Below are 82,859 nucleotides of genomic sequence, written 5' to 3' on the forward strand. Positions count from 1 at the left end.
GCCAGTCGCTGACGCCCAGCTCTTGGTTCAGGTTGGCGCTGAGGTCTTCTGCTCCGGTGAGTACAAGCATGAATTTTCCTTCGATCGGTAGGTGCTGACAGTCGGTCAGTGACTTTCGATGCCGAATCCCACACCGTGTGTCTGTGCGATCTCGGCGGTGGCAACGAGATCGAATTCGATCCCGAAGTCTGCTTCTACCCGCGCTGCAACCGATTCCGCGGCGGAACCTGCTTCGGCCAGTAGTTTCGGCATCAGTTCGAACAGGTCTTCCATCCCTCCGGGCGTGATGATTTCGAGAATCCGTGCTGGAGCGTCGTCGGGATTCCACACGGCGTGCCACTGGCCACGCGGTTTGAAGATCATGGCGCCGGTCTCCGCGTAGACGACCTCGTCTCCGACCATCGCTGCGACGCGGCCACTTTGAACCACCGTGTACTCGTCTTCCCGGCTGTGGCGATGGACCGGTGAGGTCATCGAATGCGGAGCGATGCGGTGTTGTACAAGAGAGAAACCTCCCTCGGTTTGTTTGTTACGAACCATCATCCGGACGCCGGTGGCCGCGAGGGTCCCGGCGAGGTCTTCGTCCGGTCCGAGGACGGTCGTGGTGGTGTTGTTCGGGGAATTCGGTGACATCGATTTGGTCCTTTGCCGTCGTGAACGTCGTTGGCCGTGCTCCGGTTTGTTGATTCCCGAATCATGTACCAATCGGTCTAGTGATGCAAGGTTTTGGCAATTTATGCACTTCAAGTGTTGTCGATATGTGTACTGATCGGTATATTGAACGTATGTCTACGAGAGATTTGTTGGTCGATGCCGCTGCCGATTTGTTGCAGCGGAAGGGCTACGCCGGAACGGGGGTGTCGGAAGTTCTCTCGGCTAGTGCGACTACCAAAGGTTCCTTGTACTTTCACTTTCCCGGCGGCAAGGAAGAACTCGCAGGCGAGGCTCTGAGGCGACGTGGCGAGGCAATGGCCGATTTCATCCGGCACCTGCTGGAGAGCTCACCCGATGCAGCCACCGCGATCTCGGCATTCGCCGCCGCATTGGCTGCGCGTTTGTCGGATTCGGACTACGAACGTGGATGCGCCCTGGCTACGGCAACACTGGATGCCGCAACCGAATCCGAGGTCATCCGCGGTGCTTGTGCGGACGGGTACAACTCGTGGCTCGCACTGCTGGCTCAGCGCCTCGAGGCAGACGGTTGGTCCCGCGAAGACGCCGAGTCCGAGGCAATTCTGGCTCTGTCCGCACTCGAGGGCGCGCTGGTCCTTGCTCGGGCGCGTCAGGATCCCGCTCCGCTTCACACTTCGGGTCGGCTTCTGTCCGAACGATTGCGGAACGCGGCACCTCGGCGTTAGTGCCCTGTCAGTCGAGGGTGCTGTCAGTCGAGGGTGCTGTCAGTCGAAGTTGTCCTCAGTTGAGTACGAGAAGTCCCCAGGCTGATCGAGTAGTACTACTCATCTGATCGGTTCGGCCACGCAGCAAGCTCGAAGCCATGACCACACCGAGCTTTTCCGCCGTCGATCCGCGACTGGTGACCGCCCTCTCGGCCGAGTGCGACAGCATCGGCCGGCAGTTGCGTCACATGGGCCAGAACCTGTCGATCCTGCAGACTCAGCTGTCCTCGGCTACTGCGACCCCGCCCATGCCGGTAGTTCCGGCACCCGCATCTCCGGCGCCACAGGTGCCTCCAATGCGTCCTCAGCAGAGCGTGCCCGCGTGGCAGCCGCCGACGTATCCGGTTGCGGCACCTCGCCAGCCCTGGTGGCAACGCGACGGTGTCATCAGTCGACTCCTGGCCGCGGCCGGTGTTGCCGTCACACTGATCGGAGTCGTGATGCTGCTGGTACTTGCAGCGCAGGCCGGATTCTTCGGACCTCCGCTGCGGGTGCTCGGCGGTGCGCTCCTTTCCGGCGCCTTGGTGTTTGCCGGGGTGCGGGTCCACGGACGGCCAGGAGGCAAAGTGGGGGCAATTGCCCTGGCTGCCACAGGTTTTGCAGGGATGTATCTCGATGTCGTCGCAGCCTCCGTTCTCTACGGTTGGGTGACGACGCCGCTCGCGGTGGTGATTGCCTTCGGAATCGCCGCAGCCGGCGTTGCCCTCGCCGTGAAGTGGGATTCCGAATCGCTGGCGCTCATGATCGTTCTGGGAGCAGCGCTGCTGGCTCCCGTGTTGACGTCGGGAATATCGTTGACCCTCATCGGTTTCCTCTTCGCGATCCAGTCGGCGACATTCTCCGCCCAGCTCGGTCGTGACTGGAAGTACCTGGGCATGGCGCGCACCGTACCGGTGGTTCTCGCACTGCTCGCAGCGATAGCGTCGGAGTCCATCTTCGGCGAATCCGGTAACAGTGCAGTGCAATTGGTGATCAGTGCCGGCGTGGTTGCAATCGTGGGGGCGGGCTGCGCGATGGTTATGCAGTGGACGGGTTCGCCCTCGCGTGACGGCATTGCAGGGGCGTGGTCCGCCGCTACCTTTGTCGTCTCGTCCCTTCCGCTGATGTGCGTCGGAGCCGTGCTCGGGCGCACCGAATCCGCAGTGCTGTACGGAATTGCTGCGGCACTACTTCTTTCGGCTGCAGCGGCGGCCAAGCCTTTGCCGACGCAACTGCGATTCGGACTGGGCGCAACCGGCGCCCTCGCATTGTTGCTCTGCTGCTTCTCCGGGGCGACTGAATCTCTGGTCGTACCGCTGATCCTCACGGTCGGAATGATCTTCCTCGGAGTCTCGCTGTATGCGGGTTCGCGCTTCGTCTTCGCGCTCGGAACCGCCTTTGCGGCAATCGGATCGATCGGATACCTCACGACGGTTCCGCCGGAAGCGTTGACGACCGCTCGCGCCGCATCCATGCAACTCGGTGCGATCACGGCGCTCTCGAGCCTGACGGCGATAGGCGCGGTGGGGATGCTGGTCTGGGCGATTCACCGACTGAAGTTGATTGCCGATTCCAACGCGGCGGTTCTATGGGCGGCCGCAGGGTTCGGTGTCCTCTACGCGGTGACGTGCGCGCTCGTCTCATCCGGCGTCGAAATTTTCGACAGTGCAACCGGATTCGTTGCCGGGCACAGTGTTGCAACCATCGTGTGGATGCTTGCCGCCACGTCAGCGCTGGTGCTCGGATTGAACAACCGCCAGCACGCTCGCGTCTTGCTCGGAGCCGGGCTTGCTCTCACCAGTGCGGCCGTGGCAAAGCTGTTCCTCTTCGACCTGGCCACACTCAGTGGGCTGGTGCGTAGCGTTGCCTTCCTGGTGGTCGGCTTGCTGCTCCTGCTGGTCGGGACACGTTATGCACGAGCCTTCGCCAAGCAGGAGCAGGAGCAGGTCAGCTTCGCTTCTGGCGAGCGATGAGCTCGCTCACGCTGATGGCGCCTGCGTCGTCAGGCCGGTGCCTGCCGGTGGCGTTGTCGTCGCCGTCAGGGGTGGCGTCCGAGACTCGGGGCTCGTTGGTAGGCGAAGGCGAATCCGTGAAAACCCCGTTACGACGCTCCGGAGCGGTCGGTGGAGGCGGCGACTGGGGGGTCGCCTCCACCGAGGTCGGGGCTGAACCGTTTGTTGCAGAGCCGTTGGTAGCACCGTTTGCGGAGCCGTTCCGGCTCGCGCCGTTGGAGCCTGAACTGCTGCTGGCAGCACCGTTGGTCGCCGAACCGTTTGTCCGCGAAGGCGTCCGGACCACCGGCAGTGGACGTGAGGCCGGGGGAGTCTGTTCCCGGGCCCGCAGGTCCGACAACCAACTCTCGATGGGACGCTCGGCCGGCGCAGCGGGCGTGGGGTTTCTGCGCTTGTCGCTGGCATTCGGTTGCGGCCGGTACGAGGGATTGGGTACAGGTGCCTCGATCAGGTTCTGGGGGGCGCTGGCTGCACTCCCGATATCGAGACGACGTCGCGGTGCCGGCTTCTCCGCGGCGGGAGCCTCCGTGTTGGGTGCCTTGATCGCCATTTCGCTGAGCGGAATGGGCTCGGTGAGAGGATCGGGAACGCGAGGTCCGCTTTCCGGCTGTGCAGCCGGGGCAGGCGGCGGCATGACCCGCGAGGCCGCTTCGATCTTGCGCGGCTGCCCCGGTCCGGCGATCGCACCGACAGGCGCGATCTGCGGGACGTTCGCGAGTACCAGCTCGTTGTCGAGGATCGGCTCGCCCAGCCCGATCTTCTGCTGGATCCGCTTCATCCAGGCCGGAGCCCACCAGCAGTCGTCGCCGAGCAGTTTCATGGTCGCGGGGACCAGGAACATTCGGATGAGAGTCGCGTCGATGATCAGCGCGGAGATCATGCCGTAGGAGATGTATTTCATCATCACCAGATCGGACAAGCCGAATGCGCCGGTGACCACGATCAGAATCAGTGCGGCAGCGGTGATGATTCGTCCGGTATGTGCCGTGCCGATACGGATGGATTCGGTAGTACTCGCGCCCTGCGCTCGCGCTTCGACCATGCGGGAGAGCAGGAACACTTCGTAGTCGGTCGACAGGCCGTAGACGATCGCGATGATCAACACCAGGACGGGAGACATGATCGGCCCCGGTGTGAAGTTCAACAGACCGGAACCGTGCCCGTCGATGAAGATCCAGGTCAGGATTCCGAGCGTCGAACCCAGTCCGAGCGCGCTCATCAATGCGGCCTTGATGGGCAGGACGAGCGAGCCGAACGTCAAGAACATCAGCAAGGTCGTCAGCAGGATGACGGATACGACCATCAGCGGCAGACGATCGAGCAATGCGTCGACGCTGTCCTGCTCGATGGCCGGAGTGCCGCCGACCAGCACAGTTGTGCCCTCGGGCCAGTCCGCGGACCGCAGATAGTCGATGGTGGGACGTGCTTCGTTCCGCTCCGTCAGACCGGCCTTGAGGACGTTGACACCGTCCTTCGTCGCAACCTCCGGGGTGAACTTCTCGACCAGACCCGGCGCAGCATTTGCGGTCTTGGAAATCTGACCGAGAGTGGTGTTGTCGGCTCCCTCGATGACGAGTCGAACGGGCTCGGTGCGATTGCCGGGGAAGAGTTCGTCGAACTGCGCCTGCGCGACACGCGTGGGGCTGTCCGGGGGCAGGTACGTCTCGTTGATACCGCCGAACTTGATGCCCGTCAGCGGAATGATCATCAGCAGTAGAGCCGCGACGATCGGGACCGCGACCTTGAGCGGATGCTGCATGACCCAGCGGGTGAGCTTGCCCCAGAAACCGTTCTCGATTTCCTCGTTGGTCTTGGTCTGGCGCAGCTTCTTGAAGGTCAGCGCGTCGATCCGCTTGCCGAGAATGCCGAGAATCGCGGGAAGAATCGTGATGGACGAGATCGCGGCAAGCATGACGGCAGCAATGGCGCCGTAAGCCACCGATTTGAGGAAGCCCTGCGGGAACAACAGCAGACCGCCGAGGCTGACGGCAACCATGGTCGCCGAGAACATGACCGTTCTACCCGCCGTCATGACCGTTCGGCGTACAGCGGTCGGGGTGTCGTACCCCTCGGCTATCTCTTCTCGGAAACGGCTGACGATGAACAGTCCGTAGTCGATCGCGAGACCCAGGCCGACCAGAGAGACCACGGGCGCAACAAACGCGTTGACCTCGGTGAAGTTGGTGATCAGTCGAATGATGCCGTTGGCGCCGATGACGGTCAGACCGCCGACGATCAACGGGAGGGCAGCAGCGACGACGCCACCGAAGACGAAGAACAGTAGGACACCGACAGCAGGAATCGCGAGCATTTCCATGCGCTTGATGTCGTTGGCCATCGTGTCGTTGAGCGAATTCGCGACAGGTTGCAGGCCGGCGAGTTGCACGTCGACGCCGTCGATGTAGAACTGCGACTCGACGTCGCGGAAGTTGTTGGACACCGCGGTGTCGTTGTCTCCGGCGATCGCGATGCTGGTGACCGCGTGTTGCTTGGTCTTGTCCGCCAGGGCCGCCACCGAGAGACCGTTGTCGACCTTGAAGTACGAGCCGTTGATCTTCATGATCTGGTCGGGGTTGTCGGCGACGAGTCGCTGCAGATTGTCGATGACCTTCGCTTGGAACTCGGGGTCGTCGACGGTCTTGCCCTCCGGCGCCGTGTACAGCGCCAGAACGTCACCCGTCGTGCTGCGTCCGAACGTGCCGTCAGCGAGTTTGGCAGCCTCTACCGATTCCGACCCCGGATCGTCCCAGCCGCTCTGGCTGAGATGATCCTGCAGGCTCAGGCCGTACGCAGCGAGCCCGAGGAGCCCCGCCACCATGACAGCGATGACGGTGAAGCGGGCTCGATAGACGATGCTTCCCCAGCTGGCGAACACTGATCAACTCCTACTCGGCAACACTTTTTCGCCCGATGAGCAGGGCAGAAAGCGGTCGGAACGGCTGCAACCAGGCGCCCTCGTCGGGCAGGGTGTCCAGGCTTACCCGTGGCAGAGGCTCACGGAAGACACCTGGGATGTCCTCGAGATCGACGAAGTCCAAGATATCGGACGACACAGCCCAGCTGGCGTGTTCACGGAACCCGAGAACCTGGACCGGGATGCCGGTTGCTGCGATGTCCTCGAGAGGTTCGCGGAACGCTTGGCCGTCGGCGGACGCGACCATGATTCCGGCGAGGCCCTCGCCGTACCGGAGCGCGATGTGCTCGAGCATGTCCGAATCGACATCGCTGTCTTCATCGACCTTCGGCTTGGCGAACACCGCGAAACCCACGTTACGCAAGGCTTCGACCCAAGGACGAACGACGTCGGCGCTGCCGGACGCGATGTTGGTGAAGACGGTCGCTTCAGGCTCGAGCGTGCCGCTGTTCTGGGCGGACAGTTCGGCGGTGCGAGAGAGCAGCCAACGACCCAAAGCGTCGAATCGTGGCCGGTAGGCGGCGGTAGGCCGGCCACCGAGGATAGCGCCGAGGCCCATGTCGAGGTTAGGGGCGTCCCAGACCAGAAGCACCCGCTTGGGGTGGCGGGAGTCACGACCGAAGTCGAGAGGAGATTCCGACGACGTCACGTCGTCGGATAGCTGTTCGCTGACGCTCATGCTCTGATCTTCCCCCATATAAGCTCGGTGATTGCACTTCCGACCTTATGGGCTTTGTCCTCGAACTTGGTGACCGGACGCTCGTGGGTCATCGGAGACTCCCAGTCGAGTGCGGTCAGCAGCGGCTCGGCATTGCCGGCTTCTTCGATCCATTCGGCGTACTCGGCGTGATCGGTTGCCACGTGCAGGACTCCGCCGGGCTTGAGGCGGTTGGCGATCAGCGAGAACGTCGGCCCCTGCAGGAGGCGACGCTTGTGATGGCGGGCCTTGGGCCACGGATCCGGGAAGAACACCCGGACGCCCGTCAGGGACTCGGGGGCGACCATGTTCTCGAGTACGTCCATCGCGTCACCGCGCAGTACGCGGACGTTGGGAATTTCTTCGCGTTCGACCTGCTGGAGAAGCTGCGCCAGCCCGGGGCGGTACACCTCGATCGCGATCAGGTTCACGTGCGGTTCCGCCTTGGCCATTGCGGCCGTCGCGGTGCCGGTACCCGAACCGATCTCGATGATCAGGGGTGCTTCACGTCCGAACCAGGCGTTCGCGTCGAGCGGTGTGTCCGAGACGTCGGCGCCGATGAGCGGCCACTGACGGTCCCAAGCCTGCTGCTGTGCGTCGGTCAGCGCACCCCGGCGAGAGCGAAAGCTGGTCACTCTCGGATGGAGACGGGACCCCTTGGTGTGGTCCGTCTGCCCCGTGTCAGGGGTCTGCGGTGCATGCTGATCGGCTTCGTTCACGAACCCATTGTCACGCATGACCCCCGTTTAGCGCAGACGGGTCTGAAGTTTGAGTTGAGACTTTCCACGGAAAGTCCTGAAACCGTCGACTTCGGACTGTCGGCGAAAGGGTGGTGTCACCTGCCGTCCTTGCCGAGAACCTGACAGAATCTCACCGACACGATGGGGACGTGGGGTGGGGATGAACACAGGATTTGCATGCAGTAATTGGTCACGAATGTTGCCCGCAGAATCGATCGACGACGCCTGCGTGGAGCCGATCGATCAGTTGCGCGCTCTGGCATATCGGCTGACGTCGATCGATTCGGGAGCCGCCGAGGCGGTTCACTCGGTGCTCGGATCGCTGACAGCGCCGCTCGAATTGGTGGTCGCCGGGCGAGCCGGGGTGGGGCGGTCGTCGTTGGCGCGGATCCTGGGGCGCGACGACCGGTTCTCGCGCAGAGTTGTCGGCGCACCGGTTGTGGTGACCGAGTCGAGGGCATTCGATGTCCCTGGAACTTCGAACCCCGATCTGGGTCGTCGTTGCGTTGTCTACGTGGTGGTCGACGCGGTCCGCGACGTCGACGGCCGAGCCATTGCTCGAGTTTCCGATCGTGTGGTCGTCGCTGCGAACAAGGCTGACTTGTTCGGTCCGCGCTGGGACGAGGCGCTGGGACGGGCGGCGGAAATCTCGGAGAACGTCGGCGTGCCCACGGTTCCGGTGGAGACACTGACCGGGCGCGGCGTCGAAGAGTTGTTCGCGGCTCTCGGACCTGTTCTGGAGGCGCAGTGGTGGGGCCGGGTCGAGCAGATCGGCCCGGCGCTGAGGCGATCTGCCTCGCGCAGCGCTGCGGGCAGGGACGAGATCGAGTTGTATCTGAGTTCGGACTCCGCGGTGTTGTTCGGCGCCGCGGCGGCGATGATGAGCCCCGAAATTCGAGCCCTGCGTCAAGGCGAACCTCCCGATCCTCGGACTGCTGACGACGCGGGCACGTGCAGCCGGTGGTGGAGCGAGCTCATGAACGAGTCGGAACAGTGTCCGCAACAACGGGTCTCACTGATTCGACGCGGGTATGTGCGTCGGTGGGCGCAGCTCGGAGGCGATCGCTCTGCCCCGGCGGTGACCGATGAATAGCGTTTCGGTACTTCCGGATTCGGTGCTGCGCGTGGTGCAGCGATGGAATCCGGCATCCGATCCGGGTCGTCGGGTCGCCGCCGAAACATCCAGTGGCACTCGCATTTACGTTGTCGGTCCACCAAGGTGTGGACGGGAAGACGTCGCGCAGATGTTCGATGCTTCGGATGATTGTTCGTCAGTGACACGCGAGGTGGACGCCGACGTCGTACTTCTGGTCGTCGACGCCGCCAGTGTGATCGGACGCGAGGATCTCCTTCTCCTCGGCGACGCTGCGGCGAGCGGAACCCCGGTGGTGGTGGCGCTGACCCGCGTCGACGTCTATCGAGACTGGCAGGCGGTGCGCCGGCGTGATGCCCAGATTCTCGCTTCGCACTGCACCGCTTTTGCTCAGGCCCCGGTGGTCCCGATTGCGCCCGGTCAAGAGCAGTCACTCGTTGCGGTCGTGAGCCGGGCGGCACGGGAGAGGGAAGCAGGTGGTTCGGATTCCGGAGTCATCGCACAGACGCGCCGGATGATCGAGATGGAGATCCGGAATCTACGTGACAGTGTTCCTGGTGCCGAATTGCGGGCCGAGCGATCGCAGCTGCTCGCAGACCGTGACGGCCGGCGAGGCGAACGCCTGGTGCAGGTGCGAAGCCGACTGCAACGAGCGCGCGGGGATCTGTCACAACAAATCGCCGAGGCAACCCGGGCGACGGTCGCCGGGGCACGTGCCTGGGTCGGCACGGCCTCGCGAGCCGAATTGGGCAGCGTGCCGACGCGACTGCAGCACGAGGTCGACCATCACACCCGGGTGTTCGACGCCGCGATGGCGGCAGCGGTGGAATCTGCGGGGACGAACGGATACATGCCTTCCCCGCAGATTCCGGAGGGCCTGCCGGGCCGTCAGCGCGGAAACGAGGACCGGGTGACAATTCTTGTCGGCGCGTCCGCGGGTCTCGGCCTCGGCCGTATCGCAGTGACTCCGCTGGAAATGATTCCGGCCTTGGAGTTCGCAAGTATCCCCGTGACGTTGATTCTGGGTGGCGCCGCGGCGTGGTGGTTGGCGCGAACTCGCGGGCTGACGGCCGATCGTGCCCACTCCAGGTCGTGGATCGTCGAATCGATGTCGGCGGTTCGCGCTCAGTGGGAGCAGCGAGTGCAGAGCGTGCTGCTCGAGGCCGAGGCGGATCTGGGAGCGGCGATCATGGCGGAGAGTCGCGAGCAGTTGGCGTCGGCGCAGGCTCGAATCGTGGAGATCGACGGTGAACTTCGTGAGCTCGCCGCGGCCAGATCGGGTCAGCTCGCGTCGTGCGAGCGCGACCTCGCCGTTTTGGACGCCGCCTACTGATCATTCCGCGAGTGCAGAGTTCTGCACAGTGCCGCAATTTCGGCCACGACTGATCGTCGGGGTCTGGTAATACTGAGCGGACGGTTTCGGTAGGGGTTGCCGAAGCAGTAGGTCACCATCCAGTAGGGGGAGTAATGGACGCATTTCTGATCACGGCCGGACACATCGACGGGCACGAAGCCGAAGCGCTCGATCCTGGGCGTATCGAGCCCGAGACCTTCGGGCCCGCGTCGGGACCGGTCGATGCCGGCGACCTGAACTTCGACGCCTTCGACTTAGACGGTGACGGAACGGTCGACAGCCGTGTCGTCCACTCCGACGACGCTGTCGTGATCGTGTCCGATTTCGATCGCGACGGTAGCGCCGATCGCCTCACGATGATCGAGTCGGACGGCGACTACTCGGCCTGGGAATGCAGTCGAGACGACGAAGGCGCCCTCGTGTGGCAGAAAATCGATGCCGGAGCGCTCTGAAAAGCTTCCGTTTATGTGCTCTGAGCGCCGGGTAGGCACCTGAACACACCAACTGAATCGTTTCTGTGACATTTCTGACCGCACCCGATTACCTGCAGGTGAACAGCCAGCGTTAACCTCAATACATAGGACACCCGGCGTCCGTGAAATCCACGTGAGTGGATGACGCGGCTGGACCCCGTCGAGAGGGGGACACCGGGATCGACTGGTATCGGGGCGCTGCAGTTCGCATCCGGTGTCACGAGAACCCGGTTCCGGCTCACCCCAGGAGAGTTTGATGACCTCAGCGACCATTCCCGGTCTCAATGGAACTGACGGCACGCCCCCCACGCAGCACAAGGAACTGCTTGCATGGGTGCAAGAGGTTGCCGAACTCACCCAGCCTGATCGCGTCGTCTTCGCAGACGGCTCGGACGAAGAATGGGACCGACTGACAACGAAGTTGGTCGAGGCAGGAACCTTCACCCGCCTCAACGACGAGAAGAAGCCGAACTCTTTCCTCGGCAACTCCGATCCGTCCGATGTCGCGCGAGTCGAATCGCGTACGTACATCTGCTCGAAGGAAGAAATCGACGCAGGTCCCACCAACAACTGGATGGACCCGGCGGAGATGCGCACCCTCATGGGTGACCTGTACCGCGGTTGCATGCGTGGACGCACCATGTACGTCGTGCCGTTCTGCATGGGCCCCCTCGACGCCGAGGACCCGAAGCTGGGCGTCGAGCTCACCGATTCCGAGTACGTCGTCGTCTCCATGCGCGTCATGACCCGCATGGGCAGCAAGGTTCTCGACAAGCTCGGCACCGACGGGTTCTTCGTCAAGGCGCTGCACTCGCTGGGCGCTCCGCTGGCCGAAGGCCAGGAAGACGTCGCGTGGCCGTGCAACGACACCAAGTACATCACCCACTTCCCCGAGGATCGTGAGATCTGGAGCTTCGGTTCCGGCTACGGCGGAAACGCTCTCCTGGGCAAGAAGTGCTACTCGCTGCGTATCGCCTCGGCAATGGCGCACGACGAGGGCTGGCTGGCCGAGCACATGCTCATCCTCAAGCTCATCTCGCCCGAGGACAAGGCCTACTACATCGCGGCGGCATTCCCCTCCGCTTGTGGCAAGACCAACCTCGCGATGATCCAGCCGACCATCCCCGGGTGGCGCGCCGAGACCCTCGGTGACGACATCGCCTGGATGCGTTTCGGTGAGGACGGACAGCTGTACGCCGTCAACCCGGAATTCGGTTTCTTCGGCGTGGCTCCCGGCACCAACTGGTCCTCGAACCCCAACGCCATGCGCACCATCGACCAGGGCAACACGGTCTTCACCAACGTCGCTCTGACGGACGACGGTGACGTCTGGTGGGAAGGCCTCGAAGGCGACCCGCAGCACCTGATCGACTGGAAGGGCAACGAGTGGACGCCCGAGTCGGGCACCCATGCGGCTCATCCCAACTCGCGTTACTGCACCCCGATGTCGCAGTGCCCGATCATGGCTCCCGAGTGGGACGACCCGAAGGGCGTGCCGATCTCGGCAATCCTGTTCGGCGGACGCCGCAAGACGACGGTTCCGCTGGTCACCGAGGCTCGCGACTGGCAGCACGGCGTCTTCATGGGTGCAACGGTCGGCTCCGAGCAGACCGCAGCAGCCGAAGGCCAGGTCGGTACGGTTCGCCGCGATCCGATGGCAATGCTGCCGTTCCTCGGCTACAACGTCGGTGACTACTTCCAGCACTGGATCGACCTCGGCAAGTCCGCGGACGCGTCCAAGCTCCCCAAGGTCTTCTACGTCAACTGGTTCCGCCGCGGCGACGACGGACGCTTCCTGTGGCCAGGCTTCGGCGAGAACTCCCGCGTCCTGAAGTGGATCGTCGAGCGTATCGAGCACAAGGCTGCCGGTATCGACACCCCGATCGGCGTCGTTCCCACCGGATCGGCACTCGACATCGAAGGCCTGGACGTGTCGGACGCCGACATCACCGAGGCCCTCGCGGTCAACATCGACGAGTGGAAGGCCGAGATCCCGCTCATCGAAGAGTGGTTCGACTTCGTCGGCGAGAAGCTGCCGACCGGCATTCGCGACGAGTTCGAAGCTCTGAAGCAGCGGTTGGCCTGATAAACCGCCCCCGTATGTAGTGGCCTGATGCCGCATTGGTTCAATTTGATGAACCGATGCGGCATCGGTCGTCTGTATGCCCTTGCCTGTAGCCGTTAAGCAGTTCAGCCGTTATGCAGTTCAGCCGTAAAGCAGTGATCAGCGAGCGGGTCGACACACTCGATCCTCAGGAGGACCAGATATGAGCGGGATCTACAACAACGTGACCGAATTGGTCGGGCGCACCCCGATCGTGCGGCTCAACCGTCTGACCGAGGGCCTGGACGCACAGGTCGCCGTCAAGCTCGAGTTCTACAACCCGGCCAACAGCGTCAAGGACCGGATCGGCGTGGCGATCATCGACGCCGCCGAGAAGTCCGGAGCACTCAAGCCCGGTGGCACGATCGTCGAGGGAACCAGCGGTAACACGGGTATCGCACTCGCCATGGTCGGTGCTGCTCGCGGCTACAAGGTCATCCTGACCATGCCGGAGACCATGTCCACCGAGCGTCGCGTGATGCTGCGTGCTTACGGCGCCGAGATCGTGCTGACCCCGGGATCCGAGGGCATGGCCGGTGCGGTCGCCAAGGCCAAGGAAATCGTCGAGCAGACCGAGAACGCTGTCTCGGCCAGCCAGTTCGCGAACCCGGCCAACCCGGCCATCCACGAGGCAACGACGGGCGAAGAGGTCTGGGCCGACACCGACGGCGCCGTCGACATCTTCGTGTCCGGCATCGGCACCGGCGGCACCATCACCGGCGTCGGACGCACCCTTCGCAAGTACAAGCCCGAGGTCAAGATCGTGGGCGTCGAGCCCATCGACTCGCCGATCCTCAACGGTGGCCAGCCCGGCCCCCACAAGATCCAGGGAATCGGCGCGAACTTCGTGCCCGACGTCCTCGATCGCGAGATCTACGACGAGATCATCGACGTCTCGTTCCCCGATTCCATCGAGGTCGCTCGCGCACTCGGCACCAAAGAAGGCATCCTGGGCGGCATCTCGTCCGGCGCCATCGTCTGGGCAGCACTCGAGTTGGCGAAGCGTCCGGAAAACGCCGGCAAGCTGATCGTGGCTGTCGTGTGTGACTTCGGCGAGCGTTACATCTCCACCCCGCTGTTCGAACACATCCGGGACTGAGACTTGTGAGTATCCTCGGGACAATTCGCGAGGACCTGCAGGCTGCGCGCGGTCAGGATCCTGCCGCGCGCAGCAATGTGGAGAACGCGCTCGTTTATTCAGGGCTGCATGCTATTTGGGCGCATCGGGTTGCACATCGCATGTGGGCCGTCCCTGCGCTACGCGGCCCGGCGCGAGTGCTCTCGCAGCTGACACGCTTCGTCACCGGCATCGAGATTCATCCCGGTGCCACCATCGGTCGACGGTTCTTCATCGACCACGGCATGGGCGTCGTGATCGGGGAGACGGCCGAGGTCGGTAACGACGTGATGCTCTATCACGGCGTCACTCTCGGTGGTCGCTCGCTCGAACAGGTCAAACGTCACCCGACGCTGGGAGACCGGGTCACCGTCGGCGCTGGTGCCAAGATCCTCGGACCTGTCGTCATCGGTGAAGGTAGCGCTATCGGCGCCAATGCCGTTGTCACCAGAGATGTTCCGGCCGAATCCATCGCGACGGGTATCCCGGCGGTGGCGCGGCCACGGACCACCAAGGAAAAACTGGTGGACCCGAACAGCTACATCGATCCGGCGATGTACATCTGAAGCACTCCTTCTTCGATGGCCACCCTCGTGTAGACGGCGGGTGGCCGTCGGCGTTTGTTCAGGCTCGCGTCAGGTGCCACCCGCGACGTCCCAGTACGACGGCCGTCGCAGCGCCCAATGCTGCTCCGATCAAGGGATAGCAGGCCAGGACGAGCCAGCGCGGTCCGTCTAAGGGTTCGTAGGCGGTGGCTATTGTCGACTCGTAGTCCCGAGCCATCTGCACGTCCCGGAACGGTACGTAGGAACCCTGATAGACGATGGTCTCGTCAGGGCTGGTCATCACGTCGATCAGACTGCCCACCAGGGGAATTCCCCCGACGACAAATCCCAGAACCGCCAGAATCACGATCAGTGCGCGCATCGAACGAGCCTATCGCCCGGCCGGAAGTTCAGACTGCGATCGACGGTTCTTCGGGCGTCGAGAGGGTCAGGATCGCCCGCACGACGCGTGGACTCTGCTCGAGTGCGCGTTCGAGTTCGCGCAACGTGTGGGCCACTCGGGATTCCGCGTAGTCACCGACCAGATCGACGCTGGCCACCAGGTAGACCTGCCGCGGCCCGAGGTATTCCATGCGTAGGAACGTGATTCGGTTGATCTCGGGCAGTTGGGTGAGAGCTTCGACGGCTGCTGCCCGCAGCGTCGGTGAGGCCTCTTCGCCGACCAGGAAGCGGCGGTTCCGATCTATCAGAATGATTGCGATGACTCCGAGGAGAATGCCGACGAAGATGGAGCCGAGGGCGTCGGGGATCGGCGAACCGGTGACCTGGTGCAACAGAACACCGACGAACGCGATGACCAAACCGATAAGTGCCGCAGCATCTTCGGCGAACACGGCCCGAGTCGTCGGGTCGGATGTGTTGAGTGCCTGGGTCATGACGTCGCGGTTCACGGCGGACGCTTCGTTTCGGAGTTGTTTGTACGCCTGCCGGAACGAGATGCCTTCGAGGATGAACGAGACGCCGAGGACGGCGTAGGCGACACCGAAGTCGGAGGCCGGTTCGGAATGGAACAGTTCCTGGATGCCATGAGTGATCGAGACACCCGCGCCGAGTGCAAACAGTCCGAGAGCGGCGAACATCGACCAGATGTATGCCTCCCGGCCGTAGCCGAGTGGCTGGTCTCGGTCGGGAACCCGTTTCGAGCGGCGGTTCGCGATCAGCAGCAGCACTTCGTTGCCGGTATCGGCCCAGGAGTGGGTGGCCTCTGCGACCATCGATGCAGATCCGGTGACGATGGCGGCCGCCGTCTTGGCACCGGCGATCAGCGCGTTCGCCGCAAACGCCAGTACGACCGTCGTGGTGCTCTCGTCGGCCGATGCTTCCGTTTCGGTGCTCACGATTCTCAGGCTAGGCGGGTGACGACGGTTTCGTGCGGTGACGCTCGGCGACGGAGTGCAGCAGTGTGGCGACGGCGTCGTGGAACTGCGTCAGGCCCGGCTCTTCGACGGGAAAGTGCCCGCACCCGTCCAGCATCACGAATTCGGTGGGTGCGTTGATGCGGCGGAGGAACTGCAGGCTCAGTTCGGGTGGCGTCCATCGGTCGTCGGCCGGGTGGGTGAGCAGAACGGGCGTCGTCCGAAATGCTTCGGGTGCGGTGTGCTCGAACGAGAAGTAGCTGCTGAGGAATCCGAGTGGCACCCGAACACCGCCACCGCGCGGATCGGTTGCGCACAGCGTTGCGAGCTCCCGATTGCTGCTCATGTTCGCCACGTCGGCGACCCAACGGATGGGCACGCGGATACGGCCCACCAGTCGTTCGGTGCGCCGCATCAGGGGAGCGCCGTAGACACCCATCGGGCCGAACCGCGCCGCGGCAGCTCTGGCCGATGGATCCGAGGGATCGAGCAGGCAGGTAGCGACGACGGCGTCGGCCAGACCGGTCCGCGCGGCTACCTCGTAGGCCAGCAGACCGCCGATGCTGGCTCCCAACAACACCAGCGGCCGATCGTCGGCTGCCTTCTCGGCCCGGACGAGATCGCAGAGGAGATCGACCCACTGCTCGTACCGGACGCCGGCGGGATCGGCTACGACGGTGTCGCCGTACAGCGGAAGGTCAGGGAAGAGGACTTCGGCTCCGAGTTTCACGCCGATCCCGGCGAACGGCCACAACGCGCCCGAGTAGCCGCCGGCGCCGTGGATGCCGAGAACACGAACCGGCGCGTCTGGAACCACGGCCCGTGCGACGTGGACGGTGTTGCCGTTCCACTCCCACCACGTCGGGGTCGGCGCCGGCATGTGGTCGGTGTACCGGTCGGGCATAAACTTCGAGTAATCGGCGCTGGTCACCTACACAATTCTCGGTATCGGCGTCGCGGCTGACAACTCGCATCGGAGGACCGTGTCGACTCGGCGGAAAAGGCCCTCCCAGCAGCGCTCGAGGGCTACCTACGACGCGATCCTGGAGGCAGCTACTCGCGTTTTCGCTTCGGAAGCCATGGCAGCGACCACCAACCGGATCGCTGACGAAGCAGGGGTGTCGGTGGGCTCGCTCTACCAGTATTTCGGCGACAAGTACGAGATCCTCTCGGAGTTGGCGAACCGTCACGTGAGTGCTGCGCGGGAGAGTTTTGCGCTCTGCCTTGCCGACATCGTCGAGCGTGAGCTCTCCCCGGACGAGGCCGTCCGGATGTTGGTGGAGTGTGCGGTCGAAGTGAACAGTAAGCCGCGAGAGTTCTTTCACCTGCTCTACGATCAGGTTCCGCGTACGCGTGAGCTCATCGAGCAGGTCGAAGAATTGAATCGTCAACTGGTACTAGGCTTTTCGGAGTGCCTCCAGAGCCACGGTTTCAGTGCGGAGGATGCGTTGTTGACGTCGCGGCTGACCGTGACTGCCGTGGACAGTCAGGTGCATCGGGTTGTGCTGGAATCGGATTCACCCGAAGAACTTCGAGTGCGAACGGAAGCCGTCGTGCGGCAGGCGAGATCGATGATCGCGTCGGAATCCTGATCCGGTGTGCGGAATGGTGACCACAGTCCGTTATGGTTCTGACGTCATCATCGAGGTAATGGGAAGTCGGTGCAATTCCGGCGCGGTCCCGCCACTGTGAGGTCGTCCCTGCGTCGACCGTAGCCAGATACCACCCTCGTTGACGTTGTGTCATGCCACGAGGATGGATCGGTCACACCATGAATGCTGTTGGCGGAGCTCTGTCTCCACCTACCCACCTGCTTTCGCCGAAGGCTGGTGCGCCGCGAGGACGGCTCAGTCCGGGTATCGTGCTGCCCGCTCTGCTGGTCGTCGCCGTGCTCTCTGCTGTGTGCGCGTTGGCATTCGGATCCGAGATGCTCCCCGTGTCCACTGTGGTGGACGTGGTGCACTCGCGCTTTGGAGGCCCACCCGTCACGCGTTCCGAACTTGCGATCGTGTGGGGGATCAGAGCACCTCGGGTACTGCTCGGTCTGGCCGTCGGCGCTGGTCTTGCCGTCGCCGGCGCGGTGGTGCAAACCCTCGTCCGTAACGCTCTTGCCGATCCCCACCTGCTGGGAGTGTCGTCCGGCGCGAGTGTCGGTGCCACCGCCGTCATCACCACCGGACTGTTCGCCGGCGCGGGAGTGTGGGCGCTCAGTTTCGGCGCGATGATCGGGGCGTTGGGAGCTGCGATTCTCGTCTTCACCATCGCGACGCTGCAAGGCGGTATCACTCCACTGCGATTGGTTCTGACCGGCACCGTTACCGCATCCGCCCTGTCGGCGATCGCGAGTTTTCTGGTGCTGCGTACCAATGATTCCCAGGCCGCGCAGTCCGTATTGTTCTGGCTCCTGGGAAGTTTGGCCGGGGCATCCTGGGACAAGTTGTGGGCGCCGGTCATCGTTGTGTTCCTGCTGACGGCAGCGGTGTTCGCCCTGCACGGTTGGCTGGACGCGCTGGCGGCCGGGCCGGACGTCGCGGCTTCGCTCGGTATTCCCATCCGAACCCTGCGAAACGTGCTGTTCGGCGTGCTGGCAGCGTTGGTCGGCACGATGGTTGCGGTGTCCGGCGCGATCGCCTTCGTAGGCCTGGTCATACCGCACGTCACACGCATGCTTGTCGGAGCCAGACATCGAGTGGTGTTGCCGGCGGCAGCACTGATCGGCGCGTCGTTCCTGGTGTGGGTCGACGTCGTGGCGCGGACCTCGTTGCGGCCGACCGAGATCCCGCTGAGCGTGGTGACCGGGGTGATCGGTGCACCGCTGTTTCTCCTGCTTCTCGGCCGTCGGCGCTACCGATTCGGTGGCAGTTCGTGAGCGCCCGAGCCCTGGCGCTGACCGCGTCCGGAGTCGTTGTCCGCATCGACCGTCGAACCATCGTCAAAGGCGTCGACATCGCGGCCGACGCCGGTGCAGTAGTCGGCGTCGTCGGTCCGAACGGATCGGGCAAGTCGACGTTCTTGCGTGCTCTCGCCGGTCTCGGGCCGATCGCCGGCGGTGACATTCGTGTCGGCGGCGACTCCGTGCACGCGATGTCCGCGCGGTCGAGGGCCAAAGCCATTTCCTTTGTGGCGCAGGAAGAGCAGAGTCCCGCCGATTTGTTAGTTCACGAGTACGTGAGTCTGGGCCGCACGCCACATGCAAAGCCCTGGAGCGTCGGTGGAAAGCACGAGAATGCCGTCGTCGATCGTGCTCTGGGCGAGGTCGGAATGATCGAGCACCGGTTCTCTTCGATGGACACGCTTTCCGGCGGTGAGCGCCGGCGGGTGTTTCTCGCCCGAGGTCTCGCGCAGGACGCCGGTGTGCTCATCCTCGACGAGCCGACCAATCATCTCGACATCCGGCATCAACTCGAACTGCTCGATCTGGTCCGGTCGTTGGACCGGACGGTGATCATGGCACTGCACGACCTCGATTTGGCTGCGGCAGTGTGCGATCGGGTGCTCGTGCTCGCGGATGGAGTGGCCAGGGCGTTCGGACATCCATCCGACGTACTCACCACCTCGGTGGTGGCAACTGTCTTCGGCGTCGAGACTTTCGAGCTCGTGAACCCCGCGACAGGCCGTTCACACCTCGTATTCGAATCACGAAATTCTCAACTACAACAATCATTTTCGGAGAGTGCACTTTGATACAGGTAAAGACCCGCGCGTCGTTCGGTGCGGTTGTAGCCGCGACAGCGTTGTTGACAGTTGCCGGCTGCTCGGCAACTGCACCGGTGGACGAAGCTGCAGACAAGACTTCGGTGACATTGGAGAACTGCGGGACCGAAAGCACTTTCCAGCTTCCGATCGAGAACGTCGTTGCGACAAGCAATGCGGCCAATATCGGCACCATTCTCCGAGTCGGCGGTTTGGATCGTCTCGCGGCCGTCGTGTTGAACACGAACAACGACGCGGTCATGGAGTCGATGTTCGGCCCTGGAATTGCGGACGTCCCACACCTGGACGGAACGATCACGATGGAGACGATTCTGGGTAAGCAGGCGGACCTGGTGGTCGGCTCCTACAGTGGCTTGTTCAAGGGCGCCTCCGGTGTGACGCCGGAATCGCTGCAGAGCAACAACATCGATGCATATGTGATCTCCGATAGTTGTCGGCAGAGTGCCGCAGCGGATTCCGCGCTCGGCACGATGGGTCCGTGGGATGCCCTTCGTGCGGACGTGACCAATTACGGAAAGCTGTTCGGAACCGAGGACACCGCCGCCGAGGCATTGACCGAATTGGATTCACGTTTGGCACGTCTGGAGTCCGCGCCAGATGCCGCCGACAAGCCGAAGGTGCTGATCTACGACAGCGGTGAAGAAGATCTGTACACCAGCGGAGGCAACGGAGCCCCCAACGGAATCATCGACGTCGCCGGGGGAACCAATGTGTTCGCCGACGTCGACAACACCTGGTTCAAAGCGAGCTGGGAGACCGTCGCGAAGTCAGAACCCGACATCATCGTGATCATGGACTACAAGAAGAGTGCCGACGAAGTACAGGGCAAGATCGACGCGATCAAGAGCCGAGAAGGCCTGCGTGACCTCGACGCAGTCAAGCAGAACCGTTTCGTCGTACTCCCGCTCGCCATGGGCACCAGTGGGTTCCCCAATATCTACGGCGCGGAACAGTTGCGCGCGAAGATCGAAGAGTTCGGGCTGGCTCCGTCGAGCAGCATCGACTGGACAACCGCGCCGTCGGCATGAGCAACAACCGGTGCTCGCGTCGGGTGATTGTCGTCTTACGGCCGACTGTCAGCGGCCTGGACGAGTCGGCTGCACGACGGATGCTCGATGCTGTTCAGGCGGGCACCGACGTCGACGTTCGTATTGCGTACCTCGATGTCTCCTCGCCGAGCCTTCACGAGGAACTCGATCGAGCCCATGTCGATGACGTCGACAAGGTCGTGTTGATTCCAGTTGCGGTGCCGAGGGATCGGTACCTGCTCACGTGGACCAGCAAGGCGGTTGCGAACTGGCGCGAAACCCGGATCGACGCCGAACTGGAAGTGACGCTCCACGAATCGGAAACGCTCGAAGGTGCGGTGGCCGGGCAGGTGATCGACGAACTCGACTCGGCGGGAAAGCCGATCACCGCGAGTCCGGCGTCGTATCGCAGTCCGGCGTGGTCCGTGATCGAGCAGCACGATAGGCATCTGTTGGTGTGCAAGGGCCCTCGCTGTATGGCGTACGGAGCAGGACCGTTGCACCGGGCGATGAGCGCGGCGGCCAAAGGTACCTCGTCGAAGGTGACCGGAACCGGTTGTCTGAGCCCGTGCAACCTGGGGCCGTTGGTGATCGCGAACCCCGGCGGTACCTGGTTCGGGCACGTGGACGCCGGTGACGCTGAAGCATTGGTCGCAGGTCAGGAGAATCAATTGGAGGATCACGTTCTGGACCGGTAGATACAGGTCGGCGAAACAGAGAACCCGCTGAGCGCGAAGTGCGCTCAGCGGGTTCTGTTGTCCTGTCTCAGGAACCGAAGGGAAGGGTTCCCGGCGGGATCTGGTATCCACTGCTGCCGACGGAGGCGCTGCCCCAGAGTGCGAGGAAAGCGTTGATGGCGTTGGTGAGCATATGAATGTCCTTTGTGAGATGACTGATTCGTTTTCGACGGTACCGGGTGGATCTGTGGATTCGCTGGGAGTTGGCACCCATTTCATGGGGCTGGCACCCGTTCCGGCAGGTCGGAACGGGTGCCAACTGTCAGCAAAGGGTGCCAACTCCCGGGTGGGTCAGCCCACGTAGCCGGGCGGCATGAGTACGGACTTGGTCTCGCAGAAGGCTTCGAGGCCCTCAGGTCCGTTCTCGCGCCCGATACCGGAGTTCTTGTAACCACCGAACGGCGATCCGGGATCGAAGGCGTACCAGTTGATCGCGTAGGTACCCGTGCGGATCTGCGCAGCAACTTCGAGTCCGTGATCGATGTCGGTGGTCCACACCGATCCGGCGAGGCCGTAATCCGAATCGTTGGCGATCTTGATGGCCTCGTCCTCGGAGTCGTACGGAATCACCGAGAGAACGGGTCCGAAGATCTCCTCGCGTGCGATGGTCATCGAGTTGTCCACGTCGGCGAAGATGGTCGGCTCGACGTACCAGCCCTTGTCCAGGCCGGCGGGGCGTCCACCACCGAGTACGACGCGCGCGCCTTCTTCCTTACCCTTGGCGATGTAACCCTCGACGCGCTCGCGCTGCTTCTCGGAGATCAGCGGGCCGAGTTGTGCTGCGGGATCGGACGGATCGCCGACGGTCATGAAGCCTGCGGCGGTCTTCATTCCCTCGATGACCTCGTCGTAACGCGAACGGGGAGCGAGGATTCGGGTCTGAGCGACACAGGCCTGACCGGTGTTCATCAGGCCGGACATGACGAGCATCGGCATTCCGGCGGCGATGTCGGCGTCCTCGAGGATGATCGCGGCGGACTTGCCACCCAGTTCGAGGGAGCAGCGCTTGAGGTTCTGTGCGGCGATGGCACCGATCTTGCGGCCGACGGCACTGGATCCGGTGAACGTGATCTTGTCGATGCCCGCATGAGAGACCAGATATTCGCCGGTCTCGGCTCCGCCGGGGAGCACGGAGATGACGCCTTCGGGAACACCTGCCTCGGTGAAGATCTCGGCGATCACGTGGACGGAGAGAGGGGATTCGGGTGCGGGCTTGAGCAGTACGGTGCAGCCGGCGAGCAGTGCGGGGGCCAGCTTGTTGATCGCCAGGAACAGCGGGACGTTCCAGGCCAGCACGGCGGCGACGACGCCGACGGGCTCACGGGTCACCTTGGTCTGCCCGAATGCGCCGGTGCGCTTCTCTTCCCACGCGAACTTGTCGGCCAGCTCGGCGTAGTAGCCCAGCGTCGCCATCGACGGGGTCTGCTGCATCATGCCGACCATGGCGGGCGGCTGGCCCATCTCGTTGGAGATGAGCTGGTTGATCTCCGCGCTGCGCTCTTCGATCAGCTTGGCGGCCTTGGCGAGGATCGCGCCGCGCTCGGCGGGGGTGGTGCGTGACCACGGTCCCTCGAACGCCGCGCGGGCTGCGGACACGGCCGCGTCGATGTCTGCCGGTGCTGCGATGGGACAGCTGCCGACGCGCTCCTCCGTTGCGGGAGAGAACACTTCGAGTACCTGGTCGGTGGCCGGGGCCACCCATGCTCCACCGATGTAGAGCTTGTCGTAGTCAGTCATCAATTCATTCCTCGGTGTTGTCGGTCGCCGCGAGGGCATACGCGTCGTCTGCCTGTGCGGTGTCGGTGAAACTGGTGAATCCGTATTTCTCGTGCGGTCCGATGGCGGCTACCTCGAAAAGACCGGTGCCGGTGTTGGTGTTCGTGCCTTCGGTGAGCGTGAAGGACGCGAGGTTGTCGACGGGGGAGAACATGCGTTGGAACGGTTCGATCTCGTGGACCTTGTGGCGGAGCCCTTGTACGACGAGTTCGCCCTGCCACATTCCGTGACGCCAGTCCTGTTCGAGCCCGTAGCCGGTGCCGATTCCGATGTAGTTGGCCAGCAGCAGTTCGCAGGCGACGGTGAGGACTTCACCGCCTGGCCGGTGGAAGGTGATGGTCGCTCCGGTGACGTCGCGGGTGTCGGGGCAGAACGTCAGTTCGTGTTCGGGTCGGCCGAGCCATTCGTTGTCCCTGGCTTCGTCCGGCCACACTCGCATGGCTTCTTCGACGATGCGCCTGCCTTGCTCGTCTTCCTGCATGATCACCGAGATCGTGAACTCGTCGAACTGCATGACCGCGTAGATCCAGAAGAAGTTCTGGATTCCGTCGACGGCGCGTCTGCCTTGCGGTTCGGCTTCACCGACCGGACGCACACCCCACGAGCGGTCGCGGTTACCTCGCCACGTCTTCGGGTCGATCGCGAAGTCCTCCCCGTCGACGGTGAGCGATCCGGTCCACGTGCCGGTCTGCAGGAAGCGTGAGGTGTCGAACGTGACTCGTTCGAGTTGACGGCGAAAGTGCTTGGGCTCGAGCGCCGCGGGGATGGTGGCATCGAAGGTGATGTCGAAGGAGAGATCGTATTCGCTGCCCGGTTCGAGGACGACGCGGAGCTTCTGCAGCCCTTCGAGCACTTCGATGCGCAAAGGCCCGACGGTGGTGTCGGTGCGGTCGGCGCCCAGAGCCTTCGACATACGAGCAACGATGTGGTCGTCACCGCGGCGCAGTACCGCGAAGGCGTCCATGACGCCGAGGTTGGGGTACTGGCCGAGTCCGACGATGAGGAACACGTCGGGGGATTCGGTGGGGTAGCAGTTGAAGTAGTAGCGGTCGTAGAAGTTTCGATCCGAGGTGGCTACGTGACGGATCGGTTCGGCGATCTGGTGAACGGGATAGTCGTCCATCGGTGAGAGCATGTCAGGCCAACCTCTCCCAGTAGGTACCGTCGAGCATCGCGGCGAGCGAAGCGCGGTGCATGATCATGTCGTCGGGGTCTTCGGGTCGCTGTGACTGGCCGAAAGCTATGGCGCGAGCCTGGATTCGCCACATGATGACCGCCTGACGCAGTGCGGCATAGGTAACGTAGAACTCCAGATCGTGTGGGGTGTGGCCGGTGATCTCGGCGTAGGTCTGCGCGAGATCCGGCAGTCGAAGGAAGTCGGGAAGACCGGGTAGGTTCGCCAGTCCGGCGATGTCCTCGAAGAACCTGTGCAGGAATGCCATCCAGCCCAGATCCATCTCCCGCGGGCCGAGAGTTGCCATTTCCCAGTCCAGTACGGCTACCGGCGCGAAGTCCTGGTACATGACGTTGCCGATGCGCGAGTCGCCCCAACAGAGCACTGCCGGCGAATCGTCCGCGGGATTGTTCTCCTCGATCCAGTCGAGGGCACGTTCGATGAGCGGTGATCTGATCCCGTCGGAGACCACCCACTCGTAGTACGCGCGCTGCTCGGCGATGTGCGCCGTGAATGCTTCTCGTGCAGTCGTTCCCGAATTCGGGAGTCGGAGGAAGTCGAAACGCTCACCAGGTTTGTCGATGGCATGCAACTGAGCCAGGACGTCGACCGAGCTGCGCTGCAGGGTCTTTCGCTGCTCGGGTGACGCTTCGGTGACCCACGATCCGAAGTTGTACGGCATGACGTCCGGTGGCACGTCGCCGGAGATGCGTTCCATCACGAAGAACGGCGCACCCAACGCGTCCGGGTCGGATTCCGACCAGTACACCGCGGGTACGGGCACTGCCGAGTGCTCGCGCACCTGAGCCATGGTGCGGAACTGGGATTCGAGGTCGTAGGCAGGAAAGACCGGCATGGTCGATTCCGTCGGCGCCACCCGAGCGACCAAGGGATGATGTTCGCCGTCCCAGGTGGCGTCGAAGAGGATGGTTTCGCTGGACATGCCGTTGGCTGCGGGCAAGGTGACGTCGGCGACGGTCACAGTGGATCCACTCGGCACCTTGCCGGCCATCCACCGTTCCAGGCGCTCACGGAGGTCTTCGGTGTCGCGGAGGGAATCGCTTGGTCGGGCGACCTGGGCGTGATGCTCGGTTTCATCGGTCGAAGAAGCAGTCGAGGCAACGTCAGATGAGGAAGCGTCTGGGCTCACGGTCACCTCCTTCCCGTAGGCGTCACGTGCAATGCCCGTAACGGTGTGAGTCAGAACACTAAAACACGTTACAGAAATTGGGAACAGGTGGCACCCGTTTAGTGGGACTCCCTGCGGATTTATCGGGGAAGAACGCGTGTCAGATAACGGCGGTGAGCGCGAGCAAGCCCGCACCGGTCAGAGTTCCGGCGCCACCCAGCTCGGCGGGAACGATCCGGAGCCCGGCGATGAACGACAAACGGGCATGTCGGGCAGCCGCGTCGAGCATCGGTTCCCACAGCGGTGTACCCGACTGGGCGAAACCGCCGCCGATCACCGCGAGGTCCACGTCCAGGAGGGCAGCCGCCGAGGCGATGGCACCACCGAGCGCCGTGCCTGCACGATGAAGCGCGTCCACGGCGATCGCGTCGCCGCTGCGTGCACCCTCGGCTAGTTCACGGCCGGTGTTCCCCGACCAGCCCTGGCTACGAGCCCATCGCACCGCGGACGGTCCACTTGCCACCGTCTCGAGGCAGCCGACGCCCCCGCAGCTGCACGGTTCGGCAGATCCTGGAACGACGATGTGGCCGATGTGACCGGCGTTCCCCGTGCGACCCCGAGCAATCTCACCGCCGAGAACGATTCCTCCGCCGATTCCCGTCGAGACGACCAGGCTCAGGAGGTTCGGGGTGCCGCGTCCGGCGCCGTGGTGGAACTCCGCCAATGCCGCTGCGGCTCCGTCCATTGCGAGGGCGGTTCCGGCGTCGGGAAAGAGGCTGCGGACGCCCGCTACGAGCTCGAATCCTTGTGCCCACTCGGTGATGTTGATGGGAGCGACGACGCCGGCGACGGTGTCCACCGGCCCGGCGCACGCGATGCCGACACCGTCGACCTCTCGGCCGTCTGCGACTCGTTCGAGCAGCGCCGCACAGGATCCCCACGGGTCGGTCTGCGGCGTCGGAACGCTGTCGAATACGGGAACGCGGCCGTCCTCGGACACGACCCCGGCAGCCATCTTGGTACCACCGATGTCGACTGCGAGGCGCATGTCGCTATCGCTTTTCGAGAACCACGACGAGGTTGCTCACCAGGAACTCCCGCAGACCGGGGACTCGGACCATCCACCACGCCCACGACGGGTGGTAGCGCGGGATCGCGGCGAGCAACGTGCCCTGGCTGGTTCCACGGGCCCAGCGTAAGCCGTCCGTGGCGCCGACTTTGAACAACGACACCCCGAATCTGTTCTTCGGTTCGCGTCCGGTCTTGCGTAGGTACCGCTTGGCTGCGTACTCGCCACCCAGCGCGTGCCACGGTCCGGTTTCGTGGCCGCCGAACGGACCCCACCACAGGGTGTACGAGAGAACCATCAAGCCGCCGGGCTTGGTCACGCGCAGCATTTCCTCGGCCATCAGCCAGGGCTCGCTGACGTGTTCGGCCACGTTGGAGGAGAAGCAGATGTCCACGGACGAGTCCAGGAACGGCAGTGCCAAACCGGATCCACGCACCGCGCCGCCCACGGTCAGACCCGCAGCATGCATCTCCGACGGATCGGGTTCGACGGGAATGTAGCGGGCACCTGCGGCTTGAAAGACCTCCGCGAAATAGCCCGGACCGCCGCCGACGTCGAGGACAGTGAGACCGTCGAGGGATCGTCCGGTGTGACCTTCGTGCAGGTCCGAGATCAATTCGACGGAGTCGCGCGCAAGCGCGCCGTAGAAGATGTCGGGCGCGGACTGCTCGTGGCGGAAGTCGCTGAGCAGGCCGAACGAGCGTTTCAGGGTTGCCCGTCGGCCGAAAATGCGGGTCACTGCGGGCTTGGTCACGGGTAGCAACTTTAGCCACTGGGTCGCCCGGTCCACGAACACCGTCAGGAGCGCGGCAATACGGACGCTCGAACAGTTAGGGTGTTCGGCAGGGTTACCGGCCGGTCAGGCGGGGCATCCCGCAGGATCGCCCGAACCGGGGTGGCCACCGACCAACTCAGGGAGTAACGCACGTGCGCGAGGTTCTGTTGCTCTGCTGGCGCGATACCGGGCATCCCCAGGGCGGTGGAAGCGAGCGTTACCTCGAGCAGGTCGGATCCCAGTTGGCCGAGCGCGGTATCAAGGTGACGCTGCGGACGGCGTCGTATCCCGGGGCGCCCGCGTCGGAGGTTCGAGACGGCATCACGATCAGCCGGGCCGGTGGACGTTTCAGCGTGTACCCCCGCGCTCTGGCCGCCATTGCCGCCGGACGTCTGGGTTTCGGATCGCTCAAGGGCATCCGCCCCGACGCGGTGATCGACACCCAGAACGGCATCCCCTTCTTCTCGAAGGCCGTGGCGGGTGCACCGGTCACGCTTCTGGTCCATCACTGCCATCGCGAACAGTGGCCGGTGGCAGGCAAGCTCGTCGGCCGGATCGGCTGGTGGGTCGAATCGCGATTGTCACCGCGCACCCATCGACGTAGTCAGTATCTGACGGTGTCGCTTCCCTCAGCGGAAGAATTGGTGGACCTCGGTGTCGAGCGCGAACGAATTGCCGTGGTGCGTAACGGTGCCGATCGGCTCCCCGTCGGCGTCGACGCGGGCGGATCGATCACCAGGGCCGAGCGTCCCACCATCTCGGTTCTCTCACGGCTGGTGCCGCACAAGCAGATCGAGGACGCACTCGAAGCGGTCGCAGCCCTGCGGCCTACGCTTCCGGACATCCATCTCGACGTCATCGGTGGTGGTTGGTGGGAGCAGAACCTGCGCGATCGAGCCGCCGAGTTGGGGATCGGTGACGCCGTCTCGTTCTACGGCCACGTCGACGAGGCTCGCAAACACGAACTGCTGGCGCAATCGTGGATCCACCTCATGCCTTCGCGGAAGGAAGGGTGGGGCCTGGCGGTCATCGAGGCTGCGCAGCACGGTGTTCCGACGATCGGTTACCGCAGTTCGAAGGGTCTGACCGACTCGATCGTCGACGGAGTGACGGGCCTTCTGGTCGGGGGCGAGAACGCCGGCGAGGGCGACATCGCCGATCTGACGCAGGCTGCCGGCACTCTGCTCCGCGACCACGAACTTCGCATGGTGCTCGGTGAGAAAGCTCGCGTGTGGTCCGGTGAGTTCTCCTGGGAACAGACCGGCACCGGAGTGCTCGAGGTGCTGACCGCGCACAAGGACGGTCGGTGGGTCTCAGGACTGGCCGCGCCGCGCGAGTCGAATTCGGTTCTGGTTCAGTCCGACTGAGATCAGCGCGATCGCACCCATCAGGACCCACGCGAGATGCGCAACTACGACGGCAGTTCGGGCACTGGTCGAGGCTTCCTGCGTGGCAATGTCTCCCGGTACTCGGAATAGCGCGAGATCGTTGTCGGCGAAGACCTGTTCCAAGCCGTCGAGCGTGGTTGCCGAGTTGCCGAGTTGACCTGGTGTCCCGCGCTCGATCAGTACCCATCCGACTCCGAGATCGGCCAACTGCGTAGGACTTCCGCCGGCCAGCAGTAGGTCCTCGACCCGAGTTGCCCGAGTCCCCTCGCCGCCGACAGCGCCACCGGCAACCACCAGTTGGCCGGTCTGCAGAACGTCGAGGGGCAGGAAGCGTGGTGCAGGGTCGAGTACCGGCGCATCACCGCTGTAGGGGAACGCGCGGAACATTCCGGCGGGAAGCACTGCAACGTCACCGGTTTCGTCTCGCAGTTGCTCGGTCACCACGGTCCAGGACCCGGGGTAGTGCACGGGCTTCAACGCGCCGCCGACACCCCACACCAGATCCGGCAGTGCCACGATCGTCACCACGACGGCGGCGACCGAGAATGCCGGGCGGGGGAGGGAGAACCGATTGCCTGCCCACATCACCGCGGCGGCCGCAGCAAGTGCGTAGAACGGGACGGCCAGCGCGACCCACTTCTGCGCGTCACGCAGTAGACCGGCGCCGGTGAACACCTCGACCGACCATCGGCCGGCGTCGAGACCCCACGGGGTAGCGCCCATGGTCGGACCCAGCACCGCGAACAGGGCCAGCAGTCCGAGTCCACTGACAACAGGATTCCGGCGTCGGCGCCACAGAGCGGGCATACCGGCGAACACCACGACAAGCAGAAGAACTGTTCCCACCAATGCGAAGAGTGTTGTGCGCGTGGACGGTACCGCTGCCGAGTTCCAGATACCGCCGAGACCGGCGAGGCTGCCGAGCGTCGCGAGTCCCGGTTCTGCTCGGGCGGCAAAGGCGGCGACTCCCGCCGGATCGGAACCGTCGCCTGCTGCTCCGGATACGAAGGTGGCGACCAACCACGGCGAGGCGGCGACGAGGAACAGCCCGATAGCGCCGCAGACACGCCGCATGGCCGAGGTTCGGCCTCCGGGGGTGGCAACTACCACCAGTGCGGCCGTCAGAGCGAGTAGAGCGCCGGTAGGTGTCAGGCCCGCGAATGCCAGTGACGCGGCCAACGCCCACCAGGACCCGGGCGTGGCTCGGCGAACTCCGATTCCGGCACACACGATCCACGGCAGTGCGGCATAACCGGTCAGCAGGCTCCAATGTCCTTGCAACAGGCGCTCGGCCACGTAGGGGTTCCAGAGCATCACCGTCGACGCGACCAGTTGTGGACCGAGACCGGCCGTCGGCAGCAGGACGGCGACCATGCGCGCCGCACCCCAACCGGCGAGCCAGAGCGCCACGAGCAGGATGAACTTGACCACCAGTCCGCCGTCGATCACGGTGCTCAACGCTGCGATCAGCGCGTCCTGGGGAACGGCGCGGGCTGCGGCGTCGGTGAGTCCGAGGGCGGAGTCGGTCAAGTACGAGCGCGGCGTGCTGACGGCGTCGCGCAGCAGGAGGTAGCCGGGGCCGAGCAGCGGTCCGAGGATCAACAGTGCCAGCGCCAGGCTGTACGCCGCAGGCAGGTAACGGCGGTATCCGGCTTGCACTGTCATGACGCGCACGATACGTGGTGCATCATTACTGCCATGCCTCGCCAACCACTCGATCGCGCCGCCGCGGCCGGGGTCGGCATGGTTTTGGTGGGATCGATGACGGCCAATGTCGCGTCGTACCTGTTGGCATGGTTGGCCAGCCGATGGTTGGGTCCGGTCGGCTACGGAGAGTTCGCGAGTCTGCTTGCCGCCCAGTTGGTACTTGCGGTTCCGGCTTTGGCGTTGCAGACGGTGGTCGCCCGCGAGGCGGTGCGTGGCAAGAGCACAGATGCGTTGCGGTCGTTGGGGTATCGATGCACCGCGATCGTCGCCGTCCTCGCGGTGGCGCTCACTCCGGCGATGGCGTGGCTGCTCGACACCGGAATCGTGGCGTCGTTCTCGGCATTGGTGACTGCGCCCATGTTGGTTCTGCTGGCCACGGAGCAGGGGTTGTTGCAAGGACACGGTCGATTCGGCACTCTCAGCGCCGTACTGGCCGGGGCCGGGGTGATGAAAGTCCTTCCGGCAGTGATCGTTCTGGCTTTCGGCGGCGGAGCAGGCGCGGCATTGGTCGCGGGCGCGGCCGGAACTGCGTTGCTGGTGGCGATAGTTCGAGTGGTCGACCGAACCGTCTCGGTGAGCGAGGACCGTCCGGTGCGTATCGGCGTCGTCTCCGTGCTCGCGGCGTCTCAGGTTCAGCTCGCGCTGATCGCGTTGTCTTCGCTGGACCTGCTGATCGTCCGTGTCGTTCTCAGCGAATACGACGCCGGTGTCTACGCACTCGGCGCCGTCGCGACGAAGGTGGCGTTCTGGCTGCCACAGGCAGTGGGCGTCGTGCTGTACCCGAAGATGGCGAACCCGGCGCACTCGGCGCAGGCGGTTCGCTCGGCGTTGGCGGTGCTCGTCGGTATCGGCGCCGTCCTGGTTCTGGGGGCCGCGGCTGCCGGCCCGCTGGTGCCGATGCTCGTGGGCGACGCGTACGCCGCCGTGGCTCCGATGCTGTGGGCCTTCGCTCTGCACGGTGCAGCGTTGGCGGTACTCCAGGGTGCTTTGCTGTCCGCAATCGCGTCAGAACGCACGCGAGTGGCCCTTTTGGCGTGGGCAGGACTGGCCGTGGAGGCGACGGTGATGCTGGTGTGGGCGAAGACGCCGGGAGAGTTGATCGGCGTCGCCGTGGTGGTTGCGTCGACGACGGCGTTGGCGGTGTCCGTCGCCGCAGTGCGAAGTGCCGACCGCGCCCGGCCGGCACCTCACACCGGCGTCAGTTCTCCAGACGCGTGAACAAATCGTCGAAGTAGTCGAGCGTACGCATCGCGGTGTAGACGGATCCGTAGTTGATGTTCCCACCCGTGTAGACGACGTTGTCGCCTTGTACTGCGCGGATACGGTTCCACATCGCGCGGTCGTCGCTGACGGGATCCACGCCGGGCGGGGTGGTGACGATCATTCCGTCGGCCGAGTCGAGGGCAGTCACGAGGTTTTCGGTAGAGATCTCCTTCTGTCCCTCGACCGGCCACTGGAGCTGGACGCCGAGGTCTTCGGCCACCTGTGTGGAGATGCCCTTGCGGTTGACGCCGTTGACCTTCTGATTCACGTAGTTCAGCAGCACGATCTGCTTGCTCGCCAAGCTCGGGGCGTGGCGTTCCTTCAATCCGGCTGCCTTGTCCTCGTACGCTCCGATGACCTGACGGACGTCGGGGTTCTCGGTGCGATTCAGCCAACTCGCCAGCTGATCGATGTTCTCGCGCCACGGGCGCGTGAAGTCCATCGGAAGCACAGGCGCTGTCTGGCTCAACTGCTGTAGCGGCCACATGTCGGAGGCCTCACCGATGTCGGTGCAGATGATCAGGTCCGGTTCCAGCGCGAGAATTGCCTCGACGTTGACCGGTGCCTCGAACACCTGTGCCGTGGGATCGGCCGGAACCCACGGCTCGGCGGCGTCGAAGCTGTACGCGATGACCGGCAGGCCCATCGCAACGGCTGGTTCGAGGTCGAGTCTGGAGTCGATGGCGACGACGCGCTTCGGGGTGACCGGAATGTCGTAGGTTCCGAGCGAGGTCGTGACCGTGCGCATCCCGGCCGAATCGCCCTCGGTACCGGCGGACGTCGCGCAACCGGCGGCGAACAGCCCGGAGAATGCAGCCGTGCCGACAACAAACCTCCGTCGCGTCAGATCGCTGACACAGATGTGCGAACCCAGAACTGTTGATGCGGGCATGTGGCTCCTCGTGTTCGGGGTGGTCTGGACTTCCAGAAAACGCTAAGCCCGCAACCACGCGGAGGGAACGACCCGTTGCGCCAATCCGTACGCCGATCCGGCAACAAAGCCCCGAAACGCAGCAGAGCGCCCCTTCCGTGTGGAAGGGGCGCTCTGCTTACTGTCTGAATCAGTCCTTGCGCAGATCCGGACGCGGAATCACCTGAGTGTCGTCCGAGGTCCAGTCGTGCTCACCCGGAGCCGGCTCGGGCGAGCCCTGGCCGCTGGGATTCTGGTTCGTTCCGCCGTGCGCAGCGCGGGCCGGAGTTCCGCCCTTGCCGCCGCGAATGCCGAGGAAGATACCGGCGATCAGCGCGATGACGCCGAGCACACCTGCCACGATCGGGACTGTGCGGCCGAACAGCGAGAGCTTGTCCATGCCGTCACGTGCCTGCTGGACCTGGTACTCGATGGTTGCTTCGTCGAAGGGCAGCGTGACCTTGAGAACCTCGACGTCGACCGAGTCCTTGTTGCGTCCGTAGTACTGGTGCAACTGCTCCTGGCCCTTGACGACGACGCCGGTCTTGGGCTCGACCCACAGGTCACGGACGTTGGTGTACCAACGCGTCATCGTGATCGGAGTAGCGCCACCGGGAACGCCCCAGGTGTCGGCGGGCAGGCTCAGCTTGTTGGTGGGGGAGTTGACGACCTTCGACAGGTCGACGGGATCGATCGTCTGCTGGAAGTGGTACACCTTCAGCCCGTTGATCTCGGTCTCTTCGACGAAGTCGATGTCCTTCGTGGCGCGAGCGTTCAGGTCGAAGTAGGGGTAGCTCTTCTGTTCCGTGTTGAACGGGAACTTGTACTGCAGACCGTCGCGGGAAACTTCTTCGGCGGGCTGGTCGCTGGACGTCTGGACGGTTCCGACCGGATCGTTGGTCGGCATCGAGCTGACGCGATCGAGCGTGACGCGGTCCAGGGTTGCGGTCAGCAGTCCGGTGTCACCCTGCTTGTCGGTACGACGGACGGTCTGGCCGGCTTCGACGGTGATGATGTCGGCGTCGGACGGGTCCTGCGTGGTGACGTAGCGCTGAGCGACGATCGGCACGTTGGTGTCGACCTGTGCCTTTCCGCCGAGGAGGGCCGCCGAGTTGAGGACGCTACCGGTGCCTGTGGCGACAGTGGTCACCTCGAGGTCGAGTGGCGTCTTCTCCAGCTTGCCTACCGTGTAGGTAGGAATGAGGATGGCGATGGCCAAAAGGAAGGCACCGAGGCCCACCAGAATGCAAGGAAGTATCCGGCTCGGCCCTGAGCGTTCCGCCATGCTGTGACTCCTAACCCGTTAAGTCTTTCGAGGTTCCCCAACCGGCACAATATGAGCTGCGCAGATCGCATGGGGCCCCCGATGGACACCATGTGTGGCAGAACACTAACAGTCCACCGGCCCGGTTTGTCGCATGAGGGCATGAATTGGCCAGGCATTTTGTTGTGAGTCCCTGGTGGTTTCCCTCAATCGGCCTGGGGTGCACACTTATCCGTGATGATCAGTTCCACGAATTCCCCTCAGACGGTCCCGCCACAGGCTCGGGGCTTCGTTCCGGCTTTGGACGGTATGCGTGGATTGGCGGCGCTCGGTGTCCTCGTCACCCATGTCGCGTTCCAAACCGGTGAAGCGCAGTCCGGCGCGATCGGGCGCGCGTTCGGACGACTCGATCTCGCCGTAGCGGTGTTCTTTGCCTTGTCCGGATTTCTCCTGTGGCGCCCCCACGCGGCAAAGGCCCGCGGAATCGGGCAACCGCAGCCGACGGTCCGATATTGGATCTCGCGTGCAACGCGAATCCTGCCGGCGTACTGGGTGGCGGTGGTGCTGATCCTGCTGTTCCTGCCCGGAGCCGGCGGGGGCTACCAGGTATGGCTGGCGAATCTCGGGTTGGCGCAGGTGTTCGTGCCGTTGACACTCACCGAGGGCCTCACGCAGATGTGGAGCCTGTCGGTCGAGGTGGCGTTCTATGTTCTGCTGCCGCTGTTCGCGTATCTGATGGTGCGACTACGCGAAAGCTCGGCCCGGTTCCGGCTACCGCTTCTGCTCGGGGTGTCGGTGTTGGCGCTGACGTGGGCTTTCATTCCGATCCCGACTCCGGACGCCATTCACCACGACAACTGGCTGCCGGGCTACCTGCCGTGGTTCGGCGCAGGCATGGTGCTGGCCGAGCTGGCCGTGGGCCCGTCGACGTGGATGCATCGCCTCGCGCACCGGCGGGTGCTCCTGACTTTTGTTGCGTTTGTGGCCTTCGTTCTCTCGTGCACCGATCTGGCCGGGCCCGAAGGTCTGGTGCGGCCGGAGCCGTGGCAGTACGCGATCAAGATTGCACTCGGCGCGATCATCAGTTTTTCGTTGATCGCGCCATTGGTGTTGCGCGATCAATCGCAGCATCGATTCCTGGCGAGCCCGCTGGCGTTGGCAATCGGACGCTGGTCCTACGGGCTGTTCATCTGGCACCTGGCCGTACTGAACGCTGTGTTCCCCGTGTTCGGCATAGTTCCGTTCTCGGGCAGCTTCTTCTACGTCCTGGCCCTGACGGTCGTCCTGAGCGTCGCTGTGGCCTCGGCCAGTTACGCCTTGGTGGAGGAACCGGCGCGCGTCGCGGTCACGCGCTGGGAGAAGCGCCGCCATATCGGTGAACCGGCAAAGGGCAACGCGGCCAACCCGGTCACGACCAAGGCCACCAACATCGAGAACTGAATCGCGAACGAATCGCCCACATAGCCGCCCGGTGCCCGCCACGGTCCGGTCGAGAGCAGCGTGATGCCGATCATCGCGGCTACGCCGGCAGTGCCGACCAGAATGCGTGCGGTCCGAGCGGGGCCGAAGATTCGCAGCGCGGCAAGTCCGAGGATCGAGCACACAACTGCGATCGCCGCTCCCACTCCGCCGCCGATGACGGTGGCCGCCGCGAGCACGCCGACCCATCCTGCCGCGACGCTGCGCCACGGACGGGGTGGTGTGAGGGACTTGGGCTCTCGGCGAGTGGGGACAAGAGCCGCGAACAGCAGCGGGATCAGCAACACGAGCCCGCCGAATATGCCGAGGCGGTACCAACGGTCGCCGGGGAAGTCGATGGTGACGGTTCCCGCGGTGCCTGCCGGCACGATCCAGCCCTGCTGCCAACCGTTCACGACCACCGGCGTCAGCTCGGAACCGTCCGGCGCCGTGGCGATCCAACCGATGCTGGTGCTCTCGGGATTGACGATCAGCTGATCGGCGGACGAGTTCGTGACGGTGAGTTCGCGGTGATTCGCCGTCCACGCGGTCGATTCGAGCGGTGTATTCCGCTGCGCGGCTGAACGACCGACCGCCGTCAGGTCGAGATTGTCGACCGAGAATGCGGGGCCTGGTTCGACGACCACTTCGGGCTGGCCCGCCGGCAACGTCGCCGACGCGTCCAGACCGCACACACGTGCCTCGACGGGTGCGCCGGTCCGGAGTTGCGTCGCCGTCGCCGTGATCGAGGTGGGGAATTGCTGTCCGGCAACCGAAATGGTCGGGCCATCGCCACAGGTGACGGTGCGGTTGTCGAATGAGTCCGAGCCCTGCACTCCCGAACCGGCGATCGCGGTTCCGTCGGCACCGATGACGCCGACCTCGGCGAGGCCGGTGGGCTGCGCCTGGGCGAAGCCGAGCGCCGTCTGATCGAGGACCGGTTCCCAATCGGTGATGCTCAGGACGATCTTGTCGGTGACGAAGGGGGAGAGGGTAACTCGACTGGTTCGAGGCGTGTCGTTCGAGGGTTCGGGCAGCTCTCGAACCTGCGGCCCGTTGCCGAGGTTCACCGCGACACTGGTCGGCAGCGACGGCAGAGTGCCGAGTCCCCGCGTGATGTCCAGGCCGGTGACCAGGGTGGGCTCGGGAAGATTGAGAGTCAGCGTCGGTTTCGGGCCGCCGGGTTCGGTGGTGCTCTGCGGCGCCGACCACGTGGTGCGTGCGTCGCCGTCGGTGGCAGCGAAGGCAGATCCGCGTGTGTCGCCGATGTCGCTCGAACCCGAAGCCGTGATTCGGCCTGGGACGGAAAGCAGATCTTCGAGGGCGTTGCCTTGACGCGCTCGGACAGTCAGTGTCGGTGTAACGACTGTGTTTTCGGGCACCGTGAGTGTGCGTTGGAAACGGCTCGGCTCTTCGGGTATCGCCATGAATGCATTGCTGCACCGCACGCGGTCGGTCGAGTCGGCGCAGGCGTTGCGGCCGGGGAACTCCTGGCTCAGGTTCCAGGCGTTCACGGATGCGCCCGTCGGCGTATTCGGCAGGACCGTGTCGAAACGGATCGGTACGGTCTTCGGTGCGCTGCGATCGGAGAAGTCCTCGACGGAGAGTTCGCTGATGCCGAACTGTGTTCCAGGCGATCCGTTTTCGGTGTGAGTCGCTGTGATGCGTACCCACGGAGTGGTGCCGCCCGGGATCGAGACGGTGATGGGCTCACCGGGACGCTCCACCTTCACCGCTGTGCTGCCGTTCGGTGTCGAGACCTCGAGCCATTTGACGGGAGCGCCGATTGCCGCGGCACTGGTGGTCAGATGAAGCAACCCGCTGGAAATCGGTGTGTCGAAGTCGATCTGCAACCACTGGCCCAGGGCTCGTTCGATGCCGTTGCTGAACCAGCCGGTGGCCGGATCGCCGTCGACCGTCGACGCGGGACTGCTCGACGGTGAAGTGCCGCCCAGCTGGGTGGCATCCGAGGCGGCGCTGGAGACGGTGATCGAAGCTCCGCTCCAACGGCCTTCCACGAGAGGCGTGTTCGCAACCGGGTAGTCGGGCACCAGATTGTAGGTACGACGAGCGTCGTCGGGGGTGCGCAGGGCGGAACTGTGGTTGTCGACCTGACCGAAATCGGTTTCTCGATCGCGCGGTGTGTCGGTGACGGTGACCGAATCGACGGGCAGTCCCGCAGCTTCGGCGTCGGCGGCAAGAATCATCGGCCCGGTCCCTGGAACCAGCCCGCTTTCGTGAAGTCGCACAGACGATTCCGGCCCACCTTGTACACGCGGAACCTGGTTCAGGTCGACGGAGTACGGGCCGCTGACCGCCGGGGTGCCGTCGGGCGGGGTGACCTCGAAGATCTCGATGGCTGGGTAACCGGGACGCAGATCGCTGTCCGCGACCAGCCCTTCGATCGGTTCGGGGCTGTCGTCTTCACCGAAGTGGGCGACTCGCTTGATCCCCGGCGAGCCTTCGACCGCCTGGTGCACGAGTATCGGCCTGGCCGAGCGCGACGTTTCGCCGTCGAGGTCGTTGCGCATCACCAGGTAGTGGATGCCCTGCCCCAGCAAGGTCTGTGCGAGGCCGTCCGACGGACGTCCGTCGGCGATGAGACGTTGCACCGAATCGAGCGCTCGGATGGCGCCGGGAGGGGTCAGCGGGACCGAGTCACGCACCGCCCACGGCGTACTCGCCAACGCCTGAAGCGGTTCGTCGCGCGTCAGACCCCAGACTTGGCTGCCGAAGGGCGCTCCCGGGACGACGAGGGCACGTTCGGCTTCCGACCCGGGGGAGGTGTTGTCCTCGAGCCACTGCGCCGCCTCGTTCCAGTACGAGGGGACGTCCGGATACGCACCGCGGGGAGCGAGCTTTCCCGTCCAGGCCAAGGCGGTCGAGAGGGTGAGGGCAACGAGGATCAGGCTGGTCAGTGCGACCATCGGTTCGCGCTCGGGATGGGCGAACGCGCGGCGCCATCGGGGGAGTGGAACCGATCCCGGCAGCGGCACTTTGGCCAGCAGGTGTGCGAGTCCGAGCACCAGCGGCAGACGGACCAACGGCTCGAGCTTGTGGACGTTGCGCAGCGGCGCGCCTGCCGAGTCGAGGAACAGGCGCACAGACTCCGACACCGGCGAGCTGAGTTCACCCACGTAACCCGCGGCCAGGCCGGTGATACCGACGAACAGGATGAGCGTCAGCCGGCCGCGAGCAGGCATGGACCGCATGCAGAGCCCGGCGAGGCCGGCGGCGGCAACCAGGCCGGTGGCGACGACTGCTGCGGGTTGGGTGACCAGGACGGCGCCGGCAATGCGTTCGGGGGAGACGAACGGGGTCCAACTGTCCGTGCCGCGAAGTATCTCGGCGAGCGATGCCCACTGAGTGGTGACACCGGCGGACTCGATGTAGTCGAGAAACGGTGGGCTGATCTTGCCGAGCAGAAGTAGCGGCACGATCCACCAGAGGGTGCCGAGAGCGACGAACAGCGCCCACCACGCGGTGAACGTCAGCCATGTTCGGTTGGGTTTGTGCGAGAGCCACCAGATGATCGCGACCAGGCAGGCCGCGGCGGTGGCGACGGCGTTGATCGAACCCATGAGTGCGACGGCAAGTGCGGATTGTGCGGCCAACCGCCTCAACCCCCGTGAGTGGTCAGGGAGTCCAGGGACTCCTTTTCCACGCACAGGGCCGAAGGCCAAAACCACCGGCAACAACACCCACGGCGCCAACATCATCGGAAGGGTTTCCGAGGAAATCGAACCGAGCGTGGTCAGCACGCGGGGAGAAAGAACAAAGGCAACCGCTGCGATCACGCGCGAACTACGGCTGCCGATGCCGAGAGCCTCGGCAACTCGGATGATGCCCCAGAAACCCGCGATCAGAAGCAGCGCCCACCAGATGCGCTGGGTGACCCACGGCGGAACGTTCGCCAACTCGCCGAGCGCGAAGAACGGCCCGTGCGGAAAGAAATATCCGTAGGCCTGGTTTTGAACCTGGCCGAGCGGGGCCTGACTACTCCACTGATGCGAGGCGCGTTCGAGAAAACCGAACGGATTCTGCGTCAGGTCGTACTTGGTGTCAGCGGTGATCAGACCCGGCGATTGCAGAAAAGTGAGAAGAAACGCTACGACGGAGGCGCCGAACAGCCACCGCTTCGACAGGGGCTCTGCCGATGGGGCGGTGTCTACCGAAGACACCGCTGCGTCGGCGGAAGAACGGGAACTCGCGAGGCCTGCGCTCTCAGCGGCTGCCGTACTCAACCTGGTTCAGCACGGAAGAATCTGCGTTTCCGCTGCGGTCGATCTCGGGACGAGTGTTGTCCGACGCGGCGGCCGTGACACCGAAGATGACGCCGGCACCCAGAACGGCACCGATGACAGCGCTGGCCACACCGGGGACAAGGAACTTCGTCATCGCGGATCTCCCAATTGGTCGTTAGTCGGTCGTTCGCGGTCGGACGGACTTACCGGCCCGTACGAACTGCTCGGGTCAAGGTATCACCCGCACTCGAGAATCCGGACGATTACCCTCGTGACGTGCTGGTCAGTCGAGGGTTTCGGCGCCAAGCGCGGTCAACAGAGTGCGCAGTTTCGTGGACGTCTCGTCGAGTTCGTCCTGCGGATCCGATTCGGCGACGATTCCACCACCCGCGCTGGCCCAGGCGTTGCGGCCGTCTGCACTGATCTCGGCGCAGCGGATGGCAACCACCCAATCGCCGTCACCGGCCTCGTCGCACCATCCCACGGCGCCGCCGTAGAAACGCCGAGGTTCCTCGGTCTCGCGGATGACCTTCAGTGCCGCGTCAGTGGGTGTTCCGCACAGCGCGGGCGTCGGATGCAGCGCGATGGCGAGGTCGAGCGCAGTGGTGTCGTTTCGCAGCGTGCCGCGGATCGGGCTGGCCAAGTGCCAGACCTCGTGAGTATTGGTCAGTTCGGGAGTTGCCGGCACCGACAGATCACTGCACATCGGTTGCAGGACCTCGCGGATCCACGACGTCACGAAGGCGTGCTCGGCCAGATTCTTCGTCGAATGCAGAAGGCTTTCGCCTGCCTCGCGGTCTTGATCGGCGTCGGCGGATCGCTTGGTGGTCCCGGCCAACGGGCGACACGTCACGACGCGCCCGCGTCGACTGACCAATACTTCGGGCGTCGCGCCGACCAGGCTGTGGCCCTCGAATTCGGCTCCCGCAGCAGAGAGGTCGACGGCAAAGGTGTTGGCGACGGGATTGAGCGCCGCCATGCGTGCGGCGAGCGCGGTTGGGGAGATCGGGGTCTGCGTGCGAAGTTCCACAGTGCGAGCCGCGACAACCTTGTCGATCTCTCCACTGCGGAGGCGTCCGATCAACTTTTCCACTCGACGAAGATGCTCCGACGACGACGGGATCTCCCGGTCAACGCGGGTCGTGGGCAGGGCCTGGGGATCGCGCGGTTGCCACGGCCGCGACGCGATCGTCGCCTCGGCGGGTTCGTACAACGCCGTTGCGGCAGCCGGGTCGAAGGGGAGCGCTCCGACGATCAGCTTTGTCGTACCTGCCGACAGAGCGTGGGTGGCCGCGTCGGAGCTGTCGAAGCTGCGTCGTACGCCGCGGGTGACCACGCTGTGATCGGGGCGCGAGAGAACAAAACCGTCCATGGTGCTTTCGACACTAGTCGGCCACGGATCAGGAATGCGCGAAGGTCACTTCCCCGGAGGGACGATCAACACCGGCCGATGACTGTGACGCAGAACATGATCCGCGACGCTGCTCTGCAGTAGCGACCGCAAACCCGTAGTGCCACGGGTGCCGGTCACGATGATGTCGACGTCCAATTCGTCTGCGGTTTCGCAGATTGCAGACCAGATCGCGGATCGGCACTCGGCGCTTCTGCCTTCGACGGTCAGGCCTGCGGCCTCGGCCAGTGCGACGCCCTCGGCGAGGGTGACTTTGGCGTCGGTGTACGCGATGTCCTCGACGTCGTCGTCGGGAACCCACTCCGGTTGCATCACCCCGGACAGGCCGGACATGCGAGCGGCCTGGCGAACCATGGGCTCCCAGGCAGTGACGAGAACAGCACGATTGGCGGAGAGGAAACGCCCCGCATAGTCGACTGCACGCTTGGCGTTGTCGGAACCGTCGTACGCGATGAGCATCAGACCTTGTGGCATCACGACCTCCTCGTCAGCGGGGGAATCGGTTCTCTTCCAGGCTACCGTCCCGATGTGCCCGTGAGGGAGTGTATGGGTACCGGGTCCGTTACGGTCGAGGTATGCGGATCAAGTTTCTGAAGGCTGCGACGACCATTGCTTTGTGCGGAGGGTTGGTTGCGGGATGCTCGGGCGAAAACGGGACCGCCGATCCGGTTTCGAGCGCCCCGACCAGCACCACCTCCGAGATCACGTCGACGCCTGCGGCATCGAGCTCCGCACCCGTCGCCGCGTCGTGCGGTAGTGACCTTCTAGCCTCGCTGTCCTTGCGTCAGAAACTTGCCCAGCTGCTCAACGTCGGCGTCACCGGGACCGACGACGCGTTGTCGATAGTGCAGAACGAGGAGATCGGCGGCATATTCGTCGGAAGTTGGACCGATCAGTCGATGCTCACCAATCGCGAAGTGCCGCAGGTTGCTTCGGCGTCGAAGTTGCCGTTGATGGTGACGATCGACGAAGAAGGTGGACGGGTTTCGCGCGTCGCGGACATCCTCGGGCCCGATCCGTCGGCCAGGGAAACGGCGCAGACCATGACAGTGGAACAGACGTACCAGATGGCACTCGAGCGTGGACGCGGTTTGAAGGATCTCGGGATCACCGTCAACTACGCACCCGACGTCGACGTCAGCAGCCAACCCGACGACTCCGTGATCGGGGACCGCTCGTACTCCGACGACCCCCAGACCGTGGTTGCCTACGCCGGTGCGTACGCGCAGGGGATGCGCGACGCCGGAATCTTCCCGGTGATCAAGCACTTTCCGGGGCACGGCAGCGCGTCGGGTGACTCGCACCGCGGTGAGGTGACCACGCCGCCGCTACAGGATCTGATCGCGTCGGACCTGATTCCCTTCCGTGAACTGTCGGGAACCGGAGTCGGCGTCATGATGGGTCACCTCGAGGTTCCCGGTCTGACCGAGCCCGGTACCCCTGCCAGCATCAGCCCCGCCGCCGTCGCGTTGCTTCGCGACGGAGTGGGTTACGGCGCAGCGCCGTTCACCGGCCCGGTGTTCACCGACGACCTCAGCGGCATGCAGGCGATCACCGACCGATACGATATTGCCGACGCGGTTCAGGCTGCGCTGGTGGCTGGAGTCGATCAGGCATTGTGGCTGACCACCGACGACGTTCCGCGGGTTCTCGATCATCTCGAGCAGGCCGTCGCGTCGGGTGAGCTTGCGCAGACGCGGGTCGATCAGGCTGTGGTCACAGTTGCCGCTGCCAAAGGTGCCGTGACCTGCTGAGTCGAAGTCAGGATTCGACGCGCAATCTTACCGTAGAGTAAGATCGACATTTACCCTGTGGTTGGAGGAAGCATGGCCGGCGGTACCAAGCGACTGCCACGCGCAGTGCGTGAGCAGCAGATGCTCGACGCGGCTGTGGACGTGTTCTCCGACAGGGGATTTCACGAAACTTCGATGGATACCATCGCGGCCAAGGCCGAGATCTCGAAGCCGATGCTGTATCTGTACTACGGCTCGAAGGAAGAGTTGTTTGCCGCGTGCATCCATCGCGAAGGGCTCCGCTTCCTCGAAGCACTCGCCCCGGCCGGCGCGCCGAACCTGACTCCGCGTGAACAATTGCGCGCCGCTCTCGAGGGTTTCCTCGGGTTCGTGGGCGCAAACCGCAAGTCGTGGATGGTGCTCTACCGTCAGGCCGTCGGGCAGCAGGCTTTTGCGGGCACCGTGCAGTCCAGTCGCGATCGGTTGATCGAGTTGACCGCGCATCTGCTCGAGTCCAGCACCAAGGATCCTGATGCCGCGCACGATTACGGGATCATCGCCATCGCGCTCGTCGGCGCAGGTGAGGCGGTAGCGGACCGGGTTGCGGGTGGGGAAATCGAAGTGGATGCCGCAGCGGATCTACTCGAATCCCTCGCGTGGCGCGGTCTGTCGGGCAAGAAGAAGTCCGAATAGCTCTCAAACCAATCTGAGCGAACGTACCTTTCAGCGCATCCAAGGCGCCGAAAGGTACGTTCGCTCAATTGGGGCGGGTGGGAACCCGACAACACTCAGGTCAGCGCAGCGTCGCAGTGACGTGCGGGTAACCCTTCTTCGGGTGGCGCAGTGACAGATCCCAGCCGTCGTCGGTGCGATCAGCGTAGGCATTCAGCGTCGCCGGTAGCAGAATCGGCTTGCCGAAACGCACGCTGTAGGTGACCTTGTCCGCGACGGACCCCTCGACAGTCCGCAGAACTGCCGCGGCACTCCACATTCCGTGAGCAATGGTCTTCGGGAAACCGAAAGCCTTCGCGCCCAGAGACGAGACGTGAATCGGATTGCGGTCGCCGGAGACAGCGGCGTACTTGCTGATCGTGGTCTGGTCGACGCGGATGGTGCTCATCGGCATCGGCGGGACCTCGTCAGCCTTGGGCTCCGGACCGGGCTGGCCGGACAGGGAGGTCTTCTGCTGGTTCAGGAAGCTCGAGGTCTGTCGCCAGACCAGTTCCCGTCCCACCCGAATTTCGGTGATCACGTCGATCAGCAGGCCCTTGCGGTGCTCACGCAGGTTCTCGGCATGCACCGAGAGGTCAAGCGGTTCGCTGACGGAGATGGGCCGCAGTGATTCGATGACGTTCTCGGCGTGAACGGAGCCGACGGCGGCGAAGGGGAAGTCCTTCGACACCATCAGCTTCATCACGGTCGGGAAGGCCAAGGTGAAGGGGTACGTGATCGGCAGAGTGTCGCCGAACCGCAGTCCGGTCACGCGGCAGTACGCCGCCAGATTGTCGGTGTCGACCTTCAGTCCGGTGAGGGTGAAGGTCTGCTGTGGCACCGAGCGCGAGTTGGACTTGTTCCACGGCAACAATCCCAGTACCGCGCGGGAGTAGATGTCGAGGGTCTTCGGCTGCTCGGTGAGCGCGACGGTCTTTGTTGCCATCATGCGCCCAGGAGGCTCTGGCCGCAGACGCGAACGACCTGTCCCGTAACGGCATTGGAGGCCGGGCTGGCGAAGTATGCGACGGTCTCGGCGACGTCGACGGTCTCGCCGCCCTGCAGGAGCGAGCTCATGCGGCGGCCGGCTTCGCGGGTGGCGAAGGGGATGGCTGCGGTCATGGCGGTCTCGATGAAGCCCGGTGCGACGGCGTTGATGGTGATGTTCTTCTTCGCCAGGACGGGAGCTTCGGCGTGTACGAGGCCGATGACGCCGGCCTTGGAGGTGCCGTAGTTGGTCTGGCCGCGGTTGCCCGCGATGCCGGCGATGGAGGAGACGTCGACGACGCGGCCGCCTTCCTTGAGAGCGCCCTTCTCGACGAGGTGCTCGGTGATCTTCTGCGGTGCAAGAAGATTGACGTTCATGACCATGTTCCAACGGCCCTCGTCCATGTTGGCGAGGGTCTTGTCGCGGGTGATGCCGGCGTTGTGGACGATGATGTCCGCTCCACCGTGACGCTCGAGGAGGTGAGCTGCGAGGACCTCGGCTGCGTCGGCTGCCGTGACGTCGAGGGCGAGGGACGTGCCGCCGACCTTGTTCGCGGTCTCGGACAGCGCTTCGCCGGCGGCCGGGATGTCAGCGCAGACGACGTGCGCGCCGTCGCGGGCCAGGACCTCGGCGATGGTGGCGCCGATACCGCGGGCTGCGCCGGTGACGACGGCAACCTTGCCTTCGAGCGGCTTGTCCCAGCTTGCGGGCGCGACGGAATCTTCAGCGCCGACGACGATGACCTGGCCGTCGACGAAGGCGGACTTTGCCGAAAGGAGAAAGCGCAGAGTCGATTCCACGCCGGAGAGTCCGGTGGATGCCTTGGGGGAGACGTAGACCAGCTGAGCGGTGGAGCCGCGCTTGATCTCCTTGCCGACGCTGCGGGTGAAGCCTTCCAGAGCGCGCTGCGCGACATGCTCGTCGACGCTCGACGTTTCTTCCGGCGTCGTGCCGAGAACGACGACGCGAGCCGACGGTGCGAGGTTGCGGATTACGGGCTGGAAGAACTCGAACAGCTGCTCGAGCTCGCTGACCTGAGTGATTCCGGTGGCGTCGAACACGAGTCCACCGAAGCTGCTGTCGTGTGCCTGAGCCGCCGGGTAGTCGGAGAGCAGTACGCGAAGTGGTTCTGCGAGTCGACCCTTGCCGCCGATGAGGACAGGTCCGGCGAGTGCGGGTTCTCCTGCTTTGTATCGACGCAGGTTCTCGGGCCTGGGCAGGCCGGCCTTCGACGCGATGAATGCGCCGGGGGCGGACGAGAGGAACTGTGAATAGAGGTCGGGAGCTCCCTTGCTGGCTGCCACGGTCCTACCTTCTGTTGTGTTTCGGGTTGTCTCTCACCGGGCAATCGAAAGAATGCGGCGATAGACAAGTAACTTACTACTGAGTAAGAATAGTCTTCAACAGGTAATCGCACCATCCTTGGAGACGCAAGTGACAAGCAAAGCCCGTTCAAATGCAAAGCCCGCCGCACCGCGCACTGCACCGGCCGCAGCCGCTGCAAATTCTGCAGGTCAGCGCCGTCCGGTTGCGATCGTCGGCGGAAATCGCATTCCGTTCGCACGCTCGGACAAGGCGTACGCACAGGCGTCCAACCAGGACATGTTCACTGCGACGCTCGACGGTCTGGTGAGCCGATTCAATCTGCAGGGCGAGAAGCTCGGCATGGTCGTCGGCGGTGCGGTGCTCAAGCACAGCCGTGATTTCAATCTCATTCGCGAGTCCGTTCTCGGCAGCGCGCTGAGCCCGTACACGTCGGCGTACGACCTTCAGCAGGCGTGTGGCACGGGACTGCAGTCGATCATCGCCGTCGGCGACGCCATTTCGGCCGGCCGCATCGATTCCGGCATCGGCGGCGGCACGGACACCACGTCCGACGCCCCGATCGGCGTCAACGATCAGGCGCGCGAGTTCCTGCTCTCCCTCAATCGCGCGAAGTCCACGGGCGACCGCATCAAGCTGCTCGGCAACGTCCGTGCGGGCATGCTCGGCCTGGAAATTCCGCGCAACGGCGAGCCTCGCACCGGCAAGTCGATGGGTGACCACGCTGCGATCACTGCCAAGGAATTCGGCATCAAGCGCGAGGACCAGGACGAACTTGCCGCTGCCAGCCACAAGAACATGGCAGCTGCCTACGACCGCGGTTTCTTCGACGACCTCGTCACCCCGTTCCTCGGCCTGACCCGCGACGACAACCTCCGTCCCGGTTCGACCGTCGAGAAGCTGTCGACGCTCAAGCCCGTCTTCGGTACCAAGCTCGGCGACGCGACGATGACGGCAGGCAACTCGACGCCGCTCACCGACGGCGCTTCTGCAGTGCTCCTCTCCACCGACGAGTGGGCAGCCGAACGCAATCTTCCGGTTCTGGCGCACCTCGTCGATTCCGAAACCGCTGCCGTCGACTACGTCCACGGCAAAGACGGGTTGCTCATGGCTCCCACGTACGCGATCCCGCGTTTGCTGGCCCGCAACGGTCTGACCTTGCAGGACTTCGATTACTACGAGATCCACGAAGCCTTCGCTTCGGTGGTTCTGGCAACCCTGCAGGCCTTCGAGTCGGACGAGTACTGCAAGGAACGTCTCGGCCTCGACGGCGCATTGGGATCGATCGACCGAAGCAAGCTCAATGTCAACGGATCGTCCTTGGCTGCAGGTCACCCGTTCGCGGCAACCGGCGGACGTATTGTGGCTTCCCTCGCAAAGATGCTCGCGGAGAAGGGTTCGGGCCGCGGCCTGATCTCGATCTGTGCGGCCGGTGGCCAGGGTGTCACGGCGATCATCGAGCGGTAACCGCTCCACAATCTCCCCATGCGACTGAAAACTGCGCTCACCTGCAGTGATCGTCGCGAGGGGATGCGTAATCGGGGATCCGGCCACGAGGGGTGGCCGGATCCCCGAACTCTTTGCAAACTTTTTCGCGCAGGCGTGTAACGCTGCAGAATAGCTACCGATATTCATGACAGCCCCGTGTTGCTGCCTGACCCCCGACCTGGCAGCAGCGCGGGGCTCTCGTATGTCCGGATATCCTGTATTGAGTTGTCGGTGAGCGCCGCAGCGACGGTTGATGCAGCGAGGAGCCAACAGGTGAGTGACGAAGAGGGTCCGTCCGTCGAGAAGACGAACAGCGAGGACTCGTCCCTCCCGGAACAGGAACTCGAGTCGGTCGAGGAACCTCAGGCGGTCGAAGAGACCGAGTCGGTCGAGGAACCCCAGTCGGTCGAGGAACCCGAGGCCCCTGAGGACACTGAGGCTGTTGTCGAGGCTGAATCAGTAGAACCTGAACCAGCCGAAGCACCAAGGCCTGTCGACGAAGAAGCAAGCGATTCCACGGAAGCGACAGTCGACGAATCGGCAAACGAGGTCACCACCGTCATCCCTGTCGTCCCAGCGGAGGACGCACCGCCGACGGAAGTAGTCAACTCGGCTCCGGCGACAGAAGCCATCGACGAGCAGACAGAGCAGTTCGAGCCCCCGGCAGTGGTGGTTCCCCCGAAGCCGCCGCGTCCCGAGTTCGTGCAGCAGTACGACACCCAGCAACTCGAACCCATCCAGCAGCAGTACGAGCCTGTTGTCCGAGAACCAGAGGTAGTTGCACCCCCGGCGCCGCAACAACCGGTGGCGCCCGCTTCGCAGTCTTCCCGCAAGTGGGTCAAACCGGCGATAGCAGTCGGCGCCATCTTTGCCGTCGCAGCGATTGCCTACGGAGTGGACATCTTCACCTCGTCCGGGAAGACACCACGCGGCACTCAGGTTGCCGGGGTGGACATCGGTGATCTCACGCCCGCCGACGCGGAAGCCACGCTGCGCGCCCAACTCGGCCCGAGGCTCGTCGAACCGGTAGCGGTACATGCAGGCGGCGTCGACTCCGAGATCGTTCCCGCGTCTGCGGGTGTGGACGTCGACTGGTCGGCGACGCTGTCGGGCGTGAACGCTCAGCCCATCAACCCGATCACCCGCATCACGTCGTTCTTCGGCTCCCGCGAGGTGCCCGTGGTGTCGGCAATCGACCAGGGTGCGTTGGATGCGTCGATGGCGCAGCTCGCGGCGAACAGCGATCGTGCGCCCGTCGAAGGTGCAGTCGTGTTCGAGAACGGGAAGGCGACTGGTGTTTCGCCCGCTGCCGGTCAGGCGCTCGAAACGCAGCAGGCGGGTTCGACCTTCGCCGCTGAATGGTCCGATGGTGGCGTCGTCGATCTTCCGGTCGACGAGGTTCCGGTGACGGTCACTCAGGCCGGTGTCGATCGTGCGCTGCAGGAGATCGCTATTCCAGCTGTCTCGGGTGACGTCGTGGTCAACGGCCGTGACGGCAAGGTCGCGACACTCGGCGTCGATCAGATCGGCGAGGTTCTGACCTTCACACCCGACGGCTCGGGTGGGCTGACTCCGCAGTACAACACGGATGCTGCGATCAAGATTCTGACTCCGCAGTTGGCGTCGACGGAAGTACAACCCAAGGACGCGTCGTTCACCTTCGCCGGTGGCAAACCGTCGGTTGTGCCCGGTGTCGTCGGTGATCTGATCAACTGGCCGGACACGGTCAAGGAACTTCCGGTTCTGTTGGGCAGCACGGCTTCTCGGGCAACGCCCGCCGTTTACGGACCGGTCCCGCCGGCGTTGACCACCGAAGCCGCGGAGGCCCTCGGCATCAACGAGGTGATCGGCGAATTCACTACCGGTGGTTTCGAATACGCGTCTGGTGTGAACATCGGCCTGGCCGCGTCGGAGATCGACGGGGCCGTGATCAAGCCCGGTGACACGTTCTCGCTCAACGAGTACACGGGCCCGCGCGGTGCGGCGCAGGGATACATCGAGTCGGGGATCATCAACAACGGTCGCCCGGACAAGGCTGTCGGCGGCGGTATCAGCCAGCTCGCGACGACGCTCTACAACGCGACGTATTTCGCAGGTATGGAGGACGTCGCGCACACCGAGCACAGTTACTACATCTCGCGGTACCCCGAGGCTCGTGAGGCGACCATCTTCGATGGTGCGATCGACCTGCAGTTCCGTAATCCGGCGAAGACCGGCGTGATGATCGAGACGATTGCGACGTCGTCGAACATCACCGTTCGGATCTGGGGAACCAAAACTGTCGATGTCACGTCGACGACCGGCCCGCGGACGTCGCCGACGTCGCCGAACACCGTGACCTTGCCGGAGGGGCCTGGCTGTGTGGCTTCGAGCGGTGCGCCCGGGTTCACGGTCAGCGACACTCGCGTGATCACCGACCACGCGAGTGGCGCCGAGATTTCCTCGAACACCCGAACTGTCAAGTACGACCCGGTGCCGATCGTGAAGTGCGAGTAGGGAACTACTTGCCGACGAGCGGGCCGAGGGTGCGGCCCGCGAGGTCGACGATGCCTGGCTCTTCGCCGTTGGTGATCAGGTTGATCACGACGCCGTCGATGCCGTGGTCGAGGATGCGCGTCTGAACCTGCTCGGCGACGTCGTCCGGGCTGCCGACGAAATGGCGTTCGGTGGCCTTGGCGACCACGTCTTCCGGCGCCGTGGTGATGTCGAGGCCACGCTCCGCGAGAAACGTTCGCTGATGGGCGCGAGCCTTGTCGCCGTCCTCGTCGATCATCATGAACGTGAGGAAGCTGGTCTCGAGGGTTGCGGGATCGCGACCGGCTTCGTCGCAGCGTGCCGCAAGTGCTTCCATCTTGCGCGGCAGTTCCGACGGGTCGCAGATGATGTTGAGGTGATCCGCGAAGCGAGCGGCGAGGCCGAACGTCTTTTTCTCACCGCCACCGCCCAGCAGGATCGGCAGGTCGTCGCGGACGCGAGGCTCGTTGATGGCGTCCTTGACGTGGTACCACTTGCCGTCGAAGGTGGGGCGATCACCGCGGAGCATCGGCGCGATGATCTGCAGTGCTTCGTCGAGTTTCTGGAAGCGCTCGGTGAACGTTCCGAACTCGTATCCGAACGAATTGTGTTCGAGTTCGAACCAACCGGCGCCGATGCCCAGGATGGCCCGACCGCCGCTCACCACGTCGAGGGTGGTGACGGTCTTGGCGAGCATGGGCGGATTGCGGTAGGTGTTTCCCGTGACCAGTGCAGACAACTGGATGGTCTCGGTGGCCGTCGCCAGCGCGGAGAGCGCCGAGTAGGCCTCGAGCATCGGGGCGTCCGGCGCTCCGATTCCGGGGAGTTGGTAGAAGTGATCCATCACGAATGCAGTGTCGAAGCCTGCGGCTTCGGCTTCGCGGGCCTGCGCTATGACGGTGGGGAAGAGGTCCTTGACCGGACCGCCGTAGCTGAAGTTGGGCATCTGGTATCCGAGGCGAGTGCTCACCGTTTCGACGTTACTCGCGATCGGTTGACCTGGCACGATTTTACCAACTCTATGGATTCCGTTGTGCTGGGCAGACTTCCGGAAGTCAGAGAAGTTCTTCGGCCGCTTCGCGTCGCTTGGCTCGCTGCTGGTGAAGCTTGACTGCCGCGATTGCGATGCCGCCACCGACAATTCCGCCGACGAGAGCGCCGACCCAGGTAGACGATTCTTCGTAGGAATCGAATTTGAGACGCGCCATGATGCCGACTGCGGCGACGAGGTACAGCGCGATGCCGATCACGACCCGGGGGCGGTTGTAGTTGGACAATACGTAGACATCGACGTCGCACCGAAGTGCATAGATGATCGTGATCAACGAGCCGAACAACGCAACGATCAGCAGGGCGAGCGAGATCCACGCCCCTGTTCGGCCGGCGACCCAGGGCAGAATCGCCGAGCTGACGAATATTGCCCAGAAGACACTCTGGAGTCCCACCGCCGAGGCTTCGTTCCAGACGTCGCGCTGACGCTCGTCCTTGTAGAAGTCGTCGTCCAGATCGCCGACGAACCGCATTGCCTTCATCATGGTGCTCATGCCGTCTCCTCTGGAATTTCTGTGGTGAGTTCCGATTCGGGTAAGGGGAAGAGCGTTTCGACGGTGGTCCCCAGCGCCAGGGCCAGGCGAAGTGCCAGGTAGACACTCGGTGCATAGTCACCGCGTTCGACGGAGACGATGCTCTGTCTGCTCACCTGACCTGCCGTGGCCAGTTGCGCCTGGGTGAGGCCGGCGAGGCGTCGGTGCTCCCGCACGTTGTTGTCGCCGGCCTTTCCAGTCATGCAAAAAGTAAAGAATACTTGTCACTAGATGTCAAGTTTGCTTGTCATATGAGAGGCTGAAGAGCATGCGTGAACGATTTCTCGAGATCGCCCTGGCCAATCCGGTGGTCGCAACGATCGTGGATCGTGCGCCGAAGCTGGGATTGCCGGAGTGGTACCTGACGGCGGGTGGGCTCTTCCAAACCGTCTGGAATCACATCGACGGCCGTGACCTCGGCGCCGGAATCAAGGACTACGACCTCTTCTATTTCGACGCCGGCGATCTGAGCTACGACGCGGAGGACTGTGTGATTCGTTCGGCGGCAGAACTGTTCGCCGATGTGGATGCCGATGTCGAAGTACGCAACGAAGCCCGCGTGCACCTGTGGTACGAGCAGCATTTCGGGATTCCCGGCGTTCCGTTCACCAGTTGCTGCGACGCTATCGACCACTTCGCTTCCACAACTTGCTGTTTCGGGATCACCAAGTCTGCGGGCGGCACTGTGGACGTGTATGCCCCGCACGGATACGACGATCTTTTCGACATGATCGTCCGTCCCAACCCGGTGCTGGCACCGAGAGAGGTTTACGAGGCCAAGGCGGCACGGTGGCGCAGGGAATGGCCTGCGCTGACCGTGGAGCCTTGGCCGGAGACCCTGACCTAGACTTCGATCGGCGGATGCAGCCTGTCCATGGTCCATTGCCGATTTCGGCGTGCAGCAAGTGAACTGGCGCCGAGTGAGGCGACGAGAAGGCCGCCGAGGACGGCGATCGAGACCCACAGTCTCGAGTCGATACCGCCGACGGTGAGTTGTCGTAGCCCGTTCACCGCGTAGGTCATCGGGTCGAAGGGGTGGATGATCTGGAACGGTTTCGCGGTGGTTTCGACGGGATAGATGCCGCCGGCCGAAACCAGTTGCAGCATCAGGAACGCCAGGGTGATGACGCGTCCGACGGAGACTCCGAAGATGGCGTTGAATGCCTGGATCAACGCCATGTACGTGGCAGTGATGAGCATCAGGAATCCGACGGTGCCGAGGGCGTGTGTGGGGTGCAGGCCGACGGCGAAGTGCACGACCAGGTACATCACGATCACCTGGCAGATGCCGATGAGCAATGCCGGCCAGTACGAGGCGAGGACCACTCGCAGCGCGCCGAGTCCGTTTGCGATGGGCCGGTTCTGGAGCGGCTTGAGCAGCATCCAGGTGATGATGCCGCCCACGAACAGCGCGAGAGGCAGGAAGAACGGAGCAAAACCGGTTCCGAACGTGCTTGCCCGGTTCTCGTACGTCTCCTGTAGTTCGACCGGGCTGGAGAGGGTTTGAGCGGTTGCGGTTCGCTGCTGATCGCTCCAACTGGGGACCTGACCGGCGCCCTCGGTGAGTTTGGTCGCGAGTTCGGCAGACCCGGCACGGAGTTGCTCGGTGCCGTCTGCGAGTTTGGCTGCACCATCGGAGAGTTGAACGCTTCCGTCGGTGAGTTGAACCAGTCCACTACTGAGGGTTTGAGCGCCGTCGTTGACTTGCTGACCGCCGTCACGCAGCTGTACCAGGCCGTTGCGGAGTTCACCACCGCCGTTGGCCGCGGCGCTGAGCCCGGCTCGGAAGGTGCTCGACGGATCGTCGAGTTGGTAGGCGAGTTGTTGTGCACCGCTCTTGAGTTCGCCCAGTTGGCCCATGGTCGCTTCACCGAAACCCTGAGTGCGCAGCATGTCCTGGGCAGGTGCGAGGGCATTGGCGATCTGTTGGCTGACGGGATCCGGGTTCAGTCGAAGGCTGGCCACTGCCTGCCCGACCAGCTGTGCGACGTCTGCTTGTGTGTTCCCGAGGACACTCAGTTGGTCGACGACCTGGGTGACGCCACCACTGAGTTGGCTTGCGCCGTCGCCAAGTTGGACGGCTCCGAGATCGAGCTGCCCCAGACCGTCGGTCAGTGCGAGGACGCCGTCCGTGGCGGTGTTGATACCGGTCGAGAGTTGCGCTGTACCGCCGGCAAGAGTGGCTGCACCGTCACGTGCGGTAACCATGTTGTCGGCCAGAGTTTTCGAGCCCGACGCCAATTCGCCGGCTCCGGCGTTGGCAGTGTTCACTCCGGCCGAGAGCTGGAGCGCTCCGTCGGCGGCCTGCTTCAAACCAGCACCCGCATCGGTCAATCCGACCAGAACTGTTTCGACGGACTGCGCGCCGATCTTGTCGCTGACCTGACTGAGGACCTGCTGGGCGGCGTTTTGGCCGATGATGGTGCCGAGGTAGTTGTTGACGTCGTTGAAGGTGAACTGCAACTGAGCTTTGTGGGGGTCCTTGGTCGTCGGGGAGGCGACGGCCTCGCTGAAATTCTCAGGCAATGTGAGAGAGAAGTAGTACGTGCCGTCCGAGACTCCCTGAGCGGCTTCCTGCTGCGAGACCAGGTGGAGATCGAGCTCACCGGAATCGAGCAGCGCTTGGCTTACCTCGTCTCCCGCGTTGAGCTCCTGACCCTGCACCATCGCGCCGCGGTCGGTGTTGACCAGCGCGACGGGGACCTTGTTGACCTCACCGAACGGATTCCAGAAGGCCCACAGGTACATCGCGCCGTACAGCAGTGGCATCAAGATGATGGTGACGAGTGCGATCCTGGGCATCGCGCCGCGGGAGAACCGCTTGAGTTCGGTTCCGAGAGACATTCCAGCGAGCATCGCGGTTACCTCGCCCCTTCTTGGTCGGGATTGGTGACTTCTTGGAGCAGGGTGACGGCATCGATGGGTGATCCGTCTGGCAGCGGGTTGACGGTCGACGCGATGATGGTCTGGTAGCTCCCCATCTCGACGAGTCGCTCGACGAGGTATGCGCGTTCGGAGTCGCGCCGCACCTGTTCGAGATCGTCGACGACAAGCAGGGCCGGCTTTTTCGTGTTCGCGACGGCGATACGCAGCAGGATCGCCTCGAGTTCCCCGAGATCGCTGACGTACCGGCCGAGCGCAGGTAACGGATGATCGCCGAAGACGGGAGCGCACACCGCTTCGAGTTCGCGGTCTCCGGCGCGTCCGATGAGCTTGTACCAGGGCGCATCCCAGCGAATTTGTTCGGTGATCAGATCGCGGACGGTGACGGATTCGGCAAGCTCGTCGATGTCCTCGAACCCGGCGACCCCGGCGATCTCGAAGATCTCGCGGGGACGCGTTCGACCGAAGACGGACAGTGAGCCGGAACTGGCTTTCATTCGTCCGCTGAGTGTCAGAAGTAAGGACGTACGTCCTGAACCGGCCGAGCCTTCGAGGATGGTCACACCGCCCGCACGAATCTCGAGATTGACGGGTCCGAACACCGGCCCCCATGGGCCGTCGAGCGCCAAGTCCGTGGCGGTCAATGCCAGGTCAGGGGCGTAATCGGGTTGTGCGTGCTCTGGTGCGACCACGATGATCACCTGTCTGTTGATCTACTCGGCCTGCGAAAGAACCGAGTGCTGGTTCAGTGGACGTTCGTGCTCACCCAATCACATCGGTAGCGGGCGAGCGGTCCCATGAATGGGATGTGTCGGACACGTTCGACAACTTGAAGACCGAACGGTATGTATTCTGTTGGAAACGGAACGGGGGAGTCGAGGTGCCGGTTCGTAGGCGCGGTATGTGCGCGGTGCTGGTCATGGCCACCCTGTCGGTTGTCTCCTGTGCCGGTGAGCGCGAGTCGCCCCCGTTCGTGTCGAGCGAGAGGCTTTTCGAGTTCACCGGTCGCAATGTCGGACCCGTGACCGTTCCGCCCTTGCCTTCCGATCGGCACGAGTCCGAAGCAGCGCCGTACGGAGCCATCACCCTGTCCGGTGGGTGGAGCGGCGCAGCCAATGTCTCGCTGCCCGGATCCGTCACGTGTTTCGAGCACAACTGGGCGGATTCGCTGCCCGCCGGTCACCGCCAGTGGGCCTACGAGGTGCACACCAGTTCCTTTTACGAGTACGACGGCGGCGGCGAATATCCGGGGCGTGATTTCCAGTTGCAGGTCTACGTGAACGAAAAACCGGAACCAGGTCAGTCCGGGGCGACGATGATGTTCTCGGATCAGAGCGGACAGTTCGTGTCCTTCGGTGGCGGCGTCGACAATTCCATCGAAATCGTCAGTTCTCCGGACCGCAGGCGCGTGGCGCTTTCCCTGGTGGGAAGGGCGGCACGGCCCGGCGAACAACCGACGACGTCCGTACTGTCCGCACAGATCAGTTGTCCGACCGTCGAGCGCAGATGACCTCGGATTCCATGGACTGCTGAGCATGAAAATGCCGGCCCCGAAACGTTCTCGGGACCGGCACTTTTCATGAATCAGGAACGAATCAGAATGCTGCTTCGTCGATCTCCATGATGTCGTTCTCGGTGTTCGCGATGATCTCGCGTGAAGCGGTGAGCTCGGGCAGGACGTTCTTGGCGAAGAAGGAAGCGATGGCGACCTTGCCCTCGTAGAAGCCCTTGTCCTTGTCGGAAGCGCCGTTGTCGAGTGCTGCGAGAGCGATCTCGGACTGGCGGAGCAGCTGCCAGCCGATGAGCAGGTCGCCGACGGACATCAGGAAGCGGACGGAGCCGAGGCCGACCTTGTACAGCTCGGTGGGCTGCTCCTGAGCTCCCATGAGGAAGCCGGTGAGCGTGGCGGCCATGGCCTGGACGTCTTCGAGTGCGGTGGCGAGCAGTGCGCGCTCCGCCTTCAGACGACCGTTGCCGGCTTCGCTGTCGATGAAGGTCTTGATCTGTCCGGCAACGTGAGCGAGCGCGACGCCGCGGTCACGAGCGATCTTGCGGAAGAAGAAGTCCTGAGCCTGGATGGCCGTCGTGCCTTCGTACAGCGAGTCGATCTTGGAGTCGCGGATGTACTGCTCGATCGGGTAGTCCTGCAGGAAGCCGGAGCCACCGAGGGTCTGCAGGCTGTCCGTCAGGTACTGGTACGCACGCTCGGAGCCGACGCCCTTGACGATCGGGAGCAGCAGGTCGTTGACGCGGAACGCGGTGTCCTTGTCTGCGCCCGAGACGAGCTGGGCGACAACCTCGTCCTGGTGAGCTGCGGTGTAGAGGTACACCGCGCGCAGGCCTTCGGCGTATGCCTTCTGCATTGCCAGGCTACGACGCACGTCGGGGTGGTGCGTGATGGTCACGCGCGGTGCTGCCTTGTTGGTCATCTGGGTCAGGTCTGCGCCCTGCACGCGCTGCTTGGCGTAATCGAGAGCGTTGAGGTAACCGGTGGAGAGGGTGGCGATTGCCTTGGTGCCGACCATCATTCGAGCGTGCTCGATGACGTCGAACATCTGGGCGATGCCGTTGTGGACCTCGCCGACCAGCCAGCCCTGTGCGGGGATGCCGTGGCCGCCGAAGGTGACCTCACACGTGGCGGAGACCTTCAGGCCCATCTTGTGCTCGACGTTGGTGACGAAGACACCGTTACGCTCGCCGAACTCTTCGGTCTCGAAGTTGAAGTGCGTCTTCGGGACGAAGAACAGGCTCAGGCCCTTGGTGCCCGGTCCGGCGCCTTCGGGGCGAGCGAGAACGAGGTGGAAGATGTTCTCGAACAGGTCGTCCGAGTCGGCCGAGGTGATGAAGCGCTTGACGCCCTCGATGTGCCAGGAGCCGTCGTCCTGCTTGATCGCCTTGGTGCGTCCGGCACCGACGTCGGAGCCGGCGTCGGGCTCGGTGAGGACCATCGTGGCGCCCCATCCTCGTTCGACGATGGTGGCGGCCCACTTCTTCTGCTCTTCGGTGCCGTTGTTGAACAGCACGTCCGCGAAGGCGGGTCCGGCCTGGTACATGTGCGCTGCAGGCTGTGCGCCCAGGATCAGCTCACCGATGGCCCACACGACGGAGCGGGGAACCGGCACGCCGCCGACCTCTTCGCTCAATCCCATGCGGTACCACTCGGCATCCCACAGAGCCTTGAACGACTTCTTGAAGGATTCCGGAAGTGCAACGGTGTGCGTCTCGGGATCGAAGACAGGGGGGTTGCGGTCCGCATCGGCGAAAGATTCGCCAAGCGGTCCCTCGGCCAGGCGTGCGACCTCTGCCAGCATGTTGCGGACAGTGTCGGCATCCAGGTCGCCCCAAGCGCCTTCGCTCAGTGGCTTCTCCAGTCCGAGAACCTCGAAGAGGTTGAACTCCAGGTCCCGAACGTTGCTCTTGTAATGGCCCATGTCTTCTGCTTCTCCCAGTGAGGTGGTGCGGTCCAGCACTCCTAGTACCGCCCGAAGTTTATTACTCGTCGGTAACTTAATACATGTTACTAGCCGTTCTTTGCATTGCCAACACCGGATTTGCGTCCGATGACAAGCGCGTCGACCGCGATTCCCGTTTCGGTGTGCCTGTGGGGATTTCCGGCGATCTCGAACTCGAGCTTTCCGCGGAACTCCTGCATCAATTCTTCTGGTGTGTAAAGGATTTCGGGATCTTGCGGCCCGCCGACGCCGTAGTCGATGTTGCTTCGGTCGTGACCCAAAATCATGAGGATTCCGTCAGGTTTCAGAGAATTTATGGCACGGTTCACAACCAGGGTGCGTTGTGGTGCGGGCAGATGAAGGTAAAGAAGCAGGGCCAAGTCGTATCCCTGCCCGTTCCTCGAGGCGTAATCCGCGACGGTGACGTCGCCGCATCGGTAGTCGAGCCGGTCGAGAACCGATCGGGGCGAGCGGGCCGCGATCGTGCGGGCTTTCTCGATCGCGACGGCCGAGTAGTCGATCCCGGTGACCTCCCAACCGCGGGTCGCGAGCCACAACGCGTTACGGCCCTCGCCGCACGCCAGGTCCAGTGCCTGGCCGTGGGGGAGGGCCGTCGCGTATTCCACCAGCAGTTCGTTGGGAGGAGCGCCCCAGACGAGCTCGGTTTCTTCGTACTTCTTGTCCCAGGCCGCCGCATCCATAGATGACGACGGTAGTGCCACTCAGTGGTTACGCACTCCGTCCATCGGGTTCTTGCGTAGAGCGGCGCGCGTCGGGATCGCGATGGAGACAAATCCCAGAACAGCGGTCACCGCGACGATGGAACCGTAGATCGCCGGTGAAATCGCCGGGATCGGCTGCCCGGACACCGCTACGGCAATGCCCATCAGAGGCGGCAGGGCGATCAGTGATCCGACCACGATGGCGATTCCCACCACCATCAACGACTCGATGCGCATCATTGCTCGGACCTGCCTCGTCCGCGAGCCCACCAGTTGAAGGAGCGCGAACTCGCGGGAACGCTCGGCAGTGGCGGCGACCAGGGTGTTCACGACTGCGACTGCGAGATAGCCGAGCAGGACGAGGACGGCGAGGATGCTGACCCACGACTGCATACGACGCTGATCTTCGCCCGCGGCCCCGAACTGGTCCTGGTTCATCGCGGCGATCGAGGGGAACGAGCGCAACGACTGCTGGACTTCGGCCGACCGTCCGGGTTCGGCAGCAACCAGAACGGTGTCGATCAGAGCGTCGGTGGAGTGCTGACGCAAAGTCTCGATCGGCATGGTCACGTCCCCGAATCCGAGGCCGCGACCATATTTTGCGACGACCATGGGATGTACCAGTGTTCCGTCACCCAGATAGAGGTCGACGCGCTGGCCTACCTTGGCTCCGAGGGTGAAGGCGCCGTCTTCGCTCACGGCAACGGTATCGCCGGTCAGAGCGCTGAGGTCGCCCTCGGTCACCGCGAGATCGAGGGTCGCGTCGGCGCTGGCGGCGTCGATGCCCTGGGCCGCGATCGCGCTGTCGGCTGAGCCGCCTTCCTCACCGCTGGGTACCGGGAGGACTTGACTGCGGACCACCGGGTTTGCCGCACTCACTCCGGGCACCGATGCGATCGACTCGAGGAGCGAGGGAGCGATACCGGCTGGTGCGCCGACGATCAGGTCGGCGGTGACGCCCTTGATCGACTGGTTGGTCGCCTCGGCGGCGACGGTGCTCTGGCTGAAGAACTGCACCGAGCCGAGCGCGATTGCGAGAGCCAACGGAACAACCGCCGACGAGAGCCGTCTCGAATTGGATTCGGCGTTGGCGGCAGCGAGAACTTTGGACGCCGACCCACTGCAGCGCAGCGGACCGCCGATCACCTTGATGATGCCGCGCACCAACAAGGGGCCGAGCAGCGCGACCGAGAAGATCAACAACAGTGCGCTCGAACCGGCTCCAGCGGCCGCCACGCTGCCGGGCAGGAAAGCAGGGAGGACGCAGGCGCTGAGGCCGGCGGCGCCGAAGATCAGCCCGGTGACGATGCGTCCGCGGCTCAGTTTCGCCGGGCCGCTTTCGGATTCGCGAAGCGCTTCGACGGGGTCGAGCTTCGCCGGTCGTCGTGCCGCGATCGCCGCTGCCGCGCGGGCAGTGAGTACGCAGATCAGGAAAGCTGCGATCGCCGGAAGCGGGCTGTAGGCCAGCGCGAAATCGGTGGGCATGACACCGGCGTCGGCGAACTGTGCGCCCAGCACTCGGGCGAGCAGGTATCCGGGCACCGCGCCGAGAGCTGCCGCCGCAGCAGCAACGAGCAGCACTTCACGTCCGATCATGACGTGCACTTGTCGCGTGGTGGCTCCGATTGCCCGCAGCAGAGCGAACTCTCGGCGTCTGGCGTTGATCGAGAGCGACAGCGTGCTGGAAACGACGAACATACTGACCATCAACGCGAGACCGGCAAACGACGCGCAGAGCACGATCAACTGCGTCCGCGCAGCACCGGCGTCGAGGAATTCGATGCCTCCGCGTGCGGTGCCGGTCGAGACCTCCGCACCGGATCCGGCGAGTGCGTCGCGAGCGAGAGCGGCGGCGTTGACGCCTTCGGGAGCGATCAATCCGACTGCGGTGACAGCGTTCTGGTGCGGCCACAACCGTTCGGCCTCTGCGTCGTAGAGGAAGACGAGTGCCGGACGGTCGGGTGACGGCACCGAAGCCGAATCAGCTGTGCCGACGACGGTGTACTCGTCCGTTACCGCGCCGTGAGCCAGCGTGATTCGCTCGCCGAGCGCGGCGCCCGTGGTCGAGACCACCTCGTCGCGGCTCTGCGGAGCGCGCCCCTCGATGAGCGAGTACGGCGCCAATTGTGCTGTTTCCCAAGGATGTGCATCGAGTACGACGCCCTCGGCGGTGCTGACGGGGACGGAGATGTCGGGAACCACGGTGACATCGAGTGCGTCGAGCTTGCGGACCGTATCGCCGGCGAGGAGAACTCGCTCGGCAAAGGGCTGATCGGCGTCTTCCTTGACCTCGAGCGCCTGTGGCGCACTCACGATGGCGTCGGCACCGGCGTAGAGATGTGGTGAGACACCGCCTCGCACTCCCGATTCCAGCAGCACACCCAGACCGCAGGTGAGGAGCGCTGCGCAGAATACGGAGACGAACACGGCGACGAAACCGGAGCGATGCGCTTTCAGGTGCGCAAAGGTGTGCGCTTTCATCATCACCAGTCCCCGAGGTGTGTCATGCGCTCGGCGATCTGCTGCGGGGTCGGGCGGTCGATGTGCCCGACAAGTTTCCCGTCGGCGAGGAACAGCACACGATCGGCGTACGACGCGGCCACCGGGTCGTGCGTGACCATGACGATGGTCTGATCGAACTCGGCGGCTGTCCGGCGCAACAACTCCAGAACCTGCTTGGCGCTACGGGAGTCGAGGGCGCCGGTCGGTTCGTCGGCAAAGAGTGCGTCGGGGTGAGTGACGAGGGCGCGCGCGATTGCGACGCGTTGCTGCTGACCGCCGGACAGTTCGGAGGGTTTGCGCTTTCGGTGTGATCCGAGTCCGACGGATTCCAGGACGAAGGTCAGGTACTGCTTGTCGGCTCGTCGCCCGGCGAGGAGTAGGGGGAGCGTGACGTTCTGCTCGACGTCGAGAGCGCCGAGCAGGTTGTAGGCCTGGAAGACGAAACCGATGTGATCGCGACGGAAGATGCTGCGGGCCTTCGGCTTCAGTTGTGAAATTTCGGTGTCGCCCAGCCACACCGATCCGCTGCTCGGTCGGTCGAGGCCCGCGGCGCAGTGCAGGAAAGTGCTCTTACCTGATCCGGACGGGCCCATCACTGCGGTGAAGGTGCTGCGCGGCAGAGTGAGGCTGACGTTGTCGAGGGCGGTCACGGCGCCGCGGCCGTTGCCGTAGACCTTGCTGACCCCTTCGAGTCGCACGGCAGATGTTCGAGCTCCCGTGGCACCAGGAGCCGGCGGGGCGAGGACCGAGTGTCGATTCTTCATGGGAAGAACGCTATGGAGATTCGCCATTCGTCGACATCCAGCAGAGTCCCGAATCAATGGTGTAGCCAGCTGTAGTGGATCGTGCGGTGTGGTGCGGCATGCTGGGGCAGTGAAGAAGAGAACCAGGGCTGCGGTGTACGTGCTCGTCGAGGGCGCGGCAGCTGTGGTTTCCCTGTTCTTTCTGATGGTCGGTCTCATTCTGTTGTCGCTCTCGATTCTGATCGTCGGCTGGTTGCTGTTGCCGTCGTACGTGCGAGTGCTCCGGTGGTGGGCCGGCCTGGCTCGCAAACGCACCGCTGCGTACACCGGACGCCCTGTTCTGCAGCGATACCCACCGATGCCCAGCAATCCGACATTCGGGGACTGGAGCCGGTTCCTCACCGATCAGTCGACGAGGCGCGACGCGGCCTGGTTGTCGATTCATGGTCTGGGTGCTTTCGTCGCGGCGATGCTGACCATTGCTCTGCCACTCGGTGCGCTCAATGCGATTGCAGTCCCGCTGTACTGGCAGCAGATGCCCGCCGGTGAACCCGTCAACAATCCGTACCCCGTGACGTCGTGGCTGGGCGCTGCCGGAATGCCGTTGATCGGCATCCTGTACTTCCTGATCGCGTGGTGGTTGATCCCCGCGATGGCGAAATGGATCAGCTGGTCGACCACGACTTTGCTTGCGCCGGATACGCGTTCGGACCTCTCGAAGCGCGTCACCGCCCTGACGGCCAGCCGCGCTGCGGCGCTCGACGCGCATTCGGCCGAACTCAAGCGCATCGAGCGGGATCTGCACGACGGAGCGCAGAACCGTCTGGTCGCGGTGGTGATGATGTTGGGGATGGCCGAGCGGTCGTTGCAGAACAATCCGGACCAGGCTCTGCCACAACTGCATCGGGCCCAGGATGCGGCCACCGAGGCGTTGAGCGAACTCCGGACGTTGGTGCACGACATCTACCCGCCGATCCTCGACGAGTTGGGTCTGGAGGGCGCGATCTCGGCGCTCGCCGGGCGCTCCGCCGTGCCCTGCGTACTCGAGATCGACGAGCTCCGCCGTGCCCCGGCTGCCGTCGAGGCTGCTGCGTACTTCGTCGTCGCCGAGGCCTTGACCAACGTCGCAAAACACAGCGGAGCCCGCAGGGTCACCGTCACGGCACGGACGGAGACGTCGGACGACTCGTCGGGTGAGACGATGCTCATCGACGTGATCGACGACGGTCACGGCGGCGCGAACGAACGCCCGGGCGGCGGCGTGGCGGGTATTCGACGCCGGGTCGAGGCTTTCGAAGGAACCGCAGTATTGGAGAGCCCGGAGGGTGGACCGACAACGATGAGGGTGGAACTACCGTGCGGATTCTGATTGCCGAGGACGACGCTCTCCTGCGAGAGGGGCTGGCCCTGCTGCTCCGTGGAGAGGGCTTCGAGGTGTCTGCTGTCTCCGACGCCGCGCAGTTCCTCACGGTGTTCGAGGAGACCGCCCCCGACGCCGCGGTGCTCGACGTCCGGATGCCTCCTACTTTCACCAACGAAGGACTTCGAGCGGCGATCGAGGTGCGCAAGCTTCGCCCGGGCTTTCCCGTCCTGGTCCTTTCCGCTTACGTCGAGGATCGTTACGCCGGTGAATTGTTGGCAGGAGGCGCTGGCGGGGTCGGGTACCTGCTCAAGGAACGAGTCGGGAAGGTAGCCGAGTTCGTCGACGCATTGAACCGGGTCGTCGACGGTGGAACGGTGATGGATCCCGAGGTCGTATCCCAACTGATGAGCCGTCGACGCGCCGACGATCCGATCAGATCGCTGACTCCACGCGAGTCCGAAGTTCTCGGACTGATGGCGGAGGGGTTGGGAAATCAGGAAATCGCCAGGAAACTGGTCGTCAGCGACACTGCTGTGAGCAAGCACATAGGAAATATCTTCGCAAAACTCGGCCTGTCGGCTTCCGAAAGCGGGCATCGTCGTGTTTTGGCAGTTCTAGCTCATTTGCGCGCCTGATCATGGATCTGGACTACATACCTGACCGAAGCGTAATGTGAGCCAGCCTCATGTTGTTGCCGTGATCGAACGGTGACCTGAGAGGCAGGGGCTTATGTCCTGTACGTAACGTGTGATGTCGAATGCGCGTCATCACCAGAAACCAACGAGGAGATCGATCAATGGGTAAGCCGATTGCCAGTGTGGCCGGAGGTCGGCAGTCCGTCCTTCTCGGGCTCGGCGTTCACCGCCCGGAGCGAGTCGTGACCAACGACGAGATCTGCGAGCTGATCGATTCCACCGACGAGTGGATCCAGACGCGATCGGGTATCAAGTCGCGCCGGTTCTCCGGCGAAGGTGAAGGCATCCTCGCGATGTCGATCAGCGCTGCCCGTAAAGCACTGGACGTCAGCGGCATTGCACCCGAGCAGATCGGTGCCGTGATCATCGCGACGTCGACGTGGGACCTGCAGACTCCCCAGGCTGCGTCCATCGTCGCCCACGAGCTCGGCATCAAGGGTCCGGCTGCATTCGACGTCGCGGCAGGCTGCGCCGGTTTCTGTACCGCTCTTGCAGTGGCCAGCGATCTCGTTCGCGGTGGCACGGTTGATCACGTACTCGTCGTCGGCGTCGAGTTGATGAGCGAGGCCACCGAGCCCACCGATCGCAGCGTTCGCTTCATCTTCGGTGACGGCGCAGGCGCAGTTGTCGTCGGCCCGAGCGACACCGTCGGAATCGGCCCGGTCGAGTGGGGTTCGGACGGCAGCCAGTCCGACGCCATCGTTCAGGAGCCCAGCTGGCTCGACTACACCAAGAACCCGACCGGACCTCGGCCGTGGATCAAGATGGCCGGCACCGCGGTGTTCCGCTGGGCTGCCTTCGAGATGGGCAAGGTCGCCACTCGCACCCTGGAGAAGTCGGGGCTGGGTATCGAGGACATCGACGCTTTTGTGCCGCACCAGGCAAACCAGCGCATCAACGAGGTCATCGCTCGCAGCATGAAGCTGCCCGAGGGCTTCCCCGTCTCCAACGACATCGCCGAGACGGGCAACACGTCCGCGGCCTCGATCCCGCTCGCCATGGAGCAGATGCTGCGCGACGGCCAGTGCAAGCCGGGCGACAAGGCATTGCTTCTCGCCTTCGGTGCGGGCCTGTCCTTCGCCGGTCAGGTTGTCGTCATGCCGCCGTTGGCTGGAGCAGAATCCGCCTGATTGTTCCTTTCGCAAGGGCGCCTCGAACCCACGGTTCGGGGCGCCCTTCCGTTTCCGTCCGGATCGTCGAACGTCTGCGATGTGGCACTCTGGCGAGATGGTCGAGAACGTGGGGGAGTCCGAACGTAATGGTGTGACGGGCGGCAGCTTGGCAAAGATGGGTGGGCAAGTGGCGCTCGCCAGCACGGTCAGTCGGATCACCGGCTTCGTCCGCACCCTTGCCCTTGCCGCGGTCCTCGGCATCGCCCTGGTCAGTGATGCGTACAACGCGGCAAACAGCTTCCCGAACATGGTCTATCAGCTCCTCCTCGGCGGGATTCTCGCCAGCGTCCTGCTTCCGTATCTGACGCGGCAACGGAGCCGTGGGCGGACGCTCGAACGAGAGCAGACGCAGCGCGTTCTCACCGTCGGAGCGCTGGCTCTTGCGCTCGTGACGGTAGTGGCCGTGGTGTGCGCGCCGCCTCTGGTCTCGGCCGTGATCGATGATCCGGCTCAACGAGAGCTCACGACGCTCTTCGCGTACTTGCTTCTTCCGGAGATCTTCTTCTACGGCGTCACGGCGATGATGACGGCTGTGCTCAGCGTTCGATCGGTGTTCGGCGCGCCGGCCTGGGCGCCGGTGATCAACAACGTCGTCCTTCTGGTGACGGTCGCGGTCTTCCTGTGTATCCCGGGACCGGTGGCTCTGACTCCCGAGTCGATGACCACCGCGCAGGTTCTGGTGATCGGTATCGGCACTCTGCTCGGGATCGTGGCGCAAACCGCCGTCGTTGCTCGAGCGCTGCACCGCAACGGGTTTCGGTGGCGCCTTCGCGTGCGGGTCGTACCGCACACCTGGCGCCCGGTGCGCGTCGGGGCGCCGTTGCTCGGCTGGGTACTTGTGTACGTCGTTGCCGGCCAGATCGGTGTGTGGGTGACGATGAAGGTCACTCTCTCCCGTCACGTCTACTCGATGTACACGCACGCGGATCTGCTGTTTCAAGTGGCGTACGGCATTCTCGGTGTGTCGTTGCTGACGGTGCTGATGCCGCGGATCGCCAGGTCGGTTGCTGCGGGTGACGACGTCGGCGTCGTATCCGATCTCGGCCGGGGAGCCCGGTATTCTGTGGTGGCGCTGATCCCGGTGACTGTGGCGCTCATGGTGTTCGGTCCCTCGTTGACCACCTTGATCTTCTTCGGCCGGGTCGACGGCAGCAGTGCCCGGTTGATCGGGACGGCCGTTGCGGTCAGTGCATTCGGGCTGGTGCCCTTTGCGATGGTCATGCTTCAGCTGCGAGTGTTCTACGCCGACAACAACACCCGAACTCCCGCGCTGATCGCCCTGGTGATGGTGGTCGCCAAGACTGCGCTCGTCCTTCTTGCGTCACTGTCGGCGAGTGACGAAAGGCTGGTCCTGGCCGTCTGTGCCGCCGGCTCGTTCTCCTACGTGTGTGGAGCGGTACTCGGCCACATCCTTCTTCGAAAGCGATACGGGCTGTTGGGATTCCGTCGCGTGCAGGCCACCGTCGGAAGGATTTCGGCGGCGGCAATTCTGGCAGGTGGTTGTGCGCTCGCTTTGGTGGTGGCGGTTCAGAACCGAGTTCCCGAGCCCAGGCTTGCTGCTGTTATTTCATTGTCGGCGGGTGCGGCCGTCGGTGCCGTCGTCCTGTTGGGTGCATGCAAGGTCGTCGGTGTTCCCGAGATTCGCCGGGCGCGAACCCTACTGCTGTCCTGAGGACAAGAGCGGTACCAGCAGTTCGTCCGGAGTGAGGGCGCCGTGCTGTCCACGGAGGCCGGACAGTCCCGATTCGACAGATCGACGTACGACGGCCACGTCCCCGGACGCAATGGCGATGACATCACCGATCCGGCCGTGATACTCGGAATGCACTGCAGGCCCGAACAATCCTGCGACTATGCCCTCGGACCTCGTCCCGATCCACATGCGGTCACCCAGTTCGGCGCGCCAGCGGTCCGCAACATCTTGTGCAGCGCCTTCTCGGGTGTGGATGTGACGACATCTAGGTTCACCGGCAAGAGCGAGTACATCTTTGGACAGAATTGGAGTGTTGTCGAAGTCGATCTTGTTCTCGTCCGACACGTCGACCATTCCGTGGTCTGCCGTCACCAGCAATCTCACGTCCGGGCCGAGAGCCGCGGCGAGTTGCTCGACCAGTCGATCGACCAGCATCAGTTGGAAGATCCACGGCTCGGACTCGGGTCCGTAGACGTGGCCGAGTGCATCGATCTCGCTGATGTAGCAGTACGTGAACGTGCGGTCGGCAGATTTCGACGCCGCCACGGTGCGAGCGAGGAGGTCTCCGTATGCCTGGATTCCGGCGAACTGGGCACCGCGCATCCCGGCACGGGTGAGGCCGCTGCCGTCGAACTTCGACGGTACGACGGTTGTAACGGTGATGCCGGCTGCGGCGGCGCGATCGAACGTCGTGGCCTGCGGCTGCAGGGTTTCCGGGACGATGGAGTCGGTCTGAGATTCCTTCTTGCCCGCGCTGTGCCAACCCAGCCAGTTGAACACCGAATCGGCTTCTTCGACGTAGGACTGGTAGCCGGTGATGCCGTGCGCTCCCGAAGGCAGACCGGTCCCCAGTGAGACGATGCTGGTGGCCGTCGTCGTGGGGAAGCCTGCCCGGATGGGCGTTCCGATCAGTGAATTCAGGAATGGTGCGTGTTCGGCGTTGCGGGCGAGCAAGTTCGCGCCCATCCCGTCTACCAGCAGAATTACGGTCTTCTTGCTGGGCTGTAGATCGAGACGGTTCGCTTCGCCGCTCACTCCGAGAGAAGCGAGTACCGACGGCGCAAGCGTCGACAGAGTCGGCTGCGAGTACACATCGAGGAGAGGGGCGGGGGCGGGCATCCCATGAGATTAGGCGTTGGACGCAGAAAACTGCATACCTTCTGGGCGAGTGTTCAAATCTGTGCGGTCAAATCCGGACTTTCCAGATGATCAGCGCGCAGAGACCGCGGACCGGTGCGGCCTCCGCGCGGAGAGTCATTCCATGATCGTGGAGATCTGGAACTTGGCACCTAGTGGATCGGCCACCGACGCGAGACGACCGAAGGGCGTGTCCTCGGGATCGCGCAAGACGCTGCCGCCGAATTCGACGACCTTGGCGACGGCCGCATCGGTGTCGTCCGCCCCGAAGTACACCTGCCAGAACGACGGCGCCTCTGCCGGGAGGAACGAGCTGGCATCCATCAAACCGGCGACGACGGTGTCGCCCTGCTTGGCCTGTGAGTACCGGAACTCGTCGCTGTCACCGATCGACTCGTAAGTCCAGCCGAACACGTCGGTGTAGAACGGCAGGACCGCGGCGTAGTTCTTGGACAAGGTCTCGTGCCAGACCGGCGCTCCGGCCTCGCCGACCAAACCGAAGCCGTGGTGCTGATCTGCCTGCCAGATGCCGACGACGGCACCGGCCGGATCGCCCACGATCGCCATGCTGCCCTGAGGACCGACCTGCATCGACTGCATCATGATCGTTCCGCCCGAGGCTTGGGCCTTGGACGCCGACGCTGCCGCATCAGTCGAGGAGATGTAGGTGGTCCACACGTTGCCGTAGGGGTTTCCCTCCTGCTGGGGTCCGAGCCCGGCGATGGGCTGCCCGTCTTTGCTGAAGATCGCGTAGCCGCCGTACTGCGGGTCGTCGTTTGTGTCAGCCTGCCAGCCGAACACGTTGGTGTAGAAGGATTTGGCAACCTCGGTGTCGGAGCTGGTGAGGTCGATCCAACAGGGTGTTCCGTCGAGCGCTGTGCGTGCGGGCATCTGAAAACTCTCCTTAACCGAAACGGATACACAAGCAGGGGACGCGGAAATGCTTGGCCGAGGAAGGCCTGAATCTCACGCTACGCGCGTACCCCGACACATTCCCAGGGTTCGAGAGCTTTGGGGTATGTGTCCGTTTCGCGTTCCCCGGTGGGCCGGACCTGCCAACGTAGACGACCGCCGAATCGTTCTTGATACTCCGAAGTTGATGGGGCACTTGCTCGATCGGCAAGGGCGTTCCACCGGGGAGTGTTGGTACGTGTCAGCTCCTGATCAGCCCCGTGCGATCGAGCCACGCGAGCGCATGACGGGTGAACTCGTCCGGAATCTCCAATTGTGGGGTGTGGCCGGTGTCGCCGAGAATGATGGTGGTCCAGTGTGGATGTGCAGCAGCGGCTGCCCGTGCGGCCTCGACCGGGACAAGCCGATCGCGATCGCCGTGCATCAGGAGCGTCGGAGTCGTGATCTCTCGCAATGTCTTTCGATAGGAGGCAGGACGGGCGAGGGTCATCAGCAGTGACCGTGCTGCCTGAAGGAATTCGGCATCCTGGGTAGGTTCGTTGCGGCGAATCGCCGTCAAGGCAGCGCCCGCGTCGAGGACCGCGGGGTCGGCTCGCGTCGGATCGGCAAAACACAATCTGGTCATCTGAGCGGCCAACTGCCGGTCTGACATCTTTCGGCGTCCGAAGCCGAGAACCTGCTCACCGACGTACGGCATCGAGTAGAGCGCGAATTGGGCGGCGACGGTCAGATCGGGAAGTTGGACGGGCAGGGGGAGCGCCGGATCCACCAGCACCAGGCCGGCGACTGATTCGGGACTGGCATGGGTCGACATTGCCGAGACCATTCCGCCCATGGAATTGCCGAACAGGACGGCGGGCTCACCCACCACTGTGTCGAGAAAGCGATTCAGAAGTACTGCGTTGGCGTCGACGCCGGTGTGTCGCCCACGGGCAGAGGTGAGTCCGAATCCGGCGAGGTCAAGTGCGTACACGCGCGTGCGCGCCGCCAGCGCCGGTGCGACCCGCACCCAGTTCAGGTGCGAGCCGCCCAGACCGTGAACGAGCACGATGGGCGGCGCTCCGCTGGGACCGCCGAAGTCGATCCAGTGAACGTCACCGCCGAGATCGGTGATGTTGCTTGTCCCGCCCCACGGGTGTGTGAGGGTGCTTCCGTCGGTGAGTTGGGCCGAAACAGCGGATTCCATACCTGCCAGGATGCACCGAGGTGTCGTCGTAGTCACGCACTCGTTCCGGTTCGGGATCCGAATATGTGTCATCGATCACGGCTTCTCAAGAAGCTCAGGAAACGGGCAAAACGGAATTTGACTGGTGTTCAGCACTTTTCGAGGCTGTCGCCGCTTTCCGGCGGCCGTGGCGCGCGTCCGGCGGAGGTCGGTTCGGGCATACTGAAAACCATGTGGTGGATGGTCGGGCTCATTGTTCTGGCCGCCTTGGTTTTGGCATCCGTTCTGGTCGGTTTCGTTTTCCGCCGCCCGATCGCCGAAGCCAAGTCGGCGGTGCTTGCCTTCGACGACGCCAGCTCTCAGCCCCAGCGCGACTGACCACCGTCGAGCGGAATTGTTGCTCCAGTCAGATACGCGGCATCCGGGCCGACCAGGAAAGCCACCGCGGTTCCGATGTCCGTTTCGCAGTCGCCGATCCTCCGTAGCGGAATCCCGGCAACAAAGGCGGCAGCCTCCTCCGGGCGTGCATCTGCCCACCGCTGCAGCCCCGGCGACGACGCGTGGGGAGCAACCGCGTTGACCCGGATCCCGTCGACGCCCCATTCGCATGCTGCCGCGCGACTGAGGGCTCGGACGGATTCCTTCACGGCCGCGTAGCCGCCGTAGCCGGCAGCGTCCCAGCGGACGGCCACGGAGCTGACCATGTTGATGATTGCCCCGCCGCCGCGCTCCTTCATGAACGGGTAACAGGCTTGCATGGTTCGCAGAGTCGCGACGGGGCCGGACGTCAATCCGTCGGCAAGGCGCTCCGGAGTGAGGTCGAGGACGTTGCCGAGCGGGTTGAGGCTGGCGTTGTTGATCAGAATGTCGACGCCGCCGAACAGTTCCACCGTTCGCGCCACGGCTCCGGTGATGGAATCCGCGTCGGCGATATCCATGAGCACCGGTTCGGCACGGCCTCCGCGTTCGGCGATCTCGTTACATGTGACGACGAGTTTCGACTCAGTGCGGCCCGCGACCGCGACGGAAGCGCCCTCCTTGGCGAGCGCAAACGCAACTCCCTGGCCGACGCCTTGCCCTGCGCCAGTGATCAGGGCCACTTTTCCATCCAACTTGCCCACTGCTGTTCTCCTGCTCGTCATTCAACGGTTCCCGAAGCGTTGTCCGAATCGCGCATTGTTACTCGTGGGTTCCCGCTGGATGAGATGTGAGTTACGTCCCACTCAGCGGCACCGCTTCAAATTTCGGTCGTCTTACGTATATTGTGAGCGCCGTTACATACCGGGCGCGCGGACCGCGTACACATTCCATGATGAGGAGCTAGACATGGCATTCACCACTGGCAGCAGCAAGACGGACCTCGCAACTCTCGGCGACTTCCAGAAGATCATTGCAGGCCTGGGCGGCGTTCTCGTCGGCATCGGCGCAGTTGCAGGTCTTCTCGGCGCAATTGGTGGCGCAGGAAGCTCGCAGCCGAAGGCTTGATTGCTTCGCTGAACCGGATTTACGGCCCCCGGCCCGCATTCTGAAGGTATTGCCTTCGTGGATGCGGGCCGGAGGTTTGTCTGCAGATGAATACCTGTGTCTTGCAGGCACATTCATTTTTGTGATACGTCGATCTTTGCCGGCACATCCGCACCTTCTTCGTGGACCTGGGGTCCGAAGTTCGGCAGCGGAGTGTAGTCGAGCATCGCCTCCGAACCGCGGTAGTGGCGGAAGTAGTAGAGCGATCTGTCCGGTCGTATGAGGGTGTCGGGTCCTGTTGTCTTCCAGGCCCAGTGGACGTCTGCTCGCAAAATCTCCGACAGCCTGACGATGTTCTTGCAACCATGGCTCTGTAGCCCAAGGCATTTCAATTCCTCGACGTCTCGCAATTGCCCGTCGCGCGTCCACCTGGATTCGTAGACCAGAGCATCGAGAACGACGCGGTGCGAACCCGCTTGAGTAACGCCGGCAAGTAGAACCTCCCAGTCCAATCCTGGTGCGTGTTGGAGGTATTCGTCGGCGTCGATGAATGCTGCCCATGCGACGGTGTCGCGGTACCGGCTCACGTAATCGACGTACGCCTCTACCTGTCCGTGCACGATCCGACCGTCCGCGTCGCGCGGTTGCCAGTCGACGATCGTCACCGGAAGGTCGTGCAGTTCTTTGCGGAATGCGACCTGAACTTCACTGTCCGACATCGATCGGGTGAAGGCGCCGTAAGAGTTGCCTCTCTTGTCCTCGCTGCGGCCGTGCCAACGGTTGAGACTGAATGCGCTTGTCTTGCGGGTGGACCCGACGGAACCGGTGTTGTCGTAGAGAACAACCTCCCAGCCTTGCTCGATGTGGTGCAGGCACCAGTCCCTGATGAAGGGGAGATGTTCGCGGGGGAGCAGGACCGCAACCACGGCGCGGCGCCCGGCGTCAGAGCTGTTCGGATGATTCTTCGGATCCGTGATCACCCGACACACGATAGCGCTCTGCGTGGATGCGAGTTACTCAATGCTGCTCGTGGGAACGGTTGATCGTAGAACGTTGACACATTCGGCTATTTGTCTCATAGTCGAGTCATGACAACTTCTGTGTCACATTCGCCACGGTTTGTACCTTCCACCGGGGAGTCCTGGCGTTCGCCCTGGGCCATGTACGACGCATTGCGCGAGAACGACCCGGTGCACAACGTTGTGCCGGAAGCTGCGCCGCAGGACGACTACTGGGTGCTCACCCGTCACGAAGACGTCTACAACGCCGCTCGCGACTACGAGACGTATTCGTCGGCAAAGGGATTGACCACTGTCTACGGTGAACTCGAACAGATTGGGATGCAGGACAATCCGCCGTTCGTGATGCAGGATCCGCCAGTGCAGTCGGAGTTCCGGCGCATGGTGTCGAAGGGTTTCACTCCGCGTCAGGTATCGGCGGTCGAGCCGATGGTTCGCGAATTTGTCGTCGAACGTATCGAGGCGCTGAAAGCGCGTGGCAGCGGCGATATCGTCGTCGAGCTCTTCAAACCGTTGCCGTCTATGGTTGTCGCACACTATCTGGGTGTGCCGGAATCGGACCGTGACCAGTTCGACGGCTGGACCGAAGCCATTGTCGCTGCCAATTCGGCAGGTGGTGTGGCCGCGGCAGCGACGACGGCGCAGGCCGCCACCGGTGAGCTGATGATGTACTTCGCTTCGCTGATCGAACGCCGCAAGGTCGAACCGGGTGACGACACGATTTCGCACCTACTCGCCGCTGGACTCGGTGAAGACGGCGACATGTCCGGCCTGCTGTCGATTCTGGGCTTCGCCTTCACCATGGTGGCCGGTGGAAACGACACCACGACAGGAATGCTGGGTGGTTCGGTGGCGATGCTGACCGAACGCCTCGACCAGCGTCAGATCCTGCTGGACGATCCCGCATTGATCACCGACGCGGTCGACGAGTTGCTTCGACTCACCTCGCCGGTCCAAGGACTGGCACGCACCACGACGCGAGATGTGGCCTTGGGTGGCAAAGTGATTCCGGCAGGACGTAAGGTTCTGCTGATGTACGGTGCGGCCAATCGTGATCCCGAGAAGTACGGACCCGACGCGGCGGAGTTGGACGTCTTGCGTCGACCGCAGAAGATTCTCACCTTCAGTCATGGCGCCCACCACTGTCTGGGGGCGTCGGCAGCTCGGATGCAGGCTCGAGTTGCGTTGGAAGAGTTACTCTCCCGGATTCCCGACTTCCATGTCGACATCGACGCGATGCAATACGCGCCGGGCAACTACGTGCGCCGTCCGCTCTCGGCTCCGATGTCGGTGACTCGGCCATGAGCAACGACTGGCTCGGCGAGGGGCGCGCCTTGGCGGCAGCCGAGAAGATCCTCGACAGCGCGGCACAATTGTTCGTCGCGAAAGGCGTCAATGCGGTCGGTATGGCGGAGATAGCCTCTGCTGCAGGATGTTCCCGGGCCACCTTGTATCGGTACTTCGAGAATCGGCAGGCTCTTCACATTGCGTTCGTTCACCGCGAAGCTCGCAGGCTGGGAACTTCGATCGCGGAATCGGTAGCGACCATCGACGATCCGAGTGAGCGTCTGGAGACGGCCATACTCACTGCAGTGTCCGCGGTGCGTAGCACTCCGACGTTGGCTGCATGGTTCACCCCGGGTGATGCGAGTCTTGCCGGTGAACTTGCCAATTCATCCGACGTCATCAACGGACTTGGTGTCGCGATGCTCGGTGAACTCGGAGCAGGCACAGCGTCGCGGGCGCGCTGGATCGTGCGAGTGATTCTCTCGCTGCTCATGGTGCCGGGGGCGGACGAGAACGACGAGCGGACGTTGGTGCGTGAGTTCGTCGTTGCGCTGTTGATTGCTGGACGGGCCACCTGATCATCCCTTCCGGGTGATGCGCGAGGGCTGCGTGGGAATCGAGGATGAACCGATATCCCGACACAGGTCACCGCGAGTTCCCGAGGAGCGTAAGAGAAGATGACTACACCGTCCGAACTCGACCCCAAGCCCGCCACCGAAGCGACTCGCCTGGCAAATGCCCAGGTTCTCCGTGACCTTCCTTTCGACGACACCTTCGACTTCGAACTGATTTCTCGAGGTCTCGTGGCACCGCTCATCGATGGCGGACTGGTCAAAGGTGACAAAGGGCAGTTCATCTTCTCGTACGACGCCTACGGGTTCGCCGACGGCGATGCACCGGATACCGTCAACCCGAGTCTGTGGCGCCAAGCCACTTTGATGGGAAAGGGCGGTGGACTGTTCAAGCTGGCTGATCGTCTGTACCAGGTGATCGGCCAGGACTTGTCCAACACGACGATCATCGAGGGCGACACCGGGTTGATCATCGGTGACACTCTGATGTCCGCGGAAACAGCCGCTCTCGCGCTGGAGTTATACTACCAGCACCGCCCGAAGGTTCCGGTCAAGGCAATCATCTTCACGCACTCCCACGGCGATCACTTCGGCGGTGTCAAAGGATTTGTCACCGACGAAGAGATCGAGTCCGGTGCCGTAAAGGTCTACGCACCAGACAGTTTCACGGAGGAAGCGATTTCCGAGAACGTACTTGCCGGCACGGCGATGACACGTCGCGGAATGTACATGTATGGATCGTTCCTGCGTCCGGGGCCACAAGGGCAGGTATCCGGTGGTCTCGGCCTGTCCACTTCGCACGGCACTTCGACGTTCGCCGTGCCTACCGACGTCATCACCGAACCGGTGCACGAAGAGGTCATCGACGGTGTGCGCGTGACGTTCATGCTCGCGCCGGGAACCGAAGCGCCATCCGAAATGCTCTTCTATTTACCAGATTTCAAGGCGCTCGGGTCAGCTGAGGACGTCACGCACACGATGCACAATCTATACACGTTGCGCGGCGCCAAGACTCGCGACGCCAAAGCGTGGTCGCACTACGTGCGTCTGGCAATGGAACTGTTCCCCGACGTCGAAATCATCTTTGCGCAGCATCATTGGCCCACGTGGGGCAACGACAAGATCTTGAAGCTGATGTCGGATCAGGCAGATCTGTACAAGTATCTGCACGATCAGACGTTGCGCCTTGCCAACAAGGGACTGACACCGGTAGAGATTGCCGACCAGATCGAGGTACCCGACGCGATCGGAAAGCAGTGGTACAACCGTGGGTACTACGGCTCGCTCAGTCACAACGTCAAAGCGATCTACACCTTCTATCTCGGTTGGTTCGACGGCGTTCCCGCTCATCTCAATCCCCATCCGCCGGTGGAGAACGGCAAGCGCTACGTCGAAGCCGTCGGCGGGCCGGACGCACTTCTGACCAAGGGCAAGCAGGCGTTCGACGACGGCGACTACCGCTGGGCCGCGGAGTTGGTGAACCATCTGGTGTTCGCCGATCCGAGTAATCAGAAAGCGCGAGAGTTGTTGGCGGACACGTACGAACAACTCGGCTACCAAGCCGAGAACGGTACGTGGCGCAACTTCTACCTGGTCGGAGCGATGGAATTGCGGCATCCGCTGGCGCCGATGCCGTCCAACAACCCCACTGGCCCGGCCGTGGTCGCAGTGATGGCGCTCGAGCAGATGCTGGACTTCTGGGCAGTTCGCCTCGATGGCCCGAAGGCCGCCGACGTCGACCTGTCGTTGCGATTCGTGTTGTCGGACACCGCGGACAACGTCCTGGTCACAGTGCGCAACGGCGTGCTGAACTACGACATGGACAAGGCAGATGCTTCGGCCGCTCTGACTCTGACCTTGACCCGTGCCGTGTTCAACGAGGTGTATCTGGGAACGACCTCGCTCACCGAATCCATCAAGGCCGGAACGGCAAAAGCTGTGGGAGATCAGTCCGAACTGGAGACGTTCATCTCGCTGCTGGAGGACTTCGATCTGTGGTTCGATATCGTCACGCCGTGACTGGTCGACTCCATGATGTGGCCCGGGCGGGGGATCATTCGAAACGAGAAGGATCTCCCGCGCCGACGCGCACGATTTCGGGAACACCGGACGAATAGTCGACGACTGTGGTGGGTTCGGTTCCGCAGTCACCCGAGTCGATGACGGCGTCGAGTTGGTGGTCGAGTTCTTCCTTGATCTGCCAGCCGTCCGTCATCGGTTCCTCGGCGCCGGGCAGGAGAAGGGTGCTGGAGAGGATGGGTTCACCCAACTCTTGCAAGAGTGCCCGCACTACCGGGTGGCTGGGGATACGCACTCCGACGGTCTTCTTCTTGGCGTGTGCCAGCCTACGCGGAACTTCCTTCGTGGCGGGAAGGATGAACGTGTACTGCCCAGGCGTAGCCGCTTTCACCGCGCGGAACGCCGAGTTGGTGACGTGGACGAAGTGCCCGAGCTGCGCGAAATCGGCACAGACCAGCGTGAAGTGATGGTCCGAACGCAGATGACGGATCTCGCGGATCCGATCGGTGCCCGAGTGATTGTCCATTCGGGCGCCCAGGGCGTAGCAGGAGTCGGTGGGGTAGGCGATGACCGCGTCGTTGCGCAGCATTTCGACGATCTGGCTGATCGCGCGCGGCTGCGGGTTTTCCGGGTGAACGTCGAAGTATCGGGCCATCAACTCAGCTTAGTTCAGCTTGCAGATCACGAATGCCGTTCACCCTTGAGACTGTGGTCGGCGAGCAAACCCGTCAGCTCTTCGGCGTAGGCGAGTTGCTTACGTAAGTGTGTGCAGCTTTCTTCCGCCCGGGTGTGGCAGTCGGTGACGAATTCGGTTGCAGCGGTGCGCGTTGACGCGTCCGAAGCTTCGTCGCCGAGCACTGCCAGAGAATCGAGAAGTTGTTTCATTTCTTCGAGACTGAATCCGAGCGGCTTCATTCGTCGGATTACCAGTAGCCGTTGGACATCGGCCTCGGTATAGAGGCGGAATCCTCCGGCGCTCCGCTCGGACGGAGTAACCAGACCGACCTCGTCGTAATGACGGATCGTCTTGATCGACAGTTCGGTGCGTTCGGCAACCTGTCCGATCTGCATGTTCGGCCCTTGGCCCGCATGTTCCGGCTCAGACATCACTCCCACTTTCCTCGCGCTGGGCCTCCATACTCTCAGTGACCGTCACCCAGGCGACCGGACAGGCGCAGGTGGCGCTCGGCCGATGCGTCGCCGAGCCCCACGATCTCGACATTCTTGCCTCTGGCCGCGTACTTGGTGGTGATGGCGTCCAGTGTCGCGACGGTCGACGCGTCCCAGACATGAGACTCGGACAGATCGATGACAATGTTCTTCGGGTCGCCGGCGTAGTCGAATTGGTAGATCAGATCGTTGCTGGATGCGAAGAACAGTTCGCCTCGAACCGCATAGACACGGGTGTCCTCGTCCGGATGCGCGACGTCGATCACTTCGGTGAGATGCGCGACGCGGCGAGCGAAGATGACCATCGCGGTGATCACTCCGATGATCACGCCGTAGGCAAGATTGTGGGTCGCGACGGTGACTACCACGGTGACCAACATGACCACTGTCTCGCCGATCGGCATGCGGCGCAGGGTCTTCGGATTGATGCTGTGCCAATCGAAAGTGCCGACCGAGACCATGATCATGACGGCCACCAATGCGGCCATGGGAATCAACGCCACCACATCGCCGAGGCCGACGACGAGTATCAGCAAGAACACGCCCGCCAGGAAAGTCGAGATTCGAGTGCGAGCGCCGGAGACCTTGACGTTGATCATGGTCTGGCCGATCATCGCGCACCCTCCCATGCCCCCGAAGAAGCCGGTGACGATGTTCGCGACGCCTTGGCCCCACCCTTCTCGGGTCTTGTTCGAGTGAGTATCCGTGACGTCGTCGACGAGCTTGGCCGTCATCAACGATTCGAGGAGTCCGACGAGCGCCATGGCCAATGCGTACGGCGCAATGATCGACAGTGTGTGCATGTCCAGGGGGACGTCGGGGAACAGTAGCGTCGGTAGGCTCGACGGAAGCTCGCCCTCGTCGCCGACGTTGGGGACATCGAACGCGAAAACGACTGTGGCGGTTGTCAGTAGCACGATTGCCACCAGTGGAGCCGGGACGGAGTTCGTCAGTTTCGGCAGGAATACGAGTATCAGAAGTGCGACTGCAAGGAGTGGGTAGACGAGCCACGGAACATCGATCAGGTGGGGGAGTTGGGCGATGAAGATCAAGATGGCGAGTGCGTTGACGAATCCCACCATGACGCTGCGCGGAATGAAGCGCATCAACCTTGCGACGCCCAGGAGGCTCAGCACGATCTGGAGAAGGCCGGCCAGAAGGACTGTCGCAATCAGGTAGTCGATTCCGTACTCGCGCGTCAGTGGAGCGACGACCAGTGCGACGGCGCCGGTAGCTGCGGAGATCATTGCGGGTCGTCCGCCGACGACGGCGATGGTCACTGCCATCGTGAACGACGCGAACAGTCCTACCCGCGGATCGACGCCGGCGATGATCGAGAACGAGATCGCCTCGGGAATCAGTGCCAACGCCACGACCAGTCCGGCCAAAACCTCCGTTTTGAGACGGTGAGGTGACCGGAGCGCGGCGCGAACCGAATTGTCGTTGGTGGATGAAGCGATGGTTACTGCCATGAGATTCCGTCCTGACGAGGTTCTCATACTCTACCCTCCTGTAAGGGTAGAGTATGAACGGAGTTCTCACTACGGCGCGGATTTCTGTCGAATTGTGTTTCCCCGCAATGGATCTCGAATCGCGAGATTGATCGAGAGGGGTAACGCTCGCGGTGGCGGTCAGATGTGACGACCAGTAACCCTTACCAAGTATTTACCTACTGTGTGGTTTTTGTTTATTGAAAAAGGGTCAACTCGGGCGCTGGCTCCGTTACAGTTCGGCGGCAAACGTCAATCAGGTTGTTCCGAGAGGACATCATGTCAAAACGCCTACTGAATGCTGCGCTCCTTACCGGCCTCCTTGCCGGTGGAACCGCTGTGGCCGTGATTCCGGCGACCGCGGCGCCCGTTGCAGAAACCACGTCGACAACGTTCCAGGTCACGTGCCGCGCAGTTCCGAGTGCGTTCTCCGGTCCTTCGTCAGACGGAAAGCCTGCCACGGTGCGGGTTTCGGCTCCGACGGTAGTCGCGCCAGGTCAGGTCTTCGACATCGACGTGGATCCGGGTAGCGTCCAGATCCCGAACGATGTGAGCGGCGCAAGCGTCAAGAAGATCTCGCGTCTGAAGATTGATCTGCCGATTCCGACCAACGCGGAGTTCGTTTCGGCGACGGTCACCGATCCGGGCAATGTTATTGCCGGGAAACCTGCTTCGGTGATTCGTGTCAACGAAGACGGCACTCCCGCAGCGGACGGTCCGATACTCCGGTTGTCCGGCGCAAACGAAGCGATCGGCAACAGCCCGTCATCGTCGTCGGGTGCGCACGGTGGGCTGGCGATCAATGCTCAGTCCGGAGTCGAGACCAACATCGTCTTTCCGAAGATCAGAATCACCGTAAAGGCCGGGCCGTCCGGCGCAGTCGAAACCAATGTCCGGACTTCGGGTGCTGCAGGTACTTTCGGCGGGCCCGAGTCATTTTTGACCTTCCTCCCTCAGGTCAGTCACTGGCTCGCGGGAACCATCTGGGCGCCCACATCCTGCTCGCCGCGCGACGCTGAGGCCGGCCCCCTCAATGCCGGTGCCGGCGCCCTGGCATCCACGAAGATCGACGGGGACCTGGGGCCCGTTGATCCTGAGCCAGGCGCGGACATCGTGACTAAGCTCGAAGGACCGGCTACCGCCGCGACCGGTACCAAGGTGTCTTTTGCTTCTCACGTCGATCCGGAAAACACAACGGGAACAGTACAGTTCATGGTCGACGGCAAACCCGTCGGTGACCCGCGGCCGGTGGTTCGCGGTATTGCGCGCCTGGATCTCACCTTCGGTAAGGCGGGTACCAAGTCCGTGACTGCAGTATTCACCGCTACCGGAGACGAGGCGAAGTACACGTCGGCGGCACACGTACTCACGGTGACCGGTGACACCACAGGTCCGGTCGATCCCGACCCGACCGATCCGGGCACTCCGGGCGGTCTCGGCAGCCTCGAGTCCGTTCTGCCGCAGCTGCCGACGGGTTCGCTCGGTGGCAAGTGATCACGGTCCTACCTCACTGAACTTTCAATGGCCGAGTTCTTCTGAAAGGCAACACATGAACCCCCGCACTCTGGCAGTTTGCGCTGTCGTACCAGCACTCGCGGCCGGACTCCTCGCTGTGTTCGCGCCGGTGGCAGCGGCTTCCGATACCGTGACGCGGACAGTTTCCTTCGAACACAAGTGCCGGGTCGACGGCGCCACCGATTGGGATTCGTCGTTCTCCGACAACATGGAGGTAACCGCGCCCACGTCCGTGCGTCCCGGCGAACAGTTCACAGTGAAATTGCATCCAGGCACCATGCGTAGTTCGGATTCGGACACCGGTCGTATCAAGTACGACATCGCACTACCGCAAGGGGCAACCCTGGTTTCGTACTCCCTCGTCGGTGATTCGTCGTCGAACTTGACCGGCGAGACTGCGGTGCTGCTCCGGGTGGGCGCAGACGGAAACGCGAACCCGGCGGGTGAGTACCTGCGAATTACCGGTACCGGCAACAAGACAGTCAACGACGGTCCGAGCGCCAGCGACAACAAGCCCAAGGAAGGGCTGCAAGTCAAGGCCAACACGGACTTTCGTTTGCCGGCAGTCGAATTGAAACTTGAAGCTCGGTTCGACGAGGGAAACGCGACGACGCACCTGCGCGCCGGGGCGACGAGCCCGAGTATCAAGATCAAAGACACGAGCATGAGTTTCGGTGAGTCCCGGTGGGTCAATGCCGCTGGGTATTGTGTTGCTTCGGGCGAGGGACGCAGCGCCCTCTCGACTACCGAGGTATTCACGACCAACCAGACCGAGACGACGGTCGCTGTCGCGCTGGAGGCACTGACGGGCGAAGACGTCAAGATTGCGGCGAGTATCGACCCGAACCCGGGTGAGGGAACGGTCGAGTTCTTCGACGGCGATACGAAGATCGGCAGCGCCACAGTCGATTCCAATGGCCATGCAGAACTGGTCTGGCCGTTCCGCGACCAGGGCGAGCATCGCATCACCGCAAAGTTCTTGGGTACCAAGAAGTTCAGTTCTTCGGAATCTGCGGACAAGACCGTGACCGTCACCGTGCCTGGTGTCATCGTCGTCGAGCCGGTGGATCCGACGGAACCGGAAACTCCTGGTGGAACCGGAAGCCTCGGGGACATCTTCTCGAAGCTGCCGACGGGCTCACTCGGAGGCTGAGTCACCCAAACGGCAGGGGAGCGTCGACGTTTCGGCTCGAATGCGGGTGTGATCGAATACTGGAATGACAGGTTCGAATCATGCCGAGAGCCGCAACGCCGGCGTTCTCTGATCTTCTCAATGGGAGTCTCCGTCACGGAAATCGGGCCAGAACCACAAAAAGGTAGCTCACCAAAACTCGTGCCCTTTTACTACCGTTAGTTGAAGAACTGCGCGAACCGCGGGTTCTTACATCAACAAGCCTTCGAACTCGCCGCTGCGGTTCAGGTATGAACAAGGTAGGGAAAATGCGCAAGGTTAGTTTGCTCGCGTCCGCTGCAGCAGTAGCTGTCGGTGTGGCAATGATCGGGACGTCTGCGGCCTCAGCAGCGCCGGGAACGATTCCCGGTCACGGGCTGTTCGACGTGCCGTGGGAGGTGTTGCCGGGAACCTACACGACGTCTGGGCCCGTATCAGCTGACATGCCGTGCATATACGGCCGAGCAAAAGTCGACGGCGATGGTGAATTGAATGTACTCGAGTTCGAAAGCACCCTCGAACCGGCGACAGTCACGATTCTCTTGACGGATTCTCGCTTCACCACCGCATATTGCTCTGATTGGAAGCGAGTGTCGTCAGTCGGATCGTTGGATCTCGGATCACTTTTCGGGTCATAGACGTCGCCGCTCTGATTCCAGATGGGCCTCTGGCCGTGGCCACGGACCTCTGCTATCTCGGCTAACGCTCGCCTCGCGGATGTGCTCGTTCGTCTCGAGTTTCCGACCACTCGTCGCATGAGTCCATGACCAGGGACTTTAGCCCTCGGTAATTACCTACCAATCGGTATATTCTGCGAAGGTACGGACTTCGTGACCGATGTGAGTTGGCTCCGGGGGACGTGCCGGCCTCGCAGGACCGCCCGCAAAGTCAGCCCGGTGAGGCCACCGGAGTTCGCGCATTTCGACAGATTGCCGCTGGGTCCGTCCGCTACGAGGGGAGCGGACGGACCTGACAGCACGAGAGAGTGCCATGCCTGAACGTGGTCAAAGCAGAGTGGACGCGGGGATCATTGCCGTCGTCGCAGTCATCACCGGTGTGTTCGTCGCACTGACCGGTCACGGTCTGGTTGCAGCGCTCGCCACCGTAGTGGGCCTCGCGCTCGGAATGGCGATTGTGCGGTATCTGATCAAGGGCCGCTGATCACCGCAAGAGTTCAGCAGGTCGCGAGAATGTCTGCGATGGTGTCGTGTTCGGCTTGGGTGACCCACAAACCGTATGCCGCTTTGACTTCCACTTGAGCAGTCACGTACTGGCAGCGGTAGGCCTTGTTGGGTGGCAGCCACGACGCCGCGTCGGAATCCGACTTCTTCTGGTTCGTGGGCCCGTCGACAGCGCGCAGGTTTCGAGGGTCGTTGGCCAGATTGGTTCGCGTCTGTGTATCGAGCTGTTGTGCGCCCTTCTGCCAGGCGTCCGAGAGTGCGACTACATGTAATCCGTAGCTAGTAGGTAGTGCCGTTGACATCATCCTGGGCTTCCTTCCACGGATTCGGGATATGTGGGCGAC

74 protein-coding genes, 1 pseudogene and 1 riboswitch (1 of these 76 running past the window's edge) are annotated in these 82,859 nt (G+C 63.4%); of the genes and pseudogenes, 35 read left to right on the forward strand and 40 right to left on the reverse strand.

The genetic code is table 11. From position 1 onward, the window contains the following. Nucleotides 1-70, reverse strand: partial view of a MaoC family dehydratase gene (locus AC1Q61_RS10045; RefSeq protein ID WP_003945664.1) — the 5' end (the start) only. It extends 383 nt beyond the left edge of the window; 70 of the gene's 453 nt are visible here — the first part of the coding sequence; the start codon lies at nt 68-70; the stop codon falls past the left edge of the window. Nucleotides 71-105: 35 nt separating this feature from the next. Then, on the reverse strand, nt 106-633 hold the full coding sequence (locus AC1Q61_RS10050) for a cupin domain-containing protein (RefSeq protein ID WP_007734488.1): 528 nt from the start codon (nt 631-633) through the stop codon (nt 106-108). A gap of 152 nt (nt 634-785) precedes the next feature. Here AC1Q61_RS10050 and AC1Q61_RS10055 point away from each other — a divergent pair, with 152 nt between their 5' ends. Next, entirely contained in the window at nt 786-1,358 is a 573-nt protein-coding gene (locus AC1Q61_RS10055) for a TetR/AcrR family transcriptional regulator (RefSeq protein WP_042920278.1), read from the forward strand. A 137-nt stretch (nt 1,359-1,495) separates the two neighbouring features. Next, nucleotides 1,496-3,349 carry a DUF2339 domain-containing protein gene (locus AC1Q61_RS10060; RefSeq protein WP_136471505.1) on the forward strand — a complete coding sequence of 618 codons (1,854 nt, stop codon included), beginning with the start codon at nt 1,496-1,498 and terminating at the stop codon, nt 3,347-3,349. Here the strand turns inward: AC1Q61_RS10060 and AC1Q61_RS10065 are convergent. The 3 genes from AC1Q61_RS10065 to trmB are packed head-to-tail and all read right to left on the reverse strand — an operon-like array spanning nt 3,324 to nt 7,736. Then, complete coding sequence (locus AC1Q61_RS10065; RefSeq protein ID WP_007734492.1) at nt 3,324-6,263, reverse strand: MMPL family transporter; 2,940 nt, start codon at nt 6,261-6,263, stop codon at nt 3,324-3,326. The two genes, AC1Q61_RS10060 and AC1Q61_RS10065, sit on opposite strands and share 26 nt — an antisense overlap. Nucleotides 6,264-6,273: 10 nt before the next feature. Continuing rightward, a complete protein-coding gene (locus AC1Q61_RS10070) occupies nt 6,274-6,981 on the reverse strand; it encodes an NYN domain-containing protein (RefSeq protein WP_003945733.1) in 708 nt (235 codons plus the stop codon). After that, nucleotides 6,978-7,736, reverse strand: coding sequence for a tRNA (guanosine(46)-N7)-methyltransferase TrmB (gene trmB, locus AC1Q61_RS10075; RefSeq protein ID WP_007734493.1), 759 nt, complete (start codon nt 7,734-7,736; stop codon nt 6,978-6,980). Before trmB ends, AC1Q61_RS10070 begins: the two co-directional genes overlap by 4 nt. A 163-nt stretch (nt 7,737-7,899) precedes the next feature. Here trmB and AC1Q61_RS10080 point away from each other — a divergent pair, with 163 nt between their 5' ends. The 6 genes from AC1Q61_RS10080 (at nt 7,900) to epsC (ending at nt 14,446) form a co-directional block, all read left to right on the forward strand. After that, nucleotides 7,900-8,832: a hypothetical protein gene (locus AC1Q61_RS10080; protein WP_492654885.1), complete on the forward strand. Its 933-nt coding sequence runs from the start codon at nt 7,900-7,902 to the stop codon at nt 8,830-8,832. Next, entirely contained in the window at nt 8,825-10,165 is a 1,341-nt protein-coding gene (locus tag AC1Q61_RS10085; protein WP_492650840.1) for a hypothetical protein, read from the forward strand. Before AC1Q61_RS10080 ends, AC1Q61_RS10085 begins: the two co-directional genes overlap by 8 nt. A gap of 134 nt (nt 10,166-10,299) precedes the next feature. Then, a complete protein-coding gene (locus AC1Q61_RS10090) occupies nt 10,300-10,638 on the forward strand; it encodes a DUF6802 family protein (RefSeq protein ID WP_042920271.1) in 339 nt (112 codons plus the stop codon). A 277-nt stretch (nt 10,639-10,915) separates the two neighbouring features. Continuing rightward, nucleotides 10,916-12,745 (forward strand): phosphoenolpyruvate carboxykinase (GTP), encoded by a 1,830-nt coding sequence (locus tag AC1Q61_RS10095; protein WP_003945806.1) that lies wholly within the window; start codon nt 10,916-10,918, stop codon nt 12,743-12,745. A gap of 181 nt (nt 12,746-12,926) precedes the next feature. Further along, on the forward strand, nt 12,927-13,862 hold the full coding sequence (gene cysK / locus AC1Q61_RS10100; protein ID WP_003945916.1) for a cysteine synthase A: 936 nt from the start codon (nt 12,927-12,929) through the stop codon (nt 13,860-13,862). Nucleotides 13,863-13,867: 5 nt separating this feature from the next. Continuing rightward, nucleotides 13,868-14,446 (forward strand): serine O-acetyltransferase EpsC, encoded by a 579-nt coding sequence (epsC, locus tag AC1Q61_RS10105; protein ID WP_003945907.1) that lies wholly within the window; start codon nt 13,868-13,870, stop codon nt 14,444-14,446. 58 nt (nt 14,447-14,504) lie between these two features. Here epsC and AC1Q61_RS10110 read toward each other — a convergent pair whose 3' ends face one another. Genes AC1Q61_RS10110 through AC1Q61_RS10120 form a run of 3 tightly spaced genes read right to left on the reverse strand, consistent with a single transcriptional unit; the run spans nt 14,505 to nt 16,732 of the window. Next, the gene (locus AC1Q61_RS10110) at nt 14,505-14,807 is read right to left on the reverse strand and encodes a hypothetical protein (RefSeq protein ID WP_042920270.1); all 303 of its coding nucleotides are present in this window, start codon (nt 14,805-14,807) and stop codon (nt 14,505-14,507) included. A 28-nt stretch (nt 14,808-14,835) separates the two neighbouring features. Next, entirely contained in the window at nt 14,836-15,783 is a 948-nt protein-coding gene (locus AC1Q61_RS10115) for a cation diffusion facilitator family transporter (protein ID WP_042920268.1), read from the reverse strand. Between the two features lie 10 nt (nt 15,784-15,793). Then, complete coding sequence (locus AC1Q61_RS10120) at nt 15,794-16,732, reverse strand: alpha/beta hydrolase (RefSeq protein WP_007734503.1); 939 nt, start codon at nt 16,730-16,732, stop codon at nt 15,794-15,796. Between the two features lie 52 nt (nt 16,733-16,784). On the opposite strand from AC1Q61_RS10120, the gene AC1Q61_RS10125 reads away from it, so the two are divergent. The 5 genes from AC1Q61_RS10125 (at nt 16,785) to AC1Q61_RS10145 (ending at nt 21,241) form a co-directional block, all read left to right on the forward strand. Continuing rightward, on the forward strand, nt 16,785-17,393 hold the full coding sequence (locus AC1Q61_RS10125) for a TetR/AcrR family transcriptional regulator (protein ID WP_128637850.1): 609 nt from the start codon (nt 16,785-16,787) through the stop codon (nt 17,391-17,393). A gap of 16 nt (nt 17,394-17,409) precedes the next feature. Then, nucleotides 17,410-17,545: riboswitch (cobalamin riboswitch) on the forward strand. A 117-nt stretch (nt 17,546-17,662) separates the two neighbouring features. Next, complete coding sequence (locus tag AC1Q61_RS10130) at nt 17,663-18,670, forward strand: FecCD family ABC transporter permease (RefSeq protein ID WP_007734507.1); 1,008 nt, start codon at nt 17,663-17,665, stop codon at nt 18,668-18,670. After that, entirely contained in the window at nt 18,667-19,485 is an 819-nt protein-coding gene (locus tag AC1Q61_RS10135) for an ABC transporter ATP-binding protein (RefSeq protein WP_042920263.1), read from the forward strand. Before AC1Q61_RS10130 ends, AC1Q61_RS10135 begins: the two co-directional genes overlap by 4 nt. Further along, nucleotides 19,482-20,543, forward strand: coding sequence for an ABC transporter substrate-binding protein (locus AC1Q61_RS10140; RefSeq protein ID WP_492650841.1), 1,062 nt, complete (start codon nt 19,482-19,484; stop codon nt 20,541-20,543). Before AC1Q61_RS10135 ends, AC1Q61_RS10140 begins: the two co-directional genes overlap by 4 nt. Beyond that, nucleotides 20,540-21,241, forward strand: coding sequence for a (2Fe-2S) ferredoxin domain-containing protein (locus tag AC1Q61_RS10145; RefSeq protein ID WP_042920257.1), 702 nt, complete (start codon nt 20,540-20,542; stop codon nt 21,239-21,241). Before AC1Q61_RS10140 ends, AC1Q61_RS10145 begins: the two co-directional genes overlap by 4 nt. Nucleotides 21,242-21,571: 330 nt before the next feature. Here the strand turns inward: AC1Q61_RS10145 and AC1Q61_RS10150 are convergent, their stop codons facing one another. The 5 genes from AC1Q61_RS10150 to AC1Q61_RS10170 form a co-directional block, all read right to left on the reverse strand. Further along, nucleotides 21,572-23,017, reverse strand: a complete 1,446-nt coding sequence (locus AC1Q61_RS10150) for an aldehyde dehydrogenase (RefSeq protein WP_003945530.1) — start codon at nt 23,015-23,017, stop codon at nt 21,572-21,574. Between the two features lie 4 nt (nt 23,018-23,021). Next, complete coding sequence (locus tag AC1Q61_RS10155; protein ID WP_042452600.1) at nt 23,022-24,191, reverse strand: Rv3169 family protein; 1,170 nt, start codon at nt 24,189-24,191, stop codon at nt 23,022-23,024. A gap of 1 nt (nt 24,192) precedes the next feature. Next, entirely contained in the window at nt 24,193-25,380 is a 1,188-nt protein-coding gene (locus tag AC1Q61_RS10160) for a phosphotransferase family protein (RefSeq protein ID WP_007734522.1), read from the reverse strand. A gap of 139 nt (nt 25,381-25,519) precedes the next feature. After that, entirely contained in the window at nt 25,520-26,407 is an 888-nt protein-coding gene (locus AC1Q61_RS10165; protein WP_042920254.1) for an ROK family protein, read from the reverse strand. A 4-nt stretch (nt 26,408-26,411) separates the two neighbouring features. Beyond that, nucleotides 26,412-27,182 (reverse strand): class I SAM-dependent methyltransferase, encoded by a 771-nt coding sequence (locus tag AC1Q61_RS10170; protein ID WP_003945692.1) that lies wholly within the window; start codon nt 27,180-27,182, stop codon nt 26,412-26,414. Nucleotides 27,183-27,355: 173 nt separating this feature from the next. Here AC1Q61_RS10170 and AC1Q61_RS10175 point away from each other — a divergent pair, with 173 nt between their 5' ends. Further along, complete coding sequence (locus tag AC1Q61_RS10175) at nt 27,356-28,570, forward strand: glycosyltransferase family 4 protein (protein WP_042920253.1); 1,215 nt, start codon at nt 27,356-27,358, stop codon at nt 28,568-28,570. Here AC1Q61_RS10175 and AC1Q61_RS10180 read toward each other — a convergent pair. After that, nucleotides 28,517-30,256: an MmpA family trehalose lipid delivery protein gene (locus AC1Q61_RS10180; protein ID WP_042920250.1), complete on the reverse strand. Its 1,740-nt coding sequence runs from the start codon at nt 30,254-30,256 to the stop codon at nt 28,517-28,519. The two genes, AC1Q61_RS10175 and AC1Q61_RS10180, sit on opposite strands and share 54 nt — an antisense overlap. 33 nt (nt 30,257-30,289) lie before the next feature. Here AC1Q61_RS10180 and AC1Q61_RS10185 point away from each other — a divergent pair, with 33 nt between their 5' ends. Next, the gene (locus tag AC1Q61_RS10185) at nt 30,290-31,516 is read left to right on the forward strand and encodes a lipopolysaccharide biosynthesis protein (protein ID WP_492650842.1); all 1,227 of its coding nucleotides are present in this window, start codon (nt 30,290-30,292) and stop codon (nt 31,514-31,516) included. On the opposite strand, the gene AC1Q61_RS10190 is transcribed toward AC1Q61_RS10185, so the two are convergent. Both AC1Q61_RS10190 and pgfA read right to left on the reverse strand, forming a co-directional pair. After that, nucleotides 31,497-32,453, reverse strand: a complete 957-nt coding sequence (locus AC1Q61_RS10190; RefSeq protein ID WP_215515670.1) for an ABC transporter substrate-binding protein — start codon at nt 32,451-32,453, stop codon at nt 31,497-31,499. The genes AC1Q61_RS10185 and AC1Q61_RS10190 overlap by 20 nt on opposite strands. Nucleotides 32,454-32,622: 169 nt before the next feature. Beyond that, nucleotides 32,623-33,756, reverse strand: a complete 1,134-nt coding sequence (pgfA, locus tag AC1Q61_RS10195) for a cell envelope lipid trafficking protein PgfA (RefSeq protein ID WP_007734539.1) — start codon at nt 33,754-33,756, stop codon at nt 32,623-32,625. Between the two features lie 216 nt (nt 33,757-33,972). On the opposite strand from pgfA, the pseudogene AC1Q61_RS10200 reads away from it, so the two are divergent. Further along, nucleotides 33,973-35,022: pseudogene (locus AC1Q61_RS10200) on the forward strand (acyltransferase family protein); the annotation flags it as partial. 23 nt (nt 35,023-35,045) lie between these two features. Here the strand turns inward: AC1Q61_RS10200 and AC1Q61_RS10205 are convergent. From AC1Q61_RS10205 to AC1Q61_RS10220, 4 genes are all read right to left on the reverse strand, one after another. Continuing rightward, nucleotides 35,046-39,374 carry an alpha-(1->3)-arabinofuranosyltransferase gene (locus AC1Q61_RS10205; protein WP_492650843.1) on the reverse strand — a complete coding sequence of 1,443 codons (4,329 nt, stop codon included), beginning with the start codon at nt 39,372-39,374 and terminating at the stop codon, nt 35,046-35,048. Nucleotides 39,375-39,417: 43 nt separating this feature from the next. Further along, nucleotides 39,418-39,591: a DUF2613 domain-containing protein gene (locus AC1Q61_RS10210; protein WP_003945488.1), complete on the reverse strand. Its 174-nt coding sequence runs from the start codon at nt 39,589-39,591 to the stop codon at nt 39,418-39,420. Nucleotides 39,592-39,720: 129 nt separating this feature from the next. Further along, complete coding sequence (locus AC1Q61_RS10215) at nt 39,721-40,809, reverse strand: isochorismate synthase (protein ID WP_042920246.1); 1,089 nt, start codon at nt 40,807-40,809, stop codon at nt 39,721-39,723. A 45-nt stretch (nt 40,810-40,854) separates the two neighbouring features. Then, entirely contained in the window at nt 40,855-41,322 is a 468-nt protein-coding gene (locus tag AC1Q61_RS10220) for a universal stress protein (protein WP_003945900.1), read from the reverse strand. A 101-nt stretch (nt 41,323-41,423) separates the two neighbouring features. Between AC1Q61_RS10220 and AC1Q61_RS10225 the strand changes: the two genes are divergently transcribed. Further along, nucleotides 41,424-42,602, forward strand: coding sequence for a glycoside hydrolase family 3 N-terminal domain-containing protein (locus tag AC1Q61_RS10225; protein WP_116057167.1), 1,179 nt, complete (start codon nt 41,424-41,426; stop codon nt 42,600-42,602). A gap of 72 nt (nt 42,603-42,674) precedes the next feature. Further along, complete coding sequence (locus AC1Q61_RS10230) at nt 42,675-43,274, forward strand: TetR/AcrR family transcriptional regulator (RefSeq protein ID WP_003945885.1); 600 nt, start codon at nt 42,675-42,677, stop codon at nt 43,272-43,274. A 100-nt stretch (nt 43,275-43,374) separates the two neighbouring features. Here AC1Q61_RS10230 and AC1Q61_RS10235 read toward each other — a convergent pair whose 3' ends face one another. Both AC1Q61_RS10235 and AC1Q61_RS10240 read right to left on the reverse strand, forming a co-directional pair. Then, nucleotides 43,375-44,238 (reverse strand): MaoC/PaaZ C-terminal domain-containing protein, encoded by an 864-nt coding sequence (locus AC1Q61_RS10235; RefSeq protein ID WP_007734551.1) that lies wholly within the window; start codon nt 44,236-44,238, stop codon nt 43,375-43,377. Beyond that, on the reverse strand, nt 44,238-45,584 hold the full coding sequence (locus tag AC1Q61_RS10240) for a 3-oxoacyl-ACP reductase (RefSeq protein ID WP_003945596.1): 1,347 nt from the start codon (nt 45,582-45,584) through the stop codon (nt 44,238-44,240). Before AC1Q61_RS10240 ends, AC1Q61_RS10235 begins: the two co-directional genes overlap by 1 nt. A 130-nt stretch (nt 45,585-45,714) precedes the next feature. Between AC1Q61_RS10240 and AC1Q61_RS10245 the strand changes: the two genes are divergently transcribed. Together AC1Q61_RS10245 and AC1Q61_RS10250 are read left to right on the forward strand one after the other, a co-directional pair. After that, a complete protein-coding gene (locus tag AC1Q61_RS10245) occupies nt 45,715-47,070 on the forward strand; it encodes an acetyl-CoA C-acetyltransferase (RefSeq protein ID WP_003945465.1) in 1,356 nt (451 codons plus the stop codon). A gap of 294 nt (nt 47,071-47,364) precedes the next feature. Further along, nucleotides 47,365-49,587, forward strand: coding sequence for a VanW family protein (locus AC1Q61_RS10250; protein ID WP_042452579.1), 2,223 nt, complete (start codon nt 47,365-47,367; stop codon nt 49,585-49,587). A 4-nt stretch (nt 49,588-49,591) separates the two neighbouring features. On the opposite strand, the gene AC1Q61_RS10255 is transcribed toward AC1Q61_RS10250, so the two are convergent. From AC1Q61_RS10255 to AC1Q61_RS10265, 3 genes are all read right to left on the reverse strand, one after another. Beyond that, the gene (locus AC1Q61_RS10255; protein ID WP_007734562.1) at nt 49,592-50,575 is read right to left on the reverse strand and encodes an LLM class F420-dependent oxidoreductase; all 984 of its coding nucleotides are present in this window, start codon (nt 50,573-50,575) and stop codon (nt 49,592-49,594) included. 85 nt (nt 50,576-50,660) lie between these two features. Continuing rightward, on the reverse strand, nt 50,661-51,149 hold the full coding sequence (locus tag AC1Q61_RS10260; RefSeq protein ID WP_007734564.1) for a hypothetical protein: 489 nt from the start codon (nt 51,147-51,149) through the stop codon (nt 50,661-50,663). Further along, on the reverse strand, nt 51,146-51,391 hold the full coding sequence (locus tag AC1Q61_RS10265; RefSeq protein WP_042920241.1) for a helix-turn-helix transcriptional regulator: 246 nt from the start codon (nt 51,389-51,391) through the stop codon (nt 51,146-51,148). Before AC1Q61_RS10265 ends, AC1Q61_RS10260 begins: the two co-directional genes overlap by 4 nt. A gap of 65 nt (nt 51,392-51,456) precedes the next feature. Here AC1Q61_RS10265 and AC1Q61_RS10270 point away from each other — a divergent pair, with 65 nt between their 5' ends. Further along, nucleotides 51,457-52,035 (forward strand): nucleotidyltransferase family protein, encoded by a 579-nt coding sequence (locus AC1Q61_RS10270; protein ID WP_042920237.1) that lies wholly within the window; start codon nt 51,457-51,459, stop codon nt 52,033-52,035. Here the strand turns inward: AC1Q61_RS10270 and AC1Q61_RS10275 are convergent. Continuing rightward, nucleotides 52,032-54,044, reverse strand: a complete 2,013-nt coding sequence (locus tag AC1Q61_RS10275) for a YhgE/Pip domain-containing protein (RefSeq protein ID WP_007734572.1) — start codon at nt 54,042-54,044, stop codon at nt 52,032-52,034. The genes AC1Q61_RS10270 and AC1Q61_RS10275 overlap by 4 nt on opposite strands. A 5-nt stretch (nt 54,045-54,049) precedes the next feature. Next, entirely contained in the window at nt 54,050-54,772 is a 723-nt protein-coding gene (locus AC1Q61_RS10280; RefSeq protein ID WP_007734574.1) for an ATP-binding cassette domain-containing protein, read from the reverse strand. Between the two features lie 179 nt (nt 54,773-54,951). Here AC1Q61_RS10280 and AC1Q61_RS10285 point away from each other — a divergent pair, with 179 nt between their 5' ends. Next, nucleotides 54,952-55,581 carry a hypothetical protein gene (locus AC1Q61_RS10285; protein ID WP_308251812.1) on the forward strand — a complete coding sequence of 210 codons (630 nt, stop codon included), beginning with the start codon at nt 54,952-54,954 and terminating at the stop codon, nt 55,579-55,581. Nucleotides 55,582-55,666: 85 nt separating this feature from the next. On the opposite strand, the gene AC1Q61_RS10290 is transcribed toward AC1Q61_RS10285, so the two are convergent. The 4 genes from AC1Q61_RS10290 to AC1Q61_RS10305 form a co-directional block, all read right to left on the reverse strand. Continuing rightward, nucleotides 55,667-57,502, reverse strand: coding sequence for an acyl-CoA dehydrogenase (locus AC1Q61_RS10290; protein WP_007734578.1), 1,836 nt, complete (start codon nt 57,500-57,502; stop codon nt 55,667-55,669). A gap of 89 nt (nt 57,503-57,591) precedes the next feature. Further along, complete coding sequence (locus tag AC1Q61_RS10295; protein ID WP_007734580.1) at nt 57,592-58,224, reverse strand: class I SAM-dependent methyltransferase; 633 nt, start codon at nt 58,222-58,224, stop codon at nt 57,592-57,594. A 21-nt stretch (nt 58,225-58,245) separates the two neighbouring features. After that, nucleotides 58,246-60,729: an FtsX-like permease family protein gene (locus tag AC1Q61_RS10300; protein WP_215515673.1), complete on the reverse strand. Its 2,484-nt coding sequence runs from the start codon at nt 60,727-60,729 to the stop codon at nt 58,246-58,248. Beyond that, a complete protein-coding gene (locus tag AC1Q61_RS10305) occupies nt 60,729-61,511 on the reverse strand; it encodes an ABC transporter ATP-binding protein (RefSeq protein WP_051649487.1) in 783 nt (260 codons plus the stop codon). The genes AC1Q61_RS10300 and AC1Q61_RS10305 overlap by 1 nt, the downstream gene beginning before the upstream one ends. A 109-nt stretch (nt 61,512-61,620) precedes the next feature. On the opposite strand from AC1Q61_RS10305, the gene AC1Q61_RS10310 reads away from it, so the two are divergent. The 4 genes from AC1Q61_RS10310 to murJ all read left to right on the forward strand — a co-directional run bounded on the left by AC1Q61_RS10310 (nt 61,621) and on the right by murJ (nt 66,392). Next, on the forward strand, nt 61,621-62,859 hold the full coding sequence (locus AC1Q61_RS10310) for a sensor histidine kinase (RefSeq protein WP_223304493.1): 1,239 nt from the start codon (nt 61,621-61,623) through the stop codon (nt 62,857-62,859). Next, a complete protein-coding gene (locus tag AC1Q61_RS10315; protein WP_003945784.1) occupies nt 62,847-63,488 on the forward strand; it encodes a response regulator transcription factor in 642 nt (213 codons plus the stop codon). The genes AC1Q61_RS10310 and AC1Q61_RS10315 overlap by 13 nt, the downstream gene beginning before the upstream one ends. A 161-nt stretch (nt 63,489-63,649) precedes the next feature. Further along, nucleotides 63,650-64,678, forward strand: coding sequence for a beta-ketoacyl-ACP synthase III (locus AC1Q61_RS10320; protein ID WP_003945837.1), 1,029 nt, complete (start codon nt 63,650-63,652; stop codon nt 64,676-64,678). A gap of 97 nt (nt 64,679-64,775) precedes the next feature. Further along, nucleotides 64,776-66,392 carry a murein biosynthesis integral membrane protein MurJ gene (murJ, locus tag AC1Q61_RS10325; protein WP_252194256.1) on the forward strand — a complete coding sequence of 539 codons (1,617 nt, stop codon included), beginning with the start codon at nt 64,776-64,778 and terminating at the stop codon, nt 66,390-66,392. Here murJ and AC1Q61_RS10330 read toward each other — a convergent pair. From AC1Q61_RS10330 to AC1Q61_RS10340, 3 genes are all read right to left on the reverse strand, one after another. Further along, nucleotides 66,378-67,532, reverse strand: coding sequence for an alkaline phosphatase family protein (locus AC1Q61_RS10330; protein ID WP_042452555.1), 1,155 nt, complete (start codon nt 67,530-67,532; stop codon nt 66,378-66,380). The genes murJ and AC1Q61_RS10330 overlap by 15 nt on opposite strands. Before the next feature lie 135 nt (nt 67,533-67,667). Further along, nucleotides 67,668-68,441, reverse strand: coding sequence for a VOC family protein (locus tag AC1Q61_RS10335; RefSeq protein WP_042920224.1), 774 nt, complete (start codon nt 68,439-68,441; stop codon nt 67,668-67,670). 262 nt (nt 68,442-68,703) lie between these two features. Further along, nucleotides 68,704-69,648 carry an alpha/beta fold hydrolase gene (locus AC1Q61_RS10340; protein ID WP_042452549.1) on the reverse strand — a complete coding sequence of 315 codons (945 nt, stop codon included), beginning with the start codon at nt 69,646-69,648 and terminating at the stop codon, nt 68,704-68,706. 219 nt (nt 69,649-69,867) lie between these two features. Here AC1Q61_RS10340 and AC1Q61_RS10345 point away from each other — a divergent pair, with 219 nt between their 5' ends. Further along, nucleotides 69,868-70,005 carry a hypothetical protein gene (locus tag AC1Q61_RS10345; protein ID WP_003945592.1) on the forward strand — a complete coding sequence of 46 codons (138 nt, stop codon included), beginning with the start codon at nt 69,868-69,870 and terminating at the stop codon, nt 70,003-70,005. Here the strand turns inward: AC1Q61_RS10345 and AC1Q61_RS10350 are convergent. After that, a complete protein-coding gene (locus AC1Q61_RS10350; RefSeq protein ID WP_042452547.1) occupies nt 69,987-70,748 on the reverse strand; it encodes an SDR family NAD(P)-dependent oxidoreductase in 762 nt (253 codons plus the stop codon). The two genes, AC1Q61_RS10345 and AC1Q61_RS10350, sit on opposite strands and share 19 nt — an antisense overlap. A gap of 205 nt (nt 70,749-70,953) precedes the next feature. On the opposite strand from AC1Q61_RS10350, the gene AC1Q61_RS10355 reads away from it, so the two are divergent. Further along, complete coding sequence (locus AC1Q61_RS10355; RefSeq protein WP_156423205.1) at nt 70,954-71,112, forward strand: hypothetical protein; 159 nt, start codon at nt 70,954-70,956, stop codon at nt 71,110-71,112. A gap of 113 nt (nt 71,113-71,225) precedes the next feature. Here the strand turns inward: AC1Q61_RS10355 and AC1Q61_RS10360 are convergent, their stop codons facing one another. Then, complete coding sequence (locus AC1Q61_RS10360) at nt 71,226-72,071, reverse strand: glycosyltransferase family 92 protein (RefSeq protein WP_042920221.1); 846 nt, start codon at nt 72,069-72,071, stop codon at nt 71,226-71,228. Nucleotides 72,072-72,179: 108 nt separating this feature from the next. On the opposite strand from AC1Q61_RS10360, the gene AC1Q61_RS10365 reads away from it, so the two are divergent. The 3 genes from AC1Q61_RS10365 (at nt 72,180) to AC1Q61_RS10375 (ending at nt 75,988) form a co-directional block, all read left to right on the forward strand. Further along, a complete protein-coding gene (locus tag AC1Q61_RS10365; RefSeq protein WP_042920218.1) occupies nt 72,180-73,415 on the forward strand; it encodes a cytochrome P450 in 1,236 nt (411 codons plus the stop codon). Next, a complete protein-coding gene (locus tag AC1Q61_RS10370) occupies nt 73,412-73,975 on the forward strand; it encodes a TetR/AcrR family transcriptional regulator (RefSeq protein ID WP_003945891.1) in 564 nt (187 codons plus the stop codon). Before AC1Q61_RS10365 ends, AC1Q61_RS10370 begins: the two co-directional genes overlap by 4 nt. A gap of 99 nt (nt 73,976-74,074) precedes the next feature. Further along, nucleotides 74,075-75,988 carry an alkyl/aryl-sulfatase gene (locus AC1Q61_RS10375; RefSeq protein WP_492650844.1) on the forward strand — a complete coding sequence of 638 codons (1,914 nt, stop codon included), beginning with the start codon at nt 74,075-74,077 and terminating at the stop codon, nt 75,986-75,988. 34 nt (nt 75,989-76,022) lie between these two features. On the opposite strand, the gene AC1Q61_RS10380 is transcribed toward AC1Q61_RS10375, so the two are convergent. Genes AC1Q61_RS10380 through AC1Q61_RS10390 form a run of 3 tightly spaced genes read right to left on the reverse strand, consistent with a single transcriptional unit; the run spans nt 76,023 to nt 78,630 of the window. Then, the gene (locus AC1Q61_RS10380) at nt 76,023-76,643 is read right to left on the reverse strand and encodes an L-threonylcarbamoyladenylate synthase (protein ID WP_003945756.1); all 621 of its coding nucleotides are present in this window, start codon (nt 76,641-76,643) and stop codon (nt 76,023-76,025) included. Nucleotides 76,644-76,669: 26 nt separating this feature from the next. Next, on the reverse strand, nt 76,670-77,095 hold the full coding sequence (locus AC1Q61_RS10385) for a MerR family transcriptional regulator (RefSeq protein WP_051649485.1): 426 nt from the start codon (nt 77,093-77,095) through the stop codon (nt 76,670-76,672). 35 nt (nt 77,096-77,130) lie between these two features. After that, nucleotides 77,131-78,630, reverse strand: a complete 1,500-nt coding sequence (locus AC1Q61_RS10390; RefSeq protein WP_215515674.1) for a SulP family inorganic anion transporter — start codon at nt 78,628-78,630, stop codon at nt 77,131-77,133. A gap of 297 nt (nt 78,631-78,927) precedes the next feature. On the opposite strand from AC1Q61_RS10390, the gene AC1Q61_RS10395 reads away from it, so the two are divergent. The 4 genes from AC1Q61_RS10395 to AC1Q61_RS10410 all read left to right on the forward strand — a co-directional run bounded on the left by AC1Q61_RS10395 (nt 78,928) and on the right by AC1Q61_RS10410 (nt 82,495). Beyond that, nucleotides 78,928-80,142 carry an Ig-like domain-containing protein gene (locus tag AC1Q61_RS10395; RefSeq protein ID WP_042920340.1) on the forward strand — a complete coding sequence of 405 codons (1,215 nt, stop codon included), beginning with the start codon at nt 78,928-78,930 and terminating at the stop codon, nt 80,140-80,142. A gap of 55 nt (nt 80,143-80,197) precedes the next feature. After that, nucleotides 80,198-81,316, forward strand: coding sequence for an Ig-like domain-containing protein (locus AC1Q61_RS10400; protein ID WP_076948607.1), 1,119 nt, complete (start codon nt 80,198-80,200; stop codon nt 81,314-81,316). A gap of 287 nt (nt 81,317-81,603) precedes the next feature. Then, a complete protein-coding gene (locus AC1Q61_RS10405) occupies nt 81,604-81,972 on the forward strand; it encodes an Rv1352/Rv1906c domain-containing protein (RefSeq protein WP_003945774.1) in 369 nt (122 codons plus the stop codon). Nucleotides 81,973-82,324: 352 nt separating this feature from the next. After that, on the forward strand, nt 82,325-82,495 hold the full coding sequence (locus tag AC1Q61_RS10410) for a hypothetical protein (protein WP_007734610.1): 171 nt from the start codon (nt 82,325-82,327) through the stop codon (nt 82,493-82,495). A 13-nt stretch (nt 82,496-82,508) separates the two neighbouring features. Here AC1Q61_RS10410 and AC1Q61_RS10415 read toward each other — a convergent pair. Then, nucleotides 82,509-82,859: HNH endonuclease family protein (locus AC1Q61_RS10415; RefSeq protein ID WP_411742485.1), on the reverse strand; the 351-nt coding region annotated here is incomplete at its 5' end.

It is taken from the genome of Rhodococcus sp. MPR-R1B (assembly GCF_058793255.1).

Bases quoted from the DNA above. Each gene is read 5' to 3' on its own strand.
- AC1Q61_RS10050 (WP_007734488.1), bottom strand. From the start codon at position 633: ATGTCACCGAATTCCCCGAACAACACCACCACGACCGTCCTCGGACCG.
- AC1Q61_RS10055 (WP_042920278.1), top strand. From the start codon at position 786: ATGTCTACGAGAGATTTGTTGGTCGATGCCGCTGCCGATTTGTTGCAG.
- AC1Q61_RS10060 (WP_136471505.1), top strand. From the start codon at position 1,496: ATGACCACACCGAGCTTTTCCGCCGTCGATCCGCGACTGGTGACCGCC.
- AC1Q61_RS10070 (WP_003945733.1), bottom strand. From the start codon at position 6,981: ATGAGCGTCAGCGAACAGCTATCCGACGACGTGACGTCGTCGGAATCT.
- trmB (WP_007734493.1), bottom strand. From the start codon at position 7,736: ATGCGTGACAATGGGTTCGTGAACGAAGCCGATCAGCATGCACCGCAG.
- AC1Q61_RS10080 (WP_492654885.1), top strand. From the start codon at position 7,900: ATGAACACAGGATTTGCATGCAGTAATTGGTCACGAATGTTGCCCGCA.
- AC1Q61_RS10085 (WP_492650840.1), top strand. From the start codon at position 8,825: ATGAATAGCGTTTCGGTACTTCCGGATTCGGTGCTGCGCGTGGTGCAG.
- AC1Q61_RS10090 (WP_042920271.1), top strand. From the start codon at position 10,300: ATGGACGCATTTCTGATCACGGCCGGACACATCGACGGGCACGAAGCC.
- AC1Q61_RS10095 (WP_003945806.1), top strand. From the start codon at position 10,916: ATGACCTCAGCGACCATTCCCGGTCTCAATGGAACTGACGGCACGCCC.
- cysK (WP_003945916.1), top strand. From the start codon at position 12,927: ATGAGCGGGATCTACAACAACGTGACCGAATTGGTCGGGCGCACCCCG.
- AC1Q61_RS10110 (WP_042920270.1), bottom strand. From the start codon at position 14,807: ATGCGCGCACTGATCGTGATTCTGGCGGTTCTGGGATTTGTCGTCGGG.
- AC1Q61_RS10145 (WP_042920257.1), top strand. From the start codon at position 20,540: ATGAGCAACAACCGGTGCTCGCGTCGGGTGATTGTCGTCTTACGGCCG.
- AC1Q61_RS10150 (WP_003945530.1), bottom strand. From the start codon at position 23,017: ATGACTGACTACGACAAGCTCTACATCGGTGGAGCATGGGTGGCCCCG.
- AC1Q61_RS10155 (WP_042452600.1), bottom strand. From the start codon at position 24,191: ATGCTCTCACCGATGGACGACTATCCCGTTCACCAGATCGCCGAACCG.
- AC1Q61_RS10165 (WP_042920254.1), bottom strand. From the start codon at position 26,407: ATGCGCCTCGCAGTCGACATCGGTGGTACCAAGATGGCTGCCGGGGTC.
- AC1Q61_RS10180 (WP_042920250.1), bottom strand. From the start codon at position 30,256: ATGACAGTGCAAGCCGGATACCGCCGTTACCTGCCTGCGGCGTACAGC.
- AC1Q61_RS10185 (WP_492650842.1), top strand. From the start codon at position 30,290: ATGCCTCGCCAACCACTCGATCGCGCCGCCGCGGCCGGGGTCGGCATG.
- AC1Q61_RS10190 (WP_215515670.1), bottom strand. From the start codon at position 32,453: ATGCCCGCATCAACAGTTCTGGGTTCGCACATCTGTGTCAGCGATCTG.
- pgfA (WP_007734539.1), bottom strand. From the start codon at position 33,756: ATGGCGGAACGCTCAGGGCCGAGCCGGATACTTCCTTGCATTCTGGTG.
- AC1Q61_RS10210 (WP_003945488.1), bottom strand. From the start codon at position 39,591: ATGACGAAGTTCCTTGTCCCCGGTGTGGCCAGCGCTGTCATCGGTGCC.
- AC1Q61_RS10215 (WP_042920246.1), bottom strand. From the start codon at position 40,809: ATGGACGGTTTTGTTCTCTCGCGCCCCGATCACAGCGTGGTCACCCGC.
- AC1Q61_RS10220 (WP_003945900.1), bottom strand. From the start codon at position 41,322: ATGCCACAAGGTCTGATGCTCATCGCGTACGACGGTTCCGACAACGCC.
- AC1Q61_RS10225 (WP_116057167.1), top strand. From the start codon at position 41,424: ATGCGGATCAAGTTTCTGAAGGCTGCGACGACCATTGCTTTGTGCGGA.
- AC1Q61_RS10230 (WP_003945885.1), top strand. From the start codon at position 42,675: ATGGCCGGCGGTACCAAGCGACTGCCACGCGCAGTGCGTGAGCAGCAG.
- AC1Q61_RS10235 (WP_007734551.1), bottom strand. From the start codon at position 44,238: ATGGCAACAAAGACCGTCGCGCTCACCGAGCAGCCGAAGACCCTCGAC.
- AC1Q61_RS10260 (WP_007734564.1), bottom strand. From the start codon at position 51,149: ATGAGCACCATGATGAAGGCAATGCGGTTCGTCGGCGATCTGGACGAC.
- AC1Q61_RS10265 (WP_042920241.1), bottom strand. From the start codon at position 51,391: ATGACTGGAAAGGCCGGCGACAACAACGTGCGGGAGCACCGACGCCTC.
- AC1Q61_RS10270 (WP_042920237.1), top strand. From the start codon at position 51,457: ATGCGTGAACGATTTCTCGAGATCGCCCTGGCCAATCCGGTGGTCGCA.
- AC1Q61_RS10275 (WP_007734572.1), bottom strand. From the start codon at position 54,044: ATGCTCGCTGGAATGTCTCTCGGAACCGAACTCAAGCGGTTCTCCCGC.
- AC1Q61_RS10290 (WP_007734578.1), bottom strand. From the start codon at position 57,502: ATGGGCCATTACAAGAGCAACGTTCGGGACCTGGAGTTCAACCTCTTC.
- AC1Q61_RS10295 (WP_007734580.1), bottom strand. From the start codon at position 58,224: ATGGATGCGGCGGCCTGGGACAAGAAGTACGAAGAAACCGAGCTCGTC.
- AC1Q61_RS10300 (WP_215515673.1), bottom strand. From the start codon at position 60,729: ATGATGAAAGCGCACACCTTTGCGCACCTGAAAGCGCATCGCTCCGGT.
- AC1Q61_RS10305 (WP_051649487.1), bottom strand. From the start codon at position 61,511: ATGAAGAATCGACACTCGGTCCTCGCCCCGCCGGCTCCTGGTGCCACG.
- AC1Q61_RS10320 (WP_003945837.1), top strand. From the start codon at position 63,650: ATGGGTAAGCCGATTGCCAGTGTGGCCGGAGGTCGGCAGTCCGTCCTT.
- murJ (WP_252194256.1), top strand. From the start codon at position 64,776: ATGGTCGAGAACGTGGGGGAGTCCGAACGTAATGGTGTGACGGGCGGC.
- AC1Q61_RS10330 (WP_042452555.1), bottom strand. From the start codon at position 67,532: ATGCCCGCCCCCGCCCCTCTCCTCGATGTGTACTCGCAGCCGACTCTG.
- AC1Q61_RS10335 (WP_042920224.1), bottom strand. From the start codon at position 68,441: ATGCCCGCACGCACAGCGCTCGACGGAACACCCTGTTGGATCGACCTC.
- AC1Q61_RS10340 (WP_042452549.1), bottom strand. From the start codon at position 69,648: ATGGAATCCGCTGTTTCGGCCCAACTCACCGACGGAAGCACCCTCACA.
- AC1Q61_RS10345 (WP_003945592.1), top strand. From the start codon at position 69,868: ATGGTCGGGCTCATTGTTCTGGCCGCCTTGGTTTTGGCATCCGTTCTG.
- AC1Q61_RS10355 (WP_156423205.1), top strand. From the start codon at position 70,954: ATGGCATTCACCACTGGCAGCAGCAAGACGGACCTCGCAACTCTCGGC.
- AC1Q61_RS10365 (WP_042920218.1), top strand. From the start codon at position 72,180: ATGACAACTTCTGTGTCACATTCGCCACGGTTTGTACCTTCCACCGGG.
- AC1Q61_RS10370 (WP_003945891.1), top strand. From the start codon at position 73,412: ATGAGCAACGACTGGCTCGGCGAGGGGCGCGCCTTGGCGGCAGCCGAG.
- AC1Q61_RS10375 (WP_492650844.1), top strand. From the start codon at position 74,075: ATGACTACACCGTCCGAACTCGACCCCAAGCCCGCCACCGAAGCGACT.
- AC1Q61_RS10380 (WP_003945756.1), bottom strand. From the start codon at position 76,643: ATGGCCCGATACTTCGACGTTCACCCGGAAAACCCGCAGCCGCGCGCG.
- AC1Q61_RS10385 (WP_051649485.1), bottom strand. From the start codon at position 77,095: ATGTCTGAGCCGGAACATGCGGGCCAAGGGCCGAACATGCAGATCGGA.
- AC1Q61_RS10390 (WP_215515674.1), bottom strand. From the start codon at position 78,630: ATGGCAGTAACCATCGCTTCATCCACCAACGACAATTCGGTTCGCGCC.
- AC1Q61_RS10395 (WP_042920340.1), top strand. From the start codon at position 78,928: ATGTCAAAACGCCTACTGAATGCTGCGCTCCTTACCGGCCTCCTTGCC.
- AC1Q61_RS10400 (WP_076948607.1), top strand. From the start codon at position 80,198: ATGAACCCCCGCACTCTGGCAGTTTGCGCTGTCGTACCAGCACTCGCG.
- AC1Q61_RS10405 (WP_003945774.1), top strand. From the start codon at position 81,604: ATGCGCAAGGTTAGTTTGCTCGCGTCCGCTGCAGCAGTAGCTGTCGGT.
- AC1Q61_RS10410 (WP_007734610.1), top strand. From the start codon at position 82,325: ATGCCTGAACGTGGTCAAAGCAGAGTGGACGCGGGGATCATTGCCGTC.